Consider the following 111,279-nt stretch of genomic DNA (forward strand, 5'->3'; position numbering starts at 1 on the left):
CTTGGGAAAGAAGGGCTTCAGCCGCGCCATCTGCGCGTCGGTCAGCCAGAAAAGGTTGCTCATGCTCCAGTCTCCTTTCGGAGATTGAATCAGGCCAAGTCTACAAAATCAATGGGTCCTGACCCTAAAACAGCCTGCATGGGCCGCCGGGGCCCGAAAAGCCCGAACGCCGCGCGCCCGTCGTCGGCATTTCGATCGGCCTTGCTTCATGGCTGTCCCGCTGCGGTTCCAGCATGGTCAGGGCAAATTGCCATGCGGGATTGGTAGCTGAATCGGAAACAATCGGCAGCAAACAAGGCGATGCAAAATCATCCCGTACGCCTGATCTCAGGAGACGGGGGGTTTTCGAATGACGACCGGTCGGGATCTGTGCCCCGGCGAATCGGTTGGCGAAATTTCCGGCTCGGGGAGACGTCGGTTTTCGGGATGTGTCCCTGGCGGGGCAATATGCCATTTAAGGTTGAAAAAGCTACCATAATTTACAAGCTCTAGTAGTGCCGTCTGCCCTAACGTCGATCTTCCGGATCGAAACTCCCTAGCCTCAAGCCACATTTTGGACATAATCTGATCCCGGCTCTTCAGCGGTTCTCATCCGGCCTGACGACACTTCAAAGACTGCCGTCGCCGCACTAGCGATAAGGGGTGGACTTATTGAAATGAAACAGAATTATATCAGACTTTCGCAGCAGGACCGGATAGTGCTGCCATCTGCGCAACAATCCCTTGAGATCGGTGGCGACATCCGGGGGGGCTTTCGCAAGCGTGCCTTCGATGTCGCTCTCGCGACCGTGGCGATCGTTCTGCTGTCTCCGTTGCTGATCGGCGTGGCTCTTGCGATCCGGTTGTCGGACGGTGGCCCGGCCCTGTTCGGTCAGACGCGCATCGGAGCGAACGGCAAGCCATTCAGGATCTGGAAATTCCGCAGCATGGTGCCGGATGCCGCTGAAAGGCTGCGCGAACACCTCGATCGCGATCCTCAGGCGAGAAGGGAATGGCAGGCGACAAGAAAGCTGAAATGCGACCCGCGAATTACGCCGCTTGGCCGGGTTATCAGAAAATACAGCGTCGATGAATTGCCGCAGCTGTTCAATATCCTGCTGGGTGACATGAGCTTTGTCGGGCCTCGTCCAATCGAGGAGGCAGAGTGTGTCCGATACCGCCGGTCTTTGCGCCATTATCTGAAATGCCGTCCGGGACTGACGGGATTGTGGCAGGTCAGCGGCAGAAGTGATACGTCCTATGAACGCCGGGTCGTTCTTGATCGCTATTACGCGACGCACAGCACGCTGAAACTCGACATGGCCCTGATTCTGAAGACGGTCCCCGTCGCATTGACCGGCCAGGGATCATACTGAAGTGAGTCCGCAAGCGTCGCGTAATTGAAGGAAAGGTTGAATGTCATCCTGCCGGTGCCTTCTTGGTGCAGTCCTGTGGCTTTGCCTTCTGCCCGTGGCCGCAGTGGCCGAAGGCTACAGGATATCGCCAGGTGACGAGCTCAGCCTTCGCGTTCTGGAATGGCAGCCGGTCGATGGACAGGCGGTGGAATGGGAATCCATGCGCGGCGATCTGCGCGTCGATGCCGAAGGCAGGGTGACGGTGCCCTTCCTGGGCCCTGTCGATGCGGGCGGCCTGTCGCCGGACGACCTGTCCGGGAAGATCGCCGCAGGTCTGCAGGAACGGCTTGCCGTCACCACATCGCTGGACGCGATCATTCAGGTCACGGCCTACCGTCCCGTCTATGTGACCGGGGCGGTCCGCAACCCGGGCGAATACCCGTTTAGGCCGGGACTGACCGCTGCGCAGCTTGTCGCGCAGGCCGGTGGCGGTGGCCTGGGACAGGGAAACGGGTCCGTCGATCCGCGCGAAATCCTGACGCGTGAGGGCACCATGCGGCTGCTCCAGCTCGAGGGCGAGCGCCTGGCGATACGGCGCGCCATGCTGCAGGCCGCGATCGAGGGGCATGAACAACTGGTCGTTCCCGAACGCCAGGACGGGGGAACCTGGCCAGAAAGCCTGATCAAGAGCGAGAACGAAGTGCTTCGGCTGCGGCGGGAACGGCGCACACGCGAACTTGCCACCCTAGATAACCAGATCCTGCTTCTTCTGAACGAGATAGAATCGTTGACCGGCAGGGCCGAGGCTCTGGAACTTCTGGTCGAAAGTGCCCGCCGCGAAAAGGAGAACGCCCAGTCCCTTGCCGAACGCGGCCTTGCCGTCGGATCCCGCGTGACCGAAACCGAACGTTCGCTTGCGTTGACCGAGGCGCAGTTGCTTGACGTTTCAACCGCCAGGCTGCGGGCACGGCAGGCCATAACCCAGGCCGAGGCCGAAAAGCAGGCCCTGCGGGACCGCGACCTGATCGAGGACACGCGCGAACTTCAGCGCGTTGAAGAAGAGCTGGAGCGCGTGCTTGCCTCGCTGGACACGCAGCAAAGCCTTTCCATTGTCGAGACAGGACTTGTGCTGGGCAGCGGCCTGACGGACGAGGATCTGACGATGCCCGAACCGATCGTCACGATCCTGCGGGGCAAGGGCCAGGACGCCATCAGGCTTTCCGGCCTTGAAACCGAGCTTGAGCCCGGAGACGTTGTCACCGTCGCGATGCCCAGAACCTGGGGCCGCTGGTTCGATGACCAGCGAAGCCGGGTGAGTCAATGAAGCCGGTCGCCGGGCAACCAGCAGCGGACGCCGTTGCCGTGCCCGGTGCGCGTTCTCATGTGTCGGTAGGACGTGGCCGGATTGCCATTCTGGGCGTCGGCTGGTCGGCCCTGAATACCGGTTCGGCGCTGCTCATCTCGGTCATCGTGTTCATCATCACCTCTCGGTTGATGGGGCCGCAGGAATTCGGGGTCGTCGCTCTTGCCATCTCGATCATCACTGTCGTGGGCTGCGCAACCCCTGGCGGATTTGGCGAAGCGATCATCCAGCGGGTCGAAATCGCGGACGAACACCTGGATACGGTGTTCTGGCTGTGCGTCGGATCCGGCCTGATCTTCTTCGTGCCGATCGTGCTGCTGGCCGACACGGTGGCCGAAATCGCCGGCGAGCCCATCCTGACGCTGCTTCTGCCCTTTTTCGGGGTGAAGATGATCCTCGATCTGGTGGCGGTCGTGCCGCAGGCGCTGATCGTGCGGGCCATGAAGTTCAAGCATATCGCGGCCCGGACGGCCATCGGAAACAGCATCAGCGGGCTGATCTGCATCCTGATGGCATTGAACGGTTACGGGGTCTGGGCCCTGGCCATGGCACCGATGATCACCTCGGTCGTGTCGCTGGCCATCCTTGTCTGGGCCGCGCGCTGGATCCCCGGGTTCCGTGTGCGGGTCAGCGCCGTCCGCGACCTGCTGCGTTTCGGACTTTTCGCCTCTGCCAACAATGCGCTGTATTTCCTGAACATCGACAGGCTGGTGCTGGGGTTCCTGGCAGGACCGGCTGTCCTGGGCCTGTACTTTCTTGGCAAGCGGCTTTTCGATCTGCTGAACGGGGTAACCTCCGGGGTGATCCAGCCAGTGTCCACGGTGTTCTTCGCCTCGATCCAGAAAGAGCCTGACACGCACATCCGGGCCCTGCGCAATGCCCTGCGTGCAACTGTCATCATCTCCTTTCCGGTCTTCGGCGGGCTGCTATCGGTGGCCGACAGCGCCGTGCCCCTGGTTCTGGGCGATCACTGGATCCCCGCGGTGCCGGCAGTGCAGGCTTTTGCCGTCATTGGTCTTTTCGCGGCACTCGTCGCAACGTCGCATGCGTTGGCCACCGGTCTTGGCAGGGCGGACCTGCCATTCATCGTCGATCTGCTGCGAAACCTGATGGCAGTCGTGGCGATCCTGCTGTTCCTGAACCAGGGCTTCCCGGCTGTCATGGCTGCTTTGGTTGCGGCGCATGCCGTCATGCTGCCAGGCACTTTTCTTATCGCCCGAAAGCTGGCCGGTGTCACTCTGCGGCAGTATCTGGAGCCTCTGTTCATGCCGATGCTGGCAACGCTTGCGATGTGCGCCGTGCTGCAGGTGCTTCCGGGGTTTCTGCCAGAGGCGGGGCCGGCGATGATCCTTGCGGCGCAGATTGTCGTGGGGGCGACCGTCTATCTTGGCATCATCCTAAGCCTGTCCGGTCGCGAGATTGCCGAGCTGAAACAGACGTTCTCTAAGGGGGCCGCAGGTGAGTGAAGCAGGGCATGCCCAGTTCGCCCAGCACCGCGCGCAGACCGTCCCCGAGGCGACGGGCGAACCGCTGATCTCGGTCATCATGGCGAACCTGAACGGTGAGCCGCATCTGGAACGTGCGATCCGGTCTGTGCTGGATCAGACCCACCGGAACCTGGAGCTTGTCATCAGCGATGACGGATCGGGCGATTGCAGCCTTCGGCTGATCCGGGACGCCATGGCGAATGATCCCCGTGTCCGGCTGCTTGAGTCGGACAGACCGACCGGCCCGGCGGCGGCCCGCAATCGCGCGCTGAACGCTGCCCTGGGCGACTGGATCGCCATCTTCGATTCGGACGACATGATCCACCCGCAGCGACTGCAGCGCCTTCTGGCGGCGGCGGTGGACCTTGGCGCCGACATAGTGGCGGATGATCTGGTCTTCTTCGGGGAAGATCCGGGCGAGCAGCCGGGCACCCTTCTGCAGGATCTGGATCTGCGCGGTCCGCAGGAAATCGATGCACTGGCCCTGGTCTCGGGGAATCTGGCCGGGGCAAGCGATCTGTCGCTTGGATATCTCAAGCCGCTGATCCGCCGTGGGGCGATGGGCCAGATCCGCTACAACGAGGCGCTGAGGATCGACGAGGACTATGATCTCTATCTGCATCTTCTGATGGCGGGCGCGCGGTTCTTCGTGATCCCCGAGGCCATGTATCTTTACCGCCGTCACGCGCAGTCCACCTCGCACCGGATCAGCGCCTTCAGCCTGGAGCGGATGGTGCAGGCGCAGTCGGAATTCCTGGACGGACTGCCCCCGGACAAGGCGGACCTGTCGCGCGCGGTCAGCCTGCGCATGCGGGATCATGTCAGGGAACTTGGATATGTTCGCGTAATCGACGCGATCAGGACGCGCAGGTGGTTTGCGGCCACTGCCGGTCTGCTCGGATCTCCGCGCAACATGGCGTTCCTGATCCGCAGTCTTGGGGAACGCCTGCAGCGCAGGCGTCTTCGTCAGAATGCCGCCCGAACCCGGATCAACCTTCTGCTGTGCCGACAGGGGCAGGATGTTCCGGCGGAATATTCCGGTTTCACCAGGTTCGAGGTGCCGGATGTGTGCGGCCCTGCATCAGGGCCATCAGCGGCGCGCATCTGGGCACGTCTGGCAAGCCTGGCATGCAGGAACGATCTCGCCATCGTCGCGCTTGACGAGGCAGGCGAATTCGCGCTGGGCCTGGTGCCCCGTCATGTTGGCGCCGAGGTGCGCCGGACCGCTGCTGCGAAAGCTGGCCTATCCGGGCAGGGCGCGCCCGTTTCCGCAGATACCGCCGCCGTCGCCCATCCGGAGGAGGCATGACGAACATCCTTTACCTGTCGCATGATCTGGACGATCCGGCCACCTGGCGCCGGGCAAGCATGCTGGAGGCAGGCGGTGCTTCGGTGCGTGTTGCCGGCTTCCGCCGCCTGACCGGTCCTATCGGTCGCAAGGCAACGGTGCTGGGGCAGACCCACAGCGGCCGTTTCCTGCATCGTGGGTTCAGCGCCCTGCGTTCGATCGCGAAGGCCCGTGACCTTGCCGGCAAAGGGGCGTTCGATGTCATCGTTGCCCGCAACCTGGAGATGCTGCCGCTTGCCCGCAGGGTTCACAGATTGTCGTCCCGGCACAGGCCGACCCGGCTGATCTACGAGGTTCTCGACATTCACCGTCTGATGGTCGGTCCGGGCCTTGTGCCCTCGCTGATGCGCCAGGTGGAACGCCATCTCTGCCGCGGCGTGGACAGGGTGGTGATTTCCTCGGAACGGTTCTGGGAAGAACATTTCCGCCGCTACGGTCAGGTGGCAGCGCCCGCTTTGCTGGTCGAGAACAAGGTCTGGGATCCGATGGCCGCTGACCCGGCGCCGCAGGTCATGCGCCCCCCGCGAAAGGCAGGCGAGCCGCTGGTCATCGGCTGGTTCGGCATCCTGCGCTGCGCCGAGTCGCTGCGCTGCCTCGACGGGCTTTGCAGGGCTGCGGAGGGGCGGGTGCGCCTGGTCCTGCGGGGGCGTCCGGCGCTGGCCGTCCTGCCGGATTTTCATCAGGTCGTTGAGGCAAACCCGCATATCTCTTTTCACGGTGCCTACAGCTATCCCGACGATCTGCCCGGGATCTACGGCGAGGTCGACATTGCCTGGCTGGTTGACCGGTTCGATGCCGGGGCCAATTCGGACTGGCTGCTTCCGAACCGGCTATACGAAAGCTGCGCCCACGGTGCCGTCCCTCTTGCGCTGTCCGGTACCGAAACCGGCCGGTATCTTGCGCGCCGGGGACTTGGCCTCGTCCTGGCCGACCTGCGGCCGGATACGGTATCAGCCCTGCTTGCCGGGCTTGACGATGCGGAACTGGCATCGCTGCAATCGCGGATCTGCGCGATCGACATGGCAGATTGGCGCACGACGCGGCGGGAATGTGCCCGGCTGGTCGATCAGCTGGCCGGGCGCAGGATGGATTCAGACCCCGCTGCCGACCTGCTGTCCCCCCAAGCCGAAAGGGTGGCCGGATGACCCTCATGACGCCATATCCCCTTGACGACGTCCAGCCGGCGACCGCCGGTGGCACGCCCGGTCCACCGGGGCGGATCGCCATCGTCATTCCGACACTGAACGAGGCGCGCCACATCATCCGGGTGATCCGCGCCGTCGCCGGTGGCGCCGATCGGCTTGGGGCGCACATTCTGGTTGTTGATGGCGGTTCGACCGATGGCACACTGGACCTGGTCCGGCAGGAAGCCCGCCATCGGCCCGGGCTTTTCCTGCTGCACAACCCCGGGCGTCTGCAATCGGCCGCCGTGAACCTTGCCGTCAGGCATCTTGGCGATACGGCCGACTGGATCATTCGCGTGGACGCCCACGCCGACTATCCGCATGACTACTGCGAGGCACTTTTCGCCGAGGCTTGCCGGACCGGTGCCGACTCGGTCGTCGTCAGGATGCACGCGACGGGCCGGGGGCTGATGCAGCGCAACATAGCCGCAGCGCAGAATTCGCTGTTCGGCAACGGCGGTTCGGCCCATCGTGGCAGCGGCGAGGGCCGTTTCGTCGAACACGGCCATCATGCGCTGATGCGGGTGGCGGCATTCCGCAAGGTCGGTGGCTATGATGAAGGCTTCAGCCACAACGAGGATGTGGAACTTGACCAGCGGCTGGTGAAGGCGGGGTTCCGCATCTGGCTGACCGCGGCGACAGTTATGGAGTATCACCCCCGCGACACCTTGCGCGGCGTGGCCCGGCAGTATTTCAGCTTCGGGGCCGGCCGGATGGCAACGGCCCGAAGGCACCCGGGCAGTCTGCGCAAGCGGCATTTCATCCTGATCGGGCTTGCGCCGCTCGGTGGCCTGGCGGCCTTTGCGCCGGCCGTACCGCTGCTGGCACTGCCGCTTGGCCTTTGGCTTTGCGCCTGCCTTGGGGCCGGCGTCGTGACGGCCTTTCGGGCAGGGAAACCGGCAATACTGGCATGTGGTGTGCCGGGGGCCGTCACGCAGATGGCTTGGTCCTTGGGCTTCTGGGCCGAGGCATTGCGCCTGCGAACGGGCGTGGCAGGGCAAGGGCCCGGATCCGGCCATGCGCCACATGAGATGACCGGAAGGTGACAGTGAAGCGAATGCTCGTGCAAATCAAAGACAGCGATCCCGGTATCGTACAGGGGCCGAAGCCGACAGTCGGCCCGGTGCGCAAGGGCAGGGAGATTGATCTGAATGCCCTGGTCGCTGCAGTCATCCGGCAGAAGAATGTGGTCATCGCGGCTGTTGCCGTCGCGCTGCTGCTTGGCCTGCTGCATGTCCTGACGGCGCCGCGGGTCTACATGGCCTCGACCCAGGTGATGATCGGCGATGACGTCGCAGGCGTCGGCAACGGCTTCAACCGACCCGCGTCGATGACGCAAAGCGAGGTGACGCTGGAAAGCGCGTTGAGGGTGCTGCAATCGCAGACCCTGGCGCTGGCGGTCGTGGACAAGCTGCGCCTGCATGAGAACGAAACCTTCATGTCACCGCCCCGGTCCTTGCCCGGGCGAATCGTGCAAGGTTTGCGCGCGGTGCTGTCAGCCATCATCCCCGGCGGCGGGCCCGCTGCGGATCTGGCAGATCCGCAAGCGGCCGAACTGCACAAGCGCATGGTCGCGGCCGATGCGCTGCGCGAGAGCATCGACGTTCGCCGCGAAGGACGCAGCTCGGTCTTTCTTGTGCGCTATGCATCATCCGACCCGCAGCTTGTCGCGGCCATCGTGAACGCCTATGGCGAGGCTTTTGTCGCCGATCAGCTGATCGGCAACGTCGAGGCATCGGCCAGGGTGCTGGATTGGCTGCAGCAACGCCTGTTCGTCATTCAGGACAACTCGACCCAGGCCGCCCTGCGGGCCGAAGAGTACCGGGCGCGCAGCGGGTTGGAGACGATCGAGGGCGAACCGATCACGGTCCAGATGATCGCCCAGCTCAAGTCCGACCTTGCCAGGGCCACGGTCGAGCGTGCGCGGCTGCAGGCGCTGAGCAAGACCTATGACGAGCTGCGCCAGCTGGATCCGGAACGTTTCGTTGAATCCGGTGCCGCGGGGGCGCGTGTCCCGGATGCAGAGTTTTCGGCCGGCCAGGAACGTCTGCTCAGCCTGCAGCAGCGGCTTGACGAAGCCGAACGGCGTTACGGGGCGGACCATGCAGAGGTTCGCCAGCTGCGCGAGCGGATTGCCATGGAGGGTCGCGCCCTGCAGCGCGAGATGCAGCGTCTTTACGAGACGACCGCGAATGCCGTGCGCGCTGTCGAAACCGAGATTTCCATGCTGCAGAACAGTATCGACGAAATCTCGAACGAGAACCTGGATCTTGCGAAATCGCGTGTGGAACTGCGCGCGCTGGAGCGTCAGGCCGAGATCTACGAAGCCCTGAACGAGACCTATCTGCTGCGTCTGAAGGATCTGGAACAGACCCAGACCTTCCCGGTCACCAATGTGCGGGTGCTGTCCTTTGCGGATGTGCCGCAAAAGCCTGTCGCCCCCCGCAAGACCATGGTTCTTGCGATCATGCTGATCCTGGGGGCGATCGCCGGCGTCGGTGCTGCCCTGTGGCGGGAACGCCTGGAACGGGTGATCCGTACGCGGGAAGACCTGCAGGATGCCAGCGGCTTGCCGTTCCTTGGCTATCTGCCCGTGATGGCGCCCGATGACATGGACGGTGCGACCGAGCCCGAAACGGCAAGCAGACCGGCACGCGGCAGCGACGCCCCCCGCAAGGCCTTCAGGCATGAATTTGCCGTGCTGAAGAATCCCAGATCCCAATATTCCGAAACGCTGCGCAACATTCGTATCGCGGTCGAATCCTCGGGCGGCGGCAAGACGGGCTATGTGCTTGGCGTGGTGTCGATCCGCCCGGGTGAAGGCAAGACGACGTCGGCCAGGAACCTGGCGGCCCTTGCGGCAGTTGCTGGACGGTCGGTCCTGCTGGTGGATGCCGACGTCAGGACCGCTGCCCTCAGCCGGGGATTGCGCCAGTCGATGGGCGTGGGCCTGCGCGAGGTGCTCACGGGGCGGGCCGCCCTGGAGGGGGCGCTGCGGCGTGAAGTGAACACGGGCCTGCATTTTCTGCCCTTCACCTCTTCGACGAATGACGCCACGGCAGGCGATCTGATCGGCGTGCCGGAGTTCCGAAGCCTGATCAACGAGGCCCGCCGGCGCTATGACCTGACGGTGATCGATCTGGCACCCCTCGCGCCGGTTTCGGATGCGCGCGCGCTGGCCCCGTTGCTGGACGGCCTGGTGATGGTGCTGGAGTGGGGGAAGGTGTCGAAGGAAATCCTGCAGGAGGTTCTGTCCGCGGACTCTGCCCTATACGAAAAGCTGATCGGGATTGCCCTGAACAAGACCGACATGGATGCCCTGGCGCGCTACAGCCGCACCACCCCATTCGAAGAATACTATGATGGCTACAGTGAACCCAAATCGTGATCCGAGCGCGCGCCGCAGGTGCGATGCTGCGCTGAAGCCCTTGCGGGCGGCAGGTTACGGCCTGGTCGTCTGGCTGACCGCGGCAGGCGGCGCAGGGGCAGAACTGGTCCTGGGCGGATCCTTCAAGGATGACTTCACGACATTCGATCCCGATCGCTGGTATGTGTCGGATGGCTGGAGCAACGGCGACCACCAGAACTGCCAATGGTCGGCTTCGGCCGTGGTTCATCTGCCGGGCAGGGTGGCCCTTGACTTCATTGCCGATCCCACCCCGACCCACGCCTACCGCTGCGGAGAGATCCAGTCGCAGCAGCGGTTCGGCTATGGCACCTATGAAGCCAGGATCAAGACCGATGACGGAAGCGGATTGAATTCGGCTTTCTTCACCTACATCGGTCCGGTCCATGGCGAACGGCATGACGAGATCGACTTCGAGATCCTGACAGCCAATGTCGATGAGGTGACCGTGAACACCTATGTCGATGGCAAGCCGCATCACGGCAGTGTCCACCCCCTGCCGCATCCGTCCAATTCCGATTTCATCGTCTATTCCTTCATCTGGGAACCCGGACGACTGCGCTGGTTCGTCGATGGCAAGCTGATCAGATCTGTCGAGGATCCGATCCTCCCGGAACGGCCGCAGAAGATCTATCTCAGCATCTGGGGAACAGAGACGCTGAACGACTGGATGGGTCCGTTCGAACCGCCCGAAAGGCCCAGGCGGATGGAAATCGACTGGGTCGCCTACACGGCAGCCGGCGAAGGCTGCCAGTTCGAAGGATCGGTCCTCTGCACACTGTCGGACGATTGAGATGACATCTGTCCTGGAACAGAACGGCATCGGCGCACGGCAGGCAGCGGTCATCAGCATCTGCCCGAACACGGTGCTGAGCGCCCTGATCCTGACCTCTCTGGTTTTCGTCTCCTACCTTGGACGAATCAGCGTGCTGGTGTTCCTTGCCGCCGGCCTGCTGCTGCTGTTGCGGCGTGCCGATCTGGCGATGGATGAAACGCGCCGCCACTGGTGGCTTTATCTGCTGCCGGTGTGGTGCATCCTCAGCCTGCTGTGGTCCGAACATCCCGACCTTTCGCTGCGCCATGGCGTCCAGCTTCTGCTCACCTTCCTGATTTCCGTGACGATCGCCAGCAGGCTGTCGCCGCTGGTGTTCCTGCGCGTCCTTTTCCTGTCGCTGATGATCGCGGGGCTGGCCAGCCTTCTGATCGGCAACGTCCGAGAGGACGGTATCTGGATCGGCATCTTCGAAAGCAAGAACTACTATGCCTTCACGATGGTCTCGCTGGTTCTGTGTTCCTTCGCGCTGCTGGCCGATCGCGGGCAGGCCAGGACGTGGCGCCGGGCCGGTCTTCTTGGCCTGCTTGTCGGATTGCCCCAGATCGTGATGGCAGAATCGGTAGGGGCTGTCCTTGCCACGGCATTCGTCTTCGGCGCGGCGCTGGTCATTCTTGGCACGCAGCTGCTGCCGCCCGCACGCCGGATGGCCGCGATTGCCCTGTTCTGCGTCTTTGCCGTTATCGTGGTTCTTGTCTCGATCTACTTTCTTGATGCGATCATCGCGCTAGTGATCGACGTGACGGGAAAGGATCCTTCGCTTACGGGTCGAACCGATCTCTGGGCCTCTGCCATGGACCAGATCTCCCGGTCGCCTCTGCTGGGCACAGGTTATCGGGCTTTCTGGGTAGAGGGGAATGCCCTGGCCGAGCAGATCTGGGCAGACTTCTACATCGCATCGAAATCAGGGTTCAATTTCCACAACCTCTTCCTGTCGAACGCTGTCGATATCGGGATTGTCGGTGTCGTTCTTCTGTTGACCCTGCTGATCCCGGCCCTGCTGCTGAGCACACGCTGGGTTCTCTATACCGGCAGGGCCTCGGCCCTGTTCTGCTTCATGGCCACCGCCTTCGTCATGGTCCTTTCAATGGTCGAGGTGCCGGTCTTTTTCGAGTTCAATGCACTGACGGTGATGGTGGTCGCGTCCCTGGCCTATGCCCTGCGGGCCAACCGCGAGGTTGATCTTCTTCACCCTGAAAGTGCCGCACGGATGGTCTGAGTTTTCGTCACGCAACGCAGGAGGCGGCGCAGAATGGAATTCAAAAGCTACGCCGACCTCGAGGCAGACGTGCTGTCCATGCTTCCGCGCCTGCCGCGCGACCTTGACCTGATCGTTGCCATCCCGCGCAGCGGGCTTGTTCCGGCCAGCATGATCGCCCTGCACATGAACCTGCCGATCACCGATCTGCAGGGATTCTACGAAGGACGGCTGCTCGCCTCGGGTGATCGCAGCCTTCGCGGAAAGCGCGCGACCGACGGTTCGCTGAATGTGCTGATCGTCGATGACAGCGTCGGCACGGGTGCCCAGCTGCGCAAGATCCGCGAAGGGCTGGTGGCGCGCGCTCTTCCGCATCGCATCAGCATCGCCGTGGTCTATGCCACGCCCGTGGGTGCCCCGCTTGTGGATTTCTACAGCAGGCTGGTGCCGACGCTGCGGCATTTCTTCGCCTGGAATGTCATGCATCATGACGCGATCGAGACGTGGTGCGTGGACATCGACGGCGTCCTGTGCCGCGACTGCCTTGTCGAGGAGGATGACGAGGGCGATCGCTACGCGCGCTTCCTCGAAACGGCCGAGCCGCTGTTTCTTCCGACGGCAAAGGTGGGTTGGCTGGTCACCGGAAGGCTGGAACGGCACCGCCCCGCCACCGAGGCATGGTTGCAGCGCCATGGGGTGAGCTATGACAAGCTGGTGATGCATCCGGCCGGCTCGAATGCCGCCAGGAAGGCCAGCGGGGGTGGCGGGCGGTTCAAGGGAGATTTCTACCGGAAGATCGAAGCCGGCCTGTTCATCGAAAGCAATGCCTGGGAAGCCGATCAGATTTCCAGAATTTCGGGCAAGCCGGTGCTCTGCATGGATTCGCGATCCATGGTCACGCCCGGCAGCGCTGCCATCCTGCGGAAGGTGGCGCGCAAAGGGCCCGGGGCCTACATCCGCCATGCCAGACGGCTGATCGAGAACTTCCGCGAAAAGCGAAGGAACGCAAGCCACGCAAAGTCGCTTGCAAAGTCAGATAAGGGGAGAGACCGGCCATGACCGGACTGCCGCCAAAGATGCAGCCTTCAACCCGACCTGGGCCGTTCGGTCACGCCTTCGGGCTGCCCGACCGCTCTCTCACGGGTTTGGCGAAGTCACCCTGATGCGCAAAGACACCCTGCGCGCCCCCGTCCGCCCAGGCCGTGTGCTGGCCGTCGCCAGCGAACCGCGCCATGGCGACCAGAAGTGCCGTGTAAAGCAGTTGCGCAACCACAAGGGCAGCGAACCACATTGCCACCGCAAATATCAACGACCCGCCAAGTGCCAAGACCGCAATTGCCGTTGCGCCGGCCGTGACGAACATTCCAATCAAAAAGGAAGACAGCTTCATCGTCTGCTCTCTAGCTTGCCCGTATGCCCCAGGTCGCCGTCAGTGCCTGTTATCGTGCGGCGACCTGACACATACGCTAACAACAGGTCAGGTCTGCATCAATGGATGCATGGCAATTATGGCCTAAATAAGCCCAAAACCGCCGAAGCCGGCGGGAATGTCGGGTGGCGCCGAACAGCTTCAGAGGGTCGGCGATGAAGGACACACGATTCAGCGGCCCTTCCGCGCCCGGTCCGCGCGTGGCCTTCGGGGTCTGCACCTTCCGGCGGCCGATCCTGGACCGGACGCTGCAAAGCCTGGCCGCGCAGTCGGCCCTGCAGCAATGCAGCTGCTGCATCATCGTGGCCGACAATGACGACACGCCCTCGGCGCGGGGCGTGGTCGAACGGGCCGGGGTCGGCCAGGCGTTGCCCGTGCATTACGTCCACGCCCCGGCGCGCAACATCTCGGTTGCGCGCAACGCGCTGATGGAGCGTGCCATCGCGCTTGACGCCGATTTCCTTGCGATGATCGACGACGACGAGGTGGCAACCCCCGACTGGGCCGCGGCGCTGATTGCGGAAATCTCGGGCTCGGCCGCCGATGCGGTGCTGGGCCCGGTCCGTGCAAGCTACCGGCCCGGGGCGCCGGCATGGATGCGCAAGGCGGGCCTGCACGATGTTGTCCCGGTCATCCGGCCCGACGGCAGGATCCTGACAGGCTACACCGGCAATGTCATCCTGCGCCTGGGCAGCGGGCGGCTGCGCGACCGCCGCTTCGACCCGGCCTATGGCCGCACCGGCGGCGAGGACGACGTCTTCTTTCACGGTCTGGTCAGGGATGGCGGCACGATCGGCTATGCCCCTGCCGCCGTCGCGTTCGAGGACATCCCCGAAGGGCGCGAGAAACTGGGCTTCCTGCTGCGACGGAACTTCCGCGCGGGCCAGACCTTCGGCCGCATCAACGCCCCGGCGCGCGCCGCAGGGCGGGCCATCCTGTTCGCGACGTCCACGGCGAAGGTGTCCGTGCTGCTGGCGCAGGCCGGGCTTTCCGTTCTTTCGCCGGCGCGACGGACGCGGGCGCTGATGCGCGCATCCCTGCATGCCGGGGTCTGTTCGCAACTTCTTGGGGGAAAGATCCTTGAAATCTACAGATCATAGACCTTCGGACGGCACGCCTGCGCCGGGCGGGCGTGTCGCACACCCCGCGCCCGGCCAGCCATCCGACCCCGCCCCGCGCCGCACCACGCTGGCGGGCCGCATTTCCTTTGCCGCGGCCACGCGCCTGCGGCTCAGGCGGCTGCCCGATTTGCCGGGGCAGGGGTTCCTCAGCATCAGCTTCGACGACATCCCCCGCTCTGCCTGGACTGCGGGCGGCGAGGTCCTGCGCCGGCACGGGGTGCGGGCGACCTATTTCCTGAACGGCGCCCTGTGCGGCACCGTCTTCGAGAACCGCGAACAGTATCGGCCCGAGGATGTGGCCGACATCGCCGCCGAAGGGCACGAGATCGGATCCCACCTTTTCCACCACGTCAGCACGCTTGGCCTGACCCCCGGCCAGGTGCGCCGCGAAATCGCCCTGAACGACGCCTTCCTGCAACAGGCCGTCGGCCCGGGGTTCCGCGCCCGCAGCTTTGCCTACCCCTATGGCGAAATCTCGCTTGGGGCCAAGTGGCTGTGCAGCCGCCGCTTTGCGACATCGCGCAGCGTCCGGCCGGGGCTGAACCGGTCCGGCGCCGATCGTGACCAGCTGCGGATCATCGCCATCGACAACATCTTTGCCCGGGGGGCAGACTGGGGCGCAACCCTGGCCGCCGTCGCGCGCCAGGGGGCCTGGGCCATCGCCCTGGCCCACGGGGTGGACGACAGCGATCACCCCTACAGCTGCCCCGCCGAAAGGCTGGACGGCTTCATCCGGCAGGCAAGGGCCGCGGGGCTGGAAATCCTGCCGATCGCCACGGTGGCAGACCGCCTGGGCGCCTGAGGCACCCGCACGCCGAACCGGCGCCGCATGGCTCGGAACACCGGGGAATCATCCGCCCATTTCCCGCCATGATTCCAGCGGTCTAGCCACCATTCAGCCACATTCCCGCCCACGCCCGGCCAATCTTTCAACCGTGGCGGGTAAAGTTCATCGTTCCAGTGGATGCGCCCCGGCACGACTCGGGCGTAGTCTGGTGGCAATGGGCCCGCACTGCTTGCCGCGCCGGGTGCCAGGACTGGACAGGTTTCTGCCAGAGCAACCAGATGGAGTGTAACATGACGAATTTCCTGAAGAAGACCTTCGCCCGCCTGATCAAGGACGAGAAGGGCGTTACCCTGGTCGAATACGGCATCGCTCTTCTCGTCGCGGTGGGCGTGGGCACCGCGGTTATGGGCGCGCTGTCCACTTCCGTGCAAACGAAGGTGAACCAGGCGACATCGGCTCTTGGGGGGAACCCGCCCACCACGAACTGATTCTTAGGAGATATGGACTGAGGGCGCCTCGGCGAACATGCCCGGGCGCCCGAATCTCCCTCAACCACTGAGACTCCTGGCAACCTTTTCGCCGCAATGATCGGAATTCGGACATGCGCACTACCTCCTTCCTCACATTCCTTGCCGGTCTCGCCGTTGCCGGCGGGTCGGCCTACATGGTGCGCGACCTGATGGAAACGAAATATGCGCAGGTCGAAGCCCAGGCCTGCACCAACGATCTGGTCAAGGTCGTGATCGCCACGCAGGACATTCCCTTCGGCAAGGTGATCGACGCGGGCAAGCTGGCCGTGATCGACTGGCCGGCATCCGCCCTGCCGCCGGGGGCCTTTACCGACCCCGCCGCGCTGCTGCCCGCCGCGGGCACCGACCCGCGCCGCGCCAAGATGGCGCTGGCCAAGGGCGATCTGCTGCTGGCCTCGAAGGTTTCCGGCTTTGGCGAAAAGGTGACGATCGTCCAGTCGCTGGGTCCGAACCGCCGCGCCATCGCGATCAATGTGACGGCGGAAACCGGTGTCGGCGGTTTCGTCACGCCCGGCGACAAGGTGGACGTGATCCTGACCCATGGCCGGTCCGAGGATCTGAAGACCGTCACTATCATGCAGAACATCCGGGTGATCGGCGTCGATCAGGACGCCAACGCCGACAACGACACGCCCGGCATCGCCCGCACCGTCACGCTTGAGGTCACCGCCGAAGAAGGCCAGCGCCTGGCGCTGGCGCAGAGGGCGGGCACGCTCAGCCTGGCCCTGCGCACCATCGAGAACGAGGACGAGCCGGTTCTGGAAGCGATCAGCCTGCGCGACGTGCTGCGCGAGCCCGAGCCCCAGGATGTCGCCGCGCCCGAAGAGGTGACCGTGCGTTCCGTGGTCGTCCGCCGCGGTGTCGAGACCACGGAAGACGAACTGCGCTGACCGGGCCGGAACAGGGGGGGAAGCGATGCGCAATCCGGCAAGGATCAGGGATTTCGCCCGCAACCAGGCCGGCACCATCCTGGTCTTCTGGGGCATTGCGCTGGGCGTGATCCTGGGGATCGTGGCGCTGTCCTTCGACCTGGGCCGCGCCAGCATCACGCGGTCGGAACTTCAGTCGTTCGCCGACAGCGTGGCCCTGGCCGCGGCGGGCGAACTGGACGGCAACAGCGACGCCATCGTGCGCGCCACCGCCGCCGCGAACCTGATCAGGGACAGCCAGAGCTTTGGCAACACCAGCCGCATCCTTGAAGGGCAGGCCAGCTTTACCCTGACCTTCTTCTCGTCGCTGCCCGCAAACGACACTTCGGCGATGACGGCGGTGACGACCGACCCCGCAAGGGCCGCCTTCGTGCGGGTGACGGTGACGCCGACCGTGGTGGAAAGCACCTTCGGCGCCGCCTTCGCCGCGCTGACCAACCGGCAGAACCGCGACTTCAACCTGGGCGCAACCGCCGTGGCGGGCCTGTCCACCTATGCCTGCGACATCACCCCGATGATGTTCTGCCTGCCAAGCCCGAACTACAGCGCCAAGGACAACATCGGAAAGATGGTGCTGCTGCGCAGGGGAGGCAACGGTGCCGCCTGGGGTCCGGGGGATTTCGGCTTTCTCGACCCGACGGGCATGAAGATCGACCCGACCGGTCCCTGTGCGAAAGAAAAAGGTGCCCAACTGCTTGCCTGCCTTGTCGGGGCAGTGGACCACATCACCCAGTGCTTCAACCAGCGCGGCGTGGACATGGAGCCGGGCCAGAAGGTCGGCCTGGAAGATGCGTTCTTCAACGTGCGCTTCGACATCTATCAGTCGATCATGAACGGCAAGCGCAACGACCCGGATTACGCGCCCGCGCCGAACGTCATCAAGGGGATGAGGCCGCGGAGTGGCGGTGGAGGGGGAGGAGGTGGAGCCGGTTGCAATCTAGAGCCTAATCTCCTGCCTGACGGCACGCCTGAGACACTTGCGTTGCCGCGTGATGACTGCATGCCCGCTTGCGGTCGTTTTGGCGACGGGGACTGGACGGCAGGTCGGGCCCGATATGTGGCTGCGAACTATGGTGGCGTCGATCCGCACCCCCCCGAAGAGACACAGACGCGGTATGAGTATTACCTTGCGGAACTCGCCCGCGCCGGCTCCGGGCCTATCCTTACCGGGCGCCGAGAAAACGGCCTTCCGACCTGCTCGACCCGGCCCCCGGCCCCTCCGGATCGCCGGATCATCACCGTGGCCGGTATCGACTGCGCGGCAAACGGGATCCGCGGCAGCGCAAGCAATGTGCCGGTGAAGGAATTCTTCAAGATCTTCCTGACCGAGCCTGTGGTTGACTTCCAGATCTACGGCGAGATCGTCGGCTCGGCCAGCTTTGCGGGCGAAGGCGGCCAGGACATCGGCGGGCTCGTCCGCGATGTCGTGCAGCTTTACCGGTGACCGCGATGCAGTGCCGCCGTCTTGCCCCCAGGATCCGCCGCTTCGCAGCCGACGAGTCGGGCGCGCAGCTGGTGGAATTCGCGATCGTCCTGCCGGTGATGCTGCTGGTCTTTGCCGTCATCGTCGAGGGCGCGCGGATGATGTGGTCCTATCAGACGGTGATCGCCGGGGTGCGGGATGCCACGCGGTTCCTGGCCCGTGTCGCGCCGCGCAACATCTGCGATACGGGCGGCGACGTGACGGGCTATGCAGCAACGCTGACCGGCATCGTCCGCAACGCAAGCGACGGCCGGTCGATCCTGCCCAGCGGTGTCACGGTCACGGCGGTGGAGCCCAGCCTGACCTGCAATGCGGGCGCCTACCGGTCCGACATGGCCCCGATCGTCACGGTGCGCGCCGATGTGCTGGTGACCTTTCCCTTCGCCGGGCTGTTCACCCTGGTGGGGGGCGACCGCCCGGCGCTGCAGACCAGCGTCACCGACCAGAGCAGGGTCTACGGATCATGACCCGCCGTGCGCCCCCCAGTGTCCGCGCTTCGGCGTTCCTGCGTGACGAGGGCGGGGCCACGCTGGTCGAATTCGCCATCGTGATCAGCCTTTTCCTGCTGATCTTCTTCGGGCTGATCGATTTTGGCCGTCTGGCCTATCATGTGGTCAATTCCGAACGCGCGGTGCATGCCGCGGCGCGGGTCGCCGTGGTGCGCCCGCCGGCCTGCCCCAGCGTGCCAACCTTTGTCTCGCTGTCGGGTTCTGCCCCCGCCGGCACCGACTACGGCACGAAATGCAGTGCCGGGGCGAACATCTGCCAGGCTCCGGCCACGATCACCTGCACCGGCAGCGCCGCGAACCCGACGGCTGCCGAGGTCTGGACGCAGGCGCGCGTGGTGCTGCCGCCGAACAGCACGATCGCCAACCTGCGGTTCACCTACAGCTACGACCCCCGGCTCAGTTTCCTTGGCGGGCCTTATGTGCCTGTCGTCACGGTTGCACTGGAAGGCGTGGACTTTGATTTCGTGACCCCGCTTTCGGCGCTGGCGCGGCTGGCCGGGGCGGCGCCGGGCGGGCCTTCGCCCGGATCGTCGATCCCGATGCCCGCGATAAGCGTCTCCTTGCCGGGCGAGGATCTTGCGCATGGCGGGAATGGATAAAGAGCAGGGAATCCAGGAACGGACAGATGGCCCAGAAAGACAAAGATATCGTCCTGATCTCGGAAGACCCGGAGTTCAACGACCGGCTCGGCGCAATCCTCAGCAAGCAGGCCGGACTTTCGGTCACGCAGTGCAATAGCTCGCTTTCCGGGATGAACGGCAAGGCGAACGAGTTTGCCAGGTCGTCCGAGCTGATCATCTTCAAGGCCTCGTCCGACGCGCTGAAGGAGGAACAGGCCCTCAAGTCGCTGATCGCATCGGGTGGGACGGCGCGGCTGCTTGCGGTCAGCGACAGCACGGTTCCGTTCGGCGTGGCGCACGGCCTGCTGCGCGCCGGCGTGTCGGAGGTGGTGCCGGATACGATCGAGGATGCCGAACTGGCCAGGGTCGTCAGCCGTCTGTCGATGCCCAGGCGCCTGACGCTGAACCCGCAGGACCAGCGCGAAGGGCAGGTCATCGCGATTTCCAAGGCGCGCGGCGGCATCGGCGCCACGACGCTGGCCGTGAACCTTGCCGACCAGCTGTGCAGTCGCAAGAAGCTGTTCGGCAAGACGGAAAATCGCAAGGTCGCGCTGGTGGACCTGGACCTTCAGTTCGGTGCGGTGGCGGGCTTTCTGGACCTGCAACCCAACAATGCCTTCTACAGCATGGCGCGCGACCGGATTGAGCCGGACAGCGTCTTCCTGCAGCAATCCATCGAGACGACGCCATCGGGCCTGGCCGTGCTGACGGCGCCGGCGGGGTTCATGCCGCTGAACGCGCTTCAGCCCGACCAGGTAAGCGCGCTGATCCGGCGCCTGCGGCAGAACTACGATTTCATCGTGATCGACCTGCCGCATGCCATGGTCGACTGGCTTACCCCGGTTCTCGAGACAGCAAATCACGTGCTGATCGTCAGCGGCACCTCGGTGCCCTTCGTTCAGCAGACACGGCGGCTGATCGACTTCTTCAAGGAACAGAACCCGTCGATCCATGTCGAGGTGATCGTCGGTCAGGAGAAGAAGCCGCTGATCCGGTCGCGCCGCCACATCGAGGCCGCCAAGGCGCTGGAGACCGAGTTCAGGCACTGGCTGCCCCCCGATCCACGGGCGGCGGAAATTGCCATGGATCGCGGCTGTCCGCTGTCACAGGCGGCCAGCGGATCAGCGCTGACCAAGGAAATCGCCCAGATCGCTGCCGACCTGCTGAAGGCGGCCAGCGAGACAAGCCCCACCCATGATGCAAGAGCCGATCGGCCGGGAAGGTAGAACCATGTTCAAGGATTTCGTCGATCTGTCCCGTCGTGGCAGCAAGGCCGACAAGGTGGTGCCCTTCATCGGGGCCGAACCACCACGCCCTATGGTGCCGGCTGTCATCGTGCCCGAAGACCGGGAGCTGCTTGAGGCGCTGGAACTGAAAAGCCGCCTGCACGAGGTGCTGCTTGAAAGGCTGAACCTCGCCGCCATCGACAAGGTCGAACCTGACGAGCTGCGCCGTGAAGTGTCGGCCCTTGTCACCGAAGAGCTGCGCGACATGGGCAGGCCATTGAAGGCCGAGGACTTCCGCAAGCTTGTCAATGAGCTGATGGATGAAGTGCTGGGTCTGGGACCGCTGGAACCGCTGATGGCCGATCCCACGGTCAATGACATTCTGGTGAACGGGCACAGCAACGTCTATGTCGAACGCAACGGTGTGCTGGAACGGGCGCGGGCGCGGTTCCGGGATGAACGGCACCTGATGCGGATCATCGAAAAGATCGTCTCGCGCGTCGGTCGCCGGGTCGATGAGGCAAGCCCCTGGGTCGATGCGCGGCTCGAGGACGGAAGCCGGGTCAATGCGATCATCCGGCCCTGCGCCATCGACGGCCCCAGCCTGTCGATCCGCAAGTTCTCGCGCAAACCGCTGACCCTGCGTCGCCTGGTCGAGATCGGGACGCTGACCGAACCTGCGATGCGCTTCCTTCAGGCGCTGGTCCAGGCCCGGATGAACATCCTGATCTCCGGCGGCACCGGATCCGGCAAGACCACGCTTCTGAACGCCATTTCTGCAGCCATCGACGACAGGTCCAGGATCGTGACGATCGAGGACGCGGCGGAATTGCAGTTGCAGCAGACCCATGTCGTCCGGCTGGAAACCCGTCCGCCGAACCCGAACGGGCAGGGTGCCGTCATTCAGCGCGACCTCGTGCGGAACGCGCTGCGGATGCGCCCTGACCGGATCATCGTCGGCGAGGTGCGCGGGGCCGAGGCCTTCGACATGCTTCAGGCGATGAACACCGGGCATGACGGGTCGATGACGACGGTGCATGCGAACTCGGCGCGCGATGCACTGGGGCGGATCGAGCAGATGGTCACGATGATCGGTCTGGACCTGCCCCTGTCGGCCATCCGCGCACAGATCGCCTCGGGGATCCATATCGTCGTCCAGGCGGCGCGGCTTTCCGACGGCAGCCGCCGCCTGATCAGCATCAGCGAGATCACCGGTCTGGAGGGTTCGGTCATCACCATGCAGGACATCTTCGTGTTCCGCCGGCTCGGGGTCGGCGAAGATGGCCATGTCCTGGGCGAATTCGTCCCGACCGGCATTCGGCCCCACTGCGCCGACGCCCTGATCAGTGCCGGCGCGCATTTCGATCCGGCCGATTTCCAGCTGGGAAGGGGCTGAGCGGTGCAGGACTTCTTTTCCGAACAGACACAGATCTTTCTGATCTACTGCGGTGTTGCCGTGGGCGTGCTTGTTGCCTTCACGTCGCTTACCGCCTTTCTCAGCCGGCGCGAGACAACGGAAGAGGTCCGCTCGCGCCGGCTGCGCATGATCCGCGAGGGTCGTTCGATCGAAGAACGGCTGGCACTGCTGAAACCGCCCTCTGCCGACGAGGTCGGCGGGCGAATTCCGATCCTCGGCAAGCTTGCGGTGCTGTTGCGGCGCGCCGACCTTTCCCTTTCGGTCAGCAGCTTCCTGGCGCTTTGCCTTGTGCTGGCCCTGGGCAGCTTCCTGCCCATGCTTCTGACGCCGGTGCCAGTGCCGGCGGCGGCCGCCCTGGCCCTTGTTCTCGGCTTTGGCGTGCCGGTCAGCATCCTGCGGCTGCGGGTCGAGCGGAAGAAGCAGGCCCTGATCATGCAGCTTTCCGACGCGCTGGAACTGATGGCCCGGGGCCTGCGCGTCGGGCATCCGCTGGACATCTCCATCGGCACCGTCGCGCAGGAGATGCCGGACCCGATCGGCAGCGAATTCGGCATCATCTTCGATCAGGTGAACTACGGCGATACCCTGCCGGATGCCTTTCAGGACTTTGCCGAACGGGTGGATATCGAGGATGTCTACTACCTTTCCGCCAGCATCGGCATACAGCACGGCACCGGCAGCGACCTGGCCCACGTGGTCGAACTGCTGTCGAAGGTCGTGCGGTCGCGCATCATGATGCGCAGGAAGGTGCGCGCCATCTCGGCCGAGGGGCGGGCCTCGGCGGCGTTTCTTTCGGTGCTGCCGATCCTGATGTTCGTGTTCACCTCGATCTCGTCGCCGAACTACTACGCCGGCGTCTATGACGACCCACTGTTTGCGCCCATGGCGACCGCCATCATCGTACTGACGATCGCGAATGCGCTGATCCTGCGCAAACTGGTCAATTTCCACGTCTGAACCGGAGGCCGCCATGCTGCAATATCTGGAACAGGTTGCCCTGCGGCTGGGCCTGCAGCCCGAAGCCCTGCTGGCGATCGGCGTGGGGTTCGGGGTGCTTCTTCTGGCCATCGGCCTGGTGACTGCGCTGCGTCGGCCTGACCCGGCGGTGGCAAGGATCGCGGCGATTTCCCGCACTCGACAGCAGCAGCGCCGGGATCGGATGTTCCTGCTGCCGGCGGAACGGGGACCGGGCACGCTGATGAAGGCGTTCGTGCCTTCCGAAAAGGAAAAGCGCAGCTCTCTGCAGCGCAAGCTGATGCAGGCCGGGCTTACACGGCCGGATGCCATACAGATCTACACTCTGGTCCGTGTCGGCCTTGCGATGGGCCTGCCTGTGACATTCCTTGCCCTGCTCTATCTTGCCCGGATGTCGGACACGATCCTTCCGGCGGGGCTGACCCAGACTCTGGTCGGCTTCAGCACGTTGCGGGTGTATCAGATTCTCTCGGTCCTGCTGGCCATCGGCTATTTCGTGCCCACCTACTGGCTGGAATCGCGGGTCAAGGCACGCAAGCTGCGGATCGAAGAGGGTTTCCCGAATGCGCTGGACCTGATCCAGGTCTCGATCGAGGCCGGGCTTGGCTTTGACGCGGCGATGACCCGGGTCGCCAACGAACTCAAGCGCGTGTCACCAGAGATATCGCAGGAATTCCTGACGGTTCAGTATCAGGTGCAGGCCGGCCGCCCGCGCGATGCGGCCATGCGCGACATGGCCGACCGTGTGGGACTGGAATCGATCCGTTCCTTCGCCAATGTCGTTCAGCAGTCGATCAGGTTCGGCACAAGCATGTCTCAGGCGATGACAACCTATGCCGACGAACTGCGTCAGACCCGCGAACTGCGCGCCCAGGAAATGGCCAACAAGCTGCCGGTGAAGATGTCGGCCGTGATGGCATCCCTGATGCTGCCGGCCCTGATCATGATGACCATCGGACCCGTGGTGATTCGCTATCTGCGCCAGTTCTGATGCCATTTCCGGCGCCAGGGTACGCAAGTCGGAAATCGCACCACGGGCCATTGGTATCGTTCCGACACACAATCCCGCAGACGCGGCAACCGCAAATTGAAACAGACTTGCCGAACAGGAACACCCGTCCAAACTTCTTGCAGATGGCCATGGATGGTTCATCATCTGGGCCATTGACCAGTGAAGTTCCAGGTGATGCCCATGTCGTTGTTGCAGCGGACCGAAAGCGAAGACCAGTCCGATCTGCGTCTGGTTGCAGAGGTTGGCCTGATCGGCGCCGTTGCACAGTGGTGCGAATGCCTGCATGGTCGTGATCCGCTGTTGAAAAGCCTTGAAACCCTGGGAAAGGGACTTGGCGCCGAGATCGTGGCCATGGTCCGCTATGCCCGCGATGGCGGCGCTTCGCTGCGCAGCCTGGCCTGGGATCGTGCAATCGAGGATGGAAACGCCAGTCCCGTGGACAGGGGTTTTGCACGCGCGCTGATGGGCCCGTATTTCGAGGCATCCCGGCCAGGCAGTCTGTGGTTCCGCTCGATGGTCGAGACGGGAACGACCTCTGACCTGGAAGAGTTCCATACTGCACGTCACCTGCGGGAACTTGCCGTCATCCCCTTGGAATTGCAGTCGCGCTTCGTCGATACCGTCGAATTCCATTTCCGGGACCGGTTGCGCAACCATCAGCAACTTATCCTGAACAGTCTTGCGCCTGTCCTGGCCACAACCTGGCAAAAGCGGGCCCAGGGCCTGTTCACCGAGGCGATCCTGCGACCACCTTCCAAGGCTTCCAGCCGGGATCTGGCGCCGATCCTCAGCGCCGAGAATCCGGCCAGGCTAAGCCGCGCCGAATACCGGGTGTCGCTGCTTCTAAGCCGTGGCCTGTCGATCGAACAGGTGCAGACGGAACTGCACATCCGCGAATCGACCTTGCGCTCCCACCTGAGCAGCCTTTACGCCAAGACGAACTGCTCCAACCTGGGCGAGCTGATCTATCGACTGACGTCGTCCGCCCCGACACGCGGCGCACCGGCCTCGCTGGCCAGGTTGGCCTGATGACTGCCGAAGGGCTGCTTCTGTCCGCGCTTGCCCTGATCGTTGCCGCCAGCGCGATTTCCGACCTGCGCCATCTGCGCATTCCGAACACGCATGTGCTGGTCGCGCTTGGGCTGTTTGCCGTCACGGCCCCCTTCATGCTGGCCTGGCCAGAGCTTTCTCCCAGGCTTCTGGCGGCTGGCATCACCTTTGCCCTGTGCTTCGCCCTCTTCGCCCTGGGTGTGATCGGGGGAGGAGACGCAAAGATGATGCCGGTCATCATGCTGTTCGTCCCCGCGCAGGACGTCGTGGGCTTCATGCAGGTCTTTGCCCTGGCGCTTGGCGCCGTCAGTCTTGGCGCGCTTGCGGTTCAGCGCGTGCCGTTCTTCCAGAGGCTCGGCTGGGAAAGCGCCCGTGCCCAGCGGCATGTGCCGGTCGGGATGGCCATGGCGGCCGCGGTCATCTTTCTTGCCGTGACATCCCTCGTCGGCGCATGAGCCGACTGCCGTTGCTGCGGGCCTGTCGGATCCCGCGGCCCTGTCAGGGCAAAAGCCTGCGTCCCGCACCTGCCAGGGCAACGGCAAGAACAATCCGGGCAACATGGTGTGCGGTGACGTAGATCACGCTCATGTTCAGGCTCAGCGCGATCAGGCTCATTTCTGCCAGGCCGCCCGGGGCAAAGGCCAGGAACACTGCGGCCACCGGCTCGTCCACCAGCGCATGCAGCACAAGGGCAAAGCCCAGCGCAATGCCCAGCGCCGCCAGCCCGTTCACCGCCGCCAGCACTGCCCCCCGGCGCAGCACCGCCACGGGGGCCCCGGCGAAACGCGCGCCAAGGCCTGTGCCGACGACGATCTGCGTGACTGCGATCAGCCAGCCCGGCGGCACACCCTCGACCCAGCCCAGGGCGTGCGCGGCCGAAGACAGAAGGATCGGGCCGGTGATGATCCGGCCCGGCAGCCGCAGCACCCGTCCGACACCGACGCCAAGCAGCCCCGCGCCCGTCAGGATCGCCACGTCGAGCAGCCCCAGCGCCGCCCCTGACCCCACCATCTGCACGCCCGAGGCCGAGCCGACCGCATGCCCCGTCATCCCCCAGAAGATCAATGGCACGGCAATGATCGTCCCGATCAGCCGCAGGAATTGCAGCACCGTCAGCAGGGCCACATCCGCCCCCGCTTCCTCGCCAAGCTGGACGGTTTCCATCAGCCCCCCCGGCGCCGCCCCGTAGAAGGCCGTCTGCCGGTCGATGCCGCCCTTGCGGTAGATCGCAAAGGCCAGCGCATGGGCCAGGGGCACGAACAGGCACAGCGCCACCAGCGAGGGCCACCAGCCGGGCGCCTGCCCGACCACCTCGGGCGTGAAGGCGCCCCCGATGGCGACGCCGATCACCGGCACGAAGCACATCCGCAGCGGGGCCGGCATGGTGACGCTTTGCCCCAGTGGCCGGAGGCCGGAGACAGCCAGAAAACCCGTCACGGCAAGCGAGCCAAGCAGATGGCCCAGCGGCAGGTGCAGCGCCTGGGCGACGACCCCGCCCACCGTGCCAAGGGCAAGCGTGACCGCCAGGGCTGCCGGGTCACTGCCGATCAGGGAGCGCATCACCAGTGCGGGGGCTTCTGGTTTGCGGGGGGCGCGTCAAGGCCTGCCTCACGCTCTGCCTCGCGTTCGGCCAGCAGGCGGGTCAGCCGGGTCAGCCGGTCAATCTCCACAGTCTGGCGGGCCACCACGTCCGACAGATCCTCTACCGCGCGGATCAGGTGACTGATGCGTTCCTCAAGGGTGTCGATCCGGTCCATGGGCGTCCTTCCGGGGCGCTTGCCGCCCCTTGCCCCATTCGATACACGGGGTCCGGTGAAAAGCGAAGGGTCCGCCCCCATGGCCAGTGAAAAAGTCCGCCGCCCGCGTGCCGAGCCGCCGAAGGGTTTCCGCGACTATTTCGGTGCGGAAGTGACCGAACGCAAGTCGATGCTGGATGCCATTGCCGGGGTCTATCACCGCTACGGCTTTGACCCGCTGGAGACCAGCGCCGTCGAGACGGTTGAGGCACTGGGCAAGTTCCTGCCCGACGTGGACCGCCCGAACGAGGGTGTCTTTGCCTGGCAGGAGGAAGACAATGACTGGCTTGCGTTGCGCTATGACCTGACCGCGCCCTTGGCGCGGGTTGCCGCGCAATATCGCAACGAGTTGCCCAGCCCTTACCGCCGCTATGCAATGGGGCCGGTGTGGAGGAACGAAAAGCCGGGACCGGGGCGGTTCCGGCAGTTCTACCAGTGCGATGCAGATACTGTGGGGTCGGGTTCGGTCGCAGCGGATGCCGAGATCTGCGCGATGCTGGCCGACGCGCTGGAGGTCGTGGGCATTCCACGCGGTGACTATGTGGTGAAGGTCAACAACCGCAAGGTTCTGAACGGGGTGATGGAGGTCGCAGGCGTGCTGGATCCTGCCGACCCCGAGAAATTCGCCCATGAACGCGGCATCGTGCTGCGCGCCATCGACAAGATCGACCGTCTGGGGCCCGAGGGGGTTCGGGCGCTTCTGGGCGAGGGGCGCAAGGACGAAAGCGGCGATTTCACCAAAGGCGCCGGCCTGAGCGTGGCGCAGGCCGAGGTGGTGATGGGTTTTACCACGGCCCGCCGTGACAGCGGGACAGAGACGCTGGCCCGGCTGCGCGAACTGGTGGGAACCTCGACCGTCGGCGCCGAGGGGATTTCAGAGCTGGAGGCCATCGCAGCATTGCTTTCGGCGCAGGGCTACGGCCCGGACCGCATCATGATCGACCCCGGCGTCGTGCGTGGCCTGGGCTACTATACCGGCCCGGTCTACGAGGCGGAACTTACCTTCCAGATCACCGACGAAAAGGGCAGGCCGCGGAACTTCGGCTCGGTCGCGGGGGGCGGGCGATACGACGGGCTGGTGAAACGCTTCACCGGGCAGGACGTGCCGGCAACGGGCGTTTCGATCGGGGTTGACCGCCTTCTTGCCGCGCTGCGGGCCAAGGGGCGCATCGGGGGCGAGACCGCCGGGCCGGTCGTGGTAACGGTGATGGACCGCGAGCGGATGGCCGACTACATGACGATGGTGGGCGAGTTGCGGCAGGCAGGCATCCGGGCCGAGGTCTATCTGGGCAACCCGAAGAACTTCGGAAATCAGTTGAAATATGCCGACAAGCGCGCCTCGCCCGTGGCCGTGATCCAGGGCGGCAACGAGGCGGCTGCGGGCACGGTGATCCTCAAGGATCTGATCCTGGGCGCGAAGATTGCCGAAAGTGCCACGCTGGAGGAATGGAAGGACCGCCCCGCGCAGGTCGAAGTGCCGCGTGGCGACCTGGTGGCAGCGGTCAGGCGGATGCTGGGGCAATGATCGCAGTCCGTTCCTTGCCCCGTTCATCAGCCTGTCGCCTGGTCCCTTCCCGCAGGGGGAGAGGGGATAGGCATGCATGCCGCCGTCCCTTGCAGGGCCGGGCATTGCGGGGCTTCCCTCTCCCCTTGTGGGTGAGGGCAAGGGTGGGGGGGCGCCAGCTCTTGGCAAGGGGAGCCGGGCCATGACCCCCAAAGCCGCCATCCGTGCCGAGGGCGAACGCCTGCTTGCTGCCTTCCTGCAGGCCGGTGCCGTTCCGGTCGAAACCGACATCCTGCAACCGGCCGGCACCCTCCTGGACCTTTACGGCGAGGACATCCGCGCCCGCGCCTATGTGACCGACGATCCCGTGCGCGGCGAGATGATGCTGCGCCCCGATTTCACCGTGCCGGTGGTGCAGGCGCATATGGCCCACGGGGCGGAACCCGCACGCTATGCGTACCTGGGCGAAGTGTTCCGCAAGCAGGCACGCGGCTCCGGCCGGGCCAGCGAATATCTTCAGGTCGGCTATGAGGTCTTCGACCGCGCCGCGCCCGAGGCGGCGGATGCCGAGGTCTTCGCGCTGTTCCGCGACCTGCTGGCCGGTCTGAACCTGCGTCCCGTCACTGGCGACATCGGCATTCTGATGGCTGCCGTCCGGGGGCTTCAGACGACCGATCGCCGCAAGGCCGCGCTGCTGCGGCATATCTGGCGTCCGGTGCGCTTTCGCGCCCTGCTTGACCGCTTCGCCGGTCGGGCACCGGTTCCACCGGGCCGGCTGCGCCTGCTGCAGCGGCTGAAGGCCGGCTCGCCCATGGCGCTGATCGAGGAGGCGGGCACCTTCATCGGCCTGCGCACGCCCGAGGAAATCGTCGCCCGGGCCGAGGCCCTGGTCGCCGATGCCGAAACCCCGCCGATCAAGGCGACCGAGGCGGCACTGCTTTATGACCTGCTGACGCTGGAAGCCCCGGCCGCAGCTGCACTGACCCATCTGCGCGGCATCACGCCAATGCTGCCTGCCATCGCCCCGGCGGTGGACCGCTTCGCCGCCCGGCTAGAGGCGCTGGCGGCGAAGGGCGTGGATGTCGAGACCCTGGCCTTCGAGGCCAGCCATGGCCGCACCGCGCTGGAATATTACGACGGTTTCGTGTTCAGCTTTCTGGCGGACGGAATGCCCCCGGTCGCCAGCGGCGGCCGCTATGACGCGCTGACGGCGGTGTTGGGCGCGGGGGCCTTCATCCCGGCTGTCGGCGGCGTGATCCGGCCCGGCCTTGTCGCCCGGCTGAAGGGGGTGGTGGCATGATCCGTATCGGGGTGCCGTCAAAGGGGCGGCTGATGCAGGACACCTTCGACTGGTTCGGTGTGCGCGGCGTCGCCATGCGGCGATCCGGTGCCGACCGGGAATATTCCGGCGTGGTCGAGGGGATCGATGGGGTTGCCCCGGTTCTGCTGTCGGCCGGGGAAATCCCCAGGGAACTGGCGGCGGGGCGGATCCATCTGGGGGTCACGGGGTCCGATCTGGTCTGCGAGGAACTGGGCACCGGGGCGGTGGAAGTGGTGGAGCTGGCGCGGCTTGGTTTCGGCCAGGCCGACCTGATCATCGCGGTGCCCAACGTCTGGATCGATGTGGAGACGGTGGATGACCTGGATGCGGCGGCAGCGGCCTTCCGCAAGGTGCATGGCCATCGCCTGCGGATCGCCACCAAGTATCACCGGCTGGTGCGCGACTTCCTGACCGCCCAGGGTGTTGCCGACTATCAGCTGGTCGACAGCCAGGGCGCGACCGAGGGCACGGTGAAAAACGGCACCGCCGAGGCGATCGCCGACATCACCAGTTCCGGCGAGACGCTGCGCGCGAACCATCTGCGCATCCTGTCGGACGGGCTGATCCATTCCAGCGAGGCCGTGCTCTGGGCCAGCCGCGTCGCAGACTGGACCGAGAGCGACCGTGCCGTGATGATGCGGCTTGCACAGATGCTGGGTGTGCGATCGCCGGTCTGACGGGCGGCAACGGTCAGCCAAAGGCCCGCACCTGATTGGCGCGGGTCACCGCCCGGCAGGCGCCGGCGATCATGCGTAGGCGGCTTCCTTGCCGAAGTGCTTCACCAGAAGATAGTAGAATACCGCGCGATACTTGTTGCGTTCCGACTTGCCGTAGGTGTCGATCGCGGCATTGATTCCTTCCATCAGCTCTGGGCCGTCCTTCAGCCCCAGCTTCCTGATCAGGAAGTTGGTCTTGATCCTCTCCAGTTCTGCCGGGTCCGAGGCGGCAACGGTCTGGGCGTCGTTGTCGTAGATCGCCGGGCCGCAGCCGATGGTGACCTTGGTCAGAAGCGCCATGTCCGGGGTGACCTTGCACTTGGTCTTCAGGTCATCGGCATACCTGGCAATAAGTTCGTCGCGCTTTCCCATCTCTCTCCCTCGTTCCCTCACAGGTCCCGTCCTGGCAGGACAAGGGCAAGCTTACGGGATCAAGACCAAACGGCAACGGAAAATGTCGCGGCCCTCGCTGCCGGCCGGTTGCACCGGTTTCCGGTTCCGCGGTTGGCTGCGGCCTTCTTCAGCCACAAGATTTCGCTGCACTGTGGGCCGGATTGGAGACAGGTCGTCAACAGGACGTCCTGTCTCCAATCCGGCCCGGCCAGCGTCAATAGCGGTAGTGATCAGGCTTGAACGGGCCTTCGACCTTCACGCCGATATATGCGGCCTGATCGGGGCGCAGCTCGGTCAGCTTGACGCCGATCTTCTTCAGGTGCAGGCGGGCCACCTTCTCGTCCAGCGCCTTGGGCAAGATATAGACGCCCGGCGCATAGTCCTGCCCCTTGGTCCACAGCTCGATCTGAGCGAGGACCTGGTTGGTGAAGCTGGCAGACATCACGAAGGACGGATGTCCGGTAGCATTGCCCAGGTTGAGCAGGCGGCCTTCGGACAGAAGGATGATCCGGTTGCCCGAGGGCATCTCGATCATGTCCACCTGGTCCTTGATGTTGGTCCACTTGTGGTTCCGCAAGGCGGCGACCTGGATCTCGTTGTCGAAATGGCCGATGTTGCCGACGATGGCCATGTCCTTCATCTCGCGCATGTGCTCGATGCGGATCACGTCCTTGTTGCCGGTGGTGGTGATGAAGATGTCGGCGGTTGCGACCGCATCTTCCAGCAGGGTGACTTCATAGCCGTCCATCGCCGCCTGCAGCGCGCAGATCGGATCGACCTCGGTCACCTTCACCCGCGCGCCCGCACCGCGCAGGGACGCCGCCGAGCCCTTGCCCACGTCGCCATAGCCGCAGACGACGGCGACCTTGCCGGCGATCATCGTGTCGGTCGCACGGCGGATGCCGTCGACCAGGCTTTCGCGGCAGCCATACTTGTTGTCGAACTTCGACTTCGTCACGCTGTCGTTGACGTTGATCGCCGGGAAGGGCAGCAGGCCCTTGCGGTGCAGCTCGTACAGGCGGTGGACGCCGGTGGTGGTTTCCTCGGACACACCCCTGATCGCGGCGCGCTGTTTCGTGAACCAGCCGGGGGTGGCGGCCATCCGCTTGCGGATCTGGTTGAAGAGGCACACTTCCTCGTCGCTGGTCGGCACCGCGATCAGGTCGGTCTCGCCGGCCTCCACCCGCGCGCCGAGAAGGACATAGAGCGTCGCATCCCCGCCATCGTCGAGGATCATGTTCGCCGTGCCGCCTTCGCCGCCGAACTGGAAGATGCGGTCGGTGTAATCCCAGTATTGTTCAAGGCTTTCGCCCTTGATCGCGAAGACCGGCGTGCCGGTGGCCGCGATGGCCGCCGCCGCATGGTCCTGGGTCGAGAAGATGTTGCACGAGGCCCAGCGCACATCGGCGCCCAGCGCCTTCAGCGTCTCGATCAGCACGCCCGTCTGGATCGTCATGTGCAGCGAGCCGGCGATCTTCGCACCCTTCAGCGGTTGTGACGCCCCGAATTCCTCGCGGCAGGCCATCAGGCCCGGCATCTCTGTTTCGGCAATGGTCAGTTCTTTGCGGCCGAAATCGGCCAGCGAGATGTCCTTGACGATGTAATCCGCAGCCATGCGGGCGCTCCTTGATCCTGTGGTTGCGGGGCAGATAGCATCGAACGGCCGGACAGACAACAAAGGGGCAGGCAGTGAAGGCGAAACAGCCGCGGGCGTGGCAAAGGATGCTTTCAGGGCGCAGGCTCGACCTGCTGGACCCGACCCCGGTCGATATCGAGATCGAGGACATCGCTCATGGCCTTGCCTTCGTCGCGCGCTGGAACGGGCAGACGCGGGGCGACTGGCCCTATTCGGTGGCGGAACATTCGCTGCTGGTCGAGACCATCTTCAGCCGGATGAACGCCGGAATCGCACCGCGCTGGAAGCTTGCGGCGGTGCTGCACGACGCGCCGGAATACGTGATCGGCGACATGATCAGCCCGGTAAAGGCCGCTGTCGGCCCCGGCTATGAAGAGCTTGACCGCCGGCTGTCCGCGGCGATCCATCTGCGCTTCGGTCTGCCTGCTGTCCTGCCCTCGCCAATCAAGAAGGCGATCAAGGCGGCGGACAGGATCAGCGCCTGGCTCGAGGCGGTTCGGATCGCCGGCTTTCAGGAGGCCGAGGCTGACCGGCTTTTTGGCCGCCCCGCGCCGCAGGTGGTTAACCGGCTCGAAATCAGGCTGCGTCCGCCCGCCGAGGTGCGGGCGGACTATGTATCGCGGGTGGCGCGGCTACTGGCCGATTGCGGCTGACGGCCTTCCGCCGTCACCGTGCCTGCGGTTGCCGCTTGCCGCTGCGGCAGAGAACGTCTGAACCCGGCACGTCGCGCTGGCTGCGGCTGCTGTGACGCGTCGGCCGATCAAGGGGTGCCATCCGCGCGGCGATCATCAGGGCTTCGGCAAAGATGTTCAACATTTTCTTTCTCCATCGGTTTGGTGAATGGCCCCTTTTGCCATGAAAAGGGCCATGATACGATTCAGAAACGCTATGAATATATGAGTTATTCTAACATATGCCAACCGACTGGCGCTCCCTTCCGCCGCTGACCGCGCTGCGTGCCTTCGCCGCGACTGCGGAGTTGCGCAGCTTTTCCCAGGCGGCGCGGGTGCTGAATGTCACTCATGCCGCCGTTGCCCAGCAGGTTCGCGCGCTGGAGGATCATCTGGCCCGCCCGCTCGTGCATCGCGAAGGGCGCGGGGTCGGCCTGACCGCCGATGGCGAGAAGCTGGCCGAGGCATTGGGCGAGGGCTTCGCCGCCATGATCCGTGGGGTCGAGGCGCTGCGGGCGGGCGAGGCGGACCGCCCCGTGCGGGTGACGCTGACGGCCAGCTTCGCCGCGCAATGGCTGATGCCGCGGCTCAAGGGTTTCTGGGACCGCCACCCCGATATCGGCCTGTCGCTGCATCCTGATGCCCGCGTGATGGACCTGCGGCGCGAACGGATGGACCTGGCCATCCGCTATGGCAACGGCGATTGGCCGGGGGTCGAGGCGACCTGGCTTGCCCCGGCCCGGCTGGTGATTGCTGGGGCACCCGCCCTGACCGGCGAACGTGACCTGACGATCGAAGACCTGCGCAGGATGGACTGGGTGCTCAGCCCGAACTGGCCGGAACAGGACAGCTACCTGCGCAGCCTGGGGCTTGATCCCGCAACGCTCAGCCGCACCGACATCGACAGCGACGACCTTGCCATCGCGGCGGCACGGCAGGGGCTGGGTCTGGTGGTGGAAAGCCTGGCACTGGTCGAGGCAGACGTGGCCGAGGGCCGTCTTCGGCTGGTCCATGAACGCGCCGAAACCCTGCCGGCCTATTTCATCGTGAACCTGCCCGGCCAGCAGCGCGCGGCCGCCCGGGCGTTTCTGGGATGGCTGAAATCACAGGTCTGAACCCCCCGCCGGACGGACCTGCCCGCCCCCGAGTTCAGATCGCCATGTCTTCCGGCTTCATCCCCCTGGCCAGCGCCTCGCTGAACCAGCGCGGTTTCCTGCCACGGCCCGACCAGGTGTCGGCACTGTTCGCCGGGTTGGCATATTTCGCCAACGAGAGCGACCGCTTCCGCCCCGCCGAAATGCCGGTCAGTTCCGCCAGCGAAAAACCCCGCGCCTTTGCAATTGCGTCCAATTCGACAAGCACTTCGTGCCTGCGGCGCTCATCATAGGTGGCAATGGCCTTTGCCACTTGTGATTGCAGATCTTTCAGTTCCTTCAGCGAAAGATTGTTCAGATCGATTTCCAATTTTCTACCCCCCCCTTTCAAACTGGATGCCGCTTCATAGGCGCCCAATTCAAAAGGGGCAACAATTCCGCATCATTTCGGACTGCGTTTCGCCAGAATCCGCTGAAGCGTGCGGCGGTGCATCGAAAGGCGACGTGCGGTTTCGCTGACATTGCGGTCGCACATTTCATAAACCCGCTGAATGTGTTCCCAACGCACCCGATCAGCCGACATCGGGTTTTCCGGCGGCTGTGGCAGGGTTTCGCCCTTTGCCAGAAGCGCATTGGTCACGTCGTCGGCATCGGCGGGCTTTGACAGATAATCGATCGCGCCGATCTTTACCGCCGCCACGGCGGTCGCAATCGCGCCATAGCCGGTCAATACCACGATGCGGCAATCCGGCCGCCGTTCGCGCAGCGTCTCGATCACGTCAAGGCCATTTCCGTCCTCAAGCCGCAGGTCCACGACCGCATAGGCCGGCGGATTCGTCTGCGCCTTTGCCCGGCCTTCCGCCACGCTTTGCGCGGTATCCGGCTGGAAGCCGCGCTTTTCCATCGCCTTGGCGAGGCGCTTCACGAAGGGTTCGTCGTCATCGACCAGAAGCAGGGACCGGTCGGCCCCAAGGTCAGCGCCCAGATCGTTTGCCATGCGTCATTCCCCAGCTGCGCGGCGGTCAGCTGCCAGCTTTGCCCGCCTCGAGAAAACAAGCAACGCTTTCCGCCATTTGCCCGGATGTAATGTCGCGGCGGAAGAAATCCACAAATCCGACGCCGGGCAGCATCAGATAGGTGAAGGTCGAATGGTCGATCAGGTAGAACTCGTCGCCTTCCTCAGAGGGTTGGCGGCGATAGAAGGTCTTGTAGGCCTGCGAGGCCGCCTTCACCTGTTCCGGGCTGCCGGTCAGGGCCACCAGCTTCGGATGCATGTTGAATTCATAGTCGGCCAGGGCCTGGGGCGTATCCCGTTCGGGGTCGATCGAGATGAAGACCGGGGTCACGTCGTAACCCTTCTCGGCCAGAATATCGACCGCCTCGACATTGCGCGCCATGTCGAACGGGCAGACGTCAGGGCAGAAGGTATAGCCGAAATAGACCAGGCTGGGCTTTGTCAGCACGTCCGCGTCCGTCACAGTCTCGCCCTTCGTGTTGACCAGGGTGAACGGACCGCCGATATCCCCCCCGGCGACATTGCCCTGGCGGCACTGGGCAAAGGCATCATCGGTGCGGTTCAGGAAGACATAGGCTGCGGTTCCGCCGATCAGCGCGGCCAAGGCGGCGGCGGCCAGTCCGGCGTAAAGTCTGGTCATGGGGGTCTCCGACGGTCAGGGGTCCGATCCGGGCGCATTGATCCCAGAAGCGGACCGCCTTAACAATGGCAAAGGCGCCCACGGGGACAACTGGTCACAGCATGGTTACGGCGGGCATCCCTCTTCCCGAACGCGAGATGCAGGGCAACTGGGTCCGGCTGCGCACTCTGATCCTGCTGCGCTGGATGGCGATCGTCGGCCAGCTGGCCGCAATCATCGTGGCCGACCGCTGGTATGGCCTGCAGCTGCCGCTGGGTCTGTGCTATCTGGCTGTCGGCGCCTCGATCATCGCCAACCTTTTTGCGATCACGCTGTTCCCGGAAAACAAGCGGCTGAACGAGGCCGAAGCTTTCTTCACCCTGCTTTTCGACCTGGCGCAGCTGGCCTTCCTGATCTTCGTCACCGGAGGGCTGACGAACCCCTTCGCGCTTCTGGTGCTGGCGCCGGTCACCATTTCGGCCAGCGCGCTGCGGCTGCAATCGACGGTTCTGCTGGGGATGGCAGCGATCCTTCTGATCACTGTCGCGGCCTTCTGGAACATTCCCCTGCGCTTTGCCGACGGGCGCGAACTGGTGATCCCGCGGATCTTCGAATTTGGATTCTGGCTGTCCATCGTGATCGGCATCCTGTTCCTCGGCCTCTATTCGCGCCGGGTTGCCACCGAGATGCGGTCGATGTCACAGGCGCTGCTAGCCACCCAGATGGCGCTGGCACGGGAACAGAAGCTGACCGATCTTGGTGGCGTGGTGGCGGCGGCAGCGCATGAGCTGGGCACGCCGCTTGCCACCATCAAGCTGGTCAGCGCCGAACTGATGCAGGAACTTGCCGACCGCCCCGACCTGCAGGAGGACGCCCGACTGATCCGCGATCAGGCCGATCGCTGCCGGGACATCCTGCGCGACATGGGCCGGGCGGGAAAGGATGACCTGCACCTGCGCCAGGCCCCCTTGTCGGCCGCCCTGCGCGAGGCGGCCGAACCCCACATGTCGCGAGGCAAGCGGGTCGAATTCAGCTTTGCCCCGACGGAAGGCGCGCCCGAGCGCCAGCCCACCATCCTTCGCCGGCCCGAGATCATCCACGGTTTGCGAAACCTTGTGCAGAACGCGGTGGACTTTGCCCGCACCACCGTCTGGATCGAAGGCGAATGGACGGACCGGACGGTGACCGTGCGGATCATCGACGACGGCGAGGGCTTTCCCCCCAACGTCATCGGCCGGATCGGCGATCCCTTCGTGCGCTTCCGCCGCTCGGACCGGGAAAGCGCGCGCCGACCGGGCTATGACGGCATGGGCCTGGGCCTTTTCATCGCCAAGACGCTTCTGGAACGCTCTGGCGCCGAACTGACCTTCGCCAATGCGACCGCCCCCTTTCTTCCGCCCGAGGACCGACCCGAACGCTGCGGCGCCGTGGTCGAGGCCGTCTGGGCCATGGAGGACCTCGCCGCGCCCGAAGGCGCCGCCCTGGGCGAGAACCGGCGGATCGAATAGCGCCCGGTCTGCTTAACGCTCGGTTAAGGTTTCTGCCATTAGGCTTACCCGAGCGTTAAGGATGAAGGCTGTCGTGACCGAGGATCTGCTTGCCGCCGTCGCCATGGTGCTGACCGCGACGCTGGTCGCGCTGGCCAGCCTTGCCCTGATGGCCGCCTGGCAGATGCGCAGACCCTGTCCGACCAGCAGCATCTTTTCCGCCCAGGGGCCTGCGGCCGCATTCCTGTTCGATGGTGACCGGCTTCTGGATGCCACGCCCGCAGCCCGATCGATCCTGCCGGAGGGAGAGGACGGTGGCGCCCTGTCGCGGCTGATTGGCACGCTTGGTCCGCTTTTTCCCGGCCTGTCGCAGGCGCTTGACACGCTGCCCCGGGCCGGGTTGATCGTGATCGCCTCGTCCGGCGACGTGCAGCCGCCCCTGGTTCTGAAAGGCGAATACCTGCGGGGCCTGACCAGACTGACGATGATCCAGGCCGCCGGCGACGGGCAGCCCGGTCCGGGTGACGGCGCGGTGCTGGCCGCCCTTCAGCACGAGGTTCTGGCCCAGCGTGTCATTCTGGCCCGATCACCCGTCGTGATGTGGAAAGAGGATGCCCGTGGGCAGGTGGTCTGGGCCAATCATGCCTATCTGATCCGCGCGACTGAACTTCTGCCCGACGGGCAGGATCTGAGCTGGCCCTTGCCCAGATTGTTCCAGACGACCGAACCCTCTGGCGGCCGCACGCCCCGGATCAGCCTGCAGGCGCGCAGCGGGCTGGAATGGTTCGACCTGTTCCGCGTCCCGGCGGGCGAGGAGGTGCTGCACTATGCCCTCGCCGCCGATGCGGCGGTCGAGGCGGAGACCGCGCTGCGCGAGTTCATGCAGACCCTGACCAAGACCTTCGCCGACCTGCCCATCGGTCTGGCAATCTTCGACCGTTCGCGCATCCTGCAACTGTTCAACCCGGCGCTGGCCGACCTGACCGCGCTTTCACCCGAATTCCTGATTTCGCGTCCCACGTTGTCGGCCGTGCTGGACGCGATGCGCGCCAAGGCGATGATACCCGAGCCCAGGGACTATCGCAGCTGGCGACGCCAGGTGATGCGGGTCGAGGAGGAGGCTTCGGCCGGCCATTTCGAGGAAACGTGGAACCTGCCGGGCGGCCAGACCTATCGGGTGATCGGACGGCCGCATCCGAACGGCGCGCTTGCCTTCATGTTCGAGGACATCTCGAGCGAAATGCTGCGCACCCGGCGCTATCGGGCGGATCTGGAACTGGGCCAGTCGGTCATCGACGCGGTGGAAGATGCAGTCGCGGTCTTTTCGCAGGGTGGGCAACTGCTGATGTCGAACCTTGCCTATACCCGGCTTTGGAACCACGATCCCGCGGTCATGCTGTCCGATGCCGGGATCGGCACTCTGTCGGCCTGGTGGCGCAACCATTCGGCGCCGACGCTTCTGTGGGACGATGCCATCGCCTTTGTCGCGGCCTTGGGCGACCGTGCCCCCTGGGAAGGCGAGGTAAGACTTCTGGACGGGCGGCTGGTCACCTGTCGGCTCCGCTCGTTGCCGGGTGGGGCCACGCTGATCACCTTCCGCGCGCGGGCAGGCGAAGCCGTGGTGCCGGTTCGCGACGACATCCGCAGCCTGCTGTCGGCCTGACGCGGCGCTGCGGGGGCTTGCGGCAGCCGGGGCGGCGGGTAGACTCGCGCCCCATGACCGATGCACCGGCCCCCTCCCTTACGCTTGATCTTCCGAACGAAGCCGCCACCGCCGCGCTGGGCGGTCGGCTGGCGCGTTTGGCGCGGGCGGGCGACTGCATCCTTCTGGAAGGCCCGATCGGTGCGGGCAAAAGCCATCTTGCGCGCGCCTTCATCCGGGCGCGGCTCGGGCGCGAGGAAGAGGTGCCCTCGCCAACCTTCACCCTGGTCCAGGTCTATGAGGCCGACGTCGAGATCTGGCACGCCGACCTCTACCGCCTGACCCATCCCGACGAGGTCTGGGAACTGGGCCTGGACGAGGCCTTCATCCGCGCGATCTGCCTGGTGGAATGGCCCGACCGGCTGGGCGGTCACCTTCCGCCCGATGCCCTGCATATCCGGCTATCACAGAAGGGCGATGGGCGGCAGGCCGTGCTGACGGGCGGACGTGCCGGGCTGATCGGGGCGTTGGCCCATGGCTGACCGCGCGGCCCGGGCCGTGGTCTTTCTCGAGAGCGCCGGCTGGGGCAAGGCCCTCAGACAGCATCTGGCCGGCGACGCCTCTGACCGGCGCTACGAACGGCTTCGGCTGGGTGCGGCGACGGCTGTCCTGATGGACAACCCGCCCGGCGGGGCCGACGACCCGGGTGCCTTTGTCGCCATGGCCCGCCATCTGCGCAGCCTCGGTCTTTCGGCCCCCGCGATTCTGGCTGCGGATCTGGTGCATGGGTTCCTTCTGCTTGAAGATCTGGGCGACGACCTCTACGCCCGGCTACTTGACGCCGACCCTGCCCGCGAACTGGCGCTTTACACGCAGGCGGTGGACGTTCTTCTTCACCTGCAGCGCGCGCCCGCGCCCCCCGGGCTGCCGAACCTGACTGCGGCCGACTGGGCCGAAGCCGCCTGCTTCGCGCTGGACCATTATGCCTTTGCCGCGACAGGGGCGAAGCCAGACCCCGCCGCGTTCCGTGCCGCGCTGCAGGCCGCGCTGGAAGCCCATGCCGATGGCCCCCGCGTGCTGATCCTGCGCGATTTCCATGCCGGAAACCTGCTTTGGCTGCCCTGGCGGGACGAATTGGCGCGAGTGGGGTTGCTGGACTTCCAGCTTGGCCAGATGGGCCAGCCGGGATATGACCTTGTATCCCTGTTGCAGGATGCCCGCCGCGATGTGTCGCCTGCGACCGAAGCCGCCCTGGTCGCCCGTTTCGCAGAGGCTGTCGGCGCTGATCCCGAAGGCTTCGCTGCCCACTATGCCGTCCTTGGTGCCCAGCGGGCCCTGCGCATTCTGGGGGTATTCGCCCGCCTGTGCGTCCACGCAGGAAAACCCGGCTACCTGCGCCTGATCCCCCGTGTCTGGGATCAGCTGCAAGGGAACCTCACCCACCCCGTTCTGGCCGATCTGCGCGCCGTCTGTCAGGCTGTGCTGCCCGCTCCCAGCCCCGAAATCCTGTCCCGGATCGAATCGCAATGCGCCGCTTTCCCTTCCCGCTGATGATCTTCGCCGCGGGCTTCGGCACGCGGATGGGCGCGCTGACCGCCGACCGGCCGAAGCCGCTGATCCCGGTCGCGGGCCGGGCGCTGATCGACCATGCGCTGGAAACCGCGCGGGGCGCGGGCGCCGACCGCATCGTGGTGAACACGCACTACCGCGCCGACCAGATGGCCGCGCATCTGGCGGGCCGGGGGGTCATGATCAGCCATGAGCCGGGACCGATCCTGGAAACGGGCGGCGGGCTCAAGGCGGCGCTGCCGCTGCTTGGCCCCGGCCCGGTGGCGGTTCTGAACAGTGACGGCATCTGGACCGGCAACAACCCGCTGGACCAGCTGGCCGCGGCCTGGGACGGCACAGCCATGGATGCTCTCCTGCTCCTCCTGCCGGCAGAGCAGACCCTTGCCCATGGGACGAAGGGTGATTTCGCGCTGGACCCAGATGGCCGCATCTCGCGCGGGGCAGGGGGCGAGGATCACGTCTATATCGGCGCGCATGTCCTGAACCCAGATTGCCTGGACCGGATCGAGGAACAGGTATTTTCCCTGAACCGGGCCTGGGATGACCTGATCGCCCGCGGCCGCGCCTTCGGGATCGTGCATCGCGGCACGTGGTGCGACGTGGGCCATCCGGCAGGAATTGCCGCGGCGGAAGCCCTTCTGCACGATGCCGCCCATGACTGAGCCGGCCCTTTACGCCTTGCCGCCCGGAGTGGATTTTCCGACCGAGCTTGTCGCCGGAATCCTCGCGCGCCATGCAGGCCAGCCGCCCGAGACGCTGGCCCGCCTGACCCTGATCCTGAACACCGCCCGCATGCGCCGCCGGGTCGCCGACTGCTTTGCCGCGACCGGCGCCCGCCTTCTGCCGCGGCTTCTGCTGGTCACCGAAGTTCCCGAGGCGCTGGCCCGCGAGCCCCTTGCCCCCGTCGTGCCGTCCCTGCGCCGCCGCCTGCATCTTGCGCGCCTCCTCGAGGGGCTGCTTCAGACCGGCAGCACCCACTTCCCCCGCGCCGGGCTTTACGATCTGGCCGACAGTCTTGCCCGTCTCATGGCCGAGATGCAGGAAGAAGCCGTTTCCCGCGACCGGATCGCCGCGCTGGACGTTGGCAACCATTCGGCCCACTGGGCGCGCATGCAGGTGTTTCTGGGCATCGTTGCCGAGGCGATGTCAGGCGAGGTGATGGATGCCGAGGCCCGTCAGCGCCGGGCCGTCGAGGCATTGGCCGAAGGCTGGCAGGTCTCTCCGCCCGGCCACCCGGTGATGCTTGCCGGCTCGACCGGCTCGCGCGGGACGACGGCGCTTCTGATGCAGGCCATCGCAAGGTTGCCGGGTGGCGCGGTCGTGCTGCCGGGCTTCGACTTCGATCTGCCCGATTCCGTCTGGCACGGCATGGACGACGCCCTGACCGCCGAGGATCACCCGCAATACCGGTTTCGCCGCCTGATGGAGGCGCTGGGCATCGCCCCCCGCGACGTGCGCCCCTGGACAACCGCGCAGGCCCCCGCCCCGGATCGCAACCGGCTGATTTCTCTCTCGCTTCGCCCCGCACCGGTCACTGACCAGTGGCTGACGGAAGGGCAGGCGCTGCCCGACCTGATCCCTGCCACAAGGGATATGACCCTGATCGAGGCCCCCTCGGAAAGGGCCGAGGCGCTGGCGATTGCGCTCGTGCTGCGCCAGGCGGCGGAGGCAGGCACCACCGCGGCACTGGTCTGCCCCGACCGCAACCTGACCCGCCGGGTGACGGCGGCGCTTGACCGCTGGGGGCTGCGTCCCGACGATTCCGCCGGCCGCCCGCTGGCCCTGTCGGCACCGGGCCGCCTGTTGCGGCAGGTGGCGGGGCTGTTCGGCCAGCGCCTGACCATTGACGCGGCGCTTGCCATCCTGAAGCATCCCCTTGTCTTTTCCGGCCCCGGACGCGGCGGGCATCTGATCCTGACGCGGGAATACGAACTTCACGCCCGGCGTAACGGTCCGGCCTTCCCCACGGCCGAAAGTCTGGCCGCCTGGGCTGCCGCCTCGGGCATCGGCCGTGCCGTCGAATGGGCCGCGATCCTGGGCGAAACCCTGTGCGGCCACGAAGACACCGGCACCACGCCGCTGCCCGAACTTGTCGCCCGCCACCTGAGCGTCACCGAACGCCTTGCCCGCGGCTTTGGCGAAAGCGGCAGCGGTGCGCTATGGGAGAAAGAGGCCGGCGAAGCCGCCCGGTCTGCCATGGCCGACCTTGCCGCCGAGGCCGGGGCGGGCGGCGCAGTCACGCCGGGTGATTATGCCAACCTTCTGCGCACCGTCCTTTCGGGCGAGGTGCGCGAGGCAGAAACCGTCAACCCCTCGATCATGATCCGCGGCACGCTGGAGGCGCGTGTGCAGGGGGCGGATCTGGTCGTGCTGGGCGGGCTGAATGACGGGGTCTGGCCCGCGCAGGCCGCGCCTGACCCCTGGCTGAACCGGGCGATGCGCAAGGCAGCGGGCCTTCTTCTGCCCGAACGCCAGATCGGCCTTGCCGCGCATGACTATCAGCAGGCCATTGCCGCGCCGCGCGTCGTCCTGTCGCGCAGCCTCCGCGGGGCCGAGGCGGAAACCGTCCCGTCGCGCTGGTTGAACCGGCTGGTGAACCTGATGGAGGGGTTGCCCGACCGGCAGGGACCGCAGGCGCTGAAAGCCATGCGCCAGCGCGGCCATGACTGGCTGGCGCTTGCCGCAGCCTTCGACAGGCCGCCGGCGCTGGCCGAACCTGCCCCACGCCCCTCACCCCGCCCCCCGGTTGAGGCGCGCCCGAAACGCCTGTCGCTGACTGAAATCGGCACGCTGGTGCGCGACCCTTACGCCATCTATGCCCGCCACGTCCTGCGCCTGCGCCCGCTTGATCCGCTGCGCCCCGAGCCCGACCCCCGCCTGCGCGGCATCGTGCTGCACGAGATCCTTGAAAAATTCGTCCGCGAGGGCGGCCGTGACCGCGAAACGCTGCTGCGGATTGCCGCGCACACGCTTGAGGCCCATGTCGCCTGGCCGCTGGCCCGCAGCGTCTGGCTGGCGCGGATCGACCGCGCGGCGGACGCCTTCCTGCGCTTTTCGGCCAATACCGGCGGCACCCCCGTGCTGACCGAGCAGAAGGGCGCCGTCACGATCGAGGATCTGGATTTCACCCTCACCGGCAAGCCCGACCGCATCGACCGCCTGCCCGACGGCCGGCTGCACCTGATCGACTACAAGACCGGCACGCCGCCCACGGAAAAACAGCAGAAGGCCTATGACAAGCAGCTGCTTCTCGCTGCGGCCATGGCCGAACGAGGGGGATTTCCCGGCCTTGATCCGGCCGAGGTCGCGCGGCTGACCTATGTCGGCGTGAAGGGCGACCTGAAAGAAGTCGTCACCGTGCCGGGGCCGGGCGAGATCGACCGGGTCTGGGAGGAATTCCGCACGCTGGTATCCCGCTATGCCCGGCAAGGCACGGGCTACACCGCCCGCCGTGCGCCACACAGCACCAGCTACACCTCTGACTATGATCACCTTTCGCGGTTCGGCGAATGGGACATGACCGCCATCCCGAGGGGCGAGGATCTGGCATGACGATCACCCCGGCCGGCCTTGCCCAGATCGACGCCGCCCATCCCGCGCGGAACACCTGGCTTTCGGCAAATGCGGGGTCGGGCAAGACCCGTGTTCTCACCGACCGGGTGGCGCGGCTTCTGCTGGGCGGGGTAGAGCCGCAGCATATCCTCTGCCTTACCTACACCAAGGCCGCAGCAAGCGAGATGCAGAACCGCCTGTTCAAGCGTCTTGGCGAATGGGCGATGAAGCCCGACGAAGATCTGCGCCGCGCGCTGCTGGATCTGGGCGAGACCGAGCTTGACGCGCCCCGCCTGGCGCGCGCCCGGCAGCTGTTCGCCCGCGCGATCGAGACACCGGGCGGCTTGCGCATCCAGACGATCCACAGCTTCTGCGCCAGCCTTCTGCGCCGCTTCCCGCTCGAGGCCGGGGTGCCGCCAGGGTTCACCGAGATGGACGACCGGCTGGCCAGACTGATGCGCGCCCAGATCGTCGAGGATCTTGCCGACCGGTTGGCCCCCGAAGCCGTGCGCAAGGTCACGCGCCTGCACACGGGCGAGGATTTCACCGCGCTCGTCGAACAGATCGCCCGCTACCGCGACAGTTTCGACCCGCAGATTGACCGCGCCGCGATCTGGAAGCTGTTCGGCCTGCCGCCGGGATTTGGCGTGCCAGACCTTTTGCAGGGGGTCTTTGCAGGCGATGAGGCCGCCTGGCTGCCCGACCTCATCTCCGGTCTGGCGGCGGGGTCCGTCAGCGATGTGAAGGCCGCCGAAAGGCTCGGCGCCATTGATCTTGCGCGCCCCGGACCAGAGGTTCTGGCGATGCTGGAAGGCGTCCTGCTTTTCGGCGATGGCACCAGGGATCCGGCAAAACGTTTCACCGCCAAGGTCGGCGACTTTCCCACCAAGGCCACACGCAACCGCCTTGCCGACCTGATGCCCGCCCTCGAGGCCCTGATGCTGCGGGTCGAGGCTGCCAGGGAAAGGCGCCTCGCCCTTGCTGCCGCCGAGAAAACCGCCGCACTCCATGGCTTGGCCCTGCCGTTCCTGGCCGAATACGACCGGCGCAAGGCCGACGGCGGCCATCTCGACTTCGACGACCTGATCCGGCGGGCCCGGCGACTGTTGAAAGACCCCTCGCTTGCCGCCTGGGTGCTGTACCGTCTGGACGGGGGCATCGACCATGTGCTCGTCGACGAGGCGCAGGACACCAGTCCAGAACAATGGGATCTGATCCAGGCCCTGACCTCCGAGATGACCGCCGGGGAAGGTGCCGGAAACCGGCCCCGGACGCTGTTCGTTGTCGGCGACAAGAAGCAGTCGATCTATTCCTTCCAGGGCGCGGATGTCGCCGCCTTCGATCACAAGCGCGACCATTTCGCCGACTTTCTTGCTGGCGGGAACGCGCTGGTCATGCGTTCGCTGGAATATTCCTTCCGCTCTTCCCCTGCGATCCTTCAGGTGGTGGACCGCACCTTCACCCCCGCCCAGCAGGCGGCCCTTGGTGGCGAATCGCGTCACAAAGCGTTCCATGAAACCCTGCCTGGTCGCGTCGATGTCTGGCCCCCCGTCGAACCCACCGGAGCCGAGCCCGAAGGCGACTGGCACGATCCCGTCGACCAGCCCAGCCCGGAAAGCCCTGTTGTCGTTCTGGCCCGCAGGATCGCCGAATGGATGCGCGACCGGGTGGAGCGCGGCGAGCAGATTCCGCAGGCAGGCAACGACAAGCCGCCAGAGCGCCCGATCCGCTATGGTGACTTCCTGATCCTCGTCCAGCGCCGATCGCCGCTGTTTCACGAGATCATCCGAGCCTGCAAGGCGCTGGGCCTGCCCATTGCCGGGGCCGACCGGCTGAAACTTGGGGGTGAGCTTGCAGTCAAGGATCTGGCCGCGCTGCTTGCGTTCCTCGACACACCCGAGGACGACCTGTCGCTGGCCGCTGTCCTGCGCTCTCCGCTCTGCGGCTGGTCCGAGGCCGACCTTTTCCGTCTTGCCCACCCCCGCAAGGGTTTCCTGTGGGAGGCCCTGCGCGACGACCCCGCCCACCACGCAACGCTGGCCTTCCTGAACGACCTGCGCGACCAGGCCGATTTCCTGCGGCCCTACGATCTTCTGGAAAGGGTGCTTTACCGACACGACGGCCGCCGCAAGCTGCTGGACCGGCTGGGGCCCGAGGCCGAGGACGGTATCGACGAACTGCTCGGCCAGGCCCTTGCCTACGAGGCGAACGAGGTGCCCAGCCTGACCGGTTTTCTCGTCTGGATGCAGACCGACGATGTCGAGGTGAAGCGCCAGCTTGACAGCGAAGGCGACCGCATCCGGGTGATGACGGTCCACGGCGCCAAGGGGCTGGAGGCCGAAATCGTCATCCTGCCGGACACCGGGGACCGCAAGCCGCAAGAACGGGACGAACTTTACCGCCTGCCCGATGGCCCCGCCGTATGGAAGGCGCCACAGGCGGAAAGCCCGGCCTTGATCGCCGCCGAACGCTCCGCCCGCAAGGCGCGCGAGGCCGAGGAACGGCTGCGCCTGCTTTACGTCGCCATGACCCGCGCGCGTTGCTGGCTGGTCGCCGCCGTCGCGGGCGAGGTCAGGCAGGAGGACAGCTGGTATTCCCTGATCCGTGACGGGGTCGAACGCGCGATCGCCACCGACGCGGGCGAGGGCATCCGCCGCCACGCCTTCGGCGACTGGCCCCTCCCCGTGCGGAAGGCAGAGCCCCGGGTGGAAGAACAGACTCTGCCCGACTGGCTTGCGCGCCCGGCCCCTCCCGCGCCTGCAGGTCCGCCGGTCCTGTCCCCCTCCGACCTCGGCGGTGCGAAGGCGCTGCCCGGCGAAGCGGCCCTTGACAGCGAGGAAGCGAAACGCCGGGGCACGGCGCTGCATCTTCTGCTGGAACGCCTGCCTTGTCTGCCTCGCGCCGACTGGCCCGCCCATGCCGCGGGCCTGATCGGCCCCGACCTTGCCGCGGCGCTTCTGGCCGAGGCCCGGACGGTGCTTGACCATCCCGATCTTTCCCCCCTCTTTTCACCCGACACTCTGGCCGAAGTGGCCGTCTCCGGCGACTGGAACGGCGCGCGTCTCGTGGGTACGATCGACCGCCTGATCGTCGCCCCCGACCGCGTGCGTGTCATCGACTACAAGTCCAACGCCCTGATCCCGGATCACCCCGACCTGGTTCCCGAGGGCATCCTGCGTCAGCTGGGCGCCTATGCCCACCTTCTGGCGCAGGTCTATCCCGACCGACCGATCGAGACCGCGATCCTGTGGACCCGTGCGCCCCGGCTCATGCCCCTTGATCCCGGGATCGTGAGCGCTGCCCTTGCCCGTGCCACGATCCCTTGACCTTCCCGGCCCCGGTTCTTAGCTTGCCAGACTGACCCTTTCCCGCAGGAGAATGACCATGGGCGCCGCCACTGTCGCCGTTACCGATGCCACCTTCGACGCCGAAGTGCGCCAGTCGCCGATCCCGGTTGTCGTGGATTTCTGGGCTGAATGGTGCGGCCCCTGCCGTCAGATCGGCCCGGCGCTTGAGGAACTGGCCGCCGAATATGCTGGCAAGGTCAAGATCGTGAAGGTCAACGTCGACGAAAATCCCGACAGCCCCGCCGTTCTGGGCGTGCGCGGCATCCCGGCGCTGTTCCTGTTCAAGGATGGCCAGGTCGTGTCTAACAAGGTCGGCGCCGCGCCGAAGGCCGCTCTGGAAAACTGGATCAAGTCGGCGATCTGACGCCTGTCGCGCTGCGGGCGCTGCCCGCGCGACGAAGTCATCGACAAGCTGCCCGGCCTCGTCCCAGCGTGGCCGGGTTTTTCATGCCGACCGGGTTCCCATGGCCTGCCGGCCATTTCCTGCGCTTCCGAAGGCTTGCCCGGGCGCGGTGCAGGTTTTCATCCCCCCGTCACGCATTCGCGCTGGTCCTTCGACAGACTGTCTTCCTGCCGCCTTGCCGGCCTTTCACCCGGTGTCCAAGCTCACGCTTTCCAAATCCAGCGTTTTCCTGTATGGCCCCGCCATCTGAGACGTGAGGCCCGCCCCCGGGGCCCGTGCGAAGGATCAGGGGGGACGGCGGCAATGGGGCCGCCAGATGTACGGGGGTGCCGGCAGGGGCCGGACCTCCAGAGGAAACGATACATGTTCAATGTGACGAAGAAATCGATCCAGTGGGGCAATGAGACGCTCACGCTGGAAACGGGGAAAGTTGCGCGCCAAGCCGACGGGTCGGTAATCGCGACGCTGGGCGAAACCCAGGTCATGGCCAACGTGACCTTCGCCAAGACGGCGAAGGAAGGCCAGGACTTCTTCCCGCTGACGGTTCACTATCAGGAAAAATACTATGCGGCCGGCAAGATCCCCGGTGGCTTCTTCAAGCGCGAGGCGCGCCCTTCGGAGAAGGAGACGCTGGTTTCGCGTCTGATCGACCGGCCGATCCGCCCGCTGTTCGTCGATGGCTTCCGCAACGAAGTGCTGGTCATGGCGACCGTGCTGTCGTGCGACCTGGTGAACGACCCCGACATCGTGGCGATGATCGCGGCCTCGGCTGCGCTGACCGTCTCGGGCGTGCCTTTCCGCGGCCCGATCGGTGCCGCGCGTGTGGGCTATGTCGATGGCAAGTATGTGCTGAACCCCAGCATGGACGACATGACCCAACTGCGGATGAAGCCCGAACAGCGGCTTGATCTTGTCGTCGCCGGCACCAAGGACGCCGTGATGATGGTCGAATCCGAGGCTTACGAGCTGACGGAAGAGGAAATGCTGGGTGCGGTCGTCTTCGGTCACGAACAGATGCAGCCGGTGATCGACCTGATCATCGACTTTGCCGAGGACTGCGCGAAGGAGCCGTTCGACTTTACCCCGCCCGATTTCTCGGCGCTTTATGCCAAGGTGAAAGCCGCCGGCGAAGAGCAGATGCGCGCCGCCTTCGCGATCCGCGACAAGCAGGAACGCACCAAGGCCATCGAGGCCGCCGTCGCCGAGATCACCGCCAGGATGAGCGACGAGGACAAGGCGGACCCGAACCTCTACCCGGCGATCAAGCAGCTGGAATCGGCAGTGCTGCGCGGCGACGTGGTAAAGCACGGCCGCCGGATCGACGGCCGCGACACCAAGACCGTCCGCCCGATCGTCTGCGAAACCGGCGTGCTGCCGCGGGCGCATGGCTCGGCCCTGTTCACCCGGGGTGAAACGCAGGGACTGGTCGTCACCACGCTGGGCACCGGCGAGGACGAGCAGATCATAGACGCGCTGAACGGCAACTACCGGCAGAACTTCCTGCTGCACTACAACTTCCCGCCCTATTCGGTCGGCGAAGTTGGCCGCGTGGGCTCGCCCGGCCGCCGCGAGATCGGCCACGGCAAGCTGGCCTGGCGCGCGCTGCAGGCGGTCCTGCCCGCGCCGACCGACTTCCCCTACACGATCCGCGTGGTCTCCGAGATCACCGAATCGAACGGCTCTTCCTCGATGGCATCGGTCTGCGGCGGGTCGCTGTCGATGATGGACGCGGGCGTGCCGCTGAAGGCGCCCGTCGCGGGTGTGGCCATGGGTCTGGTGCTGGAGGAGGACGGCTCCTGGGCGGTGCTGACCGACATCCTGGGCGACGAGGACCACCTCGGCGACATGGACTTCAAGGTTGCCGGCACGGCGCAGGGCATCACCTCGCTGCAGATGGACATCAAGGTCGCGGGCATCACGCCCGAGATCATGAAGCAGGCGCTTGCCCAGGCCAAGGACGGCCGTCTGCACATCCTGGGCGAGATGGCCAAGGCGATCAGCGCGCCGCAGGGCTTCAGCGCCTACGCGCCCAAGATCGAGACGATGACCATCCCGACCGACAAGATCCGCGAGGTCATCGGCTCGGGCGGCAAGGTGATCCGCGAGATCGTGGAAACCTCGGGCGCCAAGGTGGACATCAACGACGACGGCACGATCAAGATCGCCTCGAACGACCAGGCGGCCATCAAGAAGGCCTATGACATGATCTGGTCGATCGTGGCCGAGCCGGAAGAGGGCCAGATCTACACCGGCAAGGTGGTGAAGCTGGTCGATTTCGGCGCCTTCGTGAACTTCTTCGGCAAGCGCGACGGCCTGGTCCATGTGTCGCAGATCGCCAACAAGCGCCTGAACCATCCGGGCGAAGTGCTGAAGGAAGGCCAGGAGGTCAAGGTCAAGCTTCTGGGCTTCGACGACCGCGGCAAGGTGCGCCTTGGCATGAAGATGGTCGATCAGGAAACCGGCGAGGAAATCGTCGAGAAGAAGGAAGAGGCCGCCGAGGGCTGATCCCCTGCCGCTGGCGCGAACGTGAAGGCCCCGGGGAAGCCCCGGGGCCTTTTTCGTCTTATGTCACAACTTGTTGTAAGGCCTTCGGGCACGGCTTCGGCAAGAATGGCTTAGGCAGGAAAGGACCGACACGATGCACAGGATTGCGTTCGACCGGCGTGGTTTCCTTGGTGCGGCAGTTGCCTCTCTGGTGCCGCTCTGCGCCCGCGCGCGGAGTGCCGAAGGTTGGGTGGTGCCCGAAGAATTCCTGCCCCGCCCGGTGCTTTTTGCCGAGCCGCAGGAGGTGGGGGCGATCATCGTCGACCCGGACTATTTCGCGCTCTACCATGCCACGACTCCGCTGAGCGGCATGCAGTATTCGGTCGGCGTCGGGCGCGGGAACCTGTATCAATCCGGCGTCTTTACGGTCGGTGCGAAACGGGAATGGCCCAGCTGGACCCCGACCAAGGCGATGATCGCCCGCGACCCCGACAGGTATGCGCGTTATGCAAAGGGCATGCCGGGCGGGCCGGACAATCCGCTGGGATCGCGGGCGCTGTATCTGTTCGACGATCAGGGGCGTGACACCTATCTGCGGATTCACGGCACGCCAGAGCCCTGGACGATCGGAACCGCCGTATCGAACGGCTGCGTGCGTCTGGTGAACGACCATATCGAGCAGCTGTACGACGAGGTTGAACTTGGCGCGCCGGTGGTGCTTCTGCCCAGAGAATCCGCATGATCCGCGACGTCGGGGCAGGCAGTTCCCGTGGGCAGATCGGCTGCTGACATTCGATTCAAATGCCGGACGCTCGACCGTTGCGGGGGCGGGGCGATTCGGGGCAGCAAGGATGTCAGGGCAGCGGGCCCGGGATCCTGAACAGATCACGCGCGGTGCTTGGGGTGTGTGCGTGGGGTGGATGAAGGGCCCGACATGGGTGCGGGGCCCTTCATTCCCCTCGATCGCGGAACCGGTGGTCACGCAGGCACAGGGCCGGGGCCCAGGCATGCCGAGGATCAACAGCCCCGAAGGCCGCCTTGCCCCGCATGTCCCTTTCTTCAGGATGGCGACAGGGGCCGATCCGGACCGAATCTGCCAGGCGCCCAGCCGATCGCCAGCGCCGATGAGCCAAGGTCTTGGCGGATTGCGCACCCTGTGCCGGATGGGTCGGCAGAATATTGATCTTTCGCGCTTTTCGTTGCATCCCGCCACTGGCCCGCGCAATGGGTGGCTGTTTACAGGACGGAGCGCCGGTCCTAGACTTCGCTTCCGTTCACGAGGAGGATCCAATGCCTCTGCCGTTTGCCCCGCTTCTGCCGATCGCACTCCGGCTTGGTGCCGTTGCCACGACCACCTGGGCCCTGGCCCGGATCATGCAGGACCGGGTGCATCCCGGGCGCACCGATCAGCGGGCCGAGGACGCGCTTGATGATCTGGACGAGGGGCTGACCCTGCACCGCCCTGCCGACCGAGCGGAAGACCGGCAGACCAATGCAACCGCGCGGCTGCGCCGGGTGATCCGCTTGCGCGGCCAGGTCTGGGAACTTGACGCGGGACTTCTGGCGCGGGTCCGTCTGCGGCAGCGCCCGGAATGAGGCTGTATCACGCCCCCGCTTCGCCCTTCGTGCGCAAGGTCATGGTGCTGCTGCACGAGGCCTGTGCCACCGACCGGGTAGAGATCGTCCCCGTGGCGGGCACGCCGCTTGATCCCGGCACCCTGCCGGTGGACCGCAACCCGCTGGGCAAGATCCCGGCACTGGAACGGCCTGACGGGCCGACGCTCTATGACAGCCGGGTGATCTGCCGCTATCTCGACGACCTGCTGGGTGCCGGTCTCTATCCCGCCGCGCCGCACCTTTGGGACATGCTGGTGCTGGAGGCGACGGCGGACGGGATCGCCGATGCCGCTGTCCTGATGCGCTACGAAGACCACGTCCGGCCGCCCGCCGCCCGTTCGTCCGAATGGGTCGAGGCGCAGTGGGCCAAGGTATCCCGCGCACTTGCGGCGATCGAGGGGCGCTGGCTGAGCCATCTGCGCGGGCCGCTGGACATGGGTCAGATCGGCCTTGGTTGTGCGCTGGGCTATCTGGATTTCCGTCATGCGGGGCGCGACTGGCAGGCCGCGCATCCGGCCCTGGCCGAATGGTGGGGTGCATTTTCCGCACGGCCGTCGATGAAGGCGACCGCCCCGGACATCTGAGACGCCGCGGCTTCCGCGACACAGTGTCCGATCATGCCCGAGAATCGCGCGCTGCGCGGCTTTGTCCGCTGGACGATCCCCGCCGGCTTGGCTAAAAACCCGCGCGTCGGGGCGTGGCTTGGTCACGGCCCTTTGGTCATATGGGCCGGGAACCTCCGGCCCGAAAGGGGAGAACAACACGTGTCCCAGGCAGACGATCACGCAGGCACCGGCGAAGGCACTCGGCGGGATTTCCTGTATTATGCAACGGCAGGTGCCGGTGCGGTGGCCACGGGTGCCGCCGTCTGGCCGCTGATCAACCAGATGAACCCCTCGGCAGACGTGCAGGCGCTGTCGTCGATCTTGGTCGATGTGTCGGGGGTCGAGGTCGGAACTCAGCTTACGGTCAAGTGGCTGGGCAAGCCGGTCTTCATCCGCCGCCGCACGCCGCAAGAGATCGAGGCCGCCCGTGCGACCGCACTGACCGAGCTGCCCGATACCGCTTCGGAGAACGCCAACAAGCCGGGCACCGATGCCTCGGACCAGAACCGCACCCTGGACGAGGCGGGCGAATGGCTGGTGATGATGGGTGTGTGCACCCACCTGGGTTGCGTGCCGCTGGGCGATGGCGCTGGTGAATTCGGCGGCTGGTTCTGCCCCTGCCATGGTTCGCACTACGATACCGCCGGACGCATCCGCAAAGGGCCTGCGCCCAAGAACCTGCCGGTTCCGGTTGCGACCTTCTTCGACGAAACCACCATCAAGCTTGGGTAAGGATCACAGACATGGCCGGAATTCCGCACGACCATTACGAGCCCAAGACCGCCGGTGAGCGCTGGCTGCACAAGCGGCTGCCCATCGTCGGGCTCATGTACGACACCATCATGATCCCCACGCCCAAGAACCTAAACTGGATGTGGATCTGGGGCATCGTCCTGACCTTCTGTCTTGCCCTGCAGATCGTCACCGGGATCATTCTGGTGATGCATTACACGCCGCATGTCGATTACGCCTTTGCGTCGATCGAACACATCATGCGCAACGTGAACGGCGGCTACTTCATCCGCTACCTGCACATGAACGGCGCCTCGCTGTTCTTCTTCGCGGTCTATCTGCACATCTTCCGCGGCCTCTACTACGGCAGCTACAAGGCCCCGCGCGAGGTGACGTGGATCATCGGCATGCTGATCTACCTGCTGATGATGGGCACCGCCTTCATGGGCTATGTGCTGCCCTGGGGTCAGATGTCCTTCTGGGGCGCCACGGTGATCACCGGTCTGTTCGGGGCCATTCCCGGCATCGGCGAGCCGATCCAGACCTGGCTTCTGGGCGGTCCGGCGGTGGACAATGCCACGCTGAACCGCTTCTTCAGCCTGCACTACCTGCTGCCCTTCGTGATCGCGGCCCTGGTCGCGGTGCATATCTGGGCCTTCCACACCACCGGCAACAACAACCCCACGGGTGTCGAGGTCCGTCGTGGCAGCAAGGAAGAGGCCGAGCGCGACACCGTGCCGTTCTGGCCCTACTACGTCATCAAGGATCTGTTCGCGCTGGCGGTGATCCTGGCGGTGTTCTTCGCCATCGTCGGCTTCATGCCGAACTACCTGGGGCACCCCGACAACTACATCGAGGCCAACCCCCTGGCGACGCCCGCGCATATCGTGCCGGAATGGTACTTCCTGCCGTTCTACGCGATCCTGCGCGCCTTCACCGGGGACGTCTGGGTGGTGATCGCCGCCAACTGGCTGAGCTTCGGCATCATCGACGCCAAGTTCTTCGGCGTGCTGGCCATGTTCGGCGCGATCGCGGTCATGGCGCTGGCGCCGTGGCTGGATACCTCGTCGGTGCGCTCGGGCCGCTATCGCCCGATGTTCAAGTGGTGGTTCGCGCTGCTGGTGATCGACTTCATCGTCCTGATGTGGTGCGGCGCGATGCCGGCGGACGAGCCCTATGCCACGATCTCGCTGATCGCCTCGACCTACTGGTTCGCCTACTTCCTGATCATCCTGCCGCTTCTGGGCGTGATCGAGAAGCCGCTGCCGCAGCCGGCGACCATCGAGGAAGACTTCAACGCCCACTACGGCCCCAAGGCCACTCCGGCCGAGTGAGAGGAAACAAATGATGTTCCGCAAGATCGCACTCACCGCCGTCTCGGCGCTGGTTCTCATGGTCGGGGCGGCCCATGCCGCCGGCGAACAGGGCCATGTCGAGGATGTTGCCTTCGCCCACGAAGGCCCGTTCGGCCGCTTCGATCAGTTCCAGCTGCAGCGCGGGCTTCAGGTCTATACCGAGGTCTGCTCTGCCTGCCACGGGCTGAAATACGTGCCGTTCCGCACCCTGTCGGACGAAGGCGGGCCTGGCCTGCCCGAAGATCAGGTTCGCGCCTATGCGGCCCAGTTCACGGTGACCGACAAGGAAACCGGAGAGGACCGTGCCGCGATTCCGACCGACCATTTCCCGGCCTCGGCGCTGGAAAATGCCCCGGACCTGTCGCTGATGGCGAAGGCGCGGGCCGGTTTCCACGGGCCCTATGGCACGGGCCTCAACCAGCTGTTCCGTGGCATGGGCGGGCCGGAATACATCTATTCGATCCTGACCGGCTATACCGGTGAGGAAAAGGAAGAGTTCGGCACGGTCTATTACGAGAACAAGGCCTTCTCCGGCGGCTGGATCGCGATGGCTCCGCCGCTGTCGGACGACCAGGTGACCTATGCCGATGGCCACCCCGCCACGGTGCATCACATGGCCGAGGACGTCGCCTCGTTCCTCTACTGGGCGGCCGAACCCAAGCTGATGGACCGCAAGAATGCCGGTTTTGTCAGCGTGATCTTCCTGATCATCCTGTCCACCCTGCTGTATCTGACGAACAAGCGGTTGTGGGCCGGGGTCAAGGGCAGGAAGCAGGCCGCCTGAACCTGCTGAAGGTCGAAACGGGGAACCCCGCCTGCAGGGCGGGGTTCTTCATTTCGAACTGGCGGAAGGTGCCTTCCCTCATTCCCCGTGCAGCAAAAACGTGCCCGGATCCTGCCGACGCCCCAGATAGGCGGCCACTGCGGCGGGCGGATCGGCCAGCAAGCGGCCGGTATCGACCGGCGGATGGACCGTGCCATCCGCGATGAAGGCCGTCTTGCCGCCCAGTGCCAGCGCATCGGCGGGGTCATGCGTGACCATCAGGACCAGCGCACCGGTCTCGTCTGCGACCTCGCGCACCAGGGCGAGCATTTCTGCCCGCAGCGCCGGGCCAAGCGCCGCGAAGGGTTCGTCCAGCATCAGGATGGGACGTGCACGCAGAAGGGCGCGGGCCAGCGCCGCCCGGCTGGCCTGCCCGCCCGAAAGTTGTGCCGGGCGGCGTGGCCCAAGGCCGGACAGGCCCGTGCGTTCCAGCGCCCTGTCGATCCGGCTGCGGTCCGCATCGGTCAGCCTGAGATCGGGGCGCAGGCCCAACCCCAGATTCTGTGCCACTGTCAGGTGGGGGAACAGGTTCTGGTCCTGAAAAAGGATCGTCGTCGGGCGATCGCCTGGTGCGACGCCCGCAAGATCCTGCCCGTTCCACAGGATCCGCCCCGCGCTGGGTGCCAGGAAGCCAGCGATTGCGGCCAGCAGCGTGGATTTCCCAGCCCCCGAAGGCCCCATGACGGCGATCCTGGCCCCGGCCGGGGCGGACCAGTCTGCCAAAAGGCGGAAGTCACCCTGCGTCAGGATAAGGCGATCAAGGTGCAGCACGGCGGCCTCCGGCATCGAATGCCCAGAACAGGGCGAATGACAGGACGACAAGGATCAGCGAGGCGGATGCCGCTGCTTCGATCCTGTAGGCGCCGGTCAGCTGCTGCACCACGAGCGGCAGTGTGGCCTGCCTTTCCCCCGCGAACAGCGTGATCACGCCCAGGTCGCCCATCGAAAGGGCGGCTGCGATGCCCGCGCCGAACCCCAGGGGCCGTGCAAGGCGCGGCAGGATCAGCCAGCGCAGGCGAGGCCAGCCGTGCAAGCCCAGGCTGTCGGCAAGCCGTCCGTAGTCGGCGGCCAACGCCCGCGCCTCGGGTAGAAGGATTCGGTAAAGGAAGGGCACCGTCAGCGCGACATTGACCAGAACCGTCACCGGAAGGGCGACCTGCATCGGCGACACGAAGGGCCGCACGATCAGGAACAGCCCTGTGCCGAGGACCAGGCCAGAGGTCGCCAGCGGCAGGGTTGCCGCTGCCTCGACCAGCGGCGCAGGGCGGCGCGCCGCGGAAAGGGCCAGCGTCAGCGCGGTGGCCGTCGTGACAAGGGCCGAGACCAGCGCAACCGCAATCGACCGCCCCGCAGCTGGCAGGACGGCAGAGGGCAGATCGGTCAGCCCCGGAAGCCCCCGCAGGGCCACCGCGACAAGGGACGCCACGAGAAACAGGGTGGCCAGCACCAGAACCGCGGCATCCAGCCCCCGTCGCCAGCCACGGGGTGCCTCCAGCGCCGCCTGCCGGTCAAGCCCGGTACCGAAGCCCGCCGGCGCGGCCACCAGAAAGGCCAGACCCGTTGCCAGCGCGCAGATCAAGACCTGCACGCCCGCCAGCCCCGCCGCGCGGGCCAGATCGAAATCGAAGCGCACCGCCTGATAGATCGCCAGCTCGATGGTGGTGGCGCGCGGGCCGCCGCCCAGGATCAGCACCACGGCAAAGCTGGTCAGGCAGATCACCAGGATCACCAGCGCCACGCCCGGCAGCACCTCGCGCAGCATCGGCACCTCCAGATGGCGGAAGGTCTGTGCCGGCCCGAAACCCAGCGATTGTGCCAGGCGGATGCGTTCTGCCGGAATCGACAGCCAGCCCTGCAGGATCATCCGGGTGGCGAGGGGAAGGTTCAGGAAGACATGGGCCAGAAGCACGCCGTGCAGCCCGTAGATCGACACCGGCGGCAGGCCAACGGATTGCAGGCCCATGTTCAGCATGCCCGCCCCTCCGAAAACGGCCAGGAGACCCAGCGCCGCCACCACCGCCGGCAACAGGAAGGGTGCACCCATCAGGGTGATCATCAGCCCGCGCCCCGGAAAGCGACGGCGGGCCAGCGCCCGGGCGACCGGGACGGCCAGAACAGTGGACAGCAGCGCCGAAAGCACGGCCTGAAGCACGGTGAAGCGGATCGCTGCCCAGTCCGCAGGGCCAAGCCCCATCCCGGACCCGCGGACTGCTACGGTGGCAAGGGGGGCAAGGACCAGCAGAAGCAGCCCGAGCGCCAGCCCTGCCGGCAGCAGCGTCACGGTCCACCTGCCCGCAGCAGTCATGCCGCAGGCCCCCCGCCCCTTTCCGCTCCCCACGAGGAGGAGGGAAGGCGCCCGGCCTTCCCCAACGGGCGCAAGGTCATTTCGCCAGCGCCGCAAGCCATTCCGCCAGCGCCGCATCGCGTGTGGACTGTGCCTCGTCGGCGGGCAGAAGCAGCGATTTCGCCGGGCGGAAGCGGTCGAAGCCTTCGGGAAGCCCGCCGGCAGGTGTTACGGCGGGATACATCCAGTTGGTCTGCGGAATCGCGGCCTGGAAGCCCTCGGTCAGCATGAAGGCAAGGAAGCGGTCGGCCAGGTCGGGCTGGTCGGTCGCGGCCAGTTTCCCGGCGACCTCGATCTGCATGTAATGCCCCTCGTCGAACAGCGCGGCGGCCTTGGTGTCGTCGCCTTCCGCGATCAGGTGGTAGGCCGGGCTGGTGGTATAGGAAAGGACCATGTCGGCCTCGCCTTCCAGGAACAGGCCATAGGCTTCCGACCAGCCGGGGGTGACGGTGACGATGTTGTCGGCCATCGCCTGCCAGATCTCTTGCGCGCGGTCGCCGTGGGCAGCCTTGACCCACATCAGCAGGCCGAGGCCGGGGGTCGATGACCGCGGGTCCTGGATCACGATCTTCAGGTCGGATGCGGCCAGAGCGTCGAAGCTGTCGGGGGGGGCGGGCAGCTTCGCGCGGTCGTGGACGAAGGCGAACCAGCCCCAGTCGTAGGGAAGGAAGAGCGGGTCGGCAAAGGGCACCGGCAGGTCGGTGGCCGGGGTCAGCCCATGCGGCGCGAAAAGGCCCGTTGCCGCAGCCGCGGCCGTCAGGCTGGTGTCGAGACCCAGCACGACATCGGCATCCGAGGCCGCCCCTTCCAGTTGCACCCGCGCAAGCAGCGCCGCGCCGTCGCCGGCGGGAACAAGGCGCAGGTCGCAGGCGCATTCGGCCTCGAACGCCTGTTCGATCGCTGGGCCGGGGCCCCATTCCGAGGTAAAGCTGTCGTAGGTGAGGACAGTCAGGACAGGCCTTTCCGCCAGCGCCGGAAAGGCGATGGTGACAAGGCCCGCAGCAAGGAGTTCGGTTTTCATCGGCTTCTCCATGTTGCGACGGAACGGTCGGGGATGGAGAAATCCATTCACCTTCCCTCCGCCGGTATGATCCGGTTCAGGTTCGACGGGTTCGCCTGCGCGTCTCAGCCCGTTGTCGGGCACCCCGAGGTAAGGCAGAGGATAGGCGAACCGGCAGCGGGTGCAAGGGGGCTTTATCCCCTGCGGGCCATGGCTTAAGGGGGAAGGGGTCTTGCAGGATGCCCCGACATGAGCCTGAACACCTTCGGACATCTTTTCCGCGTTACGACCTGGGGCGAAAGCCACGGGCCTGCCATCGGCTGCACGGTGGACGGCTGCCCCCCGGGCATCGCCCTGTCCGAGGCGGACATCCAGCCGTGGCTGGACCGGCGCAAGCCCGGCACCTCGAAGTTCACCACCCAGCGCAAGGAACCCGACGAGGTGCGCATCCTGTCGGGCGTGTTCGAGGGGCGGACCACCGGCACCCCGATCCAGCTGATGATCGAGAACACCGACCAGCGGTCGAAGGACTATGGCGAGATCGCGCAGAGCTTCCGCCCCGGTCACGCCGACATCACCTATCACCAGAAATACGGCATCCGGGACTATCGCGGCGGCGGGCGGTCCAGTGCGCGCGAGACCGCCAGCCGCGTGGCGGCGGGAGGCGTGGCGCGGGCGGTGCTGGCGGCGCTGGTGCCGGGGCTGCGGATCACCGGCTACATGGTGCAGATGGGCACGAAGACCATCGACCGCAGCCGGTTCGATGCCGCCGAGATCGAGCGCAACCCGTTCTGGGTGCCCGATGCCGTGGCTGCCGCCGAATGGGCCGAATATCTGGACGGGCTGCGCCTGTCGCACAACTCGGTCGGCGCGGTGATCGAGGTGGTGGCCGAAGGCGTGCCGCCGGGTCTGGGCGCGCCGCTTTATGGCAAGCTCGACAGCGACCTGGCGGCGGCGATGATGTCGATCAATGCGGTCAAGGGGGTAGAGATCGGCGAGGGCATGGCGGCCGCCGCCCTGACCGGGGTCGAGAACGCCGACGAGATCCGCATGGGGCCGGACGGCCCGGAATTCCTGTCGAACCATGCGGGCGGGATCCTGGGCGGCATCTCGACCGGCCAGCCGGTCGTCTGCCGGTTCGCGGTCAAGCCCACCTCTTCGATCCTGACCCCGCGCCGGACCATCACCGAGACCGGGTCAGAGACCGACCTGATCACCAAGGGCCGTCACGACCCCTGCGTGGGCATCCGCGCCGTGCCGGTGGGCGAGGCGATGATGGCCTGCGTGCTTCTGGACCACCTGCTGCTGGACCGGGGCCAGACCGGCGGGGTGCGCGGCCGGATCGGCTGACCGGCCTACCGCCCGCCAGGCTTGACCGAGGCGGTGACGTAGTTGCAGCTCAGGTCGCGGTCTGAAAGGTTCCAGCGCCAAGCCACCGGATTGAAGACCATCCCCTTTCGGTCGACCGGATCCAGCCCCGCCTTGCGGATCAGATCGTACAGTTCGTCGGGCGTGATGAACTTCCTCCAGTCATGCGTGCCCTTGGGCAGCCAGCGCATCACCCATTCGGCGCCGACGATGGCCATGACAAAGCTTTTCGGGTTGCGGTTCAGGGTGGAACAGATCATCAGCCCGCCGGGCTTCAGAAGCTGCTGGCAGGCCGTCAGATAAGACAGGGGGTCGGCCACATGCTCGACCACCTCCATGTTCAGCACCACGTCGAACCGTTCGCCTGCGGCTGCCAGATCCTCGGCCGTGGTATGGCGATAGTCGATCGTCAGGCCCGACTGTTCGGCGTGAAGCCGGGCTACCGGGATGTTCCGCGCCGCTGCATCCGCGCCCACCACCTCGGCCCCCAGCCGCGCCATGGGCTCTGACAGAAGCCCGCCGCCGCAGCCGATGTCCAGCAGCCGCAGGCCTGTGAATGGAAGCGACTGCGACAGGTCGCGCCCGAACTCTGCGGCGATCTGCGCGGTGATGTAGTCCAGCCGGCAGGGGTTCAGCATGTGCAGCGGCTTGAACTTGCCGTTCGGATCCCACCATTCGGCTGCCATCGCCTCGAACTTGGCCACTTCGCCCGGATCGACCGTCGTCACCGTCATTGCCGCCTCTGCGCCATTACCCAACCGATTGCCCTTCGACTCTGGGCCGTCATGGGGCTATATAGGTCATCAATGGATCAGAGATCAGGTCAAAAGCGCGCAGTCGAATTCCTCTATCCGCCGATCGACCCCTTCGATCAGCGGATGCTGGATGTTGGCGACGGTCACCGGATCTATGTCGAACAATGCGGCAGGCCGGACGGGATTCCGGTCATCGTGTTCCACGGCGGTCCGGGCGGGGGATGTTCGCCCGCCATGCGGCGTTATTTCGATCCCACCTTCTTCCGGGTCATCCTGTTCGACCAGCGCGGCTGCGGCCGGTCGCGGCCTCATGCCAGCGTGATCGCCAATACCACCTGGCATCTGATCGAGGATGTCGAAACCATCCGTCAGACCCTGGGTATCGACCGCGCCATTGCCTTTGGCGGCAGCTGGGGGGCAACGCTGGCGCTGATCTATGCGTTGACCCACCCCGATCGGGTCGCGCATCTTGTCCTGCGCGGTGTCTTCCTGATGACCCGGGCAGAGCTGAAATGGTTCTACGGCGGGGGGGCAGGGGCCTTCTTCCCGGAAATCTGGGGCCGCTTCGTCGCCGCCATTCCGCCGGCCGAGCGCGACAACCTGATCGCTGCCTATAATCGCCGCCTCTTTTCCGGCAACCTGATGGAGGAAACGCGCTTCGGCCGAATCTGGGCGAACTGGGAAAACGCGCTGGCCTCGATCCAGAATGACGGGCCGATGGGCGAAAGCCCGTCCGACTATGCCCGCGCCTTCGCGAGGCTGGAGAACCACTATTTCCACAACGGCGGCTTCCTGCAATGCGACGGCTGGATCCTGCGCGAACGCCGGCGGATCGAGCATATCCCCGCCACGATCATCCAGGGCCGCTACGACATGATCTGCCCGCCGGTTTCGGCGTGGCAACTGGCCGACGGCTGGGCGAGATGTGATCTGCGCATGATCCCGATGGCCGGCCACGCGCTGTCCGAACCTGGAATCAGCGAAGCGCTGGTCCGGGTGATGGACGGGTTGCGGCGTCGGTAGGCCTGTGACGGGATGCGGTGTTTTCCTGCGGGCGGGTCAGCCCTCGGGTTCGGCGAAGTAATCCTCGTCAATGCTGCGGATGACATAGGACACCCGGTCCCTGACCCCGACACCATGCCGGATCATCAGCCGCGCAAGGTCGTCCCCACCTATCAGCACCACGCGATGCTGGACCTTGGCAAGATAACCCCGCGCGTCGGCAGAAAAATCCGAGGTAGTCACAAACACCCCCTTCGTCGCGCCTTCGCCAGTCAAGCTGCCGATGAACTGCTGGATGGCGGGTCGGCCAACCTTGGTCTCTGCCTGGTAACGCTTGGCCTGAATATAGACTGCATCCAGCCCAAGCGCGTCTTCATGGATGATCCCGTCGATTCCGTTGTCGCCACTGGTCGGCGTCATTTCGTGCTTGCCGAAAATCCCTGCCCCGTAACCCATGGCTTTCAGAAGGTCTAGGATCAGGCGTTCGAAACGCAACGGATGCATCGTGTAAAGCCGTTGCAGAAGGTCGTCGACAAGGGCAGCTTCCATTTCGCGGTGGGCACGGTCGATGACCTCCTCGGGGGTTTCCGAGGCCGATGCAACTGCGCCACCCTCTTGAAGGGCCGATCTTCCGTGCTGCCTGTCACGTTCGCTGTCACGCCAGGCGACATATGCGGGGAACTGCTCAAGGAACTTCATGTCGATGCGGGTCACACCGCTGGCGAGGACCCTTCTTCCGTCCTCGGTAATTTCATGGCGATTACGGCTGGGAGACCTCAGCAATACCGCCTTGGACAAATAGGTCCGTGCCCAGTGCGCGCGGCTTTGCAGCACGGTTATCCTTCCGCTGGGCAGCATCTGCGCTGCCTCGGCGTCCGTGATGTCGAACTCTGCACGAAGGGCAGGAAGGACATCTGAAACGCTTTGAGCCCCATTGGCGAAGCGCGGAGCACCGGCAGCATGGCAGTCTGGAAATCAGGAATCGGCATTTCTGTCCCGCTCGGCAGGTTTCTTGCAACGTACACGATCTTTCAGGGTTGGCCCTGTCGAAGCAACCTCCTTCGAAGTAACCAATCCCTGCGCTTCTGGCCTGAACCGGGGAGCGCCTCAGGCCCGCTTGCCGACGACCGCGACACCCAGGGCTTCGAGTACCTTTGTCTCGATATGGGCGGCATCCAGACCGGCGATGCGATACATCGCTTCGGGGCTGGCCTGATCGATGAAGATGTCGGGCAGGACCAGGCTGCGGAACTTCAGCCCCCTGTCGAAGATGCCCGCCTCGGCCAGTGCCTGCGCCACATGGCTGCCGAAGCCGCCGATGGCGCCCTCTTCCACCGTGATCAGCGCCTCATGCTCGCGCGCCAGCCGCAGCACAAGGTCGAGGTCCAGGGGCTTGGCGAAGCGCGCATCCGCCACCGTCACCGACACCCCGCGCGCCGCCAGGGCCTCTGCCGCCTTCAGGCTCTCCGACAGGCGCGTCCCAAAGGACAGGATCGCCACCCGCGTCCCCTCGCGCAGCACACGGCCCCTGCCGATCTCCAGCGTCACGCCGCGCGCGGGCAGGTCCACCCCCACGCCTTCGCCCCGCGGATAGCGGAAGGCGATGGGCCCGGCGTCATGCGCCGCAGCGGTGGCGACCATGTGCACCAGTTCGGCCTCGTCGGCGGCCGCCATCACCACCATGCCCGGCAGGTTCGCAAGGAAAGCCACGTCGAAGGCCCCCGCATGGGTGGCCCCGTCCGCCCCCACCAGCCCCGCCCGGTCGATGGCAAAGCGCACCGGCAGCCGCTGGATCGCCACATCGTGCACGACCTGATCGTATCCGCGTTGCAGGAAGGTCGAATAGATCGCGCAGAAGGGTTTCATACCCCCCGCCGCCAGCCCTGCACTGAAGGTCACGGCATGCTGTTCGGCGATCCCCACGTCGAAGCACCGCCGCGGAAAGCGCGCGGCGAAGAGGTCCAGCCCCGTCCCGTCCGGCATGGCCGCCGTGACGGCCACGATCTTCTCGTCCCGCTCCGCCTCGGCCACCAGGCTTTGCGCAAAGACCTTGGTATAGCTGGGGGCATTCGAGGCCGCCTTGACCTGTACCCCGGTCAGCACGTCGAACTTGCCCGTCGCGTGCCCCTTGTCCCGCGCAGCCTCGGCCGGGGCATAGCCCTTGCCCTTCTTCGTCAGCACATGCAGCAGCACCGGCCCCGTGGCCCGCGCCTTCAGCGTCCGCAGCACCGGCAGAAGCTGGTCCAGGTCATGCCCGTCGATCGGCCCGACATACTCGAACCCCAAGGACTCAAACAGCGTTCCGCCCACGGCCATGCCCTTCAGCATGTCCTTGGCCCGCTTCGCGCCTTCCTGAAAGGGCGAGGGCAGCAGCCCCACGATTCCCTTCGCCACCTGCTTCAGGTCCTGCATCGGCGCGGTGGCGTACAGCCCGCTGAGATAGGCCGACAGCGCCCCCACGGGTGGGGCGATCGACATTTCGTTGTCGTTCAGGATCACGAACAGCCGCTTGCCCAGATGGCCCGCGTTGTTCATCGCCTCGAAGGCCATGCCCGCGCTCATCGCGCCGTCGCCGATCACGGCGATCGCGTCGCCGGGATCGCCGCCGAGATCGGCAGCCATGGCAAACCCCAGCGCCGCGCTGATCGAGGTCGAACTGTGCGCCGCCCCGAATGGGTCATAGGGCGACTCGCTGCGCTTGGTGAAACCGGACAGCCCGCCCTCCTGCCGCAGGGTGCGGATCCGGTCGCGCCGACCGGTCAGGATCTTGTGCGGATAGCACTGATGCCCGACATCCCAGATCAGCTTGTCACGCGGCGTGTCGAAGACGGCATGCAACGCCACCGTAAGCTCTACCACACCCAGCCCGGCGCCCAGATGGCCCCCCGTGACGCTGACGGCGGAAATCGTTTCGGCCCGCAGCTCGTCAGCAAGTTGCCGCAGCTCGCGGTCGGACAGCGCCTTCAGGTCCGATGGCAGCCTCACCCGGTCCAGAAGCGGGGTCTTGGGTCGGTCGGTCATGTGCCCTCCAAGGGCCGTTCAGGTGTCGCGCGCAATAACGAAGCGCGCGGCTGCGATCAAGTTGGCCGCGCGGTCGCCATAGGGGGCAAGGGCCGCCTCGGCCTCGGCCACCAGCGCCGCGGCCCGGGCCTGCGCCCCCTCCAGTCCCAGAAGCGAGACGAAGGTGGCCTTGCCTGCCGCTGCGTCCTTGTGCAACCGCTTGCCGGCCCTGGCTTCGTCACCGGTCACATCAAGGATGTCGTCGGCGATCTGGAAGGCCAGCCCCAGTGCAGCGGCATAACGGCGCAGCGGGGCGCGGTCGGCGCCGGCGATGACCGCGCCCGCCTCGGCTGAAAAGCCGATCAGCGCGCCGGTCTTGCCCGCCTGCATGGCGGTGATCTCTTCCAGCGTCAGCGGCCGCCCTGCGGTTTCGGCCGCGATGTCCAGCGCCTGCCCCAGCACCATGCCGTCGATGCCCGAGGCCCGCGCCAGTCCCGAGACCAGTTCCATCCGCACCTCGGCCGACCCCAGCACCGGGTCGCACAGCAGTTCGAAAGCCAGCGTCTGCAAGGCATCGCCTGCCAGCACTGCCGTTGCCTCGTCCCATCTGCGGTGCACGGTCGGCTGGCCGCGCCGCAGGTCGTCGTCATCCATGCAGGGCAGGTCGTCATGCACCAGGCTGTAGGCATGCAGCGCCTCGATCGCCGCCGCCGCGCTGATCGCCCGTGCCTCGGGCAGGCCATGCAGCCGCGCCCCTTCCAGCACCAGAAAGCCGCGCAGCCGCTTGCCGCCCCGCACGGCATAGCGCATCGCATCGGTCACCGGCTGATCCGCGCGCCGTGCAAGGGCGGCCATCAGCCGTGCCTCGATCAGTGCGGCGTCGGCGGCCAGACGGTCGGGAAAGGTCACATCCCCTCCGCCGGGGTGGTGCCGACGGCGCGGCCTTCCTGCGCCCGGATCAGTTCGACCTTCTCCTCGGCCTCGGCCAGCTTCTTGGCGCAATGCGCCTTCAGGGCTGCCCCGCGTTCATACAGCGCGATCGACTGTTCCAGCGGCACCTCGCCGCGTTCCAGGGCCCCCACCACCTGTTCCAGCGCGGCCATCGCCTCTTCGAAGGTCATCGCGTCGATCGGTTTGTCGGTCATCGGCCCCGTTCCTCCAGCACTGCGACATGCGCGGCCACCGAGGCCGCCAGCGCATCCAGATCATAGCCGCCCTCCAGTGTCGAGACCACCCGCCCCCCGGCGAAATCGCACAGACGGTCGGTCAGCCAGCGGAAATCCTCGGCCTGCCATTCCAGCCCGGCCAGGGGGTCGTCGGCGTGGGCGTCGAAGCCGGCCGAGATCAGCAACAGTTCGGGTTTCCACGCGGACAGGGCCGGGAAGACCACCTGTTCATAGACCTCGCGCATCGCGGCCCCGCCCGTACCTTCGCGCAGGGGCAGGTTCAGCACCTGCCCGTGCGCGCCCCGTTCTTCGGGCCGCCCGGTCCCCGGATAAAGCGGCATCTGGTGGGAACTGACGAACAGACACCGCCCCTCGTCCCACAGAAGATCCTGTGTCCCGTTGCCGTGGTGCACGTCGAAATCCACGATGGCGACCCGGGAAAGGCCGTGATGATCCAGCGCCCGCTTCGCCCCGATGGCCGCCGTACCGAACAGGCAGAAGCCCATGGCCGTTTCACGTTCGGCATGATGGCCGGGGGGGCGCCCGGCCACGAAGGCCGTCTTGGACTGGCCCGCCAGCACTGCATCCACCGCGGCGCAGATTCCGCCTATCGCTCGCATCGCCGCCTGAAAGGATCCCGGCGATAGGAAGGTATCGCCGTCAAGCTGGGTCCAGCCCGCTTTCGGAACAGCCGCCTGCACACGTGCCAGATAGCGGGCGGGATGGCAGCGCAGCACGTCGGAGGCATCGGCAACCGGGCAGGGCCATCGTTCGACCGCCAGCCCGGCAAGGCCACGCTCTACCGCCGCCAGGCGATCGACGCGTTCCGGATGGCCTGGGGGTGTCATGTGGGCCTGACAGTCGGGATGCGAATAGATGCGGCAGGTCATGGGTGTCCTTTCTCTGGCAGCATGGCAGTCTTTCGCATGCCGGGCCGCATTTTCGGGAAATTTTCGTGATTTGACACATGTCAACGACTCGTGCGGAAAATTGCGTAACACATTCGCATGTCAGATTGGTTGACGTGTCTGTGGCGCAAGTCACATCAAGGGAGAGTGGAAATGTCTGATCGTGGAAATGGGACCATGGCTCGTCTTGCGCTGGGGGTGGCCGTTGTCGCCCTTGTGGGGACTGCCGCCTTCGTGATGCCGCAGTGGAACAGCGGCCTTGTTCCCGCCGCCTGGGCCGAGGATGACGGCGAAGGCAAGGGTCAGGGTGGCCCGGGCGACAGCGGCAACCATGGCGATGGCCAGAAGGGGCAGGACAACCGCGGTCAGGGCCAGGGCCAGGGCGGGCCCAGCAGCGATTCGGATGGTCAGGGCCCGCAGGCGGGCGGACCGGCGGGCACCGGTGGCGGCAAGCCCGTGTGGGCGCAAGAAGGGATCCCGGAAGTTGAACTGGGTCGGCTGAACGTCGCCAGATCGCCCGCAAAGGTTCTGGATCGCGCCTATGCCGAGGCGGTGGCCTCGCTGACGCCGGAGATGATCGCCTTCTATAACCTTTCCGTCGACGACATCATCGAAGAGTTGACGTTCAACTTCGACAATGTCGCCTATATCGACTCGCCTCTTCAGAACCTCGCCCTGCTGAAGGATGCCTTGGACGGCACGTCGGTCCTGGCATCGAAAGGCGTCAGCACGGACAATGACGTTCTGATGGCGGTCTTCCTGGCTGTGGCCGCCGACAAGGAGGGCGAGGGCATCACCGCCGATACGGTGATTGCGGTCACGACCATCCTGGGCACCCCGATCGAAGGGGATGCAGCTGCGGATCTGGCCGAACTTGCCGAATCCATCCGCCTTGCCGTTGTTGCCGGTCACAACAGCTGAGTGGCAGGACTGCAACGGGTAGGATCATTGGCTCCGACCGCCCTTGGCGGGCGGAGCTTTTCATGCGAAAAGCTGCATATGTCGCGTGCTTTGCGGGGTCAGGTGCCAGGATGAAAATGGAACGGACGACGTCGCCATCCACCCGAATTCTTCTTGCGGCGGGTTTGGCCGGTTTTGCGCTGGGCGCGCTGGCGCCTGTCGGGGCGCAGAATGGTGCGGCCTGGGCGCAAGAAGACGGCGGGCACGAGGACGGTGGTCATGAAGACGGTGGGCACGAAGGGGGCGGCCACGGAGGGGGCGGCAAGGGCCATGGCGGCAAGCCTGTTCCCCCGCCCGAGGAGGTGCCGCTGATCCAGTCGGGCGAGAACGCTGCGGCCCAGCCTGTCGCAGCCGGCCCCTTCGGCCCTGGCAGCTATTTCCGTTTCGAACTGGGCGCGGCCCGGGGCAGTGCCGGCGATGCCAACTGGCTGCCGCCCGGGTTTGAAGGTGGGGAAGAGGGGGATCCACAGGTCTTCTTCGACCTTGACATCGACAACGCTGCCATGGGCGCCATCGCCATCGGCCGGTCCTACGGCAACGGCTGGCGCGGCGAGGTGGCGCTGAACATCTTCGGCAGGGCCGATTTCGCCGGACCCTGGACCTACACGGTCCCCGAGACAGACGGGCCCCATGCCGACATGGAAGGCTCGGTCCGCTCGCTCGCGCTGATGGCGAACGGCTATTATGACTTCGACAATTTCGGCGGCGGCGTAACGCCCTTCGTGACGGCGGGCCTTGGCCTTGCGCGCAACACGATGGGCCAGTGGACGCGGATCAACCCCGCAGAAGACAGTGTGCGCCGCAGCTTCGAAAGCGGAAGCGACAGCGGGCTTGCCTGGTCCATCGGGGCGGGCGTGGCAGTGGATGTCGGCCCGGTGCTGGGGTCTGCCCCGGCAAAGCTGGAACTGGCCTGGCGCTATTTCGACCTGGGTTCGGTCACGGGCGGGGCAGAGCCGCTTGAGGGTGGCCCGGGGCAGGGCGGCACTCCGGTTGAGGCGTTGAACTTCGACCTGACGGAACAGGTGATTTCGGTCGGCCTGCGCATTCCGTTCTGACGCAGCCCTTCAGGAAGAGAGGGGGGAGGCCCCCCTCAATCCGGCTGCAGCATGTAACCTTCCCCGCGCACCGTCTGAAGATAGCGCGGCGCCTTCGGGTCGTCCTCGATCTTGCGGCGCAGGCGGGTGATCTGCACATCGACCGCCCGTTCCTGGGCAGCATCGCCGCGCGCGGCTTCGCTGACCAGCTTGTCGCGGCTGAGGGGAACGCCGGGCTGGGCGGCGAAGATGCGCATCAGCGCCGCCTCGGTCGCGGTCAGGCGCACCGGGGTTTCGCCGCGCCACAGCTCTCCCCGGTCGACGTCATAGCGCACAGATCCCAGCTGCAGCACCTGCCGCACGGGCTCTGCGGGTTTCACCTGGGGCACCCGGCGCAGGATGGCGTTGATCCGCAACAGCAATTCCTTCGGCTCGAAGGGCTTGACCAGGTAATCGTCTGCCCCGGCCTCCAGCCCCTCGATCCGGTTCGCGGTCTCGCCGCGCGCGGTCAGCAGCAGGATCGGCGTCGTGATCTTTCTGCGCAGATCGCGCGTCAGCGACACGCCGTCCTCTCCCGGCATCATGACGTCCATCACGATCAGGTCGAATTCCAGACCCGCCAGAATGCGCCGCGCCTGGGCTGCGTCCTTTGCGACTGAAACAAGAAATCCGTTCCGAATCAGGAATTTCTGCAACAGGCCCCGGATGCGTTCATCGTCATCGACGATCAGAAGATGCGCGTCCGCCGTCATCAGCCGCCCTCCTTCAGGCGGTTGTATTGCCGCCGCATCTCGGGATCCATCATCGCCTCCAGCACCTGCCGGAAGCCGGCCACCGCCGCCGGCCCTGCCGCGCGATAGGCGGCCCGCATCCGTGCCCGCTGGGCGTCGGACAGCTCGCGTTCCAGGGCGACGCCTTTTTCGGTCAGAAACAGATGCCGCTCGCGTGCGTCGGTCTTGCCCTTTTCGCTGCGGACAAGGCCATCGTCGATCAGCGTCCGCAACACGCGATTCAACGACTGTTTCGTAACCCCCAGAATCGACAAGAGATTGGAAACCGTCGTTCCCGGCGAGCGGTGGATGAAATGGATCGCGCGATGGTGCGCCCGGCCATAATTCATGCCCTCGAGGATCCGGTCCGGGTCGGCCGTGAAACCGCGATAGGCGAAGAACATCGCCTCGATCCCCTTCCGCAACTGTTCGTCGGTCAGATACAGCAGGTTTTCCCCGCCGGGTGCATCGGCCATCGTGCGTCTCCTTCGTTCCGAATTTACGTCAGCCTTGTTGACTTTCCAAGCATGAACCCGTAACTCTGCCCCGATTTCGCGCAAGAATCTGTCCGAAGCGGACCTTTCAGGCGCAACTTTCGCAAAACCGGAGGCGGGAATGGCAGGCTACGACGATCGCGACGGGTTCATCTGGATGGACGGCAAGCTGGTGGAATGGCGTTCCGCCAAGGTCCACATCCTGACGCACGCGCTGCACTATGCGTCGTCGGTGTTCGAAGGCGAACGTTGCTACAACGGCAAGATCTTCAAGGGACACGAACATTCGCTGCGCCTGCTCAAGTCGGGCGAGCTTCTCGACATGCCGATTCCGTGGACCGCCGAACAGATCGACGCCGCCAAGGAAGAGGTGCTGAAGGCAAACGGTCTGACCGATGCCTATGTGCGCGCCGTTGCCTTCCGCGGTGCGGGCGAGGAGATGGGCGTCGCCAGCCTGGGCAACCCGGTGCGTCTGGCCATCGCCTGCTGGTCCTGGGGTGCCTATTACGGCGACGCCAAGATGAAAGGTGCGAAACTGGACATCGCCAAATGGAAACGACCCTCGCCCGAAACCATTCCCACCGCAGCCAAGGCTGCCGGCCTTTACATGATCTGCACCATGTCCAAGCACGCCGCCATGGCCAAGGGCTGCTCGGACGCGCTGTTCTTCGACTATCGCGGCTATGTGGCCGAGGCGACCGGGGCCAACATCTTCTTTGTCAGGGATGGCGAGGTGCACACGCCGCTGCCCGACTGTATCCTGAACGGCATCACCCGCCAGACGGTGATCGGCATGCTGCGCGACATGCAGATCAAGGTGCATGAGCGCCACATCCTGCCCGAGGAACTGGCGACCTTCGAACAGTGCTGGCTGACCGGCACCGCAGCCGAGGTCACACCTGTCGGCCAGATCGGCGAGCATACCTTCGAGGTGGGCGACATCACCCGGCGCGTTGCCACCGAATACGAGAAACTGGTCCGATCCTGATATCAGGGCAATGGCCGAACGACACCGGGCACTGCAGTCCGGTGTCGTCCGAATTGCCGTCTGTCCGAGGAGCCGGCAGTCGAAATGGGGCGATCAGGCCGTCCGCCCCCGTGCGATGCGCAGGAATTGCGCCACGCGCGCGGCACCTGCGCCCGACCGCGGGCGATGCCAGGTTTCACGCGGGCTTCGTGCCAGTCTCAGGAAATGCTTCACCCGGGCGCCGGTGCTGGCCTTGCGATGATCTGCAAGATGCTTGGACATGCTGGGTCTCCTTTCCGGTGGAACGTCACCCTAGCACGATTCGCCGCCCGGCCCCACCCGGTCGTCCTGCGCCTGCGAAAGCCTGCCCAGCGCCCAGGCGGCCGCCTCGGAAACCGCCGGATCGGCCTCGTCAAGCCTTGCCCGTGCCAGGGGGATCAGCGACGCCATGCCGGAATTGCCGACCGCATACATCACGTTGCGCAGGAAGCGATTCCGTCCGATCCGCTTGATCGGGCTCCCGGCAAAGCGCGCCCGAAATCCCGCATCGTCCAGCGCCGCCAGGTCCGCCAGTTCCGGCAGCCCGACCCTGGGCTGATATCCCATATCCTTCGCGGCAACTGCGAACTTGTTCCAGGGACAGACGGCCAGACAGTCGTCGCAGCCGTAGATCCGGTTGCCCATCAGAGGGCGCAACTCAGGCTCCACCGGCCCGTTGTGTTCGATGGTGAGGTAGGAAATGCAGCGCCGCGCATCCAGCTGATACGGCGCCGGAAAGGCGCGGGTCGGGCAGATGTCCAGACAGGCCGTGCAGCTGCCGCAATGGCTGGTCTCGGGCGCATCCGGCTCCAGCTCCAGCGTGGTGAAGATTGCGCCGAGGAACACCCAGTTGCCCAGATCGCGGCCCAGAAGGTTGGTATGCTTGCCCTGCCAGCCCAGCCCCGCCGCCTGCGCCAGCGGCTTTTCCATCACCGGCGCGGTATCCACGAAAACCTTGATCTCGCCGCCGCCCTGATCGATCAGCCAGCGGCCCAGCCGTTTCAGCCGCCGCTTGACCAGGTCGTGGTAATCCTTGCCCTGCGCGTAGGCGCTGACCACCCCGCAGTCCCGCTGCGCGAGCCCTGCCATAGGGTCGCCCACCGGGGTGTAGGCCTCGGCCAGCATGATGACCGACCGCGCCTCGGGCCACAGCGCGGCCGCGTTGCCCCGCCACTCTTCGCGCTCGGCCATCCAGGCCATCTGCCCGTGCCGGCCAGCCGCCAGAAAGGCCCGCAACCGACCCGCCGCCTCGGGCACTGCATCCGGCCGGCAGATCCCGCAGGCGGCGAAACCCTCTTCGCAGGCCCGATCCTTCAGGCGATCCTTCAAGTCCATCTTCCGACCGAACCTGTCCCGCAGGCGGGCCGGCGGGTGCAAGCCGCCCGAAATGCGGGCCTAGAAATCCAGATCGGCATAGTGCGGCGCCGGCGGGAAGCCCGAGATCTGGTCGGCCAGAAGCGGCCGGAACGCCGGCCGCGACTTGATCTTGGCATACCAGTCCTTCAGCACCGCGTGCCGGTTCCAGTCCACATCGCTGATGTAGTCCAGGCAGCTAAGATGCGCGGCTGCGGTGAAATCGGCCAGCGTCATCGCATCGCCTGCCAGCCAGCGGCGCTGATCGAGAAGCCAGGCCATGTAATCCAGGTGATACTTGATGCGGGTTGCCCCCATCTTGACGTTCCGGGAATCAGGATAGCCCTGGCCACTGACCTTCTTGTTCACCCTCTCGTACAGAAGTTTCGAGGTCACTTCGTTGTGGAACTTGTCGTCGAACCAGGCGCAGAGACGACGCACCTCGAAACGCGCATCGGCGCTGCGCGGCATAAGGGGCGGTTCGGGCACGGTTTCCTCGATGAACTCGCAGATCGCCTGGCTTTCGCTCATCGTCCGTCCGCCCAGTTTCAGGATCGGCACCTTTCCGGCCGGATTGCGGCGCAGGAAATCGGGCGAAGGTTCCCAGTAGCGTTCTTCGACCAGTTCCACCTCGATCTTCTTTTCCGCAAGCGTCAGGCGCACCTTGCGGCAGAACGGCGACAGGGGAACATGATACAGGCGTGCGCTGGGACGGTTCATCTTGCGGCGGCCTCCGGTCTGGCATCCTCATTGCCGCGCCGTGCGGGGGAATTCAATCCCTCCACGGGATCAGTCCTCGAAACAGGCGGAGCGCCCGTCCGCCCTGATCGTCTCGGCGCCCGAGATGATGCTGCGTGTGCGGTTGCGGACGAAATTCGACGGGTTGGCGGCATCGCGCCCCTTCGGATCGGGCAGGATCGCGGCCAGCCGGGCAGCCTGCAGCGCGGTCAGGTCTTTCGCGTCCACGCCAAAGTAATGGCGCGCCGCCGCCTGCACGCCGAAGACGCCCTCATCGAATTCGGCAACGTTCAGATAGACCTCCAGGATGCGCTGCTTGGACCATACCAGCTCAACCACCGGGGTCAGCACCGCCTCCAGCGCCTTGCGCGCGTAAGTCCGCCCATGCCAGAGGAAGACGTTCTTCACCACCTGCTGGCTGATCGTGCTGGCCCCCCGGTTGCTGCCCGCCGCGATGGCCTTGCGCAGCTCGGCCATGTCGAAACCCCAGTGGTTGCAGAAATTCGCATCCTCTGCCGCCACCGCTGACCGGGCCATGACCGGGGCGATCTCGTCCCAGGATACCCATTCCTTCTCGATCCCGCCCAGCCGCCAGGCCTCGCTCAGCTGGTAAAGGTTGATGGGCGGCGGGACAAAGCTGAACAGCAGGATCAGAACGACATAGAAGGCCGCAACCCCGCCGATGATCCGCCCCACCCAGCGCGCCACGCGCCGCCAGGGCCGCGGCCTTTCCGGCGCCGTCCCGGCCCCCGGCTTGCGCTTGCGTGGCGCAGGCTTCGGCCTTTCGGCCGGCTTCTCGGTCACGTCCTCGGTCATGGCGCCCTTAGATGCAGGCAGGCGATCCCCGTCAAGAGCGGCTCACGTCCGGCCGCCGCCCAACTGGTCCTGCTTCTGCAGGGGCGCGATCTTCTGTTCTAGGAAAGCCTTCAACTGGGCCTCTGCCTCGTGGCTCAGCGACGTGTGGATCACCCGGCCTTTCTCGCGGAAGGGTTCCAGCCGTTCGATCACCTTGTCGGTGGTGATCTTGCGCACCAGCATGCCGACCGCGGCCCCACCCTTGTCCAGGCTCTGGCCCACCTCGCGCAGGAAGTCGTCATCGATCCCCAGGTCGGTGAACTTGCCGACCAGTGCACCTGCCCCGGCGCCCACCGTGGCGCCGACCACGGGGTTCAGGAACAGCAGTCCGATCAGAGTACCCCAGAGCCCCCCGCCGATTGCCCCTCCGGTCACCAGATCAGTGGACTGATGCAGATCGACCTTGCCATTTTCGTCACGGGTGACGACGACCACATCCTCCATCTCGACCAGGTGTTCCTTCTGAAGCAGGACCAGGGCTTCGGCTGCCGCAAAGGCTGTGGCTTCGTCCGGGAAGGCAACGATGATCAGGTCCGACATGAGGGGGCTCCAAGCAAAGGGCCGCCGCGGAATGCGACGGCCCTTTCTAGCACGTCAGGACAGCGGTTGCCTATTCCGCCGGAACTTTCGCCACTTCGTCGGACAGCGGATAGGGCAGGCGGCTGACCATTTCCTTCGGGCAGACCTGCAGGAAGTTCTGCCGCTCGCGGTCCCAGTTCGACAGGATGCGCTCGGCGATCCGGCTGCCGGTTTCCTCCAGATGACGGGCGATCAGGCCCTTCAGCTGCATCTCCCAGTGCGGATGACCCACGGCGCAGGTCAGGATGGATTCCAGGTTCATGAAATCCTCGGCCACGCCCTCGGGGTCATAGACATAGGCCATGCCCCCGGTCATCCCCGCGCCGAAGTTAGCGCCGATCCGTCCAAGGATCACCGCCACGCCGCCGGTCATGTATTCGCAGCCGTTCGAGCCGCAGCCTTCGACCACGACGCTTGCGCCGGAATTGCGCACCGCGAACCTCTCCCCGGCCCGACCGCTGGCAAACAGGAACCCGTCCGTCGCGCCATACAGCACGGTGTTGCCGATGATCGTGTTCTCTTCGGCCTTCAAGGGCGAGGCCATCGGCGGCCGCACGGTGATCGTGCCGCCCGACAGGCCCTTGCCGACATAGTCGTTGGCATCGCCCTGCACTTCCAGCTTGAGGCCCCGCACCGCGAAGGCCCCCAGCGACTGGCCGCAGGATCCGGTCAGCTTCACCGTCAGGTGGTCTGGCTGCAGCGCGTTCCGCATCCCGAACTTCTTGACGATGTGGCTCGAGGCCCGCGTGCCGATGGTCCGATGCGTGTTCCGCACCGCGTAGGACAGCTGCATCTTCTCGCCGTCCTCGAAGAACCGCGCACCGTCGCGGATGATCTCGGCATCCAGCGTGTCGGGCACCGCATTGCGCGGCTTCGACCGGTCATAGGTGATCAACCGCGACCCATCGACAGTGATCAGCAGCGGGTTCAGATCAAGGTCGTCGAGGTTCGCCGCCCCACGGCTGACCTGGGTCAAAAGGTCCGCGCGCCCGATGATCTCATCCAGCGACCGCGCGCCGATGGAGGCGAGGATTTCCCGCACTTCCTGGGCGTAGAAGGTGATCAGGTTCACCACCTTGTCCGCCGTGCCGGTGAACTTGGCGCGCAGGCGTTCGTCCTGCGTGCAGACGCCCACCGGGCAGGTGTTCGACTGGCACTGGCGCACCATGATGCAGCCCATGGCGATCAGCGCCGCGGTGCCGATGCCGTATTCCTCGGCCCCCATCATCGCCGCCATCACGATGTCGCGCCCCGTCCGCAGCCCGCCGTCCGTGCGCAGCGTCACCCTTTCGCGCAGGTTGTTCATCGCCAGCACCTGATGCGCCTCGGTGAGACCCATCTCCCAGGGCAGGCCGGCATACTTGATGCTGGTCGCAGGGCTGGCCCCCGTGCCGCCGTTGTGGCCGGAAATCAGGATCACATCCGCCTTGGCCTTGGCCACGCCCGCCGCGATGGTGCCGACGCCGGACGACGACACCAGCTTCACGCAGACCTTGGCGCGCGGGTTGATCTGCTTCAGGTCGTAGATCAGCTGCGCCAGGTCCTCGATCGAATAGATGTCGTGATGCGGCGGGGGCGAGATTAGCGTGACCCCCGGAGTGCTGTGCCGCAGCCGCGCGATCAGCGCCGTGACCTTCATCCCCGGCAGCTGGCCGCCCTCGCCGGGCTTCGCCCCTTGCGCGACCTTGATCTCCAGCTCCTCGCAGGCGTTCAGGTATTCCGCCGTCACGCCGAACCGGCCCGAGGCGACCTGCTTGATCTTGGCACTCGGGTTGTCCCCGTTCGGCTCCGGCACGAAATGCGCCGGGTCCTCGCCGCCCTCGCCGCTGTCGGACTTCGCCCCGATCCGGTTCATCGCCACGTTCAGCGTCTTGTGCGCTTCGGGCGACAGCGCCCCCAGCGACATGCCCGGCGTCACGAACCGCTTGCGGATCGAGGTGATCGACTCCACCTCCTCGATCGGCACCGGCTTGCCCAGCGGCTTGATGTCCAGCAGGTCGCGCAGGTGGATCGGCGGGTTGGCCCGCATGGCGGCGCTGTATTGCTTCCAGATGTCATAGGACGCCCGGTCGCAGGCCGATTGCAGCATGTGCATTGTCTGCGCTTCCCAAGCGTGCTTTTCGCCCGACCGCCGCGCCTTGTAGAAGCCGCCGATGGGCAGCACGTCCGCCCCACCCAGCCAGCCCTTGCGGTGCACCTCTTCCAGCTTCTGCTCGATCCCGGTCAGGCCGATGCCCGAAATGCGCGATTGCATGCCGGGGAAATATTCCGCCACCATGGCGCGGGACAGGCCCACCGCCTCGAAGTTCAGACCGCCGCGATAGCTGGAGACCACGCTGATCCCCATCTTCGACATGATCTTCAGAAGGCCCGCGTCGATGGCGTCGCGATAGCGGCGCATGGCATCGGTCAGCGTGCCTTCGATAAGGCCGCGCTCGATGCGGTCGGCGATGCTGTCCTGCGCGAGGTAGGGGTTCACCGTGGTCGCGCCGCAGCCGATGAGAACCGCAAAGTAATGCGGGTCGATGCATTCGGCAGACCGCACGTTGACCGAACAGAAGGTCCGCAGACCCTTGCGCGTCAGCCAGCTGTGCACCGCCGAGGTGGCAAGGATCATCGGCATCCCCACCTTTTCCGGCCCCTGATGTTCGTCCGTCAGCACCAGCTGCGCCGCGCCACTGCGCACGGCATCCTCGGCCTCGGCGCGGATGCGTTCCAGACCCTGCCGCAGGTCGTCGAGCCCCTCGCCCACCGGGAAGGTGCAGTCGATGAAGGCCACCTGATCGCCAAAGCGTTCGACCATCACCTCGAATTCGCGGTTGGCGATGAAGGGGCTTTCCAGCACCAGGATCTCGGTCTGGCTGGACGATTCATCCAGCACGTTCTTCAGGTTGCCGAAGCGGGTCTTCAGGCTCATCACCCGCCCCTCGCGCAAGCTGTCGATTGGCGGGTTCGTCACCTGGCTGAAGTTCTGGCGGAAGTAATGGCTCAGCGGCCGATACTGCGCCGACAGGACTGCCGGCGGCGTGTCGTCTCCCATCGAGGCGACCATTTCCTTGCCGTCCTCGGCCATCGGCGCCAGGACCTGCTCCAGCTCCTCGACCGTGAATCCCGCCGCGATCTGCCGCTTGCGCAGTTCGGCGCCCGTGTAGGTCTGCGTCTCGGGCACGTCGCGCAGAAGGCTGTTCAGATCGATGACCTTCTCGATCCACTCGCCATAGGGTTGGGCGGCGGCAAGTTTGTCCTTGATCTCGGTGTCGTGATAGAGCTTGCCCTCCACCATATCCACCGCGATCATCTGCCCCGGCCCAAGCGCACCCTTCTCGCGCACGGTGGATTCATCGACCGGCACCATCCCGGCCTCCGACCCGGCGATCAGCATCCCGTCGCCCGTCACCACATAGCGCATCGGCCGCAACCCGTTGCGGTCCAGCCCCCCGCAGACCCAGCGCCCGTCGGTCATCGCCAGCGCCGCCGGGCCGTCCCACGGCTCCATCACCGAGTTGCAGTAGGAATACATGTCCGCCCAGGCCTTGGGCATGTTCACCGTCTGCTTTGACCAGGCCTCGGGCACCAGCATGGTCTTGGCCATCGGCGCCGACCGGCCCGACCGCACCAGCACCTCGAACACCGCGTCCAGCGCGCCCGAGTCGCTCGTCCCACCCGGGATGATCGGCTTGATGTCCTCGGCCGCCTCGCCGAAGTTGTTGCTGGCCATGCGGATCTCATGGCTCTTCATCCAGTTGACGTTGCCCTTCAGCGTGTTGATCTCGCCGTTGTGGGCGAGCATGCGGAAGGGCTGCGCCAGCCACCATTGCGGGAAGGTGTTGGTGCTGTAGCGCTGATGATAGATCGCGAAGGCGGACTCAAACCGCTCGTCCAGCAGGTCGGGGTAGAAGGTCGAGACCTGCTCGGCCAGCATCATCCCCTTGTAGATGATCGACCGGCAGGACAGGCTGCACAGGTAAAGCCCGGCGATCCCCGCCGCCGTCGCCGCCTTCTCGATCCGGCGGCGGATGATGTAAAGCTCGCGCTCGAACTGTTCCTGGTCAATGTCCTTCTCGCAGCGGATCAGGATCTGCTCGATCTCGGGGCGCGTCGCATTGGCCTTTTCGCCCAGCACGGACACATCCACCGGCACATGCCGCCAGCCATAGATGTAATGCCCCATGCGCAGAACCTCGGTCTCCACGATGGTCCGGCAGCGTTCCTGAGCGCCGAAATCGGTGCGCGGCAGGAAGACCTGGCCCACGGCGATCAGCTTGTTCACATCGGGCTCATGCCCGGTGCGGCGCACCACGTCGTAGAAGAACTTCACCGGGATCTGCACATGGATCCCCGCGCCGTCGCCGGTCTTGCCGTCGGCGTCCACCGCGCCCCGGTGCCAGACCGCCTTCAGCGCGTTGATGCCGTTCTCCACCACCTTGCGGCTCGGCTTGCCGCTGATCGACACGACCAGCCCCACCCCGCAGGAGGAATGTTCGTCTTCGGCCCGGTAAAGCCCGTTCGCATCCAGCCAGGCGCGCTTTTCCTCTTCGGCCCTTACCCAGGCGGCATCATATTTGGTCATGGCTCACTCCTCAAAGCTCGCTGGCAGGATTTCGTTGGTCGCGGGGCCGGCGTCGGCCGTCAGCGCGTCACAGTCGTAGTTCGGCTGGCGGGCCAGAAATCCTTCCTCGCCCGGAAAGACGAATTCGACGGGCGAGCCGTCGATCGGCCGCCAGATGCCGTCGCCCAGGTCGGTCTCGCCCGGCCCGGCGAAGAACAGGCGCCATTCGGGGTGCAGGAATTCGTTCCCCCGCGACTGGCGCAGCATCCGGCCCGAACGATCGTATTCGGTGAACTGCACCTCGGTCTCGGACAGGGTGATCCCGTCGATCACCACAGTCCGTCCGGTCAGCCGGTCGTACCCGGTGGCCCGGCTGCCGGCGCCGTCGGCGCGCGACAGGGTGAAGTCCCAGGTATCCATGCCTTCCGCCAGAAGTTCCGAAAAGCTGGCCGGGTCGGCGGGCGCCGGGTCCAGCACCTGACGCACCGGGTCATAGCTTTCCACCCATTGCGCCTCGTAGTCGATGCGCGAATGGAAGAAGGGACCTTCCTGATCGAGGTCCACTCGCCATTGGTCGCCGGGCGCATCCCCGCTGCACCGGTAATAGTGCGACACGCGGCAGGCCTTGGACTGCACGGTCATGAAGGCCTGGCAGCCTTCGGGGGGCGTCCAGGTTCCGGCCAGCGCGGCGGTGGCCGGGACGGTCAGACAGGCAAGGATCAGAAACTTCCGCATCGCCGGTTCACCCTGGATCAGGTCAGATACCCTGACGTTCAGGTCTTCCTGCATCCACTGCGCACAAAGACAAAGGGAAGATGTCAGGAAGACGGGAAAAAGGATCACTCCGCAGCCATGGCTCCGGTCTGGTTCAGATAGGAAAGGATCGCCTCGGCCGCCTCGCGCCCGTCGCGGATCGCCCAGACGACCAGGCTTGCGCCCCGCACGATGTCGCCCGCGGCATAGACACCGGGCAGGCTGGTTTCGTGGGTGCGAAAATCGGCCTTGATCGTGCCCCAACGGGTGACCTTCAGCTCCGGCACGCCCCAGAGGGTCGGCAGATCCTCGGGCTCGAAGCCCAGCGCCTGGATCACCAGGTCGGCGGGTTCGACATAGTCGGCGCCTTCGATGACCTCGGGCATCTGGCGGCCGGTGGCGTCCGGCGCGCCAAGGCGCATCTTCTGCACGATCACGCCTTCGACCTCCGTGCCGCCGGTAAAGCCCTTGGGCGCGGAAAGCCACACGAATTCGACGCCTTCCTCCTCGGCGTTCTGCACCTCGCGTTGCGACCCCGGCATGTTCGCCCGGTCGCGGCGGTAGAGGCACTTCACCGACAGCGCCCCCTGCCGGATCGCGGTGCGCACGCAGTCCATCGCCGTATCGCCGCCGCCGATGACGACGACCCGCTTGCCGCTGGCGTTCAACTCGCCGCTGTCGAACTCTGGCACATCGTCGCCAAAGCCCTTGCGGTTCGAGGCGGTGAGGTAGTCCAGCGCCTTGACGATGCCCCTGGCGCCGACGTCGGGGGCCTCGATGTCGCGGGCCTTGTAGACGCCGGTTGCGATCAGCACCGCATCGTGCTGACCCCGGATCGCATCAAAGGTGATGTCCTCGCCCACAGTGCAGTTCAGCACGAAGTTGACGCCCCCGTCCGCCAGCTGGGCGTTGCGGCGTTCGACCACGTCCTTCTCCAGCTTGAAGCCGGGGATGCCATAGGTCAGAAGGCCGCCCGCGCGGTCATAGCGGTCATAGACCGTGACCTGCACACCCTGCCGGCGCAGTACGTCCGCCGCCGCAAGGCCGCCCGGCCCCGCGCCGATGATGCCCACGCTTTCGGGGCGTTCGGCCTGGGGACGGATCGGCCTGACCCAGCCTTCTTCCCAGGCGGTGTCAGTGATGTATTTCTCTACCGCGCCGATGGTGACGGTGCCGTGGCCGGACTGTTCAATGACGCAGTTGCCCTCGCACAGCCGGTCCTGCGGGCAGATGCGGCCGCAGATTTCCGGGAAGGTGTTGGTGGCCTGGCTGATCTCGTAGGCTTCCTGCAGGCGGCCCTCGGCGGTCAGCTTCAGCCAGTCGGGGATGTTGTTGTGCAGCGGGCAATGCGACTGGCAGTAGGGCACGCCGCACTGGCTGCACCGGCTGGCTTGTTCGGCGGCCTTGGCATCAGCGAACTCGCGGTAGATCTCGTGGAAATCCTGTGCGCGAGAGGATGCGTCACGTTTTTCGGGCATTTCCTTGCCGATCGTGACGAATTTCAGCATCTTCTGCGTGGCCATCGCTGCGCCTTTCACCGGAACCCTTCGGGACCGATGGGATACAGCGGATCAGGACGCAATAAAAGTCAGTATAGCTTACCTATTTGCCGCTTTTTTGAGTGATGAGGCAGAGATGCTGCCATTTTTCTGCTCATTTAGGTCAGCATGGTTTCCCCATATGCCTAGAAGCCTAACCAAAGGGCAGTCAAAGCCACGCTTCCGACGATGATTCGCCACCAGCCGAACAGCGCATAGCCATGGCGGCTGATGAAGTTCAGCACCCATCGCACCACCAGAACGGCTGTCACGAATGCCACGGCGAAGCCCACGGCGATCTCCCACACTGCGCCGAAATCCAGCACGGCGCGGTTCTTGAACAGGTCGTATGCCACCGCCGCCCCCATCGTCGGCAGGCTGAGAAGGAAGGAAAACTCCGCCGCCGCCCGCTTTTCCACCCCCATCAGCAGTGCGCCGACGATGGTTGCGCCCGACCGGCTGACACCGGGAATCATCGCGAGACACTGGGCAAACCCGATGGCCAGCGACTTGCCGAATGGCAGCGCCAGCGCATCGCGATACATGGGGGGCGGCACGATGCGGTCGATCACCAGCAGGACGAAGCCGCCCAGGATCAGCATCACCGCGACCAGCATCGGCGTCTCGAACAGCACGGTCTTGATGAAGTCATGCGCCAGAACGCCCACCGCCACAGCCGGAAGGAAAGCCAGCAGGATCGAGACGATCGACCGTCGCGCCGCATCCTCGTGCCGTGCACGCAGGAAAAGCCGCAGGATCAGCGCCGCATAGACCGAGGTCAGCGCCAGGATCGCACCCAGCTGGATCACCACCTCGAAGGTCTTCCCCTTCGACTCAAAGCCCAGGAAATGGCCTGCGAGCAGAAGGTGACCCGTGGAAGACACCGGGATGAACTCGGTCAGCCCTTCCAGAAGCCCCAGCAGGGCGGCAACGATCGTCGTGTTTTCCATATCCTACCTGTCGCGGAATCGTTCGGCCCGCACCGAGCCGTCTGCCTGCACCACGCCCTGCATCTCGGCCTGATCGCCGATCCGCGGCCGGTCGTCCACCCTTGTCCCGCTGTCGATCACGAAGCCGGCACCGTCGATCTCGGCCGCGCCGGTCAGCACACCCCGCAGGCGGATGCGCGCACCAGTCGGAATCGGGGCCTTGGTCCCGTCGGCATCCGGCGCGCCCTGTTCGATCCAGTCGCGGATCAGGCGGATATCCTCGTCCGGCAGCCAGGGCGGGCCGTCGAAGGGCATCCTGGGTGTGGCCAGACCCGTGACCCGGCGCCAGATCTCGGACATCTCGGGGTTGCCTGGCAGCACCGCCAGCCGGTGGCCGCCCTTCAGCACGTTTTCAAGACTGTCCAGCCGCAGCCCTTCCGGCGGGGCGCCTAATTTTGAATTGTCGGAATGGCACTTGATGCAGGCCTTCAGGAAAATCGGCTGCACATCCGGCCAGAGCACCTGCTCGCCCGGGGCGGGGCGGCGGCGGTCGGAAGCGGGGCTGGGCGCAGCCGCGCCCGCCGGCATGCCAGCCATGACCCAGGCCTCGACCATGGTGATCTGGTCGCGATCAAGGAAGGGCGGGCCGTCCAGCGGCATCTGCGGCTCGGCCTCGCCGCGCAGGCGCTGCAGCAGCGGGCTTGCCGGATCGCCGGCCAGTACCACAGGCCCGTTCTCGCTGCCCGCCAGCACACCCTCACGCGTGTCGAGCCGCAGGCCCAGCGGCGCGTCTTCGCCGGAATGGCAGATCACACAACGATCCGCAAAAAGTGCGCCGACAGCATCAAAGCCCTGCGCAGCCGCCGGGCCGGCCAGAACGGCCAGCACCAGGGCTGCGTGGCGCATCACGCCTTCCTCAGATTCCTGGCCGAGCGCTTGATCGCCGCGAACTGGCCCGAGGGCCGGAAGCGCCACAGATATTCCGGCAGCACAGCCTCCATAGCGGTGGGGGTGATGCCCATATCCGTCAGGCCCTTCGCGCCGGGCGATACCACGTTGTCGCGGGCAAGGTTCTTGACCTGGTCGCGGGTGATCACCCGGTTCTCGATCAGGCCCAGCGTCAGGGCCTGCACCATGTCGAACCCGAAGGCCATGATCCGTGCCAGGAAGAATGGCACGTTCACCACCGCACGGCGGCGTTCGATCACCGCCAGCATCCGGTGCATCAGACCGCGGAAGGTATCGACCTCTGGCCCGCCGAGTTCATAGATTCCGGGCGCAGCCTGGCCCAGCACGCCCTTGACCGCCGCCTGTGCCACGTCGTCCACAAACACCGGCTGGAACCGGGTGTTGGCCCCCACAACCGGCAGGATGGGCCCAAGACGGGCCATGGCGGCAAAGCGGTTGAAGAACTGGTCCTCGGTACCGAAGATGATCGAGGGGCGCAGGATCACCGCCCCGGGGAAGGCCGCCAGCACGGCCGTCTCGCCCTCGCCCTTGGTGCGGGCATAGTCGCTGTCCGATGCCGGATCGGCCCCGATGGCCGACAGATGCACCAGCGTCTGAACGCCTTCCGCGGCCGCAATCCGGGCAATGCGCCCCGCGCCTTCGGCATGCACCGCATCAAAGCTGTTCCTGCCGACCGCGTTGAGGATACCCACGCAGTTCACCACCGCATCCGCGCTCTGGATCATCGCGCGTACGCTGGCATCGTCGCGGATGTTGCAGGCCAGCGGCTCGACCTGACCCGGCACACCGTAGGGCTTTACGAACAGCGCCTCGTTCGGGCGGCGCACCGCCACGCGAACACGCCAGCCCTCTTTCGCCATGCGCCGGGCGATGTAGCGGCCGACTAAGCCGGAACCGCCGAAGATGGTGACAAGCTTGCTCATGGCGCACCTTCCGAGGGGGCTGGAAACTGGCCGGATCAATACCCCCCGTGCGCCCACCGGGCAAGGCCAAAGCGGCGCGACGAAATTTCCACGGGGACCGTTGACACTGCCGAAACCGCCCGTTACATCGCGGCTCACGACATCGCCCAGATGGCGGAATTGGTAGACGCGCTGGTTTCAGGTACCAGTGCCGCAAGGCGTGGAGGTTCGAGTCCTCTTCTGGGCACCATTACACCGAAAGGCCCCGCAATCCTTGGTGATTGCGGGGCCTTTCGCTTCTGCGTGCCGCCTGCTGCATTCGGGCCCGTGTCCGGTTTGCTGGCGGTCCTGCGAACGGACCCCCGCACGCCGGGCAAGGGTCCGTGCTTCGGTCTCAGGCAGGCGCTTTCGCGAAGCGCAGGTAGGGCAGCCTGATGTCCAGATCGCCGTAGCGTTCCTTGGCCTGGTCGTTGTTCAGGGCAAGGGCGACAATCACGTCCTGCCCCGGAACCCAGTTCGCCGGCGTGGCCAGCGGCACGCCATCCGTCAGCCGCACCGCATCCAGCGCGCGCAGGATCTCGGCAAAGTTGCGGCCGATCGACATCGGATAGGTCATTGAAAGGCGGATCTTCTTGTCCGGACCTATGATATACACCGTCCGCACCGTGGCCGAGTTCGCGGGCGTCCGACCCTCGGTCGGCAGGTAATAGTCGGCGGGCAGCATGTCATAGGCCTTGGCCACCGTCAGGCTGGTGTCGTCGATGATGGGGAAGTCGGCCGGGGCACCGCCGAAGGCCTCGATGTCGCGCTTCCACTTCAGATGGTCCTGCACCGAATCGACCGACACGCCCAGAACCTTGGTGTTACGCTTCTTCCATTCCTCGGCCAGCTGCGCGACGGCGCCGAATTCGGTCGTGCAGACGGGCGTGAAATCGCGCGGATGGCTGAAGATGATGCCATAGCTGTCGCCCAACCATTCGTGGAAGCGGATCGTGCCAGCGGTCGACTCGGCGGTGAAGTCAGGGGCGGTGTCGTTGATGCGGATGGCCATGGGAACCTCGATGCGTTGCGAATCGTTGCTGGGCGGAACATAGGCATTCTGGAACAAGGTTCCATCCCGATGCCGGTGTTTCGGAAAGAAAGGGAAAATGGCGCTGTGGCGACCCGTGATCCGGAATGTATTTCCTTGAATCCAGGTTTGGGCGCAACCTAGTCGAAGGTTCCCGTCACCCGGCCCAGAAGCATGAAGGCCCGCGCCGTTCGGGTATCGCCCAGTTCTGTCAACTCGGCATCGCTGGCGTTCGGTTCAAAAGCCGAGAACGTCTTGTCGAAGGCACGCAGGAAATGATGCGCGGCATCGCGGAAAATCAGGTCGGACTTCATGCGCCTTGAGACCCGATCCAGAGAATCGCGGTCGCGGATGCCACCCAGCCCGGCGATGGAACGACCCCTCTCTCCGGCAGCGAAGCGACGCCAGAGGTCTGGACGCGCCAGGTCGGGCGTCAGGTCGTCCATGTAGATGCCATCCTGGGAAAGCAGCGTCAGAACGTCCTGCGAGGCGCGTATCAGCTTGGCGACGGTCCGGTCCTCCAGCGCCAGACGCAGCGCGCGGAAGCCTTCCTTGTCGTCTGGTGTTTCCGGGAAGTTCAGCGCCCGGATGAAATCGGCGATCGAGATTGGCGGCCGGTTGTCCTCGGGTGGCGTGCCCAGTGCCAGCGCCGCCTGTTCCGCCGCGGGTTCCGGCGCGGGCTTGACCAGGGCAGCCTTGCGATCGGCCGACGGCACGGTCAGCGCCGCATCGCGCCGCGAGGAGAAGGTTGCCGGAACCGTTCCCGCCTGTCTCGCAATGGCGGCGGTTTCGCCGGCCCGGCGCTCGACCACGGGCTTCGCCGCAGGTTGGGCCTGCGCCTGCACATCGCCGGAACGCATCGCGTTCAGGGCTGCCTGAAGCTCGGCCGCCTCGGCCCGCAGGTCGCGCAAGAAGCGCAAGGTGACCACCAAGACCCAGATCAGGGCGACCGGCAGCAACAGCATGAGCAGCGTCATCAACAGGCCGAGTGCCCCGCCTTCGTCGCCGGAAGGCGAGGTCAGCACCAGCGCCACCCACACAAGGCTGAGGATTGCGCCCCCGATCTCCAATCCCCGCCCAGGCGACGCGGCCGCCAGACCTCTGCCAGGGCCCAGGCCCGTGTCATGTCGCGGTGATTGCAGGGGCGGTTTCACCAAGGGACCCCCCGGGTCAGACGTAGCGGATTGTCAGGATTTCGTAGGACCGCGTGCCGCCGGGGGTCTTCACCTCGACGTTGTCGCCTTCGTCCTTGCCGATCAGGGCCCGGGCAAGCGGCGAACGGATGTTCAGCAGCCCGTTCTCGATGTCGGCCTCGGTCTCGCCGACGATCTGGTAGGTCTTTTCCTCCTCGGTGTCCTCGTCGACCACGGTGACCGTGGCGCCGAACTTCACCGGGCCAGAGAGCTTGGACGGGTCGATCACCTCGGCCTTGGACAGGATGCCCTCAAGCTCCTTGATGCGGCCTTCGATGAAACCCTGCTTCTCGCGCGCGGCATGGTATTCGGCGTTTTCCGACAGGTCTCCGTGTTCCCGCGCCTCGGCGATGTCGCGGATGATCGCCGGGCGATCCACCGTCTTCAGCTGCTTGAGTTCGGCGTCCAGCGCGTCGAACCCGCGCCGGGTCATCGGAATCTTTTCCATCGGCCTTCCACATCAAAACAAGAAGTCACAGGCCGGGTCGCGGCCCATGACTTCCATCACCTTCCCTTTCACCTGACCCGATAGACCCCGCAAATGCAAGAGGCATGCCGCAGGCGCGCAACGGGCGGTCGCCGGCGGGACAGAAAGTTTCCGGCGCGGCGGCCCTTTTGGCGTGATGTTGCGTCATGGTTGACCTCGTGTTCTTCATGGGGCAACAGGACACCCGCAAAAAGCCAGCGTTTCAGGGGCGGGCAGGGCGGCCCGGGAAGGACAAGCGATGACGGCGATCCAGCGCGAGAAGATGGATTATGACGTGGTGATCGTGGGGGCGGGGCCTGCGGGCCTGTCTGCCGCGATCCGGCTGAAGCAGCTGGACCCCGAACGCAGCGTCGTCGTGTTGGAAAAGGGCTCCGAGGTTGGCGCGCACATCCTGTCGGGCGCGGTGCTGGACCCGTCGGGTCTGGACGCGCTCTTGCCCGACTGGCGCAACATGGACGCGCCGATCAAGGTGCCGGTGCGCGAGGACAACTTCTACTTGCTCGGCCCCGCGGGCCAGTTGCGCATCCCGAACTGGCCGATGCCACCGCTGATGTCGAACCACGGCAACTACATCGTGTCGATGGCCAATGTCTGCCGCTGGATGGCGCAGGTGGCCGAGGGGCTGGGGGTCGAGATCTTCCCCGCCATGGCCTGTTCCGAACTGGTCTATGAAGGCGACACCGTGGTCGGCGTGGTCGCCGGCGAATTCGGTCGCGACCCCGAAACCCGTGAGCCCGGCCCTGCCTACGAACCGGGGATGGAGCTGCGCGGCAAGTATGTCTTCCTGTCGGAAGGCGTGCGCGGCAGCCTGTCGAAGCAGGTGATCGAGAAATACGGCCTGTCGAAGGGTAAATGCCCGCAGAAGTTCGGCCTGGGCATGAAGGAGATCTGGGAGATCGACCCCGCCAAGCACCGCGAGGGCACGGTCACCCACACGATGGGCTGGCCGCTGGGCAAGAACGCCGGGGGCGGGTCGTTCATCTATCACCTTGAAAACAATCAGGTCTATGTCGGCTTCGTGGTCCACCTGAACTACGAGAACCCCTACCTTTATCCCTACATGGAGTTCCAGCGCTTCAAGCATCACCCGATGGTCGCCGAGCTGCTGAAGGGCGGCAAGCGCGTGGCCTATGGCGCGCGGGCGATCTCGGAAGGGGGGTGGCAGTCGATCCCGAAGCTGGTCGCGCCGGGCGTGGCGCTTCTGGGCTGTTCGGCGGGTCTGGTGAACGTCCCCCGCATCAAGGGCAACCACAATGCGATGCTTTCGGGCAAGGCCGCGGCCGAGGCCGCCCATGCCGCCATCGTGGCGGGCCGTCAGGGCGACGAGCTGACCGCCTACGAGACCGAGGTGCGCACGGGCGCCATCGGGAAGGATCTGAAGAAGGTGCGCAACGTCAAGCCGCTCTGGTCGAAATATGGCCTGGTGGCCAGTCTGATGGGCGGCGGCATCGACATGTGGCTGAACACCGTGGGCCTGACCGCCTTCGGCACGCTGCGGCACGGCAAGTCCGATGCGGCGGCGACCGGCAAGGCAAAGAACTTTGCGCCGATCGACTATCCGAAGCCCGACGGCAAGCTGTCGTTCGACCGGCTGACCAACGTGGCCTTCAGCTTCACCAACCATGACGAGAACCAGCCGCCGCATCTGGTGCTGAAGGATCCGTCGATCCCGATCCGTGTGAACCTGCCCGAATACGCCGAACCGGCGCAGCGCTACTGCCCGGCGGGCGTCTATGAGGTTCTGGGCGAAGGCGCGGAAGCGACGTTCCGCATCAATTTCCAGAACTGTGTCCACTGCAAGACCTGCGACATCAAGGACCCGTCGCAGAACATAACCTGGACCACGCCGATGGGTGGCGGGGGACCGAACTACCCGAACATGTGACGCCTCACGCAAGCGTGTTGACTCTTGGCGTGCGGGCGGTGCCGGAAGGGGCCGCCCGCATTGCCTTGGCCCGGTCCTGACGATAGCCTCCGCCGCAACCGGAGGACACGACATGCCGAACGCGCTGACCCGCACCCTGACCGCGCTGGCCCTTGCCGCAGTTCTGGGCGCTCCGCTTCGTGCCGCAGAGGGTGACGCAGGCGCCTATCTCGCCGCGCGGATCGCCGAGGCAGAGAACGACTTCCGGGCTGCCGCGATCTGGTATGGCAAGGCGATCCTTTCGGATCACCAGAACCCGAGGCTTCTGGAAGGCGCGATCCTGGCCGAACTGGGGGTGGGCGACTTTGCGCTTGCGATCGAGGCCGCGCGGCAGCTCGCCGCACTGGTGGGCGAGCCCAGTCAGCTTGCCGCCTTTGCCCTGCTTGCCGATGAGGCTCAGCGCGAGGACTATGCCGCCATCCTTGCGGCCCAGGAAGGCGGGCGCGATCTTGGAGATCTGGTCAACCGGCTGGTCGTTGCCTGGGCCAAGGTCGGGCTGGGCAACATGTCGGGCGCGCTGGCCGATTTCGACGCCGTGACCCGGACCCGTGGGCTTGAGGCCTTCGGCTACTATCACAAGGCGCTGGCGCTGGCCTCGGTGGGTGATTTCGAGGGGGCTGACGAAATCCTGTCAGGCCGGGCGGCAGGCCCGATCTCGGTGATGCGCCGCGGGGTGTTTGCCCATGCTCAGGTTCTCAGCCAACTGGAACGCAATACCGAGGCGCTTGACCTTCTGGACCGCAGCTTCGGTGCCGATCTTGATCCGGTGGTGGATGCCCTGCGCCGCCGGCTGGAGGCGGGAGAGCCTCTGCCCTTCGATACGGTGCGTACCGCCCGCGACGGGATCGCCGAAGTCTTCTTCACGGTCGCAACCGCGCTGAACGGTGATGCCGACCCGGTCTATACCCTGCTGCACCTGCGGGTCGCCGGATACCTGCGGCCCGACAACGCCGATGCGATCCTGCTGACGGGTGACGTGCTTGAAACGCTGGGCCAGCATCAGCTTGCCGCCGAAACCTACGCGCTTTTCCCGCCGGACGATCCCAGTTACGTCCAGGCCGAGATCGGACGCGCGGGCGCCCTGCGGTCGCTGGGCAAGACGGATGCAGCGATCGAGGCCCTGCAGGTTCTTGCTCGCAGCCATGGCAACCTTCTGTCAGTCCAGTTCGCACTGGGCGACATGTTGCGGATGCAGGATCGCTGTGACGAGGCCGAGGTCGCCTACAGTGCGGCGATCGACCTTGTGCCAAAGGACAGCAAGGATTCATGGATCCTGCATTTCTATCGCGGGATCTGCCACGAGCAGACAAAGGACTGGCCGGCTGCCGAAGCCGATTTCCGCCGCGCGCTAGAGGTCAATCCCACCCAGCCGCAAGTGCTCAACTACCTGGGCTATGGGCTGGTCGACCGGGGCGAGAAGCTGGATGAAGCCCTTGGCATGATCGAGAAGGCCGTCGCGGGCGACCCCGACAAGGGCTACATCATCGATAGCCTGGCTTGGGCACTGTTCCGCCTGGGCCGCTACGAAGAGGCGCTGGAGCCGATGGAGCGCGCCTCGCTTCTGGAACCGGTGGATCCGATCGTCACCGACCATCTGGGCGATGTGTACTGGATGGTCGGCCGCAAGCTGGAGGCCCGCTTCCAGTGGCGCAGGGCGCTGTCGTTCAATCCCACCGAAAAGGATGCGGAACGGATCCGCCGCAAGCTGGAAATCGGGCTTGATGCGGTGATGGCGGAGGAGGCCGGCGCGCCGGCCCCGGTCAAGGCGATCGGGAATGGTGACTGAGCCGACCACCGAATTTGCCCCGGCCAAGATCAATCTCTGCTTACATGTGACCGGGCGGCGGAGCGACGGCTACCATCTGCTTGACAGCCTTGTCGTTTTTGCGGGCACCGGCGACCGCATCGAAGTCGCGGCGGGGCAAGGGCTGCAACTGTCGCTCGCCGGTCCCGAGGCCGGGACGCTGACAGGCGAGGCCGACAATCTGGTGCTGCGTGCCGCCCGGTCGATGGGGGTGAGCAATGCGCGTCTGACACTGCACAAGGAACTGCCGGTGGCCTCGGGCATCGGCGGGGGGTCGGCGGATGCAGCGGCCACCCTGCGCGCGCTGGCCCGGCTGACCGGGCTGCCCCTGCCCGGACCTCAGGTGATCCTGTCGCTCGGCGCTGATGTGCCGGTCTGTCTGGCGGGCCGTCCGGCACGCATGCAGGGTGTGGGAGAGGTTCTGACGCCGCTGCATGGCCTGCCACCGCTCTGGCTGGTCCTGGCGAACCCGCGCGTTCCGGTGCCGACCCGATCGGTCTTTGCGGGGCTTGTCTCGCCGCGCAACTCCGGCCTGCCGGATGTGCCGGCCCATGCCCTGCGGTCGGCCGATGCCTTCGCGGGCTGGCTTGCGGCGCATACCCGCAACGATCTGGTCACCCCGGCCTTGCGGGTTGCGCCGGTCCTGGCCGAAGTCCAGGCAGCGCTTGCTGCCGATCCCGCCTGCCTGCTTGCCCGGATGTCCGGCTCTGGCGGCACACATTTTGGCCTTTATGCCACGGCAGAGGCTGCAGCCGCAGCCAGCGTCGCCCTTGGTGCGGCGCATCCGGGATGGTGGGTTGTCTCGGCCCCGATGATCCGGAGCTGAGGCCACCTGTCCCCGACGAGCTCAGGAATAGCTGCGCACCAGCGCCCCGGTGACCAGCGCCCACCCGTCGGCGACCACGAAGAAGGCCAGCTTGAACGGAAGCGCCACCACGGCGGGCGGCACCATCATCATGCCCATCGACATCAGGACGGCGGCAACGACGAGATCGATGATCAGGAAGGGAAGGAAGATCATGAAGCCGATCTCGAATGCCCTCTGGATCTCAGACAGCATGAAGGACGGCACCAGCAGCGACAGTGGAGCATCGGCGGGGGCCGGGGGGGCGTTCAGGAAGCGCAGGTCCGCCAGGGTCAGAAGGGTTTCCGGATCCACCCGCTGCGCCATGAACTCGCGGAAGGGCAGGATTGCCGCCTCCAGCGCGGGCCCGAGGGCCATCTGCCCCCTGGTCATGGGTTCGATCCCGGTTACCCAGGCCCGGGTGAAGACCGGATCCATCACATACCAGGTCAGGAACATCGCCAGGCTGACAATGAGCATGTTCGGCGGTGCCTGCTGCAGGCCGAGGGCTTGGCGCAGGATCGACAGCACCGTGACGATGAAGGGGAAGCAGGTGACCATCACGGCCAGCCCCGGCGCGATCGACAGGACGGTGATCAGAAGCAGAAGCTGCACCGACCGCATGGAGAGAGTGTCCCCGTCTCCGCCCAGGTCGATTGCCAGCCGCTGCGCCAGGGCCGGTCCTGCCGTCAGGACAAGGATCAGCGCAAGGGGCAGGCCACGGGTCACAGTCCACCGCGCGGATTGGCTACTTCGGTCAGGCGGACGGCAAGTTGACCGGCGTTCTCTCCCTCGAGTTCCGTAAGCTCGCCCCGGGCGATCAGCCGGTCACCGACATAGAGTTCCACCGGGTCATCGACCCTGCGGTCGAGCTGCAGGATGGCATCCCTGGAAAGTCGCAGAAGGTCGCGCACCAGCGGTCGGGCCCGACCGACCGAGATCGTCACCTCGATCGGCACCTGGCTGAAGGGATTGGTATCGGGAAGATCATCCATGAGTATTGCCTCGACTGGACAGGGTGAAGAAGTCCCGCACGGCGGCGGAGATGTCGGTCGTGACCTGGGCAAGGTCGACCTTCGCTTCAGTCGTACCGAGGCGGATGTAGACCTGCCCTTCGGATAGCGACGGTTCCTCTTCCATCTTCATGGGCAATCCCGTTTCCCCGGCGACAAGCGCTTCCACCCGCTCGCGGTCGGCGGCATTCAGAACCAGGGTGATCGGGCCGTCGGCCAATTCCTCGACCATGGGGGTGAGAGCCTCCAGCACCATGGGGCCCAGAGCGGCGCGTGCGACCGCGGGCAGGAGACTGTTCGTCATCTCCAGGATCAGCGGACGAACCGCCTGAAGCCCATGGTTGCGGGCGTCATGGAAGGTGAAGGCGAGGCTTTGCAGGTTCCTGGCCAGATCAGACCGGATCTGTGCCTGATCGCCCATCTGGGCGGCGATGGCATCATCCCATCCGGCACAGTAGCCCTGTTCGAAGGCCGCGACCCTTGTTTCCTCCAGAAGACTGGCCTCGACCAGCGGACGTTCCTCTCCGTCCGGTGACAGTGCCGTGTCGAAGACCTCCAGCCGTAGCCCTGCCATCATGCGGGCTCCTCTGCGTCTTCCATCCAGCTGCGCAGAATCTCGATCGATTCGGTCTGGCGGGCTTCGATGAGCCGGCGAAGACGTGTTGCAGGATCCAGCCCGCTTCTGTCAGTGTCGGTTTCCGGATCCTCCTGGCTGTCATGGAGAGGGCCGGAAGCAACCTCACCCTCCAGCATGGCGCCGCCAAGGTCTTGTGCAGGCGGCAGGGCAAGGGCGGTTTCGGGGGACGAAAGGGCGGGACGGCGGGCGCTGATCAGGACCGGCCGAATCACGAACAGGCCGAGGATCAGCGCGACCATGGCCAGAACGCCCGTCTGGACCAGCGACAGGAGGTCGAGCGGACCCATCCGCTGGAGGATCCCGGCGCTGGCAATGCTGCCTTCATCTGCCGCGGGCTGTTGAAATTCGAGAGACTTGATCGTCAGCACGTCGCCGCGGGACTCGTCCAGTCCCACAGCCGCCGCAACGAGTTCGCGCAGCGCCGCAAGTTCCTCTTCCGGGCGTGGGGCCCAGCTGCGGCTGCCATCGGCGGCGGTGCTCACGACGCCGTCCACCATCACTGCAACCGTCATCCGCCGGATCGCGCCGGGGGAGCGCAGGACTTCGCGCTGCGTCTCGGATACTTCGTAGTTCACCCGCTCGCGGGTTTCGGACGACTGACTTTTCCCTTCACCGCCGGATGAGGCATCACCTTCGGGCAGGTTCGAGGCAACGGTGATCTCTCCTCCGGGCTCGGTCGATGAACCGCTGCGCTCTTCGGTCTCGGAGGAAATGGCGACACGGCCCTGTGGATCGAACACCCGCTCCCTGATCGATTCCCGTTCCGAGACAAGGTCGACTGCCACCTCGACCACGGCCCTGCCATTGCCCACGCGCGCCGCAAGCAGGCGTTCGACATTTCCCTTGATCGCGGCCGCCCGGCCGGCAGCATCGGTGCCCGGCATGTCCTCTCCTTCCGGGCTGCCGATCAGGCCGGCAACCGTGTCGATGATCTGAACGGCGTCGGGCTGCATTCCGGAAACTGCACTGGCCACCAGGTGACGTATCGCGCGGGCCTGCGCTTCGCCAAGCGTGCCGACCGTCGTTGTCAGGGTGACAGAAGCGGACGCCTTGCTTTCCTGCTGAAAGGGTCGGGAGGGGGCACTGGCAATATGGACGCGGGCCGCCTTGATCTGCGGCATGGCCAGCAGGGTTCTTGCAAGCTCTCCCTCTTTCGCGCGCCAGTAGGCGGCATCGAACATCTGAGAGGTCGTTCCGAAGCCCGACAGGGTATCCAGAAGCTCATAGCCGCCCCCGCCGACCCGCGGCAGGCCTTCGGCGGCCAACGCCATGCGCAGGCTGTCGCGCTGCGTTGCGTCAACGAAGATCGAATTGCCCCGCACCTCATGCAGGACGTTGCGCTGATCCAGCTGGGCCACAACTTCGCCTGCTGCCGCAGGCTCAAGCCCGGCGTAAAGCAGCGCCATATCCGTCCGCCCTGCAAGCCGGCTCAGGGCAAGGATGGCGCCGAACATGGCAAGCGTCGCGCCGATGATGATGAGCCTGCGGCGCAGGTCCAGGGATGACCATGTGGCAAGCAAGTTCTGCAAGGCGATTCTCCGCTTCCGGCGTTTCTGCCGGCGTCCCAGGAATGACGGAGGGCGCTTAACAATCAGTTAGTGACCTCGGCCTATGCTGCGCCTGTCCCGAAGATGGAGGGCGGCGTGGCAACCTTGGATACAGGGCTGAACGAAGCGGGTGCGAAGCGGTCGAAGCGACCGCTTCTGATCGGGCTGGCGCTGGCACTGCTGCTTGCGGGCGGCGGGTTCCATGCCACCTGGTCCGGATGGGTTCTGTCCGGCGGGAAACAGGGCACGGCCATTGCGGCACCCGGGCCACTGACTGGCATCGCCTTCGTCCCGCTCGAGACGATGGTCATCTCCCTCGGCCCGAAGGCGGGCAGTCGCTATCTGCGCTTCACGGCCCAGGTCGAGGTGCCGGAAATGGCCTCGGCCGACGTGATGGCACTGAAGCCGCGCATTCTGGATGTGCTCAACAGTTACCTCAGGGCCATCGACACGGCCCTGATCGAAGATCCGCGCGCCATGGCGCGCCTGCGCGCACAGATGCTGCGCCGCGTCCAGGTTGTTGCCGGGGAAGGGCGCGTGCGCGACCTGCTGATTACCGAATTCGTGCTGAATTAGGCGGAAAAGATGGACCTTATCGCGGATATCCTGCTTGTGGCGGGCTCTTTCGGGGCCGCGCTTTACTGCCATGTGCTTTCGACGCGGCTAAGGCGTTTTGCCGCTCTTGAAAGCGGCATGGGGGGTGCGATTGCGGTGCTGTCGGCGCAGGTCGACGACATGACCCTTGCCCTGGAAAAGGCGCGTGGGGCAGCGAACGCCTCGGCCGAGGGGCTGGATGCGCTTACCGCCAGGGGTGAGGCGGTGGCACGCCGGCTGGAGCTGCTGGTCGCGTCGCTGCACGACCTGCCAGAGCCAACTATCTTGCCAACCGGCCCCTCGGCCCCCGTTGACCCACCTGCGGAGGAACGCCGCCTGCGTCTTGTCCGGCGGCGCCCGGCCAGACCACACCTCGAGGTCGCGGAATGAGCCGCAGGACAGGCCGCGGGGTGCTGTTCATCGTCGCGATGCTCTTTGCGGCGTCGGGGGCGCTGCGCCTGGGGTCTGGTGTGGGCGCAGCCCTGGCCCGTGCCGAAGACCCGGCAGCTTCCGCCGCTGAACCCGCCGCCTGCGAACGCCCTGCTGCACTGGCCGAGGCTCTGACGCAGCGCGAGGGCCGGCTTGCCGTCCGCGAGGCCGCCTTGAATGACAGGCAGGCGGCCCTCGCCCTGGCCGATGCCGTCATCGCCGAACGACTGGCCCAGCTGGAGGCGATGGAGGCAGAACTGCGTGCGACGCTGGCCCTGGCCGACGGGGCGGCCGAGGCCGACATCCAGAAGCTGACCGCAGTCTACCAGGCAATGAAGCCGAAGGACGCGGCCGCCCTGTTCGAGGCGATGTCGCCCGAATTTGCTGCCGGTTTCCTTGGCCGGATGCCCCCCGATTCGGCTGCCGCCATCCTTTCGGGCATGTCGGCAGAAGCCGCCTACGGTGTCAGTGTGATCGTGGCCGGCCGCAACGCGGCGGCGCCAAGGGACTAGGGGTTGGTGACATAGTCTTAATACCCCGCCCGCATAGTCGATTCAGTCTGCACAGGGGTCGAAATGCTCGGTCTGGTCGGGATCGCCGTCATTCTCGTCATGGTTTTCGGTGGCTACGCGCTGGCCGGGGGCAAGTTGGGGATCATCCTGAAGGCGCTGCCGTTCGAGATGATCATGATCGGGGGGGCTGCCGTCGGGGCCTTTCTGATTTCGAACGACATGGCGTCGGTGAAACACACGCTCAGGGATGTGGGCAAGGTCTTCCGGGGACCGAAATGGAAACCTGACGACTACCGCGATCTGCTATGTCTGCTGTTCGAACTGCTCCGTCTTGCGCGTGCGAATCCGGTCGCGCTGGAGGAACATGTCGAATCTCCCGGGACATCGGGGATCTTCGGAAGATACCCACGCATCCGGAACGATCAGGAGGCGATGGATCTCATCTGCGACACCCTGCGTGCCGCCTCCATGAACTATGACGATCCCCACCAGGTCGAGGAGGTTCTGGACAAGCGGATGGAGGCAATCCTGCAGCGCGCGATGCATTCAAGCCATGCGTTGCAGACGGTGGCAGATGGCTTGCCGGCCCTCGGCATCGTCGCGGCCGTGCTCGGTGTGATCAAGACCATGGGGTCGATCGACCAGCCACCCGAGGTTCTCGGCAAGATGATCGGGGGTGCCCTGGTCGGAACCTTTCTCGGCGTCTTCCTGGCCTACGGTCTGATGGGGCCATTCGCATCCCGCGTCCGAGCCGTTGTCGAGGAGGACATACATTTCTACCAGCTGATCCGTGAGGTTCTGGTTGCCAACCTGCATCGCCACCCGGCCAACATCTGCATCGAGGTTGGCCGGCAGAATACCCCGCATCACGTCCGCCCCGGCTTCGGGGCACTGGAGGAGGCCATGCGCAACCTGAGGCAGGATGCCGCATGATCCTGCTTTCGCTGATCCTCATGCTTTTTCTGACGATTCCTGCGGATGCCGAAACGGCGCGTGTCCTGTCGGGCGAACATGCCGACTTCACGCGCCTCGTGGTGCAGTTGCCAGCGCAAGCAGGCTGGAGGGTCGGTCGGACGCCACTTGGCTATGCCTTCGCCACGGAAAACCGGAAGCAGCCGGATTATGACCTGGCGCATGTCTGGGATCGAATACCCCGCAAGCGGCTACAGGCGTTGCGTGCGGATCCCGAAACAGGGATCCTGGAAATGACGCTCGCCTGTGAGTGCCATCTGTTTCCCTTCGAATACCAGCCGGGAGTTATCGTCCTCGACATCCGGAGCGGACCACCGCCCGAGGGATCGGTCTTTGAAGCCCCTTTTTCCGACTTTGCATTCTTGCGCGACGTGAAACCGGGGTCCGACCCGGGGGCTCCTGTGACGTTCGACTGGCTGGACGCCCGCAACGGCGGCGCGGCAGGAGCGCATCGCTATGCCGGACTGACGTTTGCCCGCGAGAAGACCTTGCTGGAACCGCTTCGCGCCGAACTTCTCGAACAGATCAGCCGCGGTGCCGCCGCAGGGGTCGTCGACATGCGACTGTCTGGCACGCCAGCAGGAGCAATGGTCAGTGAGGGTGATCCGGACCTGGCCCGGATCCGGCTTGGCGAAATGCCGGGCCTTGACGTTCTGGATCCGAATGCCCCTCGCACCAACATGCAACCGGATGGCAGCCCCTGCCTTGCGGATGCAGACCTTGCCATTGGCAACTGGGGTGCGGGCCGCGCGGCCCTCGACCTGCTGGCAGAGGCTCGGACAGGGCTTTTCGGCGAATTCGATGCTGTCCGGCCCGAGGCAGTGCTGAATTCGGTTCGGCTGCATCTTTACCTGGGCTTCGGGGCCGAGGCACGACAGTACGCCACTCTGGCCACCGGCCTGGGTGACGAGCTGCGGCTGCTTGTCTCGATCACGCGACTTGTCGATGGCGACCCCGATCCAGAGGCACCGTTCGCGCCCATGCTTGCCTGCGATGGCGCTGCCGCATTCTGGGCGGCGCTTGCCCATGATCGTCTGCCGGCTGGATCCATGGTGAATATAGATGCTGTGGTCAGGACATTTCTTGGATTGCCGCCGCATCTGCGCAGCCTGTTCGGACCACGCCTGGCCTTGCTTCTCATCGATCTTGACGCTGAAGCGGCAAGGAGGATCCGAAACGCGATGGAGCGGACGCCGCATGTCCCTGCCCAGGCAGTGTCGCTCCTTGATGCGCGGATGGAACTTCAGGCCGATCATCCCGAAAGGGCCCGGTTTCATGCCGAAGCCGCCCTGTCGGATCCAAGGCATGAGGTTGATGCTCTTGTCGCCCTCGTCGAAGCGCATTTCCTTGAGCTGCGGCCCATTCCGGGCAGTGTTGTCGAACGGGTTCAGTCACTGCAGGGGCAGACCGGAAACAACAGTAGCCTTGCCCGTGCAGTGGCCCTGTCGTTCGCGCTATCCGGCAGGTTCGACGAAGCCTTCGCGATCGCAGAGCCCGGGGCGATGACCGCAGACATATGGCGTGTTCTTGCCGCGATTGGCGATGACGACGATCTTCTCGTGCATGCAGTCCGCCCTGCGCCTCTGCCGTCGGTAAAGGCAGATGTCGCCCTTTCTGTTGCGAAAAGACTACAGGTCCTGGGCTTCCCGGATGCCGCGCTTGTCTGGCTGGGGCCGATCGGCCCGGATGCGCCCACCGAATACAGGCTTGTTGCGGCGGCGGCCGAACTGGCCAGGGGTGATGCAGGGCGGGCGCTGCAGCATCTCGCAACGCTTGAGGGCCAGACGGCTGGCGACCTGCGGGCGGCTGCCCAAACCAGGCTTGGTTTCCTGGACGCCGCCAGAACCTCGTTGCAGAAGGCTGGTAGATCCGGGGATGCGCAGCGCCTCTCCCTCTGGGCTGAGGACTGGAATGCCGTTGCGGCCGCCGCGACCGAGCCGTGGTCTGCGGCAGCCGCCATGGCACAGGCTGCCATACCCGAGGGCGGGCCGCTCGCCCGGGGTGCGGCACTGCTGAACTCCAGTTCGGCAACACGGGCAGCCCTGACTGCACTTCTCGGTGCTGTTCCGCCTCCTTCCCCCTGACTTCGATAACCGGATGGCAAGATTCGCGCCCTAGCCTGCAGGCAGGACGACAGAAGGTCGAAGACGAGGACAGGAATGGCTTCGCAGGTGTTCCTCCGCAGCGTGCTCATTGTGGTTCTGCCGATTGCGATGGTGCCAGCCAGCGGCAAGATCGACCCGGCGCAACTCTGCCTTGATGCGGCCCGGTTGGCTGCCCGGCGAACCGACGTGCCCTTTGACGTCCTGCTCGCCGTATCCATCGTGGAGACCGGACGAAACCTTCGCCCCTGGCCCTGGACGGTGAATCTGGCTGGCGCAGGCCACTGGCTTGACAGCGCGCAGGAGGCCGAGGCCCTGGTACAGGAGGCGCTGGCGCAAGGCGCGGGCAACATCGACCTTGGCTGCTTCCAATTGAATTATCGTTGGCATGGACAGTCATTCCGGTCCGTTGCTGACATGCTGGACCCTGTTCCGAACGCGCTTTACGCCGCCGAGTTTCTGGCGCGCCATCATGAAGTGACCGAGGATTGGTCGCTTGCGGCTGCTGCCTATCACTCGGCGACACCCGAACTGGCCGACCGCTATCGCGCCAGGTTCGAGAGCGTCCGCGCTTCGTTCACAGGCACGCCGCTGTTACCCGAGATTTCCGGGCGGACGAACCGGTTTCCTCTGTTTGTCGCCGGCACGGACGGCCGGAATGGGTCAATCGTTCCCGTCACTGCGGGCGGCATCCGCCTGATCGGAGGGCCCTGAGATGCATCTCTTGCCCGGTCTGCGCCGCATGTTCCGGCCCACGATCCTTCTTGCGCTGGGCCTGATGGCAATCGTTGTGATGATGATCCTGCCGATCCCGGCCTGGATGCTGGACATCGGGCTGGCCGTCTCGTTCGCTCTTGCCATCCTGATGCTGACGGTCACCCTCTTCATCGACCGCCCGCTGGACTTCTCTGCCTTCCCGACAATCCTTCTGGCCTCGCTTCTGTTGCGGCTTGCGCTGAATGTCTCTTCCACCAAGCTGATCATCGCCGAGGGCCACACCGGCCCGGATGCCGCCGGACACGTCATTGCCGGATTTGCCGATTTCATCATGGGCGGCAACCTGATCCTGGGGCTGGTGATCTTCGTTGTCCTGCTGATCATCAACTTCATCGTCATCACCAAGGGCGCCGGGCGCATGGCCGAGGTCGGCGCCCGCTTCGCGCTGGACGGAATGCCGGGGCGCCAGCTTGCAATCGATGCGGACCTTTCGGCCGGGGCGATCGATCACTCCGAAGCGAAACGCCGGCGTGAGCAGGAGCTGGCCGAGACCACCTTCTTCGGCTCGCTCGACGGCGCGTCGAAATTCGTCAAGGGCGATGCGATTGCAGGCCTGATGATCACGGGACTGAACATCCTGGTCGGGCTGGTTGTCGGCCTTGCAATGCATGGGCTGGATATCGCAACCGCGTTCCGAACCTACACGATCCTGACCGTCGGCGATGGCCTCGTCAGCCAGATCCCAGCGGTCATCATCTCTGTGGCGGCGGCGCTTCTGCTGGCCAAGGGTAATCAGAAGGGTGCGGCGGATGTTTCGTTCTTCACCCAGCTTGGCAGCCATCCGGCGGCACTTGGCACGGTCGCCGCGCTGATGGCGCTTTTCGCTGTCGTGCCTGGTATGCCCTTCATTCCGTTCATGCTTGCGGCCGCCGCGCTGGGCGGCATGGCCTATCTGCGCACCCGGAAGTCCGCCGAAACGCCAGAGGCAGGCCCGACCTTCCAGGAGCCGGCGCATCAGAGATCGATGGGGGATGTGCTGGATTTCGACGACATCCATATCGAATTCGCCCCGAACCTTGTGGCCATGGTTCTTGATCCGGCGACGGGGCTGGACGGGCGTATCACCAACATGCGCAACCACGTGGCTTTGGCCTTCGGTCTGATCCTGCCCGAGATTCGCCTGACGGATCAGGCCGCACTTTCGCCCGGCCAGTATCGGATCCGGCTTCAGGGTGTCGAACGAGTGTCGGGTACGTTGTACCCTGACAGGGTGCTCGTGCTTATCGCGGATGGTGTTACAGCCCCCGACGGCATCGACGTGAAAGAGCCCGTCTATGGCGCGCCGGCCCGCTGGATCCGGCCAGATCAGCAAGAAGATGTGGCGCTGTCCGGCCTTACGGTTGTCTCGCCGACCGAGGTTCTGGCGACACACCTGCTGGAAGTGTTGAAGGCCAACCTGTCACGGCTGCTTTCCTTGCGCGCGCTTCGGCGATTGCTGGACGAATTTGTCCGGCTTTCCGACCCGGTCCGGGCCGAGGCGAACCGCAGGTTGCTTGACGAACTGATGCCTGACAGGGTTCCGGTGGACCTTCTGCATGCCGTGCTGCGCCTTCTTCTGGAGGAAAGGGTCTCGATCCGGAACCTGCCCCTGATCCTCGAGGCAGTGGCAGAGGCGCGTCAGCTTGCGGTGCCGGAGGCGATCTGTGAACACGTCCGCCAGCGGCTTGGATTCCAGATCGTGGCCGAACTCAAGCGGCCCGACGGAACAGTGCCGTTGATCCAGTTGGCGCCAGAGTGGGAGAAGACCTTTTCCACCTACCAGATCGACGGCGACCGTGGCCCGCGTGACGTGGCCTTGCCCCCGGAAATCTTTGCAAAACTGGCGAATGGTCTGGCTGACCGGGTGAACCGCGCGGCCGAAACCGGCGTCTATCCCGCGCTGGTAACCTCGGTCACCCGTCGACGTTTCCTGAAGACCGTGGTGCAGGCCAGGGGCTTGCAGATGCCTGTCCTGTCCTACGAGGAAATCGGAACAGAGGCGCGGCCTGCGCTTCTTGGGCAGGTGGCGGCATGAGCGGCCTGATCGAGGAGCTGTCTTCCCTGCTTTCCCTGATCGACGGGGTCGCCTGGGCGGCGGTTCTGGTGTTCATCCGGATCGGAGCGATGATCGCATTCATGCCGGGCCTTGGGGAACCGGCTGTGCCGACGCGAGTCAAGCTGGCGCTGATCCTTGCGTTCACACTTGTCCTGGCCCCGGCCCTTGCCGAAACGATATCCCGCAGCGGCCCGGCGCCTTCCCTTTTTCCCCTTGCGGGCGAAGCAGTTGCCGGCCTGATCCTGGGTATCGGGATGCGGCTTTTCCTTCTGGCCCTGCTCACCGCAGCGGGACTCATCGCCCAAGCGTCCACCCTGTCGCAGCTTTTTCCCAATGCTGCGCCGGAGCCGCAGCCGGCAATCGGCAACCTGCTTGTCATCGCCGGCGTCGCCCTGGCCCTGGCAGCCGGGCTGCATGTCCGGGCGGCAGAACTTGCCCTGCTTTCCTATGATGTCCTGCCTGCGGGCGGCTATTTGGATGCGCGCGCAGTGGCAGACTGGAACCTCTCACTTGTCAGTCGAACCTTTGCGCTGGGCTTTTCCCTTGCTGCCCCTTTTGTCGTGGCGTCGACGATCTACAACCTGGCCCTTGGGGCAATCAACCGGGCCATGCCGCATCTCATGGTCGCAATGGTCGGGGCACCGGCCCTCACCCTGGGCGCAATTGCGCTTCTTGCGGTATCGGCGCCGATCCTGCTGGCCTACTGGTTGCAGCTTTTCGAGGCCTACCTTTCCGATCCGTTCGGCCCGCCGCCATGAACGCGGAAGAGAGCGATAGCGAGGAAAAGGAATTCGAAGCCTCGCCGCAGAGGTTGGAGGAGGCCCGGAAGAAGGGTGACATTCCCCGCTCGACCGATCTTCTCATGGCGGCCGGGATCGCGGGCCTTCTCTTGTCTCTCGTCGCGCTGGGTGGATGGGTGGTGCGCCGCTCGGGCACGGCTGGAATGGTGTTTCTTGATCAGGCTGACCGTTTGTCGCGGCTGATGTTTGCCGGGGCAGGCGAATTGTATGGCGGCATCCTGCTTTCCTTTGCAGGGCCGCCGCTTGCACTTCTGTTGCTGCCGCCAGTGCTGGTGCTGGTGGTGGCTGTCGCGACACGCGCCCTTGTGGTGACCCCGAGTCATCTTGCACCGAAGCTGTCCCGCATCTCGCTGATCGCAGGCGCAAGAAAGAAATTCGGCGTCGAAGGTCTTGCCGAATTCGGGAAGAGCGCGTTGAAGCTCATCCTTGTCGCGGCAATTCTGTACCATTTCCTTGCCGGTCGCATCGAGAAGGTTCTCGCCACCCTTTTTCTGGATCCCGGGTCATCGATGGCCTTCCTTCGGCAGCTGGTGATCGAGTTCCTTTTCATTCTTCTGCTCGTCACCGTCACGCTGGGCGGGGTGGATCTTCTTTGGCAGCACCACCGCCATCGCAGGCGCAATCGGATGTCGCGCAAGGAAATGATGGATGAACACAAGGAAAATGAGGGTGATCCGCATCTCAAATCGGCCCGGCGCCAGCGCGCGCAGGCGGTTGCCACAAACCGGATGCTGGTCGATGTTGCGACGGCGGATGTGGTGGTGGTGAACCCCACTCACTTCGCCGTTGCCCTGCGTTGGGACAGGAAGTGCGGTGCCGCGCCGGTCTGCGTGGCCAAGGGCGTGGACGAGATCGCCCTGGTCATCCGGTCACAAGCGGCCCGGCACGGCGTGCCGGTTCACAGCGATCCGCCGGCGGCGCGCGCCATATACGCCACTGTCGAGATCGGGCAGCAAATCCGGCCCGAACACTACCGTGCTGTTGCCGCGGCGATCCGCTTTGCCGATGCCATGCGTCAGAAGGCACGCCGGCAATGAACCGCAGAAGCGATCTGGCGCGCCTTCAGAAGCTGTCGCAACTGATACTGGACCAGCGCCTGGCGAAACTGCGCGAAACGGCCGATCTGCGCGACAGGACAAGGATGCAGATCATGTCACTCGATCAATCCGCCAAGACTGCGGACCTGCCGACTGTCACGGTCAACCAGGTTGCCCTGCGCTACGAACTTTGGGCGGATGCACAGCGCACCGAGCTTAATGCCATTCTTGCACGACAGACAGTCGACTGGCTGGACGCACGCGATCGGGCCTTGGCCGCGTTCGGTCGGCTTGAGGCTCTGCGCGGTCTCAACCGGAATGCAGAGGGAGAAAGCTAGGCGAGGATCAGATCATCAGCTGTCTTGCCGGGCGATGTCGGTGATCAGAACGCTGCGGACGATCGGGCCAAGCACCATGGCTGCGGCTTCGCCCAGGTTTTCACGCAGTACAACAAGGTTCGATCCGTCAGTGAACGAGCCGCTGAAACCGCCGACATTGGCATGATCGAACATCACCTGCAGAAATGCGTCGCGAAGTTTCGGCTCGCGCAGATGGATGGCCTCCGCTTGGCCCGGCAGGATCTCAAGTGACAGAGAAAGGACGACCATTGATGCGACGCGGCCCTTCTCGATGACAGGTATGACGAACTGGTTGCTCAGCTTGACATATTCCGCCACGGTCCCGTCATCTGTCCTGACGTTGGAGTCACCTGCTTTATGGCCTGTCGCTGTGGCCTCCATGTGGCGCTCGCTGCTGTCGGTCTCTGGCCTTTGCGGCGCCGGGCGTAGTGCAAGCCCGGCGCCTAGGCCGGCGCCCAGACCGATCATTGCCAGAAGGACGGGCAGGAATTTCCGTAGCATGATCAGAAGGGCAGAATGATGTCTGCAGCCTGCTGGCCATAAGTTGGCTGCTGGACATCGCTTATCTGCCCGCGCCCGCCATAGGAAATGCGCGCCCCTGCGATCTTGTCATAGGTGATCTCGTTCTGTCGCGAGATGTCGTTGGGCCGCACGAAGCCGGTCACGAACAGCTCTCGCATTTCGTAGTTCACGCGCACCTCCTGCTGGCCCTCGATGCGCAGTACGCCGTTGGGCAGCACCTCGACCACGGTGGCGGCAAGCCGCAAGGTCAGTTGTTCCTTTCGGCTGACCGATCCTGCCCCCTTGAATGTCGAAGAAGACCGCGTCTCGAAGGCATCGGCCAAGTCTGCGCTGTCGGGCAGGCGTGCATCGATCCGTTGCGGGATGCCGAAGAACTCCGGCAGGCCCGATTTCTGCGAGCCGCTGCGGTTGCGTCCGGTGGCATTCGAGATCGAGGCACTTTCGTCGATTTCGATCACCACGGTCAGGATGTCGCCCCGACGTGCAGCGCGGCGGTCACCCAGAAGCGATTCGGTCCCTCCCGCCCACAGCGACGAGCCGTCCGATGGCGTTGCAGCAGCCAGATCTTCGGGCAGGGTCGCGGAATACATTGCATAATGCTGGCTGGTGCCCGTAATGGCCGAAAATTCGGGGGCGCGGCCGACCTGGCTCAGCTTCCCGCAACCCGAGACGACCAGTGTCAGCAAAAGAGCGGATCGCAGCATTTCAGTCATTCCATCCGACATAGACCGCACCGTCCGGACCGATCCGGCCAGTGACAGTGGTGCGAGAGCCAAGGTTCATGATCCGGATCACGTCGCCTGCCGACCCGCGGGCAAGTGCCCGGCCTTCCGTCGATATTGCAAGCGCGCCCGACAGGTAGATCAGCGGCACCACCTGGTTGCGGTCCACCAGAGCGGGAGGCCCGATGTCACCGGCGCGCACCGGCCGTCCGGCATGGATCGCCACGCGCGCCTCACGGCCGACGGCATCGGCCGGGTTGGCCAAGGCACCGGGAATATGGGCATCGACAATAGTCAGATCATCCGGGCTGATCAGCGCACGTGCCCGGATCGTCCGCGTGGCGACCACGCTATCTGCAAGGGCGGGTGATGCCGCCAGAAGCAGGGCAAGCACGCCCCTCATCAGCGCACCTGGGTGGTCGCGCCGAGCATCTGGTCGGCAGCGGTGATTACCTTGGCGTTCAGCTCATAGCCGCGCTGGGCCTTGATCAGCTCTGTCACCTCGCGCACTGCGTCCACCGAACTGGCTTCGAGATAGCCCTGCCGCAGTGTGCCCAATCCCTGCTGTCCGGGCGCGGCCGATAGCGCAGGGCCGGAAGCGGGGGTTTCAAGGAACTGGTTCGATCCTATCGCCTCCAGACCCTTCTCGTTGGTGAAGGATGATAGTGTCAACTGTCCCAGAAGTTCGGGCTCCACCCTGTCGGCGAAATCGGCCCAGACCTCTCCGCCGGGGGTGATGGTCAGGCCTCGTGCGTCAGAGGGAATGGTGATACCTGGGACGACCGGATAGCCTTCCGAAGTCACGATCTGACCGTCGGCTGAACGTTTCAGCGCTCCGTCGCGGGTGTATGCGGTCTGACCCGACGGCAGTTGCACCTCGAAATAGCCGTTGCCGTCGATCGCAACGTCAAGATCGCCGCCGGTCGCGTCCAGTGACCCTTGTCCCGGGACCACCGAGACCGAGGCCGGGCGAACCCCCAGACCGATCTGTATGCCGGTCGGCAGCATGGAACCGTCCGCAGCCGAGACGCTGCCCGGTCGCGCCATCTGCTGGTAATGCAGGTCGGCAAAGTCGGCGCGACGGGGGTTGTAGCCCGTGGTCGACATGTTGGCGAGGTTGTTCGCCACCACATCCACCTTCATCTGCTGCGCCGACATTCCGGTGGCTGCGATGTGAAGTGCCTTCATCCCAATCTCCTATCGGCCCAGCGTCTGGACCACGCTGCGGACCAGCTCATCTTCGGCTTCCAAGAACTTCTGCCCCAGTTCGTAGGCACGCTGCACTTCGATCATCCGGGCGATTTCCGACATCGGCTCGACGTTGCTTTCCTCCAGCATGCCCTGCATGATCGCGCCGCCCTCAACCGGCTGCAGCGCCCCGCCGTCGAAAAGCGTGCCGGACTGGTGCCGCAGGGCGAGGGGATCGGCAGGCCGCCAGAGGCCGATCTGCGCTATGGGCTGGCCGTCTGCCGAAAGCGTGCCGTCATGCGCGATGGTCACCTTGGCGTCCGGCGGGACAATGACCGGTGCGCCCACGGCATCAAGCAGGCGATGGTTATCGGGGGTGACCAGCTCGCCTTCAGGGTTGAGCGCGAAGGAACCGGCGCGCGTCAGTCTTTCGCCCTGCGGTGTCTGGACTAGAAAGAACCCATCGCCCTGGATGGCAAGGTCGAACGCCCCGCCAGTCATGGTCAGCGTCGCCTGGCGCAGGTCGACGTGCCGTCCGCTGGCATGGGCCATGGACAACGACGGATCCCGATTCAGCGCCGCGACATGTTCGGAAAACACCACACCCTCGCGCCGGAAACCGGTGGTGGAGCTGTTGGCGATATTGTTGGCCACCACCCCCATCTCGCGCATCAGGCCCGACTGGCGCGTCAGTGTGACATAGAGCGCCGCATCCATGGTTCAGCCCCCCGCGATCTGCGGCACGATCGTGCCCCGGAAGAAGGCCACCAGCGTCGAGGTCATGAAGCTCATCGAGGCCCAGAACACGACCAGCATCAGGGCAGCCTTCGGCACGAATGTCAGCGTCATCTCCTGGATCGAGGTCAACGCCTGGAACAGGCCCACAACAACGCCGGCAACCAGAGCCACTGTCAGCAGCGGTGCCGAGATCAGGACGGCGGTCCACAGACCCTGACGCATCACGTCAAAGATTGCGGCCTCGGTCATACCGGCATCCTCAGGATTTCCTGGTAGGCCTCGACTACCCGGTCGCGAACCGTGGCAACCGTTTCTACCGCCAACTGCGACGAGGCCAGCGCCTGAACCAGGGCATGCGGATCGGCGCCCCCTGACATCGCCGCGCGGGCGGTCGACTCGTGCTCCTGCAACGCGCCCATGAAGGTGTCTGCCAGTTTCGCCAGGCCATGGGCCGCTTCCCCCGTCTTCGATTGCGGTGCGGCGGCTGTGCGGGCGTTGGCATATGCCTGGCTGACGAAAGAGGTTTTCACATCCATGCTGCATCTTCCCTATCGGCGCAGAAGGTCGAACAGGCTTTGCGTCATCTGACGTGCCTGGTCGAACATCCTGAGGTTTGCCTCGTAGCTGCGTTGCGCTTCGCGAGCGTCGGAAATTTCGATCACCAGATCGACGTTCGATCCGTCGTAGTGACCGGTCTCATCGGCCAATGGATGGCCAGGATCATAGATTTTGGGCAGGTCGCTCTGGTCCAGACGCACCCGCCCGGGTTCGACCAGGCCAGTGTCCATCGCCTGGCGGAAGGTCACGACCTTGCGGTGATAGCCGGGCGTATCGGCATTGGCGATGTTCTCCGATACATGACGCAGGCGCATCGCCTGCGCCTCCATCCCTGCGGCCGCAAAGGAAAGCGAGCTGTTCAGATCGTTCCCCATGTGCGGCCCCCTATCGCGACCGGCCAAGGCTGGCGCGGATCACGTCCGACGTCGCCCGATAGATCGCAAGCGCCATGTCGTGGCTTTGCCGCACCTCGACGGACTTCACCATCTCACCTTCGAGCGAGACCGTGTTCCCGTTCGGCGACTCGCGGCCAGGAGCTGTCTGGGGAGTCAGGGCAAAGTTCCCTGCAGGGGTCCGCAAGTGCCCCGGCCGCGTGGCCCGCATTTCCCCGCCTTCGGAGGCAAGGACGCTGGCGAAACTCGGCAGATCCTGCGCCTTGTAGCCCGGCGTATCGGCATGCGCGATGTTTCTTGCGATCACCGCCATCCGCGCCCCGGAGTGCGCGGCAAGCGCCTGAGCCATGCGGGCAAGTTCCAGTTTTTCGAACATCGGGGCTTCTCCCTCGACCTGTTTCACCAAGGCTTAAGGGTGATTCCTTTAGAAACAATTGAGGGCGAACAAACGGAGAATCCGGTGTCAGGGTTGTTCGATGGCCTTCTGGCCGAAACTGCCGGAAGCGTGCCGGTTCGAATGGTGGGCCGCGTGGCGGAAACCCGTCGCGGCCTGGTGCAGGTGGCTGGTCTTCGGGGGGCGGCCATCGGAGACCACGTTGTGATCCACAGCCGCGACGGGATTTCCCAAGGCGAGGTTCTGCGCCTCAGCCCAGGCCTGTGCACCGTTCTGCCCGCCACGACAGGAGAGGGGATGGCGATCGGCGACCGGGTTGAGCTGGTCGGAAGCGCTGCCATCGCGCCAGACGACAGCTGGATCGGCCGGATCGTCGATCCGTCGGGCCGGCCCCTTGACGGTCGCCCCCTGCTGCGGGGCCGCGCTTCCCGGCCCCTGTGCGCACCGGCGCCCGCCGCGGCGACGCGGCGTCGCCTGGGTGAAAGGCTGTCAACGGGGATCGCGGTCTTCGACACGCTGCTGCCTCTGGTCCGTGGCCAGCGGATCGGACTTTTCGCGGGCTCGGGGGTTGGCAAGTCTTCTCTTCTGGCGCGGTTCGCTCGTGGGGTGGAGGCGGACATGGCGGTCATCGCGCTGGTCGGTGAACGAGGACGCGAGCTGCGCGAGTTCACGGAGCGCGTCCTCGGCCCCGATGGCATGGCGCGAAGCGTGGTTGTCGCCGCAACGTCCGACCAGTCCCCCCTGATGCGGCGGAAGTGTGCGCTTGCGGCCATGGTTGTGGCCGAGCATTTCCGTGATCAGGGCTTGCACGTCCTGCTGCTAGTGGATTCCGTCACCCGCTTTGCCGAGGCGCATCGCGAAGTGGCTCTGGCTGGAGGCGAAGAGGCATCCTTGCGCGGCTATCCCGCCTCTCTCACCCAGGCGATCATGGGCCTGGCCGAGCGGGCCGGTCCCGGCCCCGAGGGGGCAGGGGATATCACGGCGGTCTTTTCCGTTCTTGTGGCCGGCTCCGACATGGAGGAGCCGGTGGCCGATATCCTGCGCGGGGTGCTGGATGGCCATGTGGTTCTGGATCGTCGAATTGCCGAACGGGGCCGATTTCCGGCCATCGATCTCTTGCGGTCAGTCAGCCGGTCGTTGCCCGATGCGGCCACCGAGGCAGAAAACGACCTGATCGGCGATGCCCGGCGCCTGCTGGGGGCCTACGACCGGGCAGAACTGATGATCCAGGCCGGGCTTTATGCTGCCGGAACCGACCCTGTGATCGACCGCGCGATCAGGCTGTGGCCTGCGCTGGATCACTTCCTGGCCGAAGCCGCCCCGGCCGGAGGGCCGGCGGAAAGTTTCGCGCGCCTGCGTGCCCTGCTTGCCGAGTGATTCAGACAATCCGGGCTGACCGGCCGTTTCCCAGGGCACGGGCCGCCCTGTCGGCTGGAAGCATCAGGCACGCCGGCGGTGGGCCCGATTGCAAGGGCCGTGCTGGCGCCACGCAACCGATTTCCGGGTGAGACGTTACACCCGATGCGTTTCGCATCGGGCTGTCCGGGGGCCGGAGCCGTGCGATCCATGGTCAAAGCCCGCAGCCTCAACGACGCATGAGCATCAGCGCGATGGCAGCCAGGGACGAGCTTGCCTGCTGTTCCTGCACCTGGGCGCCCAAGTGAAAGCGTCGGATCAGCGATTCAAGCCTGGCAGGATCACTGAACTGGCTTACAGTCGATGCGCCGAAGACCGCCCGCATCTTGTCGCGAAGGGTTGTGACCTGCTGGTCGATGTCGATTGCCGCAAGGCTATTGGGCAGGCCGAGTGCCTTTTGCACCACTTCGCGCAAAGGCGGGCTGCCCAGGATCGTATACCATTTCGCGGTCTCGCTGCCGGACCGGGAGGCAATCTCGGGCAATTCGCGCTCTGCATGCAGGGCCAGGCGGAAGGCATTGTTCTGTTCGCCTACTGCCGCCTCGAAGCTGCGGCTGCGATACTGGGCAAAGATCTCGTCAGGAAAGGTGGAGATTCTTGTGCGTGGCACCGGGAAATCGC

General features: G+C 65.5%; 110 protein-coding genes, 1 tRNA gene, 1 pseudogene and 1 riboswitch (1 of these 113 only partly in view). Of the genes and pseudogenes, 63 read left to right on the plus strand and 49 right to left on the minus strand.

Annotated features, from left to right (window positions below):
• Positions 1-656: 656 nt before the first annotated feature.
• Genes EYB42_RS10340 through EYB42_RS10385 form a run of 10 tightly spaced genes read left to right on the plus strand, consistent with a single transcriptional unit; the run spans position 657 to position 13,211 of the window.
• A complete protein-coding gene (locus EYB42_RS10340; RefSeq protein ID WP_135450035.1) occupies positions 657-1,355 on the plus strand; it encodes a sugar transferase in 699 nt (232 codons plus the stop codon).
• Positions 1,356-1,395: 40 nt separating this feature from the next.
• On the plus strand, positions 1,396-2,658 hold the full coding sequence (locus tag EYB42_RS10345) for a polysaccharide biosynthesis/export family protein (protein WP_135450036.1): 1,263 nt from the start codon (positions 1,396-1,398) through the stop codon (positions 2,656-2,658).
• A gap of 59 nt (positions 2,659-2,717) precedes the next feature.
• Positions 2,718-4,163, plus strand: a complete 1,446-nt coding sequence (locus EYB42_RS10350; protein WP_205909975.1) for a lipopolysaccharide biosynthesis protein — start codon at positions 2,718-2,720, stop codon at positions 4,161-4,163.
• Positions 4,156-5,493 carry a glycosyltransferase family 2 protein gene (locus tag EYB42_RS10355; protein WP_135450038.1) on the plus strand — a complete coding sequence of 446 codons (1,338 nt, stop codon included), beginning with the start codon at positions 4,156-4,158 and terminating at the stop codon, positions 5,491-5,493. Before EYB42_RS10350 ends, EYB42_RS10355 begins: the two co-directional genes overlap by 8 nt.
• Positions 5,490-6,677 (plus strand): glycosyltransferase family protein, encoded by a 1,188-nt coding sequence (locus tag EYB42_RS10360; RefSeq protein WP_135450039.1) that lies wholly within the window; start codon positions 5,490-5,492, stop codon positions 6,675-6,677. The genes EYB42_RS10355 and EYB42_RS10360 overlap by 4 nt, the downstream gene beginning before the upstream one ends.
• A gap of 5 nt (positions 6,678-6,682) precedes the next feature.
• Positions 6,683-7,762, plus strand: coding sequence for a glycosyltransferase family 2 protein (locus tag EYB42_RS10365; protein WP_135450040.1), 1,080 nt, complete (start codon positions 6,683-6,685; stop codon positions 7,760-7,762).
• Between the two features lie 17 nt (positions 7,763-7,779).
• Positions 7,780-10,104, plus strand: a complete 2,325-nt coding sequence (locus tag EYB42_RS10370) for a GNVR domain-containing protein (RefSeq protein ID WP_167850988.1) — start codon at positions 7,780-7,782, stop codon at positions 10,102-10,104.
• Complete coding sequence (locus tag EYB42_RS10375; RefSeq protein WP_240784094.1) at positions 10,079-10,915, plus strand: family 16 glycosylhydrolase; 837 nt, start codon at positions 10,079-10,081, stop codon at positions 10,913-10,915. Before EYB42_RS10370 ends, EYB42_RS10375 begins: the two co-directional genes overlap by 26 nt.
• 1 nt (position 10,916) lies before the next feature.
• On the plus strand, positions 10,917-12,173 hold the full coding sequence (locus tag EYB42_RS10380; RefSeq protein WP_135450042.1) for an O-antigen ligase family protein: 1,257 nt from the start codon (positions 10,917-10,919) through the stop codon (positions 12,171-12,173).
• Between the two features lie 33 nt (positions 12,174-12,206).
• Positions 12,207-13,211 carry a phosphoribosyltransferase family protein gene (locus EYB42_RS10385; RefSeq protein ID WP_135450043.1) on the plus strand — a complete coding sequence of 335 codons (1,005 nt, stop codon included), beginning with the start codon at positions 12,207-12,209 and terminating at the stop codon, positions 13,209-13,211.
• A gap of 49 nt (positions 13,212-13,260) precedes the next feature.
• On the opposite strand, the gene EYB42_RS10390 is transcribed toward EYB42_RS10385, so the two are convergent.
• Entirely contained in the window at positions 13,261-13,515 is a 255-nt protein-coding gene (locus EYB42_RS10390) for a hypothetical protein (RefSeq protein ID WP_135450044.1), read from the minus strand.
• 221 nt (positions 13,516-13,736) lie between these two features.
• Between EYB42_RS10390 and EYB42_RS10395 the strand changes: the two genes are divergently transcribed.
• The 13 genes from EYB42_RS10395 (at position 13,737) to EYB42_RS10455 (ending at position 25,695) form a co-directional block, all read left to right on the plus strand.
• Positions 13,737-14,681 (plus strand): glycosyltransferase family 2 protein, encoded by a 945-nt coding sequence (locus EYB42_RS10395; RefSeq protein WP_135450045.1) that lies wholly within the window; start codon positions 13,737-13,739, stop codon positions 14,679-14,681.
• The gene (locus EYB42_RS10400) at positions 14,662-15,504 is read left to right on the plus strand and encodes a polysaccharide deacetylase family protein (protein WP_167850990.1); all 843 of its coding nucleotides are present in this window, start codon (positions 14,662-14,664) and stop codon (positions 15,502-15,504) included. The genes EYB42_RS10395 and EYB42_RS10400 overlap by 20 nt, the downstream gene beginning before the upstream one ends.
• A gap of 275 nt (positions 15,505-15,779) precedes the next feature.
• Positions 15,780-15,977: a Flp family type IVb pilin gene (locus EYB42_RS10405; RefSeq protein ID WP_205909976.1), complete on the plus strand. Its 198-nt coding sequence runs from the start codon at positions 15,780-15,782 to the stop codon at positions 15,975-15,977.
• Positions 15,978-16,090: 113 nt separating this feature from the next.
• Entirely contained in the window at positions 16,091-16,909 is an 819-nt protein-coding gene (gene cpaB, locus EYB42_RS10410) for a Flp pilus assembly protein CpaB (RefSeq protein WP_135450048.1), read from the plus strand.
• A gap of 25 nt (positions 16,910-16,934) precedes the next feature.
• Entirely contained in the window at positions 16,935-18,392 is a 1,458-nt protein-coding gene (locus EYB42_RS10415) for a pilus assembly protein TadG-related protein (RefSeq protein WP_135450049.1), read from the plus strand.
• A 5-nt stretch (positions 18,393-18,397) separates the two neighbouring features.
• Positions 18,398-18,898 (plus strand): TadE/TadG family type IV pilus assembly protein, encoded by a 501-nt coding sequence (locus EYB42_RS10420; RefSeq protein WP_135450050.1) that lies wholly within the window; start codon positions 18,398-18,400, stop codon positions 18,896-18,898.
• Positions 18,895-19,539, plus strand: coding sequence for a TadE/TadG family type IV pilus assembly protein (locus tag EYB42_RS10425; RefSeq protein WP_135450051.1), 645 nt, complete (start codon positions 18,895-18,897; stop codon positions 19,537-19,539). Before EYB42_RS10420 ends, EYB42_RS10425 begins: the two co-directional genes overlap by 4 nt.
• Before the next feature lie 26 nt (positions 19,540-19,565).
• Positions 19,566-20,786: an AAA family ATPase gene (locus tag EYB42_RS10430; protein ID WP_135450052.1), complete on the plus strand. Its 1,221-nt coding sequence runs from the start codon at positions 19,566-19,568 to the stop codon at positions 20,784-20,786.
• Between the two features lie 4 nt (positions 20,787-20,790).
• Positions 20,791-22,182: a CpaF family protein gene (locus EYB42_RS10435; protein WP_135450053.1), complete on the plus strand. Its 1,392-nt coding sequence runs from the start codon at positions 20,791-20,793 to the stop codon at positions 22,180-22,182.
• A gap of 3 nt (positions 22,183-22,185) precedes the next feature.
• Complete coding sequence (locus EYB42_RS10440; RefSeq protein ID WP_135450054.1) at positions 22,186-23,160, plus strand: type II secretion system F family protein; 975 nt, start codon at positions 22,186-22,188, stop codon at positions 23,158-23,160.
• Between the two features lie 13 nt (positions 23,161-23,173).
• The gene (locus tag EYB42_RS10445; RefSeq protein WP_135450055.1) at positions 23,174-24,169 is read left to right on the plus strand and encodes a type II secretion system F family protein; all 996 of its coding nucleotides are present in this window, start codon (positions 23,174-23,176) and stop codon (positions 24,167-24,169) included.
• Positions 24,170-24,370: 201 nt separating this feature from the next.
• Positions 24,371-25,219 carry a helix-turn-helix transcriptional regulator gene (locus EYB42_RS10450; protein ID WP_135450056.1) on the plus strand — a complete coding sequence of 283 codons (849 nt, stop codon included), beginning with the start codon at positions 24,371-24,373 and terminating at the stop codon, positions 25,217-25,219.
• Positions 25,219-25,695 carry an A24 family peptidase gene (locus EYB42_RS10455; RefSeq protein WP_135450057.1) on the plus strand — a complete coding sequence of 159 codons (477 nt, stop codon included), beginning with the start codon at positions 25,219-25,221 and terminating at the stop codon, positions 25,693-25,695. Before EYB42_RS10450 ends, EYB42_RS10455 begins: the two co-directional genes overlap by 1 nt.
• A 43-nt stretch (positions 25,696-25,738) precedes the next feature.
• On the opposite strand, the gene EYB42_RS10460 is transcribed toward EYB42_RS10455, so the two are convergent.
• Both EYB42_RS10460 and EYB42_RS10465 read right to left on the minus strand, forming a co-directional pair.
• Complete coding sequence (locus EYB42_RS10460) at positions 25,739-26,800, minus strand: AbrB family transcriptional regulator (RefSeq protein ID WP_240784108.1); 1,062 nt, start codon at positions 26,798-26,800, stop codon at positions 25,739-25,741.
• On the minus strand, positions 26,800-26,997 hold the full coding sequence (locus EYB42_RS10465; RefSeq protein WP_135450059.1) for a SlyX family protein: 198 nt from the start codon (positions 26,995-26,997) through the stop codon (positions 26,800-26,802). The genes EYB42_RS10460 and EYB42_RS10465 overlap by 1 nt, the downstream gene beginning before the upstream one ends.
• Before the next feature lie 79 nt (positions 26,998-27,076).
• On the opposite strand from EYB42_RS10465, the gene hisS reads away from it, so the two are divergent.
• The 3 genes from hisS (at position 27,077) to hisG (ending at position 30,538) form a co-directional block, all read left to right on the plus strand.
• The gene (gene hisS / locus EYB42_RS10470; RefSeq protein ID WP_135450060.1) at positions 27,077-28,561 is read left to right on the plus strand and encodes a histidine--tRNA ligase; all 1,485 of its coding nucleotides are present in this window, start codon (positions 27,077-27,079) and stop codon (positions 28,559-28,561) included.
• Between the two features lie 181 nt (positions 28,562-28,742).
• Positions 28,743-29,840: an ATP phosphoribosyltransferase regulatory subunit gene (locus tag EYB42_RS10475; RefSeq protein WP_135450061.1), complete on the plus strand. Its 1,098-nt coding sequence runs from the start codon at positions 28,743-28,745 to the stop codon at positions 29,838-29,840.
• On the plus strand, positions 29,837-30,538 hold the full coding sequence (gene hisG, locus EYB42_RS10480) for an ATP phosphoribosyltransferase (protein ID WP_135450062.1): 702 nt from the start codon (positions 29,837-29,839) through the stop codon (positions 30,536-30,538). Before EYB42_RS10475 ends, hisG begins: the two co-directional genes overlap by 4 nt.
• Before the next feature lie 69 nt (positions 30,539-30,607).
• On the opposite strand, the gene EYB42_RS10485 is transcribed toward hisG, so the two are convergent.
• Together EYB42_RS10485 and ahcY are read right to left on the minus strand one after the other, a co-directional pair.
• On the minus strand, positions 30,608-30,949 hold the full coding sequence (locus EYB42_RS10485) for a DUF2853 family protein (RefSeq protein WP_135450063.1): 342 nt from the start codon (positions 30,947-30,949) through the stop codon (positions 30,608-30,610).
• A gap of 235 nt (positions 30,950-31,184) precedes the next feature.
• Positions 31,185-32,585 carry an adenosylhomocysteinase gene (ahcY, locus tag EYB42_RS10490; RefSeq protein ID WP_135450064.1) on the minus strand — a complete coding sequence of 467 codons (1,401 nt, stop codon included), beginning with the start codon at positions 32,583-32,585 and terminating at the stop codon, positions 31,185-31,187.
• A 107-nt stretch (positions 32,586-32,692) separates the two neighbouring features.
• Between ahcY and EYB42_RS10495 the strand changes: the two genes are divergently transcribed.
• On the plus strand, positions 32,693-33,259 hold the full coding sequence (locus tag EYB42_RS10495) for an HD domain-containing protein (RefSeq protein WP_205909977.1): 567 nt from the start codon (positions 32,693-32,695) through the stop codon (positions 33,257-33,259).
• A 13-nt stretch (positions 33,260-33,272) separates the two neighbouring features.
• Here the strand turns inward: EYB42_RS10495 and EYB42_RS17355 are convergent, their stop codons facing one another.
• On the minus strand, positions 33,273-33,422 hold the full coding sequence (locus EYB42_RS17355; protein ID WP_167850991.1) for a hypothetical protein: 150 nt from the start codon (positions 33,420-33,422) through the stop codon (positions 33,273-33,275).
• A 97-nt stretch (positions 33,423-33,519) separates the two neighbouring features.
• On the opposite strand from EYB42_RS17355, the gene EYB42_RS10500 reads away from it, so the two are divergent.
• Positions 33,520-34,392, plus strand: coding sequence for a LysR family transcriptional regulator (locus tag EYB42_RS10500; protein ID WP_135450066.1), 873 nt, complete (start codon positions 33,520-33,522; stop codon positions 34,390-34,392).
• A gap of 34 nt (positions 34,393-34,426) precedes the next feature.
• On the opposite strand, the gene EYB42_RS10505 is transcribed toward EYB42_RS10500, so the two are convergent.
• The 3 genes from EYB42_RS10505 to EYB42_RS10515 all read right to left on the minus strand — a co-directional run bounded on the left by EYB42_RS10505 (position 34,427) and on the right by EYB42_RS10515 (position 36,026).
• The gene (locus EYB42_RS10505) at positions 34,427-34,741 is read right to left on the minus strand and encodes an H-NS histone family protein (protein ID WP_135450067.1); all 315 of its coding nucleotides are present in this window, start codon (positions 34,739-34,741) and stop codon (positions 34,427-34,429) included.
• Positions 34,742-34,813: 72 nt separating this feature from the next.
• Positions 34,814-35,368 carry an ActR/PrrA/RegA family redox response regulator transcription factor gene (locus EYB42_RS10510; RefSeq protein WP_135450068.1) on the minus strand — a complete coding sequence of 185 codons (555 nt, stop codon included), beginning with the start codon at positions 35,366-35,368 and terminating at the stop codon, positions 34,814-34,816.
• A 25-nt stretch (positions 35,369-35,393) separates the two neighbouring features.
• On the minus strand, positions 35,394-36,026 hold the full coding sequence (locus EYB42_RS10515) for an SCO family protein (protein WP_135450069.1): 633 nt from the start codon (positions 36,024-36,026) through the stop codon (positions 35,394-35,396).
• A gap of 101 nt (positions 36,027-36,127) precedes the next feature.
• Here EYB42_RS10515 and regB point away from each other — a divergent pair, with 101 nt between their 5' ends.
• The 15 genes from regB to EYB42_RS10590 all read left to right on the plus strand — a co-directional run bounded on the left by regB (position 36,128) and on the right by EYB42_RS10590 (position 55,582).
• Positions 36,128-37,513 (plus strand): sensor histidine kinase RegB, encoded by a 1,386-nt coding sequence (regB, locus tag EYB42_RS10520; RefSeq protein ID WP_135450070.1) that lies wholly within the window; start codon positions 36,128-36,130, stop codon positions 37,511-37,513.
• Between the two features lie 73 nt (positions 37,514-37,586).
• Positions 37,587-39,155, plus strand: a complete 1,569-nt coding sequence (locus tag EYB42_RS10525; protein WP_240784096.1) for a PAS-domain containing protein — start codon at positions 37,587-37,589, stop codon at positions 39,153-39,155.
• Positions 39,156-39,208: 53 nt separating this feature from the next.
• Positions 39,209-39,676: a tRNA (adenosine(37)-N6)-threonylcarbamoyltransferase complex ATPase subunit type 1 TsaE gene (gene tsaE / locus EYB42_RS10530; RefSeq protein ID WP_135450072.1), complete on the plus strand. Its 468-nt coding sequence runs from the start codon at positions 39,209-39,211 to the stop codon at positions 39,674-39,676.
• Positions 39,669-40,685 carry an aminoglycoside phosphotransferase family protein gene (locus EYB42_RS10535; RefSeq protein WP_135450073.1) on the plus strand — a complete coding sequence of 339 codons (1,017 nt, stop codon included), beginning with the start codon at positions 39,669-39,671 and terminating at the stop codon, positions 40,683-40,685. The genes tsaE and EYB42_RS10535 overlap by 8 nt, the downstream gene beginning before the upstream one ends.
• Positions 40,661-41,365 carry a nucleotidyltransferase family protein gene (locus EYB42_RS10540; protein ID WP_135450074.1) on the plus strand — a complete coding sequence of 235 codons (705 nt, stop codon included), beginning with the start codon at positions 40,661-40,663 and terminating at the stop codon, positions 41,363-41,365. The genes EYB42_RS10535 and EYB42_RS10540 overlap by 25 nt, the downstream gene beginning before the upstream one ends.
• A complete protein-coding gene (addB, locus tag EYB42_RS10545; protein WP_240784098.1) occupies positions 41,358-44,255 on the plus strand; it encodes a double-strand break repair protein AddB in 2,898 nt (965 codons plus the stop codon). The genes EYB42_RS10540 and addB overlap by 8 nt, the downstream gene beginning before the upstream one ends.
• Positions 44,252-47,581 carry a double-strand break repair helicase AddA gene (addA, locus tag EYB42_RS10550; RefSeq protein ID WP_135450076.1) on the plus strand — a complete coding sequence of 1,110 codons (3,330 nt, stop codon included), beginning with the start codon at positions 44,252-44,254 and terminating at the stop codon, positions 47,579-47,581. The genes addB and addA overlap by 4 nt, the downstream gene beginning before the upstream one ends.
• Before the next feature lie 58 nt (positions 47,582-47,639).
• Complete coding sequence (gene trxA / locus EYB42_RS10555) at positions 47,640-47,966, plus strand: thioredoxin (RefSeq protein WP_135450186.1); 327 nt, start codon at positions 47,640-47,642, stop codon at positions 47,964-47,966.
• A 402-nt stretch (positions 47,967-48,368) separates the two neighbouring features.
• A complete protein-coding gene (gene pnp / locus EYB42_RS10560) occupies positions 48,369-50,510 on the plus strand; it encodes a polyribonucleotide nucleotidyltransferase (protein ID WP_135450077.1) in 2,142 nt (713 codons plus the stop codon).
• 133 nt (positions 50,511-50,643) lie between these two features.
• Complete coding sequence (locus EYB42_RS10565; RefSeq protein ID WP_135450078.1) at positions 50,644-51,231, plus strand: L,D-transpeptidase; 588 nt, start codon at positions 50,644-50,646, stop codon at positions 51,229-51,231.
• Positions 51,232-51,779: 548 nt separating this feature from the next.
• Positions 51,780-52,085 (plus strand): hypothetical protein, encoded by a 306-nt coding sequence (locus EYB42_RS10570; protein ID WP_135450079.1) that lies wholly within the window; start codon positions 51,780-51,782, stop codon positions 52,083-52,085.
• Positions 52,082-52,690 (plus strand): glutathione S-transferase, encoded by a 609-nt coding sequence (locus EYB42_RS10575; RefSeq protein ID WP_135450080.1) that lies wholly within the window; start codon positions 52,082-52,084, stop codon positions 52,688-52,690. Before EYB42_RS10570 ends, EYB42_RS10575 begins: the two co-directional genes overlap by 4 nt.
• Before the next feature lie 180 nt (positions 52,691-52,870).
• A complete protein-coding gene (gene petA / locus EYB42_RS10580) occupies positions 52,871-53,443 on the plus strand; it encodes a ubiquinol-cytochrome c reductase iron-sulfur subunit (RefSeq protein WP_135450081.1) in 573 nt (190 codons plus the stop codon).
• A gap of 11 nt (positions 53,444-53,454) precedes the next feature.
• Complete coding sequence (gene petB, locus EYB42_RS10585) at positions 53,455-54,777, plus strand: cytochrome b (RefSeq protein WP_135450082.1); 1,323 nt, start codon at positions 53,455-53,457, stop codon at positions 54,775-54,777.
• Between the two features lie 13 nt (positions 54,778-54,790).
• The gene (locus EYB42_RS10590) at positions 54,791-55,582 is read left to right on the plus strand and encodes a cytochrome c1 (protein ID WP_135450083.1); all 792 of its coding nucleotides are present in this window, start codon (positions 54,791-54,793) and stop codon (positions 55,580-55,582) included.
• A gap of 78 nt (positions 55,583-55,660) precedes the next feature.
• Here EYB42_RS10590 and EYB42_RS10595 read toward each other — a convergent pair whose 3' ends face one another.
• The 3 genes from EYB42_RS10595 to thiB all read right to left on the minus strand — a co-directional run bounded on the left by EYB42_RS10595 (position 55,661) and on the right by thiB (position 58,986).
• Positions 55,661-56,392: a thiamine ABC transporter ATP-binding protein gene (locus tag EYB42_RS10595; RefSeq protein ID WP_135450187.1), complete on the minus strand. Its 732-nt coding sequence runs from the start codon at positions 56,390-56,392 to the stop codon at positions 55,661-55,663.
• Positions 56,379-57,926, minus strand: coding sequence for a thiamine/thiamine pyrophosphate ABC transporter permease ThiP (locus EYB42_RS10600; protein WP_135450084.1), 1,548 nt, complete (start codon positions 57,924-57,926; stop codon positions 56,379-56,381). Before EYB42_RS10600 ends, EYB42_RS10595 begins: the two co-directional genes overlap by 14 nt.
• A 76-nt stretch (positions 57,927-58,002) precedes the next feature.
• Complete coding sequence (gene thiB, locus EYB42_RS10605) at positions 58,003-58,986, minus strand: thiamine ABC transporter substrate binding subunit (RefSeq protein ID WP_135450085.1); 984 nt, start codon at positions 58,984-58,986, stop codon at positions 58,003-58,005.
• Positions 58,987-59,022: 36 nt separating this feature from the next.
• Positions 59,023-59,123: riboswitch (TPP riboswitch) on the minus strand.
• 91 nt (positions 59,124-59,214) lie between these two features.
• On the opposite strand from thiB, the gene aroC reads away from it, so the two are divergent.
• Positions 59,215-60,315, plus strand: coding sequence for a chorismate synthase (gene aroC / locus EYB42_RS10610; RefSeq protein ID WP_135450086.1), 1,101 nt, complete (start codon positions 59,215-59,217; stop codon positions 60,313-60,315).
• A 5-nt stretch (positions 60,316-60,320) separates the two neighbouring features.
• Here the strand turns inward: aroC and ubiG are convergent, their stop codons facing one another.
• Positions 60,321-61,067, minus strand: coding sequence for a bifunctional 2-polyprenyl-6-hydroxyphenol methylase/3-demethylubiquinol 3-O-methyltransferase UbiG (gene ubiG, locus EYB42_RS10615; RefSeq protein WP_135450087.1), 747 nt, complete (start codon positions 61,065-61,067; stop codon positions 60,321-60,323).
• Between the two features lie 72 nt (positions 61,068-61,139).
• On the opposite strand from ubiG, the gene pip reads away from it, so the two are divergent.
• The gene (gene pip, locus EYB42_RS10620) at positions 61,140-62,111 is read left to right on the plus strand and encodes a prolyl aminopeptidase (RefSeq protein WP_135450088.1); all 972 of its coding nucleotides are present in this window, start codon (positions 61,140-61,142) and stop codon (positions 62,109-62,111) included.
• A gap of 36 nt (positions 62,112-62,147) precedes the next feature.
• On the opposite strand, the gene EYB42_RS10625 is transcribed toward pip, so the two are convergent.
• From EYB42_RS10625 to EYB42_RS10650, 6 genes and pseudogenes are all read right to left on the minus strand, one after another.
• Positions 62,148-62,789 carry a restriction endonuclease gene (locus EYB42_RS10625; protein WP_240784100.1) on the minus strand — a complete coding sequence of 214 codons (642 nt, stop codon included), beginning with the start codon at positions 62,787-62,789 and terminating at the stop codon, positions 62,148-62,150.
• 33 nt (positions 62,790-62,822) lie between these two features.
• Positions 62,823-63,008: pseudogene (locus tag EYB42_RS17830) on the minus strand (winged helix-turn-helix domain-containing protein); the annotation flags it as partial.
• 189 nt (positions 63,009-63,197) lie between these two features.
• Positions 63,198-65,111 carry a 1-deoxy-D-xylulose-5-phosphate synthase gene (gene dxs, locus EYB42_RS10635; RefSeq protein WP_135450090.1) on the minus strand — a complete coding sequence of 638 codons (1,914 nt, stop codon included), beginning with the start codon at positions 65,109-65,111 and terminating at the stop codon, positions 63,198-63,200.
• An 18-nt stretch (positions 65,112-65,129) separates the two neighbouring features.
• Positions 65,130-65,999: a polyprenyl synthetase family protein gene (locus tag EYB42_RS10640; protein WP_346763307.1), complete on the minus strand. Its 870-nt coding sequence runs from the start codon at positions 65,997-65,999 to the stop codon at positions 65,130-65,132.
• Positions 65,996-66,235, minus strand: a complete 240-nt coding sequence (locus tag EYB42_RS10645; protein WP_135450091.1) for an exodeoxyribonuclease VII small subunit — start codon at positions 66,233-66,235, stop codon at positions 65,996-65,998. Before EYB42_RS10645 ends, EYB42_RS10640 begins: the two co-directional genes overlap by 4 nt.
• The gene (locus EYB42_RS10650; protein ID WP_135450092.1) at positions 66,232-67,146 is read right to left on the minus strand and encodes a histone deacetylase family protein; all 915 of its coding nucleotides are present in this window, start codon (positions 67,144-67,146) and stop codon (positions 66,232-66,234) included. The genes EYB42_RS10645 and EYB42_RS10650 overlap by 4 nt, the downstream gene beginning before the upstream one ends.
• A 195-nt stretch (positions 67,147-67,341) precedes the next feature.
• On the opposite strand from EYB42_RS10650, the gene EYB42_RS10655 reads away from it, so the two are divergent.
• Positions 67,342-68,085 (plus strand): hypothetical protein, encoded by a 744-nt coding sequence (locus EYB42_RS10655; RefSeq protein ID WP_135450093.1) that lies wholly within the window; start codon positions 67,342-67,344, stop codon positions 68,083-68,085.
• Between the two features lie 116 nt (positions 68,086-68,201).
• Positions 68,202-69,179, plus strand: a complete 978-nt coding sequence (locus tag EYB42_RS17480) for an outer membrane protein (protein WP_135450094.1) — start codon at positions 68,202-68,204, stop codon at positions 69,177-69,179.
• 35 nt (positions 69,180-69,214) lie between these two features.
• Here EYB42_RS17480 and EYB42_RS10665 read toward each other — a convergent pair whose 3' ends face one another.
• The gene (locus EYB42_RS10665) at positions 69,215-69,910 is read right to left on the minus strand and encodes a response regulator (RefSeq protein ID WP_135450095.1); all 696 of its coding nucleotides are present in this window, start codon (positions 69,908-69,910) and stop codon (positions 69,215-69,217) included.
• Positions 69,910-70,404 carry a MarR family winged helix-turn-helix transcriptional regulator gene (locus EYB42_RS10670; protein WP_135450096.1) on the minus strand — a complete coding sequence of 165 codons (495 nt, stop codon included), beginning with the start codon at positions 70,402-70,404 and terminating at the stop codon, positions 69,910-69,912. Before EYB42_RS10670 ends, EYB42_RS10665 begins: the two co-directional genes overlap by 1 nt.
• Positions 70,405-70,543: 139 nt before the next feature.
• Between EYB42_RS10670 and EYB42_RS10675 the strand changes: the two genes are divergently transcribed.
• Positions 70,544-71,410 carry a branched-chain amino acid aminotransferase gene (locus EYB42_RS10675; RefSeq protein ID WP_135450097.1) on the plus strand — a complete coding sequence of 289 codons (867 nt, stop codon included), beginning with the start codon at positions 70,544-70,546 and terminating at the stop codon, positions 71,408-71,410.
• Positions 71,411-71,503: 93 nt separating this feature from the next.
• Here the strand turns inward: EYB42_RS10675 and EYB42_RS17365 are convergent, their stop codons facing one another.
• From EYB42_RS17365 to EYB42_RS10725, 11 genes are all read right to left on the minus strand, one after another.
• The gene (locus EYB42_RS17365) at positions 71,504-71,671 is read right to left on the minus strand and encodes a hypothetical protein (RefSeq protein WP_167850992.1); all 168 of its coding nucleotides are present in this window, start codon (positions 71,669-71,671) and stop codon (positions 71,504-71,506) included.
• 30 nt (positions 71,672-71,701) lie between these two features.
• Positions 71,702-72,763 (minus strand): tRNA epoxyqueuosine(34) reductase QueG, encoded by a 1,062-nt coding sequence (gene queG, locus EYB42_RS10680; RefSeq protein ID WP_135450098.1) that lies wholly within the window; start codon positions 72,761-72,763, stop codon positions 71,702-71,704.
• A gap of 60 nt (positions 72,764-72,823) precedes the next feature.
• Positions 72,824-73,501 (minus strand): FtsZ-binding protein FzlA, encoded by a 678-nt coding sequence (gene fzlA, locus EYB42_RS10685; protein WP_135450099.1) that lies wholly within the window; start codon positions 73,499-73,501, stop codon positions 72,824-72,826.
• 69 nt (positions 73,502-73,570) lie between these two features.
• Positions 73,571-74,335 (minus strand): monofunctional biosynthetic peptidoglycan transglycosylase, encoded by a 765-nt coding sequence (gene mtgA / locus EYB42_RS10690; RefSeq protein WP_135450100.1) that lies wholly within the window; start codon positions 74,333-74,335, stop codon positions 73,571-73,573.
• 42 nt (positions 74,336-74,377) lie between these two features.
• Complete coding sequence (locus EYB42_RS10695; RefSeq protein WP_135450101.1) at positions 74,378-74,914, minus strand: DUF1269 domain-containing protein; 537 nt, start codon at positions 74,912-74,914, stop codon at positions 74,378-74,380.
• A 70-nt stretch (positions 74,915-74,984) separates the two neighbouring features.
• Positions 74,985-79,523, minus strand: a complete 4,539-nt coding sequence (gene gltB, locus EYB42_RS10700) for a glutamate synthase large subunit (protein WP_135450102.1) — start codon at positions 79,521-79,523, stop codon at positions 74,985-74,987.
• A 3-nt stretch (positions 79,524-79,526) separates the two neighbouring features.
• Positions 79,527-80,237, minus strand: a complete 711-nt coding sequence (locus tag EYB42_RS10705) for a hypothetical protein (RefSeq protein WP_135450103.1) — start codon at positions 80,235-80,237, stop codon at positions 79,527-79,529.
• 104 nt (positions 80,238-80,341) lie between these two features.
• Complete coding sequence (locus tag EYB42_RS10710; RefSeq protein WP_135450104.1) at positions 80,342-81,778, minus strand: NAD(P)-dependent oxidoreductase; 1,437 nt, start codon at positions 81,776-81,778, stop codon at positions 80,342-80,344.
• Positions 81,779-81,939: 161 nt separating this feature from the next.
• Complete coding sequence (locus EYB42_RS10715; RefSeq protein ID WP_135450105.1) at positions 81,940-82,743, minus strand: undecaprenyl-diphosphate phosphatase; 804 nt, start codon at positions 82,741-82,743, stop codon at positions 81,940-81,942.
• 3 nt (positions 82,744-82,746) lie between these two features.
• A complete protein-coding gene (locus EYB42_RS10720) occupies positions 82,747-83,628 on the minus strand; it encodes a c-type cytochrome domain-containing protein (protein WP_135450106.1) in 882 nt (293 codons plus the stop codon).
• Positions 83,628-84,614 carry a complex I NDUFA9 subunit family protein gene (locus tag EYB42_RS10725; protein ID WP_135450107.1) on the minus strand — a complete coding sequence of 329 codons (987 nt, stop codon included), beginning with the start codon at positions 84,612-84,614 and terminating at the stop codon, positions 83,628-83,630. The genes EYB42_RS10720 and EYB42_RS10725 overlap by 1 nt, the downstream gene beginning before the upstream one ends.
• 144 nt (positions 84,615-84,758) lie before the next feature.
• On the opposite strand from EYB42_RS10725, the gene EYB42_RS10730 reads away from it, so the two are divergent.
• Positions 84,759-84,843, plus strand: a tRNA-Leu gene (locus EYB42_RS10730).
• A gap of 144 nt (positions 84,844-84,987) precedes the next feature.
• On the opposite strand, the gene EYB42_RS10735 is transcribed toward EYB42_RS10730, so the two are convergent.
• The 3 genes from EYB42_RS10735 to greA form a co-directional block, all read right to left on the minus strand.
• A complete protein-coding gene (locus EYB42_RS10735; RefSeq protein ID WP_135450189.1) occupies positions 84,988-85,644 on the minus strand; it encodes a peroxiredoxin in 657 nt (218 codons plus the stop codon).
• A 158-nt stretch (positions 85,645-85,802) separates the two neighbouring features.
• On the minus strand, positions 85,803-86,804 hold the full coding sequence (locus EYB42_RS10740; protein ID WP_135450190.1) for a hypothetical protein: 1,002 nt from the start codon (positions 86,802-86,804) through the stop codon (positions 85,803-85,805).
• Positions 86,805-86,832: 28 nt separating this feature from the next.
• A complete protein-coding gene (gene greA / locus EYB42_RS10745; RefSeq protein WP_135450108.1) occupies positions 86,833-87,303 on the minus strand; it encodes a transcription elongation factor GreA in 471 nt (156 codons plus the stop codon).
• Positions 87,304-87,580: 277 nt separating this feature from the next.
• Here greA and EYB42_RS10750 point away from each other — a divergent pair, with 277 nt between their 5' ends.
• The 3 genes from EYB42_RS10750 to EYB42_RS10760 all read left to right on the plus strand — a co-directional run bounded on the left by EYB42_RS10750 (position 87,581) and on the right by EYB42_RS10760 (position 91,896).
• The gene (locus EYB42_RS10750; protein ID WP_135450109.1) at positions 87,581-89,227 is read left to right on the plus strand and encodes an electron transfer flavoprotein-ubiquinone oxidoreductase; all 1,647 of its coding nucleotides are present in this window, start codon (positions 87,581-87,583) and stop codon (positions 89,225-89,227) included.
• A 112-nt stretch (positions 89,228-89,339) separates the two neighbouring features.
• Positions 89,340-91,052, plus strand: a complete 1,713-nt coding sequence (locus tag EYB42_RS10755) for a tetratricopeptide repeat protein (RefSeq protein ID WP_135450110.1) — start codon at positions 89,340-89,342, stop codon at positions 91,050-91,052.
• A complete protein-coding gene (locus EYB42_RS10760; RefSeq protein WP_135450111.1) occupies positions 91,042-91,896 on the plus strand; it encodes a 4-(cytidine 5'-diphospho)-2-C-methyl-D-erythritol kinase in 855 nt (284 codons plus the stop codon). Before EYB42_RS10755 ends, EYB42_RS10760 begins: the two co-directional genes overlap by 11 nt.
• A 21-nt stretch (positions 91,897-91,917) precedes the next feature.
• Here EYB42_RS10760 and fliP read toward each other — a convergent pair whose 3' ends face one another.
• Genes fliP through fliF form a run of 4 tightly spaced genes read right to left on the minus strand, consistent with a single transcriptional unit; the run spans position 91,918 to position 95,093 of the window.
• Entirely contained in the window at positions 91,918-92,643 is a 726-nt protein-coding gene (gene fliP / locus EYB42_RS10765) for a flagellar type III secretion system pore protein FliP (protein WP_167850993.1), read from the minus strand.
• On the minus strand, positions 92,640-92,909 hold the full coding sequence (locus tag EYB42_RS10770; protein WP_135450112.1) for a FliM/FliN family flagellar motor switch protein: 270 nt from the start codon (positions 92,907-92,909) through the stop codon (positions 92,640-92,642). Before EYB42_RS10770 ends, fliP begins: the two co-directional genes overlap by 4 nt.
• Positions 92,902-93,504: a flagellar biosynthesis protein gene (locus EYB42_RS10775; protein ID WP_240784104.1), complete on the minus strand. Its 603-nt coding sequence runs from the start codon at positions 93,502-93,504 to the stop codon at positions 92,902-92,904. The genes EYB42_RS10770 and EYB42_RS10775 overlap by 8 nt, the downstream gene beginning before the upstream one ends.
• Positions 93,501-95,093, minus strand: a complete 1,593-nt coding sequence (gene fliF, locus EYB42_RS10780; RefSeq protein WP_135450113.1) for a flagellar basal-body MS-ring/collar protein FliF — start codon at positions 95,091-95,093, stop codon at positions 93,501-93,503. Before fliF ends, EYB42_RS10775 begins: the two co-directional genes overlap by 4 nt.
• A 102-nt stretch (positions 95,094-95,195) precedes the next feature.
• Between fliF and EYB42_RS10785 the strand changes: the two genes are divergently transcribed.
• From EYB42_RS10785 to EYB42_RS10830, 10 genes are all read left to right on the plus strand, one after another.
• A complete protein-coding gene (locus EYB42_RS10785; protein ID WP_135450193.1) occupies positions 95,196-95,687 on the plus strand; it encodes a flagellar basal body-associated FliL family protein in 492 nt (163 codons plus the stop codon).
• A 9-nt stretch (positions 95,688-95,696) separates the two neighbouring features.
• On the plus strand, positions 95,697-96,095 hold the full coding sequence (locus tag EYB42_RS10790) for a hypothetical protein (RefSeq protein WP_135450114.1): 399 nt from the start codon (positions 95,697-95,699) through the stop codon (positions 96,093-96,095).
• Positions 96,092-96,646: a MotE family protein gene (locus tag EYB42_RS10795; RefSeq protein WP_135450115.1), complete on the plus strand. Its 555-nt coding sequence runs from the start codon at positions 96,092-96,094 to the stop codon at positions 96,644-96,646. The genes EYB42_RS10790 and EYB42_RS10795 overlap by 4 nt, the downstream gene beginning before the upstream one ends.
• Positions 96,647-96,709: 63 nt before the next feature.
• On the plus strand, positions 96,710-97,579 hold the full coding sequence (gene motA / locus EYB42_RS10800; RefSeq protein ID WP_135450116.1) for a flagellar motor stator protein MotA: 870 nt from the start codon (positions 96,710-96,712) through the stop codon (positions 97,577-97,579).
• Positions 97,576-99,702 (plus strand): hypothetical protein, encoded by a 2,127-nt coding sequence (locus EYB42_RS10805; RefSeq protein WP_135450117.1) that lies wholly within the window; start codon positions 97,576-97,578, stop codon positions 99,700-99,702. Before motA ends, EYB42_RS10805 begins: the two co-directional genes overlap by 4 nt.
• Before the next feature lie 75 nt (positions 99,703-99,777).
• Entirely contained in the window at positions 99,778-100,434 is a 657-nt protein-coding gene (locus EYB42_RS10810; protein WP_135450118.1) for a lysozyme family protein, read from the plus strand.
• A 1-nt stretch (position 100,435) separates the two neighbouring features.
• A complete protein-coding gene (gene flhA, locus EYB42_RS10815; protein WP_135450119.1) occupies positions 100,436-102,511 on the plus strand; it encodes a flagellar biosynthesis protein FlhA in 2,076 nt (691 codons plus the stop codon).
• The gene (locus EYB42_RS10820; protein WP_135450120.1) at positions 102,508-103,290 is read left to right on the plus strand and encodes a flagellar biosynthetic protein FliR; all 783 of its coding nucleotides are present in this window, start codon (positions 102,508-102,510) and stop codon (positions 103,288-103,290) included. Before flhA ends, EYB42_RS10820 begins: the two co-directional genes overlap by 4 nt.
• A complete protein-coding gene (gene flhB, locus EYB42_RS10825; protein ID WP_135450121.1) occupies positions 103,287-104,369 on the plus strand; it encodes a flagellar type III secretion system protein FlhB in 1,083 nt (360 codons plus the stop codon). Before EYB42_RS10820 ends, flhB begins: the two co-directional genes overlap by 4 nt.
• Positions 104,366-104,707, plus strand: coding sequence for a hypothetical protein (locus tag EYB42_RS10830; protein ID WP_135450122.1), 342 nt, complete (start codon positions 104,366-104,368; stop codon positions 104,705-104,707). The genes flhB and EYB42_RS10830 overlap by 4 nt, the downstream gene beginning before the upstream one ends.
• A gap of 15 nt (positions 104,708-104,722) precedes the next feature.
• On the opposite strand, the gene EYB42_RS10835 is transcribed toward EYB42_RS10830, so the two are convergent.
• The 9 genes from EYB42_RS10835 to EYB42_RS10875 form a co-directional block, all read right to left on the minus strand.
• Positions 104,723-105,109, minus strand: a complete 387-nt coding sequence (locus EYB42_RS10835; protein ID WP_346763308.1) for a flagellar basal body-associated FliL family protein — start codon at positions 105,107-105,109, stop codon at positions 104,723-104,725.
• Positions 105,110-105,231: 122 nt separating this feature from the next.
• The gene (flgH, locus tag EYB42_RS10840) at positions 105,232-105,951 is read right to left on the minus strand and encodes a flagellar basal body L-ring protein FlgH (protein WP_135450194.1); all 720 of its coding nucleotides are present in this window, start codon (positions 105,949-105,951) and stop codon (positions 105,232-105,234) included.
• A gap of 4 nt (positions 105,952-105,955) precedes the next feature.
• Positions 105,956-106,375 carry a flagellar basal body P-ring formation chaperone FlgA gene (flgA, locus tag EYB42_RS10845; RefSeq protein WP_135450124.1) on the minus strand — a complete coding sequence of 140 codons (420 nt, stop codon included), beginning with the start codon at positions 106,373-106,375 and terminating at the stop codon, positions 105,956-105,958.
• Positions 106,375-107,160, minus strand: a complete 786-nt coding sequence (gene flgG / locus EYB42_RS10850; protein WP_135450125.1) for a flagellar basal-body rod protein FlgG — start codon at positions 107,158-107,160, stop codon at positions 106,375-106,377. The genes flgA and flgG overlap by 1 nt, the downstream gene beginning before the upstream one ends.
• Before the next feature lie 9 nt (positions 107,161-107,169).
• On the minus strand, positions 107,170-107,877 hold the full coding sequence (locus EYB42_RS10855) for a flagellar hook-basal body complex protein (protein ID WP_135450126.1): 708 nt from the start codon (positions 107,875-107,877) through the stop codon (positions 107,170-107,172).
• Positions 107,878-107,880: 3 nt separating this feature from the next.
• A complete protein-coding gene (locus tag EYB42_RS10860; RefSeq protein WP_135450127.1) occupies positions 107,881-108,147 on the minus strand; it encodes a flagellar biosynthetic protein FliQ in 267 nt (88 codons plus the stop codon).
• Complete coding sequence (gene fliE / locus EYB42_RS10865) at positions 108,144-108,434, minus strand: flagellar hook-basal body complex protein FliE (RefSeq protein WP_135450128.1); 291 nt, start codon at positions 108,432-108,434, stop codon at positions 108,144-108,146. The genes EYB42_RS10860 and fliE overlap by 4 nt, the downstream gene beginning before the upstream one ends.
• Positions 108,435-108,446: 12 nt before the next feature.
• A complete protein-coding gene (gene flgC, locus EYB42_RS10870; protein WP_135450129.1) occupies positions 108,447-108,830 on the minus strand; it encodes a flagellar basal body rod protein FlgC in 384 nt (127 codons plus the stop codon).
• Between the two features lie 10 nt (positions 108,831-108,840).
• On the minus strand, positions 108,841-109,224 hold the full coding sequence (locus EYB42_RS10875) for a FlgB family protein (RefSeq protein ID WP_135450130.1): 384 nt from the start codon (positions 109,222-109,224) through the stop codon (positions 108,841-108,843).
• 84 nt (positions 109,225-109,308) lie between these two features.
• Here EYB42_RS10875 and EYB42_RS10880 point away from each other — a divergent pair, with 84 nt between their 5' ends.
• On the plus strand, positions 109,309-110,619 hold the full coding sequence (locus EYB42_RS10880) for a FliI/YscN family ATPase (RefSeq protein ID WP_135450131.1): 1,311 nt from the start codon (positions 109,309-109,311) through the stop codon (positions 110,617-110,619).
• 208 nt (positions 110,620-110,827) lie between these two features.
• Here EYB42_RS10880 and EYB42_RS10885 read toward each other — a convergent pair whose 3' ends face one another.
• Positions 110,828-111,279, minus strand: the 3' portion of a protein-coding gene (locus tag EYB42_RS10885) for a DUF1217 domain-containing protein (RefSeq protein ID WP_240784106.1). Its footprint extends 253 nt past the window's final position; the window shows 452 of its 705 coding nt (coding positions 254-705); the start codon falls outside the window, past its right edge; its stop codon occupies positions 110,828-110,830.

Origin of the sequence: Tabrizicola caldifontis (assembly GCF_004762095.1) — a bacterium.
In the GTDB taxonomy this organism is placed as follows: Bacteria; Pseudomonadota; Alphaproteobacteria; order Rhodobacterales; family Rhodobacteraceae; genus Tabrizicola; species Tabrizicola caldifontis.

What these genes read in the sequence shown, in the direction of transcription:
- EYB42_RS10775 (WP_240784104.1), bottom strand. Translation starts at nt 93,504, where the DNA reads ATGATGGCAGGGCTACGGCTGGAGGTCTTCGACACGGCACTGTCACCG.
- EYB42_RS10675 (WP_135450097.1), top strand. Translation starts at nt 70,544, where the DNA reads ATGGCAGGCTACGACGATCGCGACGGGTTCATCTGGATGGACGGCAAG.
- EYB42_RS10600 (WP_135450084.1), bottom strand. Translation starts at nt 57,926, where the DNA reads ATGACTGCTGCGGGCAGGTGGACCGTGACGCTGCTGCCGGCAGGGCTG.
- addB (WP_240784098.1), top strand. Translation starts at nt 41,358, where the DNA reads ATGACTGAGCCGGCCCTTTACGCCTTGCCGCCCGGAGTGGATTTTCCG.
- dxs (WP_135450090.1), bottom strand. Translation starts at nt 65,111, where the DNA reads ATGACCGACCGACCCAAGACCCCGCTTCTGGACCGGGTGAGGCTGCCA.
- EYB42_RS10485 (WP_135450063.1), bottom strand. Translation starts at nt 30,949, where the DNA reads ATGGGAAAGCGCGACGAACTTATTGCCAGGTATGCCGATGACCTGAAG.
- fzlA (WP_135450099.1), bottom strand. Translation starts at nt 73,501, where the DNA reads ATGAACCGTCCCAGCGCACGCCTGTATCATGTTCCCCTGTCGCCGTTC.
- EYB42_RS10535 (WP_135450073.1), top strand. Translation starts at nt 39,669, where the DNA reads ATGGCTGACCGCGCGGCCCGGGCCGTGGTCTTTCTCGAGAGCGCCGGC.
- gltB (WP_135450102.1), bottom strand. Translation starts at nt 79,523, where the DNA reads ATGACCAAATATGATGCCGCCTGGGTAAGGGCCGAAGAGGAAAAGCGC.
- aroC (WP_135450086.1), top strand. Translation starts at nt 59,215, where the DNA reads ATGAGCCTGAACACCTTCGGACATCTTTTCCGCGTTACGACCTGGGGC.
- EYB42_RS10390 (WP_135450044.1), bottom strand. Translation starts at nt 13,515, where the DNA reads ATGTTCGTCACGGCCGGCGCAACGGCAATTGCGGTCTTGGCACTTGGC.
- EYB42_RS10705 (WP_135450103.1), bottom strand. Translation starts at nt 80,237, where the DNA reads ATGCGGAAGTTTCTGATCCTTGCCTGTCTGACCGTCCCGGCCACCGCC.
- EYB42_RS10435 (WP_135450053.1), top strand. Translation starts at nt 20,791, where the DNA reads ATGTTCAAGGATTTCGTCGATCTGTCCCGTCGTGGCAGCAAGGCCGAC.
- EYB42_RS10650 (WP_135450092.1), bottom strand. Translation starts at nt 67,146, where the DNA reads ATGACCTGCCGCATCTATTCGCATCCCGACTGTCAGGCCCACATGACA.
- EYB42_RS10345 (WP_135450036.1), top strand. Translation starts at nt 1,396, where the DNA reads ATGTCATCCTGCCGGTGCCTTCTTGGTGCAGTCCTGTGGCTTTGCCTT.
- EYB42_RS10565 (WP_135450078.1), top strand. Translation starts at nt 50,644, where the DNA reads ATGCACAGGATTGCGTTCGACCGGCGTGGTTTCCTTGGTGCGGCAGTT.
- EYB42_RS10875 (WP_135450130.1), bottom strand. Translation starts at nt 109,224, where the DNA reads ATGTTCGAAAAACTGGAACTTGCCCGCATGGCTCAGGCGCTTGCCGCG.
- EYB42_RS10575 (WP_135450080.1), top strand. Translation starts at nt 52,082, where the DNA reads ATGAGGCTGTATCACGCCCCCGCTTCGCCCTTCGTGCGCAAGGTCATG.
- EYB42_RS17355 (WP_167850991.1), bottom strand. Translation starts at nt 33,422, where the DNA reads ATGTTGAACATCTTTGCCGAAGCCCTGATGATCGCCGCGCGGATGGCA.
- EYB42_RS10860 (WP_135450127.1), bottom strand. Translation starts at nt 108,147, where the DNA reads ATGACCGAGGCCGCAATCTTTGACGTGATGCGTCAGGGTCTGTGGACC.
- EYB42_RS10835 (WP_346763308.1), bottom strand. Translation starts at nt 105,109, where the DNA reads ATGGAGGCCACAGCGACAGGCCATAAAGCAGGTGACTCCAACGTCAGG.
- EYB42_RS10360 (WP_135450039.1), top strand. Translation starts at nt 5,490, where the DNA reads ATGACGAACATCCTTTACCTGTCGCATGATCTGGACGATCCGGCCACC.
- EYB42_RS10430 (WP_135450052.1), top strand. Translation starts at nt 19,566, where the DNA reads ATGGCCCAGAAAGACAAAGATATCGTCCTGATCTCGGAAGACCCGGAG.
- addA (WP_135450076.1), top strand. Translation starts at nt 44,252, where the DNA reads ATGACGATCACCCCGGCCGGCCTTGCCCAGATCGACGCCGCCCATCCC.
- EYB42_RS10365 (WP_135450040.1), top strand. Translation starts at nt 6,683, where the DNA reads ATGACGCCATATCCCCTTGACGACGTCCAGCCGGCGACCGCCGGTGGC.
- ubiG (WP_135450087.1), bottom strand. Translation starts at nt 61,067, where the DNA reads ATGACGGTGACGACGGTCGATCCGGGCGAAGTGGCCAAGTTCGAGGCG.
- EYB42_RS10590 (WP_135450083.1), top strand. Translation starts at nt 54,791, where the DNA reads ATGTTCCGCAAGATCGCACTCACCGCCGTCTCGGCGCTGGTTCTCATG.
- EYB42_RS10455 (WP_135450057.1), top strand. Translation starts at nt 25,219, where the DNA reads ATGACTGCCGAAGGGCTGCTTCTGTCCGCGCTTGCCCTGATCGTTGCC.
- EYB42_RS17365 (WP_167850992.1), bottom strand. Translation starts at nt 71,671, where the DNA reads ATGTCCAAGCATCTTGCAGATCATCGCAAGGCCAGCACCGGCGCCCGG.
- queG (WP_135450098.1), bottom strand. Translation starts at nt 72,763, where the DNA reads ATGGACTTGAAGGATCGCCTGAAGGATCGGGCCTGCGAAGAGGGTTTC.
- EYB42_RS10820 (WP_135450120.1), top strand. Translation starts at nt 102,508, where the DNA reads ATGAGCGGCCTGATCGAGGAGCTGTCTTCCCTGCTTTCCCTGATCGAC.
- EYB42_RS10495 (WP_205909977.1), top strand. Translation starts at nt 32,693, where the DNA reads ATGCTTTCAGGGCGCAGGCTCGACCTGCTGGACCCGACCCCGGTCGAT.
- thiB (WP_135450085.1), bottom strand. Translation starts at nt 58,986, where the DNA reads ATGAAAACCGAACTCCTTGCTGCGGGCCTTGTCACCATCGCCTTTCCG.
- EYB42_RS10785 (WP_135450193.1), top strand. Translation starts at nt 95,196, where the DNA reads ATGGAGGGCGGCGTGGCAACCTTGGATACAGGGCTGAACGAAGCGGGT.
- EYB42_RS10655 (WP_135450093.1), top strand. Translation starts at nt 67,342, where the DNA reads ATGGCTCGTCTTGCGCTGGGGGTGGCCGTTGTCGCCCTTGTGGGGACT.
- EYB42_RS10810 (WP_135450118.1), top strand. Translation starts at nt 99,778, where the DNA reads ATGGCTTCGCAGGTGTTCCTCCGCAGCGTGCTCATTGTGGTTCTGCCG.
- mtgA (WP_135450100.1), bottom strand. Translation starts at nt 74,335, where the DNA reads ATGACCGAGGACGTGACCGAGAAGCCGGCCGAAAGGCCGAAGCCTGCG.
- EYB42_RS10625 (WP_240784100.1), bottom strand. Translation starts at nt 62,789, where the DNA reads ATGAAGTTCCTTGAGCAGTTCCCCGCATATGTCGCCTGGCGTGACAGC.
- EYB42_RS10715 (WP_135450105.1), bottom strand. Translation starts at nt 82,743, where the DNA reads ATGGAAAACACGACGATCGTTGCCGCCCTGCTGGGGCTTCTGGAAGGG.
- EYB42_RS10695 (WP_135450101.1), bottom strand. Translation starts at nt 74,914, where the DNA reads ATGTCGGACCTGATCATCGTTGCCTTCCCGGACGAAGCCACAGCCTTT.
- EYB42_RS10460 (WP_240784108.1), bottom strand. Translation starts at nt 26,800, where the DNA reads ATGCGCTCCCTGATCGGCAGTGACCCGGCAGCCCTGGCGGTCACGCTT.
- EYB42_RS10415 (WP_135450049.1), top strand. Translation starts at nt 16,935, where the DNA reads ATGCGCAATCCGGCAAGGATCAGGGATTTCGCCCGCAACCAGGCCGGC.
- EYB42_RS10790 (WP_135450114.1), top strand. Translation starts at nt 95,697, where the DNA reads ATGGACCTTATCGCGGATATCCTGCTTGTGGCGGGCTCTTTCGGGGCC.
- EYB42_RS10830 (WP_135450122.1), top strand. Translation starts at nt 104,366, where the DNA reads ATGAACCGCAGAAGCGATCTGGCGCGCCTTCAGAAGCTGTCGCAACTG.
- EYB42_RS10645 (WP_135450091.1), bottom strand. Translation starts at nt 66,235, where the DNA reads ATGACCGACAAACCGATCGACGCGATGACCTTCGAAGAGGCGATGGCC.
- EYB42_RS10395 (WP_135450045.1), top strand. Translation starts at nt 13,737, where the DNA reads ATGAAGGACACACGATTCAGCGGCCCTTCCGCGCCCGGTCCGCGCGTG.
- fliE (WP_135450128.1), bottom strand. Translation starts at nt 108,434, where the DNA reads ATGGATGTGAAAACCTCTTTCGTCAGCCAGGCATATGCCAACGCCCGC.
- EYB42_RS10375 (WP_240784094.1), top strand. Translation starts at nt 10,079, where the DNA reads ATGGCTACAGTGAACCCAAATCGTGATCCGAGCGCGCGCCGCAGGTGC.
- pnp (WP_135450077.1), top strand. Translation starts at nt 48,369, where the DNA reads ATGTTCAATGTGACGAAGAAATCGATCCAGTGGGGCAATGAGACGCTC.
- hisG (WP_135450062.1), top strand. Translation starts at nt 29,837, where the DNA reads ATGATCCGTATCGGGGTGCCGTCAAAGGGGCGGCTGATGCAGGACACC.
- greA (WP_135450108.1), bottom strand. Translation starts at nt 87,303, where the DNA reads ATGGAAAAGATTCCGATGACCCGGCGCGGGTTCGACGCGCTGGACGCC.
- petB (WP_135450082.1), top strand. Translation starts at nt 53,455, where the DNA reads ATGGCCGGAATTCCGCACGACCATTACGAGCCCAAGACCGCCGGTGAG.
- flgA (WP_135450124.1), bottom strand. Translation starts at nt 106,375, where the DNA reads ATGAGGGGCGTGCTTGCCCTGCTTCTGGCGGCATCACCCGCCCTTGCA.
- EYB42_RS10795 (WP_135450115.1), top strand. Translation starts at nt 96,092, where the DNA reads ATGAGCCGCAGGACAGGCCGCGGGGTGCTGTTCATCGTCGCGATGCTC.
- cpaB (WP_135450048.1), top strand. Translation starts at nt 16,091, where the DNA reads ATGCGCACTACCTCCTTCCTCACATTCCTTGCCGGTCTCGCCGTTGCC.
- EYB42_RS10755 (WP_135450110.1), top strand. Translation starts at nt 89,340, where the DNA reads ATGCCGAACGCGCTGACCCGCACCCTGACCGCGCTGGCCCTTGCCGCA.
- EYB42_RS10805 (WP_135450117.1), top strand. Translation starts at nt 97,576, where the DNA reads ATGATCCTGCTTTCGCTGATCCTCATGCTTTTTCTGACGATTCCTGCG.
- EYB42_RS10760 (WP_135450111.1), top strand. Translation starts at nt 91,042, where the DNA reads ATGGTGACTGAGCCGACCACCGAATTTGCCCCGGCCAAGATCAATCTC.
- flhB (WP_135450121.1), top strand. Translation starts at nt 103,287, where the DNA reads ATGAACGCGGAAGAGAGCGATAGCGAGGAAAAGGAATTCGAAGCCTCG.
- EYB42_RS10770 (WP_135450112.1), bottom strand. Translation starts at nt 92,909, where the DNA reads ATGGATGATCTTCCCGATACCAATCCCTTCAGCCAGGTGCCGATCGAG.
- trxA (WP_135450186.1), top strand. Translation starts at nt 47,640, where the DNA reads ATGGGCGCCGCCACTGTCGCCGTTACCGATGCCACCTTCGACGCCGAA.
- EYB42_RS10475 (WP_135450061.1), top strand. Translation starts at nt 28,743, where the DNA reads ATGACCCCCAAAGCCGCCATCCGTGCCGAGGGCGAACGCCTGCTTGCT.
- EYB42_RS10710 (WP_135450104.1), bottom strand. Translation starts at nt 81,778, where the DNA reads ATGGCCACGCAGAAGATGCTGAAATTCGTCACGATCGGCAAGGAAATG.
- flgG (WP_135450125.1), bottom strand. Translation starts at nt 107,160, where the DNA reads ATGAAGGCACTTCACATCGCAGCCACCGGAATGTCGGCGCAGCAGATG.
- EYB42_RS10725 (WP_135450107.1), bottom strand. Translation starts at nt 84,614, where the DNA reads ATGAGCAAGCTTGTCACCATCTTCGGCGGTTCCGGCTTAGTCGGCCGC.
- EYB42_RS10340 (WP_135450035.1), top strand. Translation starts at nt 657, where the DNA reads ATGAAACAGAATTATATCAGACTTTCGCAGCAGGACCGGATAGTGCTG.
- EYB42_RS10510 (WP_135450068.1), bottom strand. Translation starts at nt 35,368, where the DNA reads ATGGCAAACGATCTGGGCGCTGACCTTGGGGCCGACCGGTCCCTGCTT.
- EYB42_RS10540 (WP_135450074.1), top strand. Translation starts at nt 40,661, where the DNA reads ATGCGCCGCTTTCCCTTCCCGCTGATGATCTTCGCCGCGGGCTTCGGC.
- EYB42_RS10665 (WP_135450095.1), bottom strand. Translation starts at nt 69,910, where the DNA reads ATGACGGCGGACGCGCATCTTCTGATCGTCGATGACGATGAACGCATC.
- EYB42_RS10670 (WP_135450096.1), bottom strand. Translation starts at nt 70,404, where the DNA reads ATGGCCGATGCACCCGGCGGGGAAAACCTGCTGTATCTGACCGACGAA.
- EYB42_RS10720 (WP_135450106.1), bottom strand. Translation starts at nt 83,628, where the DNA reads ATGCGCCACGCAGCCCTGGTGCTGGCCGTTCTGGCCGGCCCGGCGGCT.
- pip (WP_135450088.1), top strand. Translation starts at nt 61,140, where the DNA reads ATGGATCAGAGATCAGGTCAAAAGCGCGCAGTCGAATTCCTCTATCCG.
- ahcY (WP_135450064.1), bottom strand. Translation starts at nt 32,585, where the DNA reads ATGGCTGCGGATTACATCGTCAAGGACATCTCGCTGGCCGATTTCGGC.
- tsaE (WP_135450072.1), top strand. Translation starts at nt 39,209, where the DNA reads ATGACCGATGCACCGGCCCCCTCCCTTACGCTTGATCTTCCGAACGAA.
- EYB42_RS10570 (WP_135450079.1), top strand. Translation starts at nt 51,780, where the DNA reads ATGCCTCTGCCGTTTGCCCCGCTTCTGCCGATCGCACTCCGGCTTGGT.
- EYB42_RS10855 (WP_135450126.1), bottom strand. Translation starts at nt 107,877, where the DNA reads ATGGATGCGGCGCTCTATGTCACACTGACGCGCCAGTCGGGCCTGATG.
- flhA (WP_135450119.1), top strand. Translation starts at nt 100,436, where the DNA reads ATGCATCTCTTGCCCGGTCTGCGCCGCATGTTCCGGCCCACGATCCTT.
- EYB42_RS10380 (WP_135450042.1), top strand. Translation starts at nt 10,917, where the DNA reads ATGACATCTGTCCTGGAACAGAACGGCATCGGCGCACGGCAGGCAGCG.
- EYB42_RS10425 (WP_135450051.1), top strand. Translation starts at nt 18,895, where the DNA reads ATGACCCGCCGTGCGCCCCCCAGTGTCCGCGCTTCGGCGTTCCTGCGT.
- EYB42_RS10385 (WP_135450043.1), top strand. Translation starts at nt 12,207, where the DNA reads ATGGAATTCAAAAGCTACGCCGACCTCGAGGCAGACGTGCTGTCCATG.
- EYB42_RS10500 (WP_135450066.1), top strand. Translation starts at nt 33,520, where the DNA reads ATGCCAACCGACTGGCGCTCCCTTCCGCCGCTGACCGCGCTGCGTGCC.
- EYB42_RS10750 (WP_135450109.1), top strand. Translation starts at nt 87,581, where the DNA reads ATGACGGCGATCCAGCGCGAGAAGATGGATTATGACGTGGTGATCGTG.
- hisS (WP_135450060.1), top strand. Translation starts at nt 27,077, where the DNA reads ATGGCCAGTGAAAAAGTCCGCCGCCCGCGTGCCGAGCCGCCGAAGGGT.
- motA (WP_135450116.1), top strand. Translation starts at nt 96,710, where the DNA reads ATGCTCGGTCTGGTCGGGATCGCCGTCATTCTCGTCATGGTTTTCGGT.
- EYB42_RS10445 (WP_135450055.1), top strand. Translation starts at nt 23,174, where the DNA reads ATGCTGCAATATCTGGAACAGGTTGCCCTGCGGCTGGGCCTGCAGCCC.
- flgC (WP_135450129.1), bottom strand. Translation starts at nt 108,830, where the DNA reads ATGGGGAACGATCTGAACAGCTCGCTTTCCTTTGCGGCCGCAGGGATG.
- regB (WP_135450070.1), top strand. Translation starts at nt 36,128, where the DNA reads ATGGTTACGGCGGGCATCCCTCTTCCCGAACGCGAGATGCAGGGCAAC.
- EYB42_RS10420 (WP_135450050.1), top strand. Translation starts at nt 18,398, where the DNA reads ATGCAGTGCCGCCGTCTTGCCCCCAGGATCCGCCGCTTCGCAGCCGAC.
- EYB42_RS10735 (WP_135450189.1), bottom strand. Translation starts at nt 85,644, where the DNA reads ATGGCCATCCGCATCAACGACACCGCCCCTGACTTCACCGCCGAGTCG.
- EYB42_RS10450 (WP_135450056.1), top strand. Translation starts at nt 24,371, where the DNA reads ATGTCGTTGTTGCAGCGGACCGAAAGCGAAGACCAGTCCGATCTGCGT.
- EYB42_RS10515 (WP_135450069.1), bottom strand. Translation starts at nt 36,026, where the DNA reads ATGACCAGACTTTACGCCGGACTGGCCGCCGCCGCCTTGGCCGCGCTG.
- EYB42_RS10465 (WP_135450059.1), bottom strand. Translation starts at nt 26,997, where the DNA reads ATGGACCGGATCGACACCCTTGAGGAACGCATCAGTCACCTGATCCGC.
- EYB42_RS17480 (WP_135450094.1), top strand. Translation starts at nt 68,202, where the DNA reads ATGGAACGGACGACGTCGCCATCCACCCGAATTCTTCTTGCGGCGGGT.
- EYB42_RS10405 (WP_205909976.1), top strand. Translation starts at nt 15,780, where the DNA reads ATGACGAATTTCCTGAAGAAGACCTTCGCCCGCCTGATCAAGGACGAG.